Source organism: Pseudomonas sp. PDM27 (genome assembly GCF_019219205.1).
Classification (GTDB): domain Bacteria; phylum Pseudomonadota; class Gammaproteobacteria; order Pseudomonadales; family Pseudomonadaceae; genus Aquipseudomonas; species Aquipseudomonas laurylsulfatiphila.
In genome coordinates this window covers 57115-172457 of the sequence record NZ_JAHUWF010000003.1, presented here as the reverse complement: position 1 = coordinate 172457, position 115343 = coordinate 57115, and the positions used below count along the sequence as shown (strand labels likewise).

The following is a 115343-nucleotide window of genomic DNA, read 5'->3' as shown; positions in this document are numbered from 1 at the left end:
CCCAGGTAGGTCAGGCGGATGGGCGCGGCAATCGCGAACACCACCGTCGAAATCAGGCCCGGGACCACACCCAGACCAAAGAGGGTCAGGGTAGGAATGAGGTATACGAAGGTCGGTACGGTCTGCATCAGATCGAGTACCGGACGCATTACAGTATAGAACATCGGCTTGTGCGCGGCGACGATGCCCAGGGGCACACCGATGAGCACGCAGACCAGGGTGGCGAACAACACCTGGGCCAGGGTTTCCATGGTTTCCTGCCAGTACCCCAGATTGAGGATCAGCAGAAAGGAGGCAACGACAAACGCGGTCAGGCCCCATTTGCGTTGAATGAAGTGTGCCAGTAGAGCGATCAGGCCGATCAGCGCCAGCGGGTTGAACCAGGTCAGCGCAAACGTCACGCCGTGGATCATCGTTTCCAGTGTCACGGCGATTGCGTCGAAGGTGTTGGCGCCGTGTTGCGTCAACCATTCAACGAAGCCCGCGATGTACTGGCCTAGAGGTATTTTCTGATCAATCAGCATGGTAGTGAACGTCCGCATGCAAGGAAATAAACAGCCCGGACGGCCTGGGCCGTCCGGCATAAGCGATTACTGTGCGAGCTTGGCTTTCACGGCTTCCAGGCCAGGTTTACCGTCAGTGGTGGTCACGCCAGCGAGCCAGGTATCGAGCACCTGTGGATTCTTTTTCAGCCAGGCCTTGGCGGCCGCGTCAGGCTTCATCTTGTCGTCCAGGATGTTGCCCATCAGTTCGCTTTCCATGTCGACCGTGAACTCCAGGTTTTTCAGCAACTGACCGACGTTGCTGCATTCCTCGGCGTAGCCCTTGCGGGTGTTGGTCGCCACGGTGGCGGCGCCAAAGTCGGGGCCGAAGAAATCGTCGCCGCCGGTCAGGTATTGAATCTTGAAACGCTTGTTCATCGGGTGCGGCGCCCAACCCAGGAACACCACGGCGGTGTCACGTTTCTGCGCGCGGTCGACCTGCGACAGCATGCCGGCTTCGCTGGACTCGACGACCTTGAAGCCCGCGTCCTTGAGGCCGAAGGCGTTCTTGTCGATCATCGACTGGATCAGGCGGTTGCCGTCGTTGCCAGGCTCGATGCCGTAGATCTTGCCGTCGAGTTCTTTCTTGAATTTGGCGATGTCGGCGAAGTCATGCAGCCCCTTGTCATACAGGGCTTGAGGGACGGCGAGGGTGTATTTGGCGCCCTTGAGGTTGGTACGCACGGTTTCCACGGTGCCGGCATCGCGGTAGGCCTTGATGTCGTTTTCCATGGTCGGCATCCAGTTCCCCAGGAACACGTCCATGTTCTTGCCGTCGGCCAGCGACTTGTAGGTCACGGGCACGGAAATCATGGTGGTCTTGGTCTTGTAGCCGAGGGCGTTGAGCACGACGCTGGTGGTCGCGGTTGTCGCGGTGATGTCGGTCCAGCCGACATCGGAGAAGTTTACGGTATTGCACTGCGCCGGTTCTGCGGCTTGCGCCAGAACCGGCAGACTAAGCATGGCGGCCAACAACAACGACGGGGAACCTTTCATGGATGGACTCCTTGGTGTTTTTTTTGGCAGTGTTCCGACTGGACCACCGCACTTATAGGTTGCGGTTGGATGGCGTTCTGGAGACAGCTCTACCACGGCGCCTTGCAATCGAGTCGATATGATCATGTACCAGTGAAAATCTGACGCCTACAGGGTGCGTCGTATCCAGTACAGGGATGGTCGCATCCAGTGTCGGTGACGTCGTTTACAGATTTTTTCAGCCCTTTTTTCCCCTCTGAACCGCAAAAAAACGGCGAAAACACGGCGTAAAAGACACGCGGCGTTGGTGGGCATGAGTGCGTCGGTTAGAGACGTCGAACAACACGATAAAAGCTTGATGATGCGGTCATCTCGGCGGATTGCAGCTTCAGCGTAGCAGCTCCGTCACCCTGCGCTTTGGCGTGCGCAGTGGGCCCATTCAGGAGTTCGGCAGTCATGGCTATCAGTGTTTTCGACCTGTTCAAAATCGGCATCGGACCTTCCAGTTCGCACACCGTGGGGCCCATGCGGGCGGCGGCGTTGTTTGTGCAGGGCTTGCGCGAGCGGGGGCTGCTGGAACAGGTGCGGCGTGTCGAAGTCCAGCTGTTTGGCTCGTTGTCGGCCACCGGCATCGGCCACGGCAGCGACAACGCGGTGATCATGGGCCTGATGGGCGAGTGGCCGGATGCGATCGATCCGTCGCAAATCGGCATCCGTATCCAGGCCTTGCACGAAACCCACACGCTGTTGCTCGATGGTCGCCTGTCGGTTCCGTTCGTCTGGGCTCGGGACATGCGCCTGATCGACGAAAACCTGCCGTTCCACCCCAACGCCATGACCCTGATTGTCGAAGGCGATGACGGCGAATTGCATCGCGACACCTACTATTCGGTCGGCGGCGGTTTTGTCGTCGATGAGGCGCAAGCCTCCAGCGGTGTCGTGGATCTGGATCGCACCGTACTTCCTTATGACTTTTCCAGCGCCGCCGAGCTGTTGCAGCTGTGCAAGAAGCACAACCTGCGCGTGGCGGAATTAATGATGGCCAACGAGAAAGTCTGGCGCAGCGAAGAGGAAATCCGCAGCGGCCTGATGAAGCTCTGGCGCGCCATGCAGGATTGCGTTGAGCAGGGCCTGAAACACGAAGGCATCCTGCCCGGCGGGCTGAACGTGCGCCGCCGCGCGGCCAAGCTGCATCGCAGCCTTCAGGAACTGAACAAACCCAACGTGATTGGCTCGACCTTGAGCGCCATGGAATGGGTCAACCTGTTCGCCCTGGCGGTCAACGAAGAAAACGCCGCCGGTGGGCGCATGGTTACGGCACCGACCAACGGCGCGGCGGGGATCATTCCGGCAGTGCTGCACTACTTCATGAAGTTCAGCGAGGCCGTGACCGACGCCAATGTCGTCGACTACTTCCTCGGTGCGGCGGCGGTGGGCATCCTGTGCAAGAAGAACGCCTCGATCTCCGGTGCCGAAGTCGGTTGCCAGGGCGAAGTCGGTTCGGCCTGCGCCATGGCGGCCGCCGGGCTGGCGGAAATCCTTGGCGCCACGCCAGAGCAACTGTGCAACGCGGCGGAGATCGGTCTGGAACACAACCTCGGCCTGACCTGCGACCCGGTGGGTGGGCTGGTCCAGGTGCCGTGCATCGAGCGCAACGCGATTGCTGCGGTGAAGGCGATCAACGCCGCGCAGATGGCGTTGCGGGGCGATGGCCAGCACTTTATTTCGCTGGACCGGGTGATCCGCACCATGCGCGATACCGGTGCCGACATGCATGACAAATATAAGGAGACATCGCGGGGTGGGTTGGCGGTGAGTGCGGTGGAGTGTTGAGACCGCGTCGACCCCATCGCGAGCAAGCTCGCTCCCACAGGTTTTGCGTCGGTCACAAAAATTGTGTTCACCTTGATCCCTGTGGGAGCGAGCTTGCTCGCGATAGCGCCAGACCAGTCAAAACTGCGCGCTAAGTGAACACCCGGATTAAAACGCGCCTCCTTTTAGCGCGTCGCTCACAGATAAATTGTCTTGCCACTGATCGAGGGCCAGCCAGCCCTCGACCGCTCGTCACCTGTGCCTGCGGTGACACTCCTTTCCAGTGCGGCGCAACGCCGTTCCCACAAGTGCTACCGAATTGCTCACCGCTCGTGAGCCCGGGCGCTTGCCAGTCCTGATGGCCATTTAAATCCCCACGCCTTGCAAGACATATATAGACACATTCCGACGTCGTTTTTAGGAGTTATTGAACGCACATTCAAAAATAGGCATGGCAATTGCTCTGTCATTACAAAGCCCGTCTCCCACGCGAGAACGATGGCAATAAAAAGAGCCTCCGCCTGAGGCCATCACCCGCTTTGTGTGAGGAGATACCGCGATGACGACGTTCAACTCCGGGGCCCAACCCCAGAACCGTGCGCCTCAATCCATCGGCTTTCTGCTGCTGGACAATTTCACGCTGATTTCTCTGGCCTCCGCAGTGGAACCCCTGCGCATGGCCAACCAGTTGTCCGGTCGCGAGCTGTATCGGTGGACCACCCTCACCGTCGATGGCGGCCAGGTCTGGGCCAGTGACGGCCTGCAGATCACCCCCGACGCCTCCATGCACAAAGCCCCGCCAATGGACACTGTCATCGTCTGCGGCGGTATCGGCATCCAGCGCACTGTGACTCGTGAACATGTGTCATGGCTGCAAAGCCAGGCTCGCCAGTCCCGCCGCCTCGGCGCGGTGTGCACCGGCAGCTGGGCCCTGGCCTGCGCCGGCCTGCTCGACGGCTTCGATTGCAGCGTGCACTGGGAATGCCTGGCAGCCATGCAGGAAGCTTTCCCGCGGGTGGCCATGAGCACCCGCCTGTTCACCCTCGACCGTAACCGTTTCACCAGCTCCGGCGGCACCGCGCCGCTGGACATGATGCTGCACCTGATCAGCCGCGATCACGGCCGTGAACTGTCGGCGGCCATTTCGGAGATGTTTGTCTACGAGCGCATTCGCAACGAGCAGGATCACCAGCGTGTGCCGCTCAAGCACATGCTCGGCACGAATCAGCCAAAACTGCAGGAAATCGTTGCGCTGATGGAGGCCAACCTCGAAGAGCCGATCGATCTCGACGAACTGGCCGTCTATGTCGCGGTATCCCGTCGCCAGCTCGAACGTCTGTTCCAGAAATACCTGCACTGCTCGCCGTCGCGTTACTACCTCAAGCTGCGCCTGATCCGCGCCCGGCAACTGCTCAAGCAAACGCCGATGTCGATCATCGAAGTGGCGTCGGTGTGCGGTTTTGTTTCCACGCCGCACTTCTCCAAGTGCTACCGCGAATACTTCGGCATTCCGCCGCGTGACGAGCGTGTAGGCTCCAACACTACCCAGCAAGTGGCGATGATGCCGTTGCCGCAAGCCTTGGTGCTGTCGCCGTTGTCCGGGCCGTTGTCGGCGCTGAGCCAGGCGCGTAATGAGTCGACGTTTGCCAGCGTACGGCTTTAAACCGAGGCGTTTTCATCGCGAGCAGGCTCGCTCCCACAGTTGACCGAGTTCCAGCAGAGGAATGCGGTCGAATGTGGGAGCGAGCCTGCTCGCGAATGGATTTATCGGCCTGTGTGGCTCTGCTGATACTCCGCCAATGCCGGCAACAACTGCTTGTCGATCGCCTGACGCACTGCTGGCAGGATCGTCGCGCTGCTGGTGTACATCTGCTTGACCATGGTCCGCAGGGTCATCGCCCGTACATCGTTCAAACCCCGTACAGCACACTCGCAGGCCTGCTCGGCGGTGGCGCCGGTGGGCACCTCGAATCCCAACGACTTGAGCTGGCCCAACAGGTCTTCCTGGTCTATCAAATCGGCGTGCATCATGACGCAATCCTTCTTCAGGGAACGGTGTCGTGGCTCGATTCTGGTAGGGCCACGCAGTAGCGGCAAGGGCGAATTGTCGCAATGGCCGCAATGGCTATGAACAGGTCGTTTTCGACTAACTTGCCGTGCACAGGAGTGGGCACACTGGGCTCAGCTCGCTTCACGAAGGTTTGGTCACCCTCGCACGGCAGCTCCTCAACAGTACCCTCTGCCTCGATCCTGTCACGGCTTGATCGGGGCTTTTTTTGGTCGGTTGAAAAGCAAAAGATCGCAGCCTTCGGCAGCTCCTACATGGATCGTATTTCACCTGTAGGAGCTGCCGAAGGCTGCGATCTTTTAGAGGCTTAACGCTGCAACACCAGAATCCGCGACAACAACTCATCCCGGTCGACATAGCAACCCTGGAAGTGCCGCGCCCCGGTGGCGGGGTCGAAGGCGTTGCGGGCGTGCAGGGTGCGGCGGTTGTCGAAGCACCACAGCTCACCGGGATTGAGCCGCTGCATCAGGCGGAACCGGGGTTCGCGCGTCATCGCGATAAAGCGCCGGTAGGCGTGATAGAGCCTGGGCATCTGTTCCACCGAGGTGTCGAACGGTCCGCGCAGAAAGTTCGCCATGCGGATTTCCGATACCTGCCCCAACGTATCCAGGGCGATGATCGGCGCGAGGCAGCGGTAGTCGCTGTGGCGGTCCTTGTTGCGAAACTCTACGGGGATTTCGCAAAGGCTTTTGAATGACTCCGGGTCTTCTCGGCGCAGCGCATCGGCGATGGCAAAACCGTCGACAAATATGCTTTCGCCGCCCTCGGCGTCATTGACCAGGCAATGCAGGAATTGCAGCCCCGGTTGCAGCTCTCGGGTCGGCAAATCACTGTGCAGCGGCAGGTTGAAAGCGGTGTAGGCGTTGCTGTCGGCGTCGGCCTTCGATTGCACGTTGAACAGCACGCCGAAATTGCTCTCGCGGATGAAGGAAATCCGTTGCGCGATCAGCTTCAGGGAGCCGGGTTCGGTAGGCACGCCACGAACCTGGGTCAGGCCGACATCGCGAACCGCCAGCAGCCATTGCAGCAACGCCTGCGGGTCGTTCATCAGTGCTTGATATTCGAATACCGGCAACTGCAAATCGCTGTGCCAGAGCCTGGCTTTGGGCTTGCGTGCCAGGCGTTCGGCGCGGGATTCATCGTCATAGGCGTGGGCGCGCAGCCAGCCGGGATCGAAGCGGCTGGCGTGGCCATCCTGCCAATCCACCGACAGGCTGCCATCGGTGTCGATGTGTACGGCGTCAGGCATCAGGTCTTGAGCCACATCGACGATTTCCAGTACTTGCTCGCGGGTCACGGTGTAGACGCATAGCGGGCACGGGCAGTTGTCCCGCAGCCATTGATGGTGGAAAGGGCTGACGCGATCGTCGGCCCACTTCACCAGAACCCGGTCCGCCAATGTCTGCACGCCAGTCAGCGCGCTGATCAACGGATAGGTACGAAAGTCGGCAAATGCAGCGGCGGTGTTCATGGCGATCTCCTTGTTATTTTTTTGGGGGTAATGCGATCACTCGGCCAATGTACCCGGGCGTTGGCAGGTCCGCCTGTTCGGCGACGATGGCTTGCAGCCGATTCAAGGACTGTTCGCTGAACGGGGCCGAACGGGGTCCGGCGAGATCCACGTGCAGCAGCATCTGTTCATTACCGGCGAGCTCCTTGTCATCTCCGACCAGATGCAGGCTGTGATAGAGGTGCAGGCGTTTGCTGTCGTGGGCGATGATCTGGGTGTGCACTTCGACTTGGGCGTCGAGTTTCACTTCGTGCAGGTAGTTGAGGTGCAGTTCGAGAGTGAACAACGAGTTGCCGCTGGCTTCCCGGCTGTTGCTGTCCAGGCCCAGGCGATCCATCAGGGCATCGGTGGCGTAGCTGAAAATCAGCAGGTAGAAGGCGTCGCGCAGGTGGCCGTTGTAGTCGACCCAGTCGGGGATGATGGTGGTTTGGTAGGTGGTGAGGGTGGGCATGATGTCTGATCCAACATTGGTGGTGACTGGGCTGCCGTCTTCGCGAGCAGGCTCGCTCCCACAGTTGATTTGAAGTGTGAATACAATCTATGTCACTCAGCAGATCCCCTGTGGGAGCGAGCTTGCTCGCGATGGGGCCAGTGCTGCTGGCCCCAGGCCTGGGGGTTACTCGCTGAAGGCCATCCCATGCTTCTCTTTGGTGGTCTTCACCGCCTCCAGCACTGCCAGCAGGCAGTCATCACGATAGCGCTCCAGTGCCGAAATGCTGTGTTTGCCCAGTTGATCGCTGGTGCCCTCGACCACATCGTCGATCAGTTTGTCGGTCAGTTCCGGTGCCGGCAGGTAGGTCCATGGCAACTGCAACGCCGGGCCGAACTGCGCCATGAAGTGACGCATACCGGCATCACCACCGGCCAGGGTGTAGGTCAGGAAGGTGCCCATGAACGACCAGCGCAAGCCTGCGCCGAAACGAATCGCATCGTCGATTTCACCGGTAGTCGCCACGCCGTCGTTGACCAGATGCAGCGCCTCACGCCACAGCGCTTCGAGCAGGCGGTCGGCGATGAACCCCGGCACTTCCTTGCGCACGTGCAACGGGCGCATCCCCAGGGATTCATAGACTTTCATCGCCGCTTGCACGGCTTCGGGCGCGGTGTTTTTACCGCCGACCACTTCGACCAGCGGCAGCAGGTAAACCGGGTTGAACGGGTGACCGACCACGCAGCGCTCCGGGTGCGTGGCGCTCTCGTAGAACTCGCTCGGCAGCAGGCCGGAGGTGCTGGAGCCGATCAACGCATTGGGCTTGGCCGCCGCGCTGATTTTGCTGTGCAGGTCCAGTTTCAGCTCAAGGCGTTCCGGGGCGCTTTCCTGGATGAAGTCAGCGTCGCGAACGCATTCTTCGATGGTCGCGACAAAACGCAGGCGATCCTGCGATGCACCTGGCGCCAGTCCTTGTTTCTCCAGTGCGCCCCAAGCGTTGGCGACGCGTTTGCGCAGGGCTGCTTCAGCGCCTGGTGCCGGGTCCCAGGCCACTACGTCCAGGCCATGGGCGAGGGCGCGGGACACCCAGCCGCTGCCGATGACACCGCTGCCCAGGGCGGCGAAGGTTTTGATTTCGGTGATGAAGCTCATGGTCAATTCCTGAATTTGGCTCGGAAAAAAACTGTGGGAGCGAGCTTGCTCGCGAAGAGGTCTGTACATCCGACAGATCTCTTGCGTCAGTCATGCCGCCTTCGCGAGCAAGCTCGCTCCCACAGGGGGAAAGTTGTTGTGAATTAACCGCGCTGGGTCAGGCCCATTTTCTTGCGGCCTTCAGCGGGGGTGAGCACGCGGGCACCGAGGCGGCTGAGGATTTCCGTGGCGCGTTCGACCAGTTGGCCGTTGGTCGCCAGCACGCCCTTGTCCAGCCACAGGTTGTCTTCCAGCCCGACCCGCACGTTGCCGCCGAGCAACACCGCTTGCGCCGCCATCGGCATCTGCATGCGACCGATACCGAAGCCGGCCCAGACCGCGTCGGCCGGCAGGTTGTCGACCATGGCCTTCATGGTGGTGGTGTCCGCCGGAGCGCCCCACGGGATGCCCAGGCACAGCTGGAACAACGGGTTGTCGAGCAGGCCTTCCTTGATCATCTGCTTGGCGAACCACAGGTGGCCGGTGTCGAAGATTTCCAGCTCGGCCTTCACGCCCAGCTCTTGAATGCGTTTGGCACCAGCGCGCAGCTGGGCCGGGGTGGAGACGTAAATGGTGTCGCCGTCGCCGAAGTTCAGGGTGCCGCAATCGAGGGTGCAGATTTCCGGCAGCAGTTCTTCGACGTGGGCCAGGCGGGTCAGCGGGCCGACCAGATCGGTGTTCGGGCCGAATTCCATCGGATTTTCGCCGGCACCGATTTCCAGGTCGCCGCCCATGCCGGCAGTGAGGTTGACGATGATGTCCACGTCCGCCTCGCGGATACGCTCCATCACCTCGCGATACAGCGCCACATCACGGCTGAACTTGCCGGTTTGCGGGTCACGTACATGGCAGTGAACCACGGTGGCACCGGCCTTGGCGGCTTCCACGGCGGCAGCCGCGATTTGTTTCGGGGTGACCGGCACGTGTGGGCTCTTGGCGGTCGTGTCGCCAGCACCGGTGAGTGCGCAGGTGATGATGACGTCGTGGTTCATTTGGCGGTTCCTTACAGGCGAGTTTTTGGTTTTGGCCGGGCGTGGTGGTCCCGTTCGCAGCCCGTTTGGGCTGCGATACGGTGGTGGGTTCGGGTTTATTTACTGGTCAGTTGCAGGTTTTCAGCGGCCGGTTTGCCATCGAAGGTAGTGACGCCTTCAAGCCAGCGTTTTTTGTCCTGCGGGTGATCCTTGAGCCATCTTTTGGCCGACTCGAGAGCGTCCTTGTGGTCCAGCAGTGGCTGCATCATCCGGCTCTCGTCTTCGGCGGTGAACGTCAGGTTGCTCAGCAGGCGACCGATGTTCGGGCATTGCTCGGTGTAGGTCGGCGCGGTGACGGTCCACACGGTTGCCTTGCCTTCGTTCGGGCCGAGGGCGTCGTCGCTGCCGGTGAGGTAGGTCATTTTCACGTTGACGTTCATCGGGTGCGGGGCCCAGCCGAAGAACACCACGGCTTCGTTGCGACGCACGGCGCGATCCACCGCGGCGAGCATGCCGGCTTCACTGGACTCGACCAGCTGGAACTTGCCGAGGCCGAACTGGTTCTTGGAGATCATCGCCTTGATCTGGGTATTGGCGCCCGAGCCAGGCTCGATGCCGTAGATCTTGCCGCCCAGTTCTTTTTCGAATTTGGCGATGTCAGCGAAGGTTTTCAGGCCCTTGTCAGCGAGGTAGGTCGGCACGGCGAGGGTCGCGCGGGCGTCTTGCAGGCTTGGCGCTTCAAGCACCTTGACCTGCTTGGCATCGACGAAGGGGGTGATGGTCTGGGTCATCAGCGGGTTCCAGTAGCCGAGGAACAGGTCCAGACGCTGGTCGCGGATCCCGGCGAAGATGATTTGCTGGGAGGCGCTGGTTTGTTTGGTGCTGTAGCCGAGGCCATCGAGCAATACCTGGGTCATGGCACTGGTGGCGATTACGTCGGTCCAGTTCACTACACCCATGCGCACGTTCTGGCATGCGGCGGGTTCGGCGGCCATGACACTGGCGCTCAGTAACGCGGTACCACTGAGTGCAAGAACACAGCTGCTGATCAGTCGTTTCATTCTCAGGTTCCTCGGCAGTTCGTTTATTGTGAGTTCCGGTGTCTGATGCGCCGGTGATGCCAAGTTACGCAGCAAAGCACCGATGAAAGCGCACTGCGGCGACCAGCTCTTGCACTGCAGCGACCTGCGCTCTTGAAAGCCGCTTGCAACTGGCGTATCAACATCCTCACGCTGCCCGCCCTCTCGTTACCTGGCCTCTTGTTACCTGCTAAGCGAGTGCGCTCCATGTCCCAGGATTTCTACTTCTTGTTGATGCCGGGTTTCTCGGCCATCGGATTCATCTCGGCCATCGAGCCGTTGCGGGTCGCCAATCGCTTTCGTGGCGAGCTTTATCGCTGGCATGTGCTGAGCGCCGATGGCGGGGCAGTGCTGGCCAGTAACGGTATGTCGGTCAACGCCGATGCGGCGCTGGAGCCGCTGAAGAAGGGCGCGACCTTGTTGGTGGTCGCCGGCTTCGAACCCCTGAAATTCGCGACCCCGGCACTTGAACATTGGTTGCGCCGACTGGACAACGAAGGCGTGACCCTTGGCGCCATCGACACCGGCAGTTTCATCCTCGCCGAGGCGGGTTTGCTCGACGGCCATCGCCTGACCCTGCACTGGGAAGCCATCGACGCCTTCAAGGAGTCTTATCCACAGCTCAGCGTCACCCAGGAATTGTTCGAGATCGACCGCCGGCGCATCACCTCCGCTGGCGGCACCGCCTCCATCGATTTAATGCTGGATTTGATCGCCCAGGCCCATGGCCCGGAACTGGCGATCCAGGTCAGCGAACAATTTGTGCTCGGCCGCATCCGTCCGCGCAAAGACCACCAACGCATGGAAGTCGCCACGCGCTACGGCATCAGCAACAAGAAGCTGGTGCAGGTGATCGGTGAGATGGAACAGCACAGCGAACCGCCGCTGAGTACGCTGGAACTGGCGGAATCGATCAAGGTGACGCGGCGGCAGTTGGAGCGGTTGTTCCGGTTGCACCTGAACGACACGCCGAGCAATTTCTATCTGCGACTGAGGCTGGAGAAGGCGCGGCAACTGCTCCGTCAGACAGACATGAGCGTGCTGGAGGTGAGCATTGCCTGCGGGTTTGAGTCACCGTCGTATTTCACCCGCAGTTATCGGGCGAAATATGAGCGATGCCCGCGGGAGGATCGACGTACCGCTAAAGCGTAAAATCAAAAGATCGCAGCCTTTGGCAGCTCCTACATGGGGTCCTCCTGTAGGAGCTGCCGAAGGCTGCGATCTTTTGATCTTGGCGGTATTACTTCTTCAACAGCGCCGAACAAGCCGCTTTAAACGCCTCATGCTGATACTTGTTCAGCGTCTGCGGCAGCTCGACATTGAATTTCTTGCACTGCGCCGTGATGGTCTGCGGCGATAGCAGCGTCACTTCGCAATTCTCCAGTAACTGGAAAACCCCTTCGATCTTGAACGTGGTCGGACCACCGGCGAATTCACCTTTCTTGCTGCGCTTCTTGATCGCGATGCGGTCGATGGAATTTTCGCGCACAAAGGAGGCGACCTGAGCGGCAAACACTTTGACGTTGGCGGCTTCGTCGTCATCGTCCAGGGCAATTTTCTTGGTGGCGAGCGCGACATGGCTCAGCGCCTGGCCGTCCAGCGTGGCCACGGCGATGATCGCTTCGCTGCCTTTGATTTCGATGCCGCAGACTTTCATGTTGAATCCCTTTACTGGCTGAAGCGTGCAGCTTACAGCTCAAGTTGAGTGGCGAATGGATCATTCCTGCCCAATCGACTCCAAAAACTCCGACCGTTCATCACTCATCCGCGCAATGCAGTCGTTCTGGGCAATGGTGAACGCCTTGCTGCCACCGGTGGCCGGGAAGGCTTCGACGGCGCAGTCGGCATCCCGGGTCTTCAGCCATTGCTGTTGGGCGGCCTTGAGCTTGGCGGTGATGTCGGCCAGTTGCGACGGGTTTTTGCCGTATTGCGACTGCATGCGGTCGCTCAGGCCCTGGAGGTTTTCCTTGAGCAGGTCTTCGGCGCTGGTTTTGCTGAAGGCCGAGCACTCGAGGGTCTGGACGTCGTTTTCGACTTTATCGCACGGGTTGTCGTCGGACTCCTCCGCTGCGTGTACGCCGGTCGCAATCAGTGCCAAAGCCAGAAGGATGGATTTCATTCAGGTCGCCGCTCTATTCCAGTGATGCAGCGAATTCTGGCCCAAGCCGAGGGCCTTGAACAGGTCGCTGATTGTGCCTGGCGACGACCCTTTGTCGCGGATTGACGCTTTCGGCAAACCCCCTGTCGTTTTTGCACCCGGTCGCCGAGGCACCGAGGCATATGCTGGCCCCAAAGCGCCGGCAGACGATTCGGCGCATGAATCGCTAATAAGGGGACAGCCTGATGAGCCCAGCCGAATTGCACGCCGACAGCATCGTTATCGACGGGCTGATTATTGCCAAGTGGAACCGTGAACTGTTCGAAGACATGCGCAAGGGCGGTTTGACCGCAGCCAACTGCACCGTGTCGGTGTGGGAGGGCTTTCAGGCCACCGTCAACAACATTGCCGCGAGCCAGAAGCTGATCCGCGAGAACAGCGACCTGGTGATGCCGGTGCGTACCACCGCCGACATCCGCAAGGCCAAGGAGCAGGGCAAGACCGGCATCCTCTTCGGCTTCCAGAATGCCCATGCCTATGAAGACCAGATCGGCTATGTCGAGGTGTTCAAGCAGCTCGGCGTGGGCATCGTGCAGATGTGCTACAACACCCAGAACCTGGTGGGCACCGGTTGCTATGAGCGTGATGGCGGTCTGTCGGGCTTCGGTCGCGAAATCGTCGCCGAGATGAACCGCGTTGGCGTGATGTGCGACCTGTCCCACGTTGGCTCCAAGACTTCCGAAGAAGTCATCCTCGAGTCGAAAAAGCCGGTCTGCTACTCCCACTGCCTGCCGTCGGGGCTCAAGGAGCACCCACGCAACAAGTCCGATGAAGAACTCAAGTTCATTGCCGACCACGGCGGCTTTGTCGGCGTCACCATGTTCGCGCCATTCCTCGCCAAGGGTATCGACTCGACCATCGACGACTACGCCGAAGCCATCGAGTACGTGATGAACATCGTCGGCGAAGACGCCATCGGCATCGGCACCGACTTCACCCAGGGCCATGGCCAGGACTTCTTCGAATACCTGACCCACGACAAGGGCTACGCCCGCCGCCTGACCAGCTTCGGCAAGATCATCAACCCGCTGGGTATCCGCACCGTGGGCGAGTTCCCGAACCTGACCGAAACCCTGCTCAAGCGCGGCCACTCCGAGCGAGTGGTACGCAAGATCATGGGCGAAAACTGGGTGAACGTCCTCAAGGACGTTTGGGGCGAGTAAGCCACTGCACCTCTGAATCCTTTCCCCCGGCCGCCCGCGCCGGGGGCAACACCAAAATTTTTCTGGAGTTAAGTTTCCATGGCCAAGATCGCCCCGCAATTGCCAATCGAAGTCGACAGCGAGACCGGTGTCTGGACGTCCGACGCCCTGCCGATGCTGTATGTGCCACGGCATTTCTTCGTCAACAACCACATGGGCATCGAGGAAGTGCTGGGCGCTGAAGCCTATGCCGAAATCCTCTACAAGGCCGGCTACAAATCCGCCTGGCACTGGTGTGAAAAAGAAGCCGAATGCCATGGCCTGGAAGGCGTCGCGGTGTTCGAACACTACATGAAGCGCCTGTCGCAGCGCGGCTGGGGCCTGTTCAAGATCCAGGACATCGACCTCGACAAAGGCACCGCCAGCGTCAAGCTCGAACACTCGGCGTTCGTCTACGTGTACGGCAAGGTCGGGCGCAAGGTCGACTACATGTTCACTGGCTGGTTTGCCGGCGCGATGGACCAGATCCTCGCCGCTCGCGGCAGCAAGATCCGCACCGTGGCCGAGCAAGTCTACGGTGGCTCCGAAGAGGGCCACGAAGACGGCTTGTTCATCGTCAAGCCGTTGTAAGTCGAGGAACCCGCCATGGCTTTCGAAGCAATGTTCCAGCCGATCCAGATCGGCAAACTGACCATCCGTAACCGCGTGCTCAGCACCGCGCACGCCGAGGTTTATGCCACCGACGGCGGCATGACCACCGATCGGTACGTCAAGTATTACGAAGAGAAAGCCAAGGGCGGGATCGGCCTGGCGATTTGCGGCGGTTCGTCCGTGGTGGCCATCGACAGCCCGCAGGAGTGGTGGAGTTCGGTCAACCTGTCCACCGACCGCATCATTCCGCACTTCCAGAATCTGGCCGATGCCATGCATAAGCACGGCGCCAAGATCATGATCCAGATTACCCACATGGGCCGTCGCTCGCGTTGGGACGGCTTCAACTGGCCGACGCTGATGTCGCCGTCGGGTGTGCGCGAGCCGGTGCACCGTGCCACTTGCAAAACCATCGAGCCGGAAGAGATCTGGCGGGTGATCGGTAACTACGCTCAAGCGGCTCGCCGCGCCAAGGCCGGTGGCCTGGACGGTGTCGAGCTGTCGGCGGTGCACCAGCACATGATCGACCAGTTCTGGAGCCCGCGGGTCAACAAGCGTACCGACGAATGGGGCGGCACCTTCGAAGGCCGGATGAAGTTCGGTCTGGAAGTCTTGAAAGCCGTACGCGCCGAGGTCGGTGACGATTTCTGCGTGGGCATGCGCATCTGTGGTGACGAGTTCCACCCGGACGGCCTGTCCCACGAAGACATGAAGCAGATCGCCAAGTATTACGACGACACCGGCATGCTCGACTTCATCGGCGTCGTGGGTTCGGGTTGCGACACCCACAACACCCTGGCCAACGTGATTCCGAACATGAGTTATCCGCCGGAGCCGTTCCTGCACCTGGCGGCCGGCATCAAGGAAGTGGTCAAGGTTCCAGTGCTGCACGCGCAGAACATCAAGGACCCGAACCAGGCCACCCGTATTCTGGAAGGCGGTTACGTCGACATGGTCGGCATGACCCGCGCGCACATCGCCGACCCGCACCTGATCGCCAAGATCAAGATGGGCCAGATCGACCAGATCAAGCAATGTGTCGGTGCCAACTACTGCATCGACCGTCAGTATCAGGGCCTGGATGTGCTGTGCATCCAGAACGCCGCGACTTCTCGTGAATACATGGGCCTGCCGCACATCATCGAAAAAACCACTGGCGTGAAACGCAAGGTGGTGGTGGTCGGTGCCGGTCCTGCCGGGATGGAGGCCGCCCGCGTGGCCGCCGAGCGTGGCCACGACGTGACCCTGTTCGAGAAAAAGGAGTTCATCGGCGGGCAGATCACCACCGCATCGAAAGCCCCGCAACGGGACCAGATCGCCGGTATCACCCGCTGGTATCAGCTGGAACTGGCACGGTTGAAAGTCGACCTGCGCCTGGGCACCGCGGCTGACGCGCCAACCATCATGGACCTGCGTCCGGACGTGGTGGTGCTGGCTGTCGGCGGTCATCCGTTCATCGAGCAGAACGAACACTGGGGCGCGGCTGAAGGCCTGGTGGTCAGCAGCTGGGACATCCTCGACGGCAAGGTTGCACCGGGCAAGAACGTGCTGGTCTACGACACCATTTGCGAGTTCACCGGCATGTCGACCGCTGACTTCATCGCGGACAAGGGCAGCCAGGTCGAGATCGTCACCGACGATATCAAGCCGGGCGTGGCCATCGGGGGTACATCGTTCCCGACTTACTACCGCAGCATGTACCCGAAAGAAGTGATCATGACCGGCGACATGATGCTGGAGAAGGTCTACCGCGAAGGCGACAAGCTGGTGGCGGTACTGGAAAACGAATACACCGGCGCCAAAGAGGAGCGGGTGGTTGACCAGGTGGTCGTGGAAAACGGCGTGCGTCCGGACGAAGAAATCTACTACGCGCTGAAGGAAGGCTCGCGCAACAAAGGCCAGATCGACGTCGAAGCCTTGTTCGCGATCAAGCCGCAACCTTGCCTGGAACAGAGCGGCGACGGCTACCTGCTGTTCCGCATTGGTGACTGCGTGGCCCAGCGTAACGTGCACGCGGCGATCTATGACGCGCTGCGGTTGTGCAAGGATTTCTAAAGGCTGCACTTGACCCTGTGGGAGCGGGCTTGCCCGCGAATGCAATCTGTCTGCCGACATTGATGTCGACTGACCCACCGCTTTCGCGGGCAAGCCCGCTCCCACAGGAACCGCTGACCGCGTTTCTCCAAGATGTTCTGGTGGGAGCTTCACCATGTTGAACACCCTTCTTCCAATCCTGTTGTTCGCAGCCCTGGGCCTTGGTGTCCTGGGCGCGTTGCGGCGGGTGGCCATGTGGCGCCGGGGCCGGGCTTCGAAAGTCGACCTGATCGGCGGCCTGTTCGCCATGCCCAAGCGCTACATGGTCGACTTGCACCATGTGGTGGCGCGGGACAAATACATTGCCAACACCCACGTCGCCACGGCCGGGGGTGCGGTGGCGTCCATCGTGTTGGCGATTCTGGTGCATGGTTTCGGCCTGCATAACCGCTTCCTCGGCTATGCGCTGCTGCTGATGTCGGCGGTGATGTTCGTCGGCGCGATCTTCGTTTACCTGCGTCGGCGCAACCCGCCGTCGCGTCTGTCGAAAGGCCCATGGATGCGCCTGCCGAAAAGCCTGCTGGCGTTCTCGGCCTCGTTCTTCCTGTTGACCCTGCCGGTGGCGGGCATCCTCCCGGAAAACTTCGGCGGCTGGCTGTTGGCAGCGATTCTCGGGGTTGGCGTGTTGTGGGGCGTGTCGGAGCTGTTCTTCGGCATGACCTGGGGCGGGCCGATGAAGCACGCCTTTGCCGGCGCCTTGCACTTGGCCTGGCACCGCCGCGCCGAACGTTTTGGCGGCGGCCGTTCCACCGGTTTGAAGCCGCTGGATCTTAGCGACCTGAGTGCGCCACTGGGTGTGGAAAAACCCAAGGATTTCACCTGGAACCAATTGCTTGGCTTCGACGCCTGCGTGCAGTGCGGTAAATGCGAAGCCGCGTGCCCGGCCTTCGCCGCCGGCCAGCCGTTGAACCCGAAAAAACTGATTCAGGACATGGTCGTCGGCCTGGCCGGTGGCACCGATGCAAAATTCGCTGGCAGCCCCTATCCCGGCAAAGCGATTGGCGAGCACGCTGGGAATCCGCATCAACCGATCGTCAACGGTCTGGTGGACGCCGAGACCCTGTGGTCGTGCACGACTTGCCGCGCCTGCGTCGAGGAGTGCCCGATGATGATCGAGCACGTCGATGCCATCGTCGACATGCGCCGTCACTTGACCCTGGAAAAGGGCGCGACCCCGAACAAGGGCGCCGAAGTCCTGGAAAACCTGATCGCCACCGACAACCCGGGCGGCTTTGCGCCAGGCGGGCGGATGAACTGGGCGGCGGACTTGAACCTCAACCTGCTCAGCGAAAAGAAATCCACCGACGTGCTGTTCTGGGTCGGCGACGGCGCCTTCGACATGCGCAACCAGCGCACCCTGCGCGCCTTCGTCAAAGTGCTCAAGGCGGCGAAAATCGACTTCGCCGTGCTCGGCCTCGAAGAACGCGACAGCGGTGACGTGGCCCGGCGCCTGGGCGATGAAGCAACGTTCCAATTGCTGGCCAAGCGCAACATCCAGACCCTGGCCAAGTACAGCTTCAACCGCATCGTCACCTGCGATCCGCACAGCTTCCACGTGCTGAAAAACGAATACGGCGCCTTCGATGGCAACTACCTGGTGCAGCACCACAGCACCTACATGGCGGAAATCATCGATGCTGGCGCGCTGAACCTCGGTCAGCACAAAGGTGACAGCGTGACTTACCACGACCCGTGCTACCTCGGCCGCTACAACGGCGAATACGAGGCGCCGCGCCAGGTGTTGCGCGCGCTCGGGATCGAAGTGAAAGAGATGCAACGTTCCGGTTTCCGCTCCCGCTGCTGCGGCGGTGGTGGCGGCGCGCCGATCACCGACATTCCGGGCAAGCAACGCATTCCTGACATGCGCATGGAAGACATCCGCGAAACCGGTGCCGAACTGGTGGCCGTGGGTTGTCCACAGTGCACCGCGATGCTCGAAGGCGTGGTCGAACCCCGGCCGCTGATCAAGGACATCGCCGAACTGGTGGCCGACGCGTTGCTCGACGACGCCGCGCCCGCCAAGACACCCGTCAAGCGTGAACCTGCGGAGGCCCACTGATGAGCGACATTATCCGCCGCGACCCTCGGGCCGAATGGATCGCCCGCAACCGTCTGCATCCATTGCACGCGGCCATGCAACCGGCGCAGCACAGCTGGATGGGGCCTAACGGTGTCATCCGCAAGAATCCCCATGGCATTGGCTTTATCGGCCCCAATGGCATCAAGCGCATCGACCGCAGCGGCGCCCAGCAGGGCGGGACGACTAAACGTTCAGCCGCGGTTGAAGTGCAATTGCCATTGCATCAGGTGGCCGCGCCGGCGTTTTACATCAGCGTGGTGCCGGACATGGTCGGTGGCCGCTTGAGCAGTCACGACCGCGACCTGCTGGGCCTGGCCCATCAACTGGCCGGCAAGGACGGCGCGGTGCTGGCCGTGGTGTTCGGCGAGCACAAGGAAAGCGCTTTTGCCACGGCGGGCGTCGACCGCCTGCTGGTGCTGGAAGGCGAAGCGTTCAGTGGTTATGCACCGGAGCAACGGGTCCAGGGCCTGCGGGCTGTGGATAACCAGTTCAGCCCACGTCACTGGTTGTTGCCGGACAGTCGCACCGGTGGCGGGGAACTGGGTCGACGCTTTGCCGCCGCCCTGGGCGAACGCCCCGCCACACGGGTCTGGCAGGTCAAGGAACAGGAGTGCATCGGCCGCGCCGGTGCCGGTCTGCAAGACCTTGCCCGTCCGTTGGCGCGCTTGATTCTGGCGGCTGCCGAGTGCGCCGAACCGGTCAGTGAAACCCGTCATGAAGCGTTGCCGGTGGAGTTATCCACAACCGTGGCGCGCAGCCTGTCGCGGATTGAAGACCTGGGTGCGGTAGCGGTGGACCCGGCCGCGATTCCGATGGCCGAGGCCGAGTTCATTTTCTCCGGCGGCAACGGGGTCAAGGACTGGGGCCTTTTCCACAGGACCGCCGAAGCCCTTGGCGCGACCGAAGGCGCATCCCGGGTGGCGGTGGACGACGGCTTCATGGCCCGCGACCGTCAGGTCGGGGCATCCGGTACCTGGGTGACTGCACGGGTCTATGTGGCCGTGGGGATTTCCGGGGCGATCCAGCACCTGCAGGGCATCGGTGCCTGCGACAAGGTGGTGGCGATCAACCTCGACCCTGGCTGCGACATGATCAAGCGTGCCGACCTCTCGGTGATCGGCGAGAGTGCGGAGATTCTTCAAGCCTTGATCGAAGCGGTAGAGGCTTACCGCAACGACGCCAAGCGCGATGCGGCTTAAGGGAAGGAAAGGGTTATGAGCACGAAAATCATCAGCCTGGTGTCCATCGGCGCCCACCCGACGTCCGGTCGGCCGCGTCGCGCGGAACAGGATGCGCGGGCGGTGGAACTGGGCCTGCAACTGGCTGGGGATAACTTGCAGGTGCTGCATGCCGGCGACATCGCCGAGCCTGCGCTGCGCGCGTACCTGGGCATGGGCCTCGAACAGTTGCATGTGCTTGAGCAACCCGAGGGTGCCGATGCGCTGCCGGCACTGACCGAGTATCTGCGCGATGCCGGTGCTCAGGTGGTATTGACCGGCAGCCAGGCGGAAACCGGTGAAGGCTCGGGCATGTTGCCCTTCCTGCTGGCTGAAAGCCTGGGCTGGCCGCTGGTGGTGGGGCTGGCACAGGTCGAGTCCATCGATGGCGGTTCGGCGCTGGTGCTGCAAGCCTTGCCGCGCGGTCAACGTCGTCGGCTGAAGGTGCGCCTGCCGTTTCTGGCAACGGTGGACAACGCCGCGCCCAAGCCTCGCCAGAGCGCATATGGCCCGGCCCGACGCGGCGTGCTGCAAGCGCAGGACGTTGAAGTCGTCGATGATGAACTGCTTGCAGTCGCCAGCCTGCAACCGGCCAAACCACGGCCCAAGCGCCTGAAAGTGATCAAGGCCAAGAGCGGCGCCGACCGCATGAAAGCCGCGACGGCCAAGGCCAGTGGTGGGGGCGGGCAGGTGCTCAAAGGCGTGACGGCCCAGGCCGGCGCCGAGGCCATCCTCAAATTGCTGATTGAAGAAGGTGTGGTCCGCTAACGCTTTCTGTAGGAGCTGCCGCAGGCTGCGATCTGTTGATCTTGTTTTTAATAATCAAGGTCAAAAGATCGCAGCCTGCGGCAGCTCCTACATGTGGATCGGATAAATCTGGCAGAGAAAAAACAATGGCAGTTGAATTTCGTTCGGCAGTGCGCGCGGATGCGCGTGAGATTGCGCGGTTGTTTCAGATTTCATCCGAGGGCGCTTCAGATTACATCTGGAGTCAGATCGCAGAACCCGGCCAGGATCTGTTGGATGTCGGCGCCATTCGGTATGCCCGCGACGGCGTGTATTTTTCCTACCAGAACTGCCTGATTGCCGAGGCCGATGGCCAGGTCATTGGCATGATGCACAGTTACGCGATGCGCCACGATCCACTGGCGGTGCCGACGACCGACCCGGTACTGGCGCCTTATGCCGACATGGAAGTGCCCGACACCCTGTATATCTCCAGCCTGGCCCTGCATGAAGGCTGGCGTAACCGGGGGCTGGGCATGCAGTTTCTCGCCCATGCTCAAGAACGGGCCGACCGACTGGGGCTCAATGGCCTGAGCCTGATCGACTATGCCGCCAATACCGGTGCCCGGCGTTTCTATGAAAGGCACGGCTTCACAATCATCAAGACCTGTCGGGTCACACCTCACCCGATGATCCGCGTCACGGGAGACGCTTATCTCATGCACAGGCCACTCTCAAGCTGCTGATCGAAGAGGGCGTGGTTCGCTGGTTTGAAAACAGCGCAAGCAGAGTGCTGGCGAGCAAGCCCTTACCCGGATTCGTTCTAGGGTGTTTGTGGAACAGAGGCCGCAGGAGTGGGGGCCACCTGTACGGGTGGTGGCACCGTCGGCGGTGCCGCTTGCTGTTCCACCGGTGGGGGCAACGGCTGCCAGGTGGCATCCGGTTGCTGCATCGGTGGTGGCAGCGGTGCACTCAGGGTGCTGGAGCCGCCACTGGATTTGAGTGTGAGGCTATTGCTCGTATCACGCAGGATCATCCCTTCGGTGGAACTGCGCGCCTCGGTGCCGCTGTGGAAGGTGCTGACCTGGGAGATCGGCAGATCCAGATTGCGTTCGATTCGGGGTGTAAGCAGCAGGATGATTTCGGTCTTCTGCTGGGTGCCCAGGTTGGTACCGAACAAGGTTTTGCCTAGCCAGGGGATATTGCTCAGCCATGGCAAACCCGACCCCTCATCAATGTCTGCCGTGCGGATCAGCCCTGAGACCACCTGGGTTTCATTGTTGCGTGCCGTCAGCATGGTCTTGGTGGAACGGGATCCCAGCTCAAAGGTGGCCGGAACATTTTCCGAACCAGGGATACGTTTGGTGATGTGGCTCATTTCTACAAACAGATCGAGAGTGATTTCGTCGGCCAGGCTGATATTGGGCTGCACTTCGATTTTCAGACCCACGTCCTGATAGCTCACTGACGAGGTGCTGATCTGGTTGGCGGTAGTGGTAGTGATGACGGGGATCTTGTCTCCGATATTGACCTGAGCCTTCTCGCGGTTTTTCACCCGAACCCTTGGGTTGGCCAGCGTCACGGTGTTACCGCTGCGTTGTAGCAGGTTGATTCGTGCTGAAGTACTCCCGGTGTCCAGCAAAATGTTATCGCCATTGATCCCCCGCAATGCGCTGATGGGCGTGCCGGCGAGACCTTCAGGCAAGTTGGCAAAGTTGCCCACCGACAGGCCGATGCTTTCCGGGTAGGCGATCCCCAGGTTCTGTTCGTCCGCCAGGCTGACTTCGAGCACCTGAATATCAACGGTCACTTCCGACTGGGCGATGTCGATGGCCTCCACCAGCTTTTCGACGGCGCTCAACGTGTCGAGACCATCGCGCACAATCACTGCATTGAGGCGTTCGTCCACCAGTACTTCCTTGGGCTTGAGCAACTGTTTGATTTCGGCGGCGATCAGCTTCGGGTCGCTGTGGCTCAGGTAGAAGGTGCGCACCGCCAGCTCACGGTATTCGCGATCTTTTTCCGGCCGTGAGGGGTACACCAGGATGGTGTTGGCGTTGAGGATTTTCTTCTGCAGTTGCTGGGTTGCCAGCAGCAGGTTGAGTGCATCTTCAGGGGTGGTTTTGGTGGCGGTCATGCTGGCGGCGGCATTGGGGTTCACGTCCTTGTCGATGACGAAGTTGACCCCGGACACGCGGGCGATGGTCTCGAAGATCGCCGCCAGGCTCTGGGAACTGAATTCCAGGCTCACGGGTTTGCGCATGGCTTCACTGAGGTCGGGGCTCAGGTTGTCGGCACTCACCAGCTCGCGGGTCAGGGCATTGCGCAGCTCCAGGGCCGCACGATAGTTGGGTTTTTGCGCGATGATCTGGCGCACCAGGTGGAGGGCCTCTACCGGGTTACTGTCTTTGATCGCAAAAGCCCGAGCCAATTGCGGGCGCAGTTGCGTCATCATCTGGATGCTCTGGATTTCCTGGCGGGCGCCGAGGTTGCCGGGGTCGTACTTGAGGATGGTTTGCATCGCCGCGATGGCCGCGGCGTCATCACCGCGCATCAACGCGGCACTGGCCTCGCGGCTGTATTGGGCGACCAGTATTTCCAGCTTGCTGAAGTTGGCGGTGCGCAAGCGCACGTCTTCGGGATTTTCCTTGGCTTCGGCTTGCAGCAGTTCTACCGAATCCACGATCTGTCCTTTCTGGCGCAGTTCGTCGCTTTGCTCGATGGCGCGTTGCGTCTCGCAACCGGTCAGCAGGATCAATCCAAAGCTGCAATGAACTAATGTGCGCGTTGACATGAGCGTTCTCTTTGTCCCGTCACGGGTAGGTACCCAGGTGTAAAGTGCTGACGTGCTTCATGGGCAAGTACGTCAGCACCACGCGGGTGTCAGTCAATTTGTCCAGTCGGTAGTCTTTGTCGAGCATGCCGCCAGGCCGAATCCGGCCTGGTACCGTGCATTGGTTGCACAAGGTGTAATGGTTGCCGTTGCCTCTGAGCACGACGATCTTGGCCTGGTTTTGATAGCGCCATTGCGCACTGACAACGAACGGCAGTGGTGGCGGTGTCGGTATCGGGTTGCTGACGACCGAGGGCGCAGGAGGCGGCTGCCAGGTTTGTATCGGGAACACGTCCACCACGGTGCCGGGTTCAGCAACTCGTGTGTTCTTTGGCTCAGGCGCAGGAGTGGGGGGCGCTCCCGGTGCGGCTGCGGTGGGGGATGTTGGCGTGTCGGGACTGCCCGTCTGATCCTCCCAGAACAACCAGCCGCAACCGAACAGGGTGAGCAGCAGCAAGATCCGCAAATAGAGTGGCACTTTCATTCAATCACCCCCAATACGCTTAATTTGAGGTTGATGGTCAGTTGTGCAGCGTCGATCGCCTTGCGCTCCAGCCTGAGGTTTTCGATACGCACCGCCGGCTCTTGCACCACGGCGGCCAAGGCCTGACGTAAGGCTGGATAAGTGCCGGCCAGAGGGATTTCGATGTCCAGGCGTTGAAGTTCGCTATCGCCCGGCGTGGAGTAGGAAAGGGTGGTCTGATCGATACTGAAACCCTGTTGCTGAATGAGCGCCAGGATCTTTTCCAGGCGAGTCGCGAAGGCCTGGGCACTGGGTAGTTGTTCTACCACTGCCGGCTCAGTGACCTGCACGTCTTGAGGGCGTTCGGCGATAGCTGCCTGCAACTCCTGACGACGCAGGGCGTCCTGCTCAAGGGACGGGGCAATCAGTGTCAGTTTGATCACCAGTGTGCCGGCCATGGCCCCAATGGCGAGCACACCCCAGGAACCGAGAGTCTGCTGCCAGTGCACCAGCCGCCAGCGCAGGCGTGGTAGCCATTGAGCGAGGCCGGGAAGCTGACGAGTCAGACGCTTCATCACGGCCTACCCGCCGCCAAGGGTAAGCTTGACCAGCACCGGCCGTGCCGGATCGTTGGTCTTGCGGTTGCTTTGTTGCAGGCTCACGTGAACACCCTCCAGGTCCTTGAGCCGCTCGACAAAGCGAAACGCGTCGCCCAGTACCCGAGCTTCCAGTTCCAGGTTCAACAGTTGGGTTTGGGTATTCACCTCCAGATGAGTCAGGGCTATGTCGCTGGACCATGCCTGGCCCAAGGCATCGAGCAGCGGGAAAGGCGTGACTGCTTGCTGGCTGAAGATCACCAGCTGTTCTTTTTGCTCGGGCGAGAGGTGGATGGCCGCTTGAATCAGTTGTTCCTGTTGTCGGGCCAACTGGATGAATTGCTGCTCCAGTTCGTCGGTCTGTCGCTGCTGATGCTGCATCTGTTGCCAGTGTTCCCACGTCGTGAAGATCACCATCAGGGTGATCAGCCAGAGCAATGCCACAAGGGGGCGGCGGGTGGTGCCGGGGTGCAGGAAATCGATCATCGGCGAGCGCGCTGCCCGCAGGCGTTGCCAGCGGTTCTGCAGGTTCATGGTGCCGGCTCCATCAGCCAGGGGTGGGGTGGTCCCAGCCAGTGTTCTGGAGGCTCAATGGGGCGAGGGGTGGCGACAAAGGATGCGGGTGCGTGTTGTTCAACCAGCAGGTTTGCGGTGAACAGGTTATCGCTCAAAAGGCTGTCGGGAGCGGTGTGTATCAAACAGACCTGGCTGATTGCCCCATTTTGCATGTAGACGCAACCGAGGGCGCGGGCTTCAGGCACCGCCAACACACAGTCGCCAGGCAACCGTATGCGGTAATGCTGCAGGGCTGCCGTCAACAAAGGTGCACAGGTTCCCAGGGGCAGGGCCTTGAGTTTGAACAGGCTGCGCAAGTCTTCCAAAAGGTCCAGAGGGATGGCCACCGCAAGGCAGCTGTGACCGAAGCCAGCGTGGGCAACCTGCACCTGCCAAGGGAGCGGGTCAATGCCGGTCTGCTGGTTGAAGCTCGCCCGGGCGTAACCTTGCCAATCGGCCTGGCTGTACAGGCCGGCCTGCCAAGGCAGCATCCAGTAATGCACGTGTGGAAAACCGAGCAGCACCGTGACCCGGTCCAGATAACGTAGTCGTCCTCGTGGTGCCTGCTCCAGCAGGGTGGCGCAAGCACCCAGGGGCTCGCCGTCCTGGTGACTGCGCCAGACGGGTCCCGTTTTCCAGCGGGGGCGAGCAGCCCAGGTGGCGCCGGTGCTGTGCAGCAACACCACATGCTCAATACAGAGAGATGACACGGTGAATTTCCTTGAGTGTGGTGTGACCGGCGGCAGCGCTCGCCAGTGCGATATCGCGGATAAACAGGTGGCCGGATTGCTGCGCCAACTCCCGCAGGGCAGACGCCGAACTGCGTTGCAGCAATCCCTCCTTGATGCTGTCGTTGACAGCCAACACTTCGGCCAGGGCCAATCGCCCGCGATAGCCGGTATGGCGGCAGGCTTCACAACCTTTGCCGATCCGGTAGCGGCCTTTCTTCAAGTGCAGGTGCGAGAGCTTCGCAAGTCGCGTCAGTTCGGCATCGGGCTCGACTTCCACAGCGCATTCTTCGCATATGCGTCGTACCAGTCGTTGTGCGACCACGCCGTTCAGCGCCTCGACAAAGCTGGCCGGCTCCACGTCCATGTAGATAAATCGCTCCAGTACGCTGAAGGCGCTGTTGGCATGCACCGATGACATCACCAAGTGCCCGGTCAGGGCAGCCTGCACGGCAATGCCGGCCGTCTCGCCGTCGCGGATTTCCCCCACCAGAATCGTGTCCGGGTCATGGCGCAGAATCGAGCGCAGACCGCGGGCGAAGGTCAGACCCTTTTTGTCATTGACTGGAATTTGCAACACGCCCGGTAACTCGTACTCCACCGGGTCCTCGATGGTGATGATTTTTTTCTCGCCGGTGTTGGTCTCCGACAAGGCGGCATACAGAGTGGTGGACTTACCGCTGCCGGTCGGTCCCGTCACCAGCAACATGCCGTAGGGTTCGCTGGCGAGGGCGCGGATACGCTCGATGGTATCGGCGGCCAGCCCCAGGGCATCGAGGCTCAGCGATTCCCCCCGCTGCGACTTGTCGAGGATGCGCAGCACGGCATCTTCCCCGTGGATACTGGGCATGATCGATACCCGGAAATCCACCTCGCGAGCCTGAATTCTGGCTTTGAAACGACCGTCCTGGGGCACCCGTCGTTCGCCGATATCCAGCTCTGACAAGACCTTGATCCGCGACAGTGACTGCTCGGCCATGTCCAGCCCGGCGGCCTGTCCCATCTTTTGCAGCACGCCATCGATGCGGTACTTGATCTCCAGACCCTGAGGCGTGGTTTCGACGTGAATATCGCTGGCGCGACTTTGCAGGGCATCGAACAACATCGAGTTGACCAGGCGCACCACCGGGTTGTCGTCGAGGGCGATGCTGCTCAGGGATATTTCCTGGGCGGTCTCCATGACTCGGGCATTTTCGTCGTCTTCGCCGAAGGGTTGCATGACCCGTTGGCTGGTTTCGGCGAGGGTCAACTGCTCTTTCACCGCACCCGGCAAGCTCATGGCCAGTGGCAGTGGCTGCAACGTTTTCGAAGACTGAATCCAGCGACGGCTGGCCAGTGAAAACGGATCCCCCAAAACCAGACAAGGTTCACCTTGCCAGTCCACCACCAGCACCTGATGGATCAGCGCCTGGGGCAGTGGCAGGAGGTCGAAGCGCCAGTGGTTGGCGAGATCCGGCGGCTCGATGGCCTTTAAGCCCAGCCGGGTGGCAAGCGTCTGCAATTGCTCGGGTGCCTTGTCCAGGGTCTCCAGCAAGTAATTGGCTAGCGATAGCCCTTGCTGTTCGGCCAGTGCCTGCCATTGCCGGATTTGATCACTCATGGCTTTTTATCCCTGGATTGAGCCTGCAAGCTCGAAAATCGGCATGTACAACATGAACACAATCAGCCCGATCAAGCCGCCGACCACCAGCATCAGCAGCGGTTCGAAGACCTTGCTGAACAATTCGATGGCCCGTTCGAGCGCTTCGTCGTGAAATTGCGCGATGCGCTCGCACATCGCCGCCAATTCACCGCTTTGCTCGCCCACCCGTAGCAGGCGTTCAGCGACAGCGGTGGTCAGTTGATGGCGTGCCAGAGAAGTCGACAGCGGTTGACCGGCCTGGATGTCGGTCATGGCCTGGCGCAGTGCGCCCTGGCGCTCACTGGGCAGCAGCGCACCGGACAGTTCGATTGCCGTGACCACTGGCATCCCGCCCATCAACAGCATGCCGGCGGTACGATAAAACCGGGCGAGGATAAACAGCGTGCGTTGGGCACCCAGGCTCGGAATTTTCCAGAACAGTGTGGCGGCCCGGTGCTTGAAGGCAGCGCTGCGCAACAGCAGCACCAGGCCGGCGACGGCAGCCAGGGCGCCAAGCATCAGCTCCATCCCACGCGCTTGCACCAGTGCGCCCCACCAAACCATGAACCGGGCCGTGGCCGGCAGATCGGCTACCGCATCGAACACCGAGGCAAATCTCGGGATCACAAAAAACAACAGGAACAGCAGGACCAACGCACCGACACTCAGTACCACCAGGGGATACATCAGTGCTCCGCTGACGCGCTTCTTCACCGTTTCCAGATGCGCCTCAAAGTGGTGATAACGTCGCAGGGCGACGGACAACTGGCCGCTGTGCTCCGAGGAAGCCACGGTAGCGATCAACAGCGAAGGGAACGTCTGTGGCTTGAGCTGCATCGCCCGGGACAGTGCGTTGCCTTGGTACATCGATTCCAGCAGTTCACTCATGACCTGCCGATTGACGCCGGGCTCCGCCTTGTCGCGCAAGGTTTCCACGGCCTCTACCAGCACCAAGCCGGCGTCCAGCAGTACCACCAGTTCCTGGATGAACAGGCCCAGGGCAAATTTTGTGCGACGGCTGGGCAGTTTCAGCTCACGACGCGCTTGCACAGAGATGATCTGCGTACCGTCGTCCTGCAGTTGCCGGCGTGCCTGCGCAAGGTCCGGAGCCTGGATGCGCAGGGTCTGCAAATGGCCATCGCGGATGATGCGCGCTTCGAAGTCGCTCATGGTGTTTGCCCGGCCAGTTGTTGGCGGCGTCGCTGCAGTTCGCCGTAGTAACGCCAGACGGTGGCGGCGTAGCGCGAGCGCCGGGCATCGCGCCCGGGGCGCGTACCGGCGTTATAGGCGCCGACGGCTTGCCAGTCGTAACCTTTCTCGCGGATGAACCCGGCGAGCACCCACGCTCCGACGATCACGCTAGTGCAGGGTTGAGTCAGCAGGTGTTGTTCGGTAATGCCAAACTGCGCCAATGCCGGCAAATGGCGGCTGTTGATTTGCATCAGGCCGATGTCATGGCTGCCGTCGCTGTTGAGATTGCGGGCGGACGGGTTCAAGCCCGACTCAACCTTGGCGATGGCGTAAAGCAATAATGGGTCTATGTGGTAACGGCTGCCCGCCAGTTGCCAACAATTGGCGTGTGCGCCGTTGATCAAAAACAAAGCGCCCAGTGCGAGGACGAAAGGGTGCATGTTCATTGACCAAACACGATGTCAGCGTTAGTCCCTTCGCCGCCTGCCTGGCCATCGCGCCCAAGGGAGATAATTTCGATCTCGTGGGCTGCGCCGGGGTTTTTGAACAGATAGGGATTATTCCACGGGTCTGGTGGTGCGCCTTTGGGCAGATAAGGGCCATGCCAATTGGGTTCGGAGGCCGGGCGTTCGGTCAGTGCTTTCAAGCCCAGGGCTTCGCTGGGGTAATGACCGTTGTCCAGGCGGTACTGATTCAAGGTATCGCCCAAGGACTTCATCTGGCCTTTGGCGGATTGCACCTTGGCCAATTCAAGTCGATCGAACATCTTGGGGCCGACGTAACCGGCGAGCAGGGCGATAATCAGCAGAACAACGAGCAGTTCTAATAGGGTGAAGCCCTGTTGTGAGTGTGAGGCAGTACGAGGTATCGATAGCGAGCGCATGGAAATACCCTGTTGGGAGTGCCAAGGTAAAGTGGTTGTGCGTAACTCTCCCGGCCCGTAATGACACAGGCACCGCCGGTAGAGCTACGTCACGGTATTTAAGGTGTTGCTGATTTCGCTTTATCTTGAAATTTTGTACCTGTGATGGGCTGTGAAACAGTAATTTTTCATGGGTAATTGCACTAACTTATTGCTTCTTTAAAAACGCGCCGCACAATTAAGCGCGGCGCTTTCCTGGTAGAAACTACTGGGGGTGTAGTTAATCGATTTTGTCCCAGGCATCTGTCCAGTCACTACCTACTCCTGGCTCGTAATGGGGCGGTGATTGCGAACACCACCCACTCGCAGTACTGCCTTTGCATTGATAGTTTGCACCTTTGTTCGAAACTTTCTCATTAGGGGCATAGGGAGGTGTTTTGTTCTTTACATAAGGGGGGTAACTGCCGCTGTCGGCCGGATTAATGATCACCTTCAATTCGGCTTGGTTGGATGTTTTGTTCTGCCGATCGACTACGGTCAACAGTACAGTGTGTTCTGCCGGTTCTTTGGACTTGAAGGCTTTGAATGTGACTGTGTCGGCATTGATTGTTCCGGTCTCTCCAGCGGGTGTCCAATTAAAGTCCAACTTGCCGTTGTACCCGACTGAGGACTGGCCAGAAAAGGTATAAGTCTGTTCTGACACCAATGAGGTTGGGCCGGTAATTCTTGCTACCGGGGGCCTTGGATCGGGAGGCGTCTCACCACCACCGGAGATGATGGACATGGCTTTGGTGTAAGCCTCTTTGGTTGCATAAACAGAGTTGGCGGCAGCGTTGGTGGTGTTGAAGACCACATTGCTGCCGTTTTTTTCACCTATTTTGGCGATGTTCGAGCCCACTTTCTCAGCCACCTGACGACCCCAGACATTCTGGTTCAAGTTGCTTTGGTCGATCGGGTGGGTGATATCAACGATTTCCTTGGCGGCAGGCGTATCGTCCATGATGCGGAAGTGCACGGAGTCCCCTGGCTTGAGGCGATCCATCTCGGAACCAATAAATGGACCCAGATCATGTAGTGGATCAGGTGTCCCACCACCGGCAATGGTGATGTCGCTACAGTTGTAGAAACCTTCGCCAGCCGGATCTTCGCGCTGCCACCGGGTAAAAAGCACGGCGTCACCCGAACGACCAGGCGGAAGGGTTACGTTGAACTTGAAGTAACCACTCGCCCCCGGAATCTTCGGAGGCTGACTGCCCCAGTCGGTGGGGGCGGGGTCGGTCATCCGTGCTTCATGGATTAAGTCCAGGTCGCTCCACTTCAGTTTCGTCGTCGCAGCGTTATAGCCGGGTTTACTGAGGTAAATTTTCACGAAGCTGGGTACATGAGGCGCTGTGCCAATAATTCGCACCACCATTTTGCCATTTTCGGGCGTTATTGTTGTTTTGTCCCACGTGGCCAAAGGTAAATTCAGACCATTCTTATTTTCGTCAGCTGCCGAGCAGAGTTCGCCATCCGGTATCGATTTTTCGACAGTGCTCTGATCTTTATAGTCTTTGATCAGCTTGGCCACTTCGTTCCATTGCTGCCCCGGATATGTTCCGCTCACTTCATGCACAGCTTTACAGGCTGGATCATTGGTGCCTTCCCAGAAGTTTGGGAGCGTATAGCAATGCACCTGTCGTGAAACGGGAGTATCCACTGCGCCATGGGCCCAGATCAGCGTGGGTACCAAAAACGCCGCCGCCATCGCCCACCCAAGCAGGTGTCGAATTTTTTTCTGTAAATTCTTCATTTTTGTGTCCACCTTCAATTCAGATAAACGTGTTCCGAACTGCATGGAACAACTAGGGTAAGTTGTTGCGGTAGGCTTTATCCGGTTGGTTGAGCTCCATTGGGTGTGACGCTTTTTGGAGGGTTACTCTGTCCAGGGCCATACAGAAACATCCACCCTTGATAACTGCCTTGTCCTGAGAAGCTTTGGTTTTCCCTTGAAAAGTTACTTTGCTTGAAAGGGGTTCCCTTTGCGGTGCTGTAGACGCCCATGATGGTGTCGCCCGGGCCCGGGATCAGGCCCCACTCGTTGGTACCGAGCAGAGGGTCCTCATAGACCCGGCGCAAGTAGCGTTGAATGGTGGGCAGGCGGCGGTCCAGTACCAGGTCGTCGAGGGTTTTGGGAAAGGTTTTGCCATGCTCGTAATACAGGCCGATGGCCCGGCGAATTTCTCCGCCTCGGGCCAGGAGCTCCAACTCACGCTCGCGTTGCATCACGCTGGACCAAAGCGTGCCCGCCTCCAGCAGCATCACCGCGACAATCGCCACTGAAACCTGCATGCCTATGAACACCGAGCCTCGTTGGTGCTGCCTACTCGTCTGCATAGGGGGTTCCGTCAGTACGTTGGCCTGAAGCACGATTGCACCCTTTGTTGGTAATAGTGCGGGTGTTGTCGTTGCTAGAGGTCTTTTCCTGTACTCGCGTGTTTAATAGAAATTCTCGAGCATTAGATGGCTCAATATTTTTTTGAACAGTCGAAGTGTATTTTTCCATTGGCATACTTATTTCGCTCTACTTGGAGTGAGCTCGAAAACTGCAGAAGTTAAATCCGGTAATAAATAGATACGCCAAGCGAGCATCTGCCACCAGCTGTTAGAAATAACAGTTACGACGAACGGTCGTGTGCAGATAAAAAGGAAGATAGGGCATCGCGACGGGGAAGTTATTGAACGCCTGGTGCCTATTACAGGCGCTCGAGTGAGTGTTTTTTACCAATCTGAATAAGGCGTTCCGTCATTGGCTTGACCTGTGGCACCGCTGCGCACATCACCCAGGCCGTGCTCATCGGATGCTTGTAGTTGCCAGGTATCACGCTTGCCGGTAAGGGGGTCGAGGGGGATTTCCCGCAAGTAACGACGGCTTACGAGTTCTTGGAGTGAGTCGGGGCTCTTGCCGTGATCTTCACGATATTGGTCCAGCGACTGGCGCAGTGAAACCAGGTTATGCCTGAGCACGGTTTCCTGGGCCTTGGTGTGTTGGCGAAAGTATTGGGGAGTGACGAGCGTCATGAGGGTGGCAATGATCGCCATGACCACCAGCAGTTCGATCAGGGTGAAACCACGCAAGTTGTTGCTACCATTGACTGTAAGGCGTTCCATTTAAACTCTTCCGTTGGCTGCGGGATGAAACGTCAAATACATCTTCTCCCTCGGATGGGTTGTCGGGACTGCTTCGGTAACTGCGCGATTGCCAGGTATCAATCGGTGAAAGTTCGGGGCACTCGCACACCGGGTCGCGGGGGATACGACGCAAAAAAAATATCTTTTGGCCTTTGATATCACTCTTGTCCGTGACGCCCTGGACTAATGCTTGCAAATTGGGAGGGTAACCACTGGCACTGATGCTTTGTTCAATGCGCTTGTCATCTGCGGCTTCTTTATAAGAATCAATCGCCCGCCGTATTTCCCGCAATGAACGTTGCAGTTCGAGTTCCCGGTCGCGTTGTCCCATCACCGCCGTCAGCGGATAAGCTACTGTCGAAAGAGTGGCTAGCAGAGCCAGCGTCAGTAGTAATTCAATCAGCGTAAAACCTTTGGCGCAGTGATGGCGAGGCGCTATCAATGATAGCTTGCCATGCCACATCACCGTTTAACCTCCATGCCTGCCAAGGACTTCTTCAATAACCCAGGCCATTGAAATTAACTGCTTGCCTGAGTGTAGAACAGGTTTTGATAGGGCAAGTGCTACTTGAGATGAAAGGTGCAGACCTCATATTCCAAGCCTCGTGCTGCAACCGCCAACGCGGTGAGCTAGAGTTTTCATGCGCTGTTTAAGGGTGCAGCACGGTTTCGGGATCATTCAGACATTCAGCGCATACTTATAAAACCCGGTTTTTATGAATGGGCTGGATATGAAGGCGTTCTGTCGGTGCCTGATGTTCTTTGCAGGATTCATGTGTTTATCGCCGGAGTTGATGGCTGCCCCCAAGGCAAAAACTTCTGACAACCCTGCTGCGCTCGATCCGGATTTTTATCAGTGGATAACCTCCGAGCAGGGGCAGAAGGCGTCTCTGACGCAGCTGCGACAGCAATGTGACAAGGTGCTGGACGCTGCGAAGAACCTCAGCTGTTCCGTCTCCGTCTTCGCCAGAATGCTGGAGGCCAAAGCCGCCAACCAGATCCCCGAATACTATCTGGCGATCAAGGGAAAACATGCACGAGCGATCGAGGCCAGCGCCGATCTGAAACCACTGTTTTCCACGTTTGGCCACCAATCGCTGGCGATCCTGGCGGCGGCCGGCGACTTTTCCATGAAAGGTTCGAATCAGCATGAAGTGCTGCGCATCTATCCGCAGGCCAACGACGCTTATGTCGCTGACGAGGTGCTGCCCTTTATTGATGTCGATGGGCCCAATGGTGCTTCGGCGCGTTTTGTTGTGGATACCGGCGCACCGCAAACCCGGGTCAACATCGACACTGCGAAACAGATGGGCATCAGGTTGTTGCCCGATGCTCAGTATCGCTACAGCACGTTTTATGGCGAAAAGGGCCTGGCCGCGAGGCTGGGAATTCTCCGGTCACTCAAAGTCGGCACACGCGAGTTCAGGAATGTACTGGTGTTTGTCAGCGACCGGGATAACTTGTTGGGGCTGGACCTGATCAGCAAGCTGGGGCGCTTGAAGATCACCAGAAGCGCTCTGGAACTCAATCCTGCGCCTGCCAGGCGCTGCGATGCGTTCATTGCCTTTAACCGCGTGGATCTCAACCAGCGGCTGGTGGTTGCCGCTCAGCTGGATCGCCGCACAACGCAGGCCATCATCGATACGGGAAATGTCGACTACCTGACGTCCGCGTTACCTGGCAGGCAGGTCAATGCCGTGCAGGCACTGATACCGGGAAGCTCGAACGGTTACACCGGCGACAACAAGCACTTCCAGCGCTTCGACGGCGTATTGGTCATGCAAGGCAACATCATGGCGGTCAGCTACAAATACTACCCGGGCTTCACCATCCCGCCGTCGCTGCTGGACGGGCAATACGTGCCGTCGATATTGCTCGGTTGGCGCGCCTTCAAAGACTTTGAATTGAACCTGGACCTGGACTCAGGTCGCTCATGCTTCAATAAGGTCTGAACGCGTTGGTGTTTACCCACAATCCCTGTTGGTGGTTCTGTGGATAACATGTTCGCCCCTCGCTACACCCCATACAGATCAAGCCCTGTAAGGCGTCGTTCAAAAAACAACCAGACTGGTTCGTGGTTTTTCCAAGCTTTTTCAAGGGGATAAGTGCTGCTGTCAACGCAGACTTGCCCCCAATCTCTGTTGGCGCTTCTGTGGATAAGATGTTTGCTCTCGGCTGCAGGCCTTGTAAACAGAGGTGCGCAGCCATCTGGTCATAAAATGATCAAAAGGTGGTTTTGCATCGTCGGCTTTCACGCAAACACTGGATTTTTCAAGGTTTCAGCGGTTTTCCACAGAGCCTTCCAAGTTAACCCCAAAGTCTGTTGGCGCTTCTGTGGATAAGGTGTTTGCCATCCTCTGAGAGCCATGAAGGCCGTGGCTTCTAGGCTTTAGATCAAAAAACGATCAGTCCACTCGTGGAAGCAAGCTTCTGGATAAGTCACGGTTTTTCTTTGATTTTTGTGAATAAAATTTCCAGCATATCCACAGTTGTCCCCAATAGCTGTGGGTGGAGATGTGGATAACTTGTTTGCGGAAGGCTGGAAGGTGCGGCGGGCATAGGTCTGAACGAGATAGGTCATATTTCGTACAGTTCTATGAATGGCGGGCAAGCCCCTGTAGGAGCGAGCCTGCTCGCGATAGACGTCAACGAAAACGTTGGCAACCTGACACCCGGCGGCGTTCTCAGGCTCATCGCGAGCAAGCTTGCTCCTACAGGGAGTGGATTTAGCCTTGGACCGGAACGCCCTTGAGGTAAGGCGCAGGCTCGGCCCCCAAGTTGCTCAGCAGGCGCTCGCTGTACCAGTCCACGAAGTTCACCACGCCGAACTCATAGGTCTTGGAGTACGGGCCAGGCTGGTAGGCGGTGGAGTTGATGCCGCGCTGGTTCTCTTCGGCCAGGCGACGGTCCTGGTCGTTGGTGGCGTCCCAGACCTGGCGCATGCGCTCCACGTCGTAGTCCACGCCTTCGACCGCGTCCTTGTGCACGATCCACTTGGTGGTGACCATGGTTTCCTGGGCGCTGATCGGCCACACGGTGAACACGATGATGTGGTCGCCCATGCAGTGGTTCCAGGAGTGCGGTAGGTGCAGGATGCGCATCGAGCCCAGGTCCGGGTTCTTGATGCGGCCCATCAGCTTGGCACAGCCCTGTTTGCCGTCCATGGTCATCGACACGGTGCCCTTGAGCAGCGGCATGCGCACGATGCGGTTGCGCAGGCCGAAGCTGGCGTGGGCGTAAGGGATCTTCTCGGCTTCCCAGGCGGCGGCGGAGGCGGCCACGTGGTCCTTGAACGCCTGGTCGGCGCGCGGGTCGGTGACGTCGTCCCATTCCAGCAGGGTTTTCAGCAGTTCCGGGTGCGATGCGTTGCAGTGGTAGCACTCGCGGTTGTTTTCCAGCACAAGCTTCCAGTTGGCCTTTTCCATCAAGGTAGTGGTGATCGCCACCTTGGTGTTCTCCATGTCGTACGGTTCCATGTAATGGTTCAGCGTCGACAGGAAGTCATCAATGGCTGGCGGGTTTTCCGACAGGCTGATGAAGATGTAGCCGCCGGCAGTCTTCACGTTCACCGGTTTGAGGCCGTACTGATTCATGTCGAAGTCGGCGCCCATCTCGGTGCCGGCGAACAGCAGGCGGCCGTCGAGTTCGTAGGTCCACTGGTGGTAGTGGCAAACCAGCTTGGCGACCTTGCCCTTTTCGCTGGTGCACAGGCGCGAGCCACGGTGGCGGCAGACGTTATGGAACGCGTGCACCACGCCTTCGGCGCCACGGATGACGATGATCGGGTTCTTGCCTATCTGCAGGGTCAGGTAGTTGCCCTTGGTAGGGATCTCGCAGGTCATGCCGGCGATCAGCCACTCTTTCTGAAAGATTTCCTGCATGTCGATATCAAACAGGCGCTCGTCGGAGTAAAACGGCTGCGGCAGCGAGAACGTGCGCTCGCGCTCCTGCAGCATTTGCGCGGTGGCCTTGCGTGCGGGTTCCAGCGGATCGCCCAGGCTCAGGGTAGTAGTGACGTCCATCGTTTTATCCTCAAGGCCATCTGCGTGGCCGGCGAAAGTGGCTAATCAGGTGTGCTGTTCAGGGTTGCTACGCAAGGTGTAAAGAATGTGTCTTGGTATGGGGCGAGTGTGGGGCCGGCGCTGGCCAGAACCTTATCCATGGGCGACATGGTGCAATCTGTTCCCGACGCGCAAGCCCCGGTCGTTGGGGGCTGGTCGCGATAAGCATGTCAATGTCGCAGATAGGTAAATGGGTGATCCGCGCTATACGCAGAATCGCCAACATGAAGGCCGGCAGTCGGCCGTGGAGATCAGCATGTCCAACAGCTTCCTGAATCCGGTAACCACCCAGACCTGGGCCAATGGTCGACACATCGTCCGTTGCGTCAAAGTCATCCAGGAAACCTGGGATGTGCGCACCTTTTGCTTTATGGCCGACCAGCCGATCCTGTTCTTCTTCAAGCCGGGGCAGTTTGTCACCCTGGAGCTGGAAATCGAAGGCCAGCCGATCATGCGTTCGTACACCATTTCCAGCTCGCCGTCGGTGCCGTACAGCTTTTCGGTGACCATCAAGCGCGTGCCGGGCGGCAAGGTCTCGAACTGGCTGCACGACACCCTGCACGAAGGCCAGGAACTGGCGGTGCACGGCCCGGTCGGGCTGTTCAATGCCATGGACTTCACCGCGCCGAAGGTGCTCTACCTCAGCGGCGGCGTGGGTATCACGCCGGTCATGTCCATGGCGCGCTGGTTCTACGACACCAACGGCAATGTCGACATGGTGTTTATCCACAGCGCCCGTTCGCCTAAAGACATCATCTACCACCGCGAGCTGGAGCACATGGCGTCGCGGATCGAGAACTTCAGCCTGCACCTGATCTGCGAGAAGCACGGCATGGGTGAGCCCTGGGCCGGTTATCGCGGTTACCTGAACCACAGAATGCTTGAATTGATGGCGCCTGACTTCCTTGAGCGCGAAGTGTTCTGCTGCGGCCCGACACCCTATATGAACGCGGTCAAGCGCTTGCTGGAAGGCGCAGGTTTCGACATGTCGCGTTACCACGAAGAATCCTTCGGTGCGACCCCGCCAGAGGCGCGCGCCGATGCGGTGGAGCACGCCGAGCAGGCCGCCGAGGCACCGGAAGTCGACGCCGCGGACCTGCACCAAGTGGAGTTCACCGCCTCCGGCAAGAGCATCCGCGTGGCCCCGGGCGAGACCGTGCATGCGGCGGCGGCCAAGGTCGGCCTGATGATTCCGAAAGCGTGCGGCATGGGCATCTGCGGCACCTGCAAGGTGTTGAAGCTGGGTGGCGAAGTGGAGATGGAGCACAACGGCGGGATCACCGAGGAAGACGAAGCCGAAGGGTTCATCCTGTCGTGCTGCAGCGTGCCGAAGGGCGACGTGCGTATCGAATTCTGACAGCCGCGAATCCCCTGTAGGAGCGAGCCTGCTCGCGATGGACGTCAACGATGCCGCTGGCAGCCTGGCACCCCGCGGCGTTCTCAGGTTCATCGCGAGCAGGCTGGCTCCTACAGGGGAGGGTTTTAGTCAATAAACAGATCTGTCATCAGCTTGTCGGTGCTGTCGGGCGCGAACCGATAGTGCCCGAACTCGGTCACGCCGTGTTCCCGCAGTATTTCCTCATCAATCAACAACCGCCCGGTCAGGCTGCGGTTTGTGCTGCTCAGAATCACATGTGCCGCATCCGCCATGATTGCAGGCGTTCGCGCATGCTTGAACGATTCCTTCGACCCCAACTGAAACTCGATGGCCGCGGTGGCAATCATCGTCTGTGGCCACAGCGAGTTGACGCTGATGCCGTAATTCCTGAATTCCTCACTCATGCCCAGGGTGAGCATGCTCATGCCGTACTTGGTGACGGTATAGGGGCTGTATTGGGCGAACCATCTGGTGGCCAGGTTCAGCGGCGGAGACAGGTTGAGGATGTGGCCACCGGACTTCTTCAGGTACGGCAGCGCAGCCTGGCTGCACAGCAATACGGCACGGGTGTTGATCTGGTGCATCAGGTCGAAGCGTTTCAGTTCAAGGTGCTGGACTCCTGTCAGCTTGATTGCCCCGGCGTTGTTGATCAGCGCGTCGATACCGCCGAAATGTTCGTTGGCCCGGGCCAGCGCCTCACGTACGGCATCCTCTTCACGTACATCCACCTGCAAGGCTAGCGCCTTGCCGCCTGCGGCTTCCACCTCCCGGGCTACGCTGAAAATCGTCCCGGGCAGCTTGGCGTGAGGTTCGGCGCTTTTGGCGGCGATCACGATGTTGGCCCCATCGCGTGCGGCCCGCAGCGCTATCTCGCGGCCGATGCCGCGGCTGGCGCCGGTGATGAACAGGGTTTTGCCTTGCAATGACATGCTGACGCTCCAGATTGTTGTTATGTGAGCGGATCGGCTCGACAAACAATGTAGACGAAGTCTTCAGGTGCGAACGATGAGGGGCGATTGGATTGGCTACTGTGGGAGCGGGCTTGCTCGCGAATACGGTGGGTCAGTTACCGCAGATGCTGAATGTACTACCGCTTTCGCGAGCAAGCCCGCTCCCACAGGGGGGGCGGTGTAAACCAGAGTTTTAGTGGGACATCACTTCACGGATGTCCTTCGCCAGCTCGCGCACGCGCGCTTCTTCGGTATCCCACGAGCACATGAAGCGTGCGCCGCCGTTGCCGATGAAGGTGTAGAAACGCCAGCCCCTGGCGGTCAGGGCAGCGATGGCCGGTTCCGAGAGTTGCAGGAACACGCCGTTGGCCTGCACCGGGAACATCAGCTCCACGCCAGGAATGTCGCTGACCAGTTCGGCCAGCAATTGCGCGCAGCGGTTGGCGTGGTTGGCGTATTTGAGCCAGGCGTCGTTTTCCAGGATGCCGACCCAGGGTGCCGACAGGAAGCGCATCTTTGAAGCCAGCTGCCCGGCCTGTTTGCAGCGGTAGTCGAAGTCTTCGGCGAGTTTGTGGTTGAAGAACAGGATCGCCTCGCCCACTGCCATGCCGTTCTTGGTGCCGCCGAAGCACAGCACGTCGACGCCGGCCTTCCAGGTCAGATCGGCCGGGGAGCAGCCGAGGAATGCGCAAGCGTTGGAGAAGCGTGCGCCGTCCATGTGCAGGTTCAGACCCAGCTCCTTGCAGGTGGCGCTGATGGCGCGGATTTCGTCCGGGGTGTAGACGCTGCCGACTTCGGTGGCCTGGGTCAGGGTCACCACGCGAGGTTTCGGGTAGTGGATGTCCTGGCGCTTGAGCGCGACTTCGCGGATCGATTCCGGGGTCAGCTTGCCGTTTTCAGTGCGGGCGATCAGCAGTTTGGAGCCGTTGGAAAAAAACTCCGGGGCGCCGCATTCGTCGGTTTCGACGTGAGCGGTTTCCGAGCAGATCACGCTGTGGTAACTCTGGCACAGCGAGGACAGCGCCAGCGAGTTGGCGGCGGTGCCGTTGAAGGCGAAAAACACTTCGCAGTCGGTTTCGAACAGTTTGCGGAAATCGTCGGACGCGCGGGCGGTCCATTCGTCGTCACCGTAGGCGCGCTGGTGGCCGTGGTTGGCCTGTTCCATGGCCGCCCAGGCTTCAGGGCAGATGCCGGAATAGTTGTCGCTGGCGAATTGTTGGCTCTTGTCGGTCATGGCCTGCTTCCGTGGTCGAGATGCCTATGGTGAAGCGTCCCGTGGTCAATGAGGGTGCGCTCTGTACCCAAGATCGTCAGGTGGAGCGCACAGGATGTCGCTGTGGGGAAAATACAGTGTCGAAGGGCAATTATGCACGTGATCATGCACAAGACCATGCACTTGAAGCCGCGCGACGGGGCACTGGATATGCTCAAGTGGCTGGCGCTTTTGAGCATGCTGCTCGATCACCTGCGATATGTCGGTTATTCCGCCGATTGGTTGTATGTGCCGGGGCGCCTGGCGTTTCCGTGGTTCTGCCTGGCGATGGCGGCCAATCTGGCGCGCGAGCGGACTACGACAACCGGTGGCCAGTGGCGCTATCTGGGGTGGTTGTTGCTGTTTAGCGCGGTGAGTGAAGTTCCCTACCGGATGTTCATTCCCCATCCCGACACCTTGAACGTGCTGCCCACCCTTGCCCTGGGCTTGCTGGTGGTTCGTGGCTGGCAGCAGCCGGGGCTTGCATCGCGGCTGCTGGCAGCTGGCGCATTGGTGCTGGCGGGTATTTTCTCAGAGCGACTGATGTTCGGTTTCTTTGGCGTGTTGTTGCCGTGGGTGATGTTGCTGGTGTTCCGACGACCCTGGTATTTCGCGCTGTTGGCGGGGTTGGCCTGTCTGGCGGCCAATCAATGGCAGGTGCTGTATCACGCGGCACGGCTGGGCAACCACGCGGCCATTCCGGCCATCGCCGCTTGTCTGATTGCGCCATGGCTCGGACTGTTCTTGTTGCGACACGTCCATGACGTAAAACCACCCCCGATGCGCCGCTGGGCGTATGCGCTCTATCCCCTGCATTTCCTGGTGTTGCTCGCAGTGCGACAGGCCATCGCCTGACCTGTGGGAGCGAGCTTGCTCGCGATGGCGGCGGGTCAGTCGACATCAATGTTGAATGTGATGCCGCTATCGCGAGCAAGCTCGCTCCCACAGGGGATCTGCGCTGGATCGACGGTCGTGTTTGGCCTGCCATTTCTTCCCATGTCGTAAACGCACCTTTGCGTGGCGCCCGTAGGCATTTGACGACTCCAAGCCAGTCATACCATCGCTACCAAAGGGCACTGCCGAAAAGCCAGTGCCTCACCGAGACGAATGGCGCACCGCCGCCGCTGGGAGAGACGCGATGTTCAGCAAGCAAGACCAGATCCAGGGTTACGACGATGCACTGCTGGCGGCGATGAATGCCGAGGAGCAACGTCAGGAAGATCACATCGAGCTGATCGCGTCGGAGAACTACACCAGCAAGCGCGTGATGCAGGCCCAGGGCAGCGGCCTGACCAACAAATACGCCGAAGGTTACCCGGGCAAGCGCTACTACGGTGGCTGCGAGCACGTCGACAAGGTCGAGGCCCTGGCCATCGAGCGCGCCAAGCAACTGTTCGGCGCCGATTACGCCAACGTCCAGCCGCACTCCGGTTCCTCGGCCAACAGCGCCGTATACCTGGCCCTGCTGCAAGCCGGCGACACCATCCTCGGCATGAGCCTGGCCCACGGCGGTCACCTGACCCACGGCGCCAAAGTGTCGTCCTCGGGCAAGCTGTACAACGCCGTGCAGTACGGCATCGACACCAAGACCGGTCTGATCGACTACGACGAAGTCGAGCGCCTGGCCGTCGAGTGCAAGCCGAAGATGATCGTTGCCGGCTTCTCGGCCTACTCCAAGACCCTCGACTTCCCGCGCTTCCGCCAGATCGCCGACAAGGTCGGTGCGCTGCTGTTCGTCGACATGGCCCACGTTGCCGGTCTGGTCGCGGCCGGTCTGTACCCGAACCCGCTGCCTTATGCCGACGTGGTCACCACCACCACCCACAAGACCCTGCGCGGTCCGCGTGGCGGCCTGATCCTGGCCAAGTCCAACGAAGAAATCGAGAAGAAGCTCAACGCGGCGGTTTTCCCGGGTGCCCAGGGCGGCCCGCTGATGCACGTGATCGCCGGTAAGGCGGTGTGCTTCAAGGAAGCGCTGGAGCCTGGCTTCAAGGCTTATCAGCAACAAGTGATCGACAACGCCCAGGCCATGGCCGGCGTGTTTATCAAACGCGGCTACGATGTAGTGTCCGGCGGTACCGACAACCACCTGTTCCTGGTCAGCCTGATCCGTCAGGGCCTGACCGGCAAGGACGCGGATGCCGCCCTCGGTCGCGCCCATATCACTGTGAACAAGAACGCTGTGCCGAACGATCCGCAGTCGCCGTTCGTGACCTCCGGCCTGCGCATCGGCACCCCGGCGGTGACCACGCGCGGCTTCAAGGTGGCCCAGTGCGTCACGCTGGCCGGCTGGATCTGCGACATCCTCGACAACCTCGGCGATGCCGATGTCGAGGCCAATGTCGCCGAGCAAGTGGCAGCCCTGTGCGCGGACTTCCCGGTTTATCGCTGAGTGCGGTTTTGGAGTAAATGACTATGCAACGCTACTCGGGCTTCGGCCTCTTCAAACACTCCCTCAGCCACCATGAAAACTGGCAGCGCATGTGGCGCACGCCGACCCCGAAAAAGGTCTACGACGTGGTCATCGTCGGCGGTGGCGGGCATGGCCTGGCCACGGCTTACTACCTGGCCAAGGAACACGGCATCACCAACGTGGCCGTGGTCGAGAAAGGCTGGCTGGGCGGCGGTAACACCGCGCGCAACACCACCATCGTGCGCTCCAACTACCTGTGGGACGAGTCGGCGCACCTGTACGAACACGCGATGAAACTGTGGGAAGGCCTGTCCCAGGACCTGAACTACAACGTGATGTTCTCCCAGCGCGGCGTCTACAACCTGTGCCACACCCTGCAGGACATCCGTGATTCCGAGCGTCGGGTCAGCGCCAACCGCCTCAATGGCGTGGACGGCGAACTGCTCGATGCCAAGCAAGTGGCCGACGAGATCCCGTACCTCGACTGCTCGAAAAACACTCGCTATCCGGTGATGGGCGCAACCGTCCAGCGTCGTGGTGGCGTGGCCCGTCACGATGCCGTGGCCTGGGGCTTTGCCCGGGCCGCCGACGCCCTTGGCGTGGACCTGATCCAGCAGACCGAAGTGATCGGTTTCCGCAAGGAAAACGGCGTGTGCATCGGCGTGGAAACCAACAAGGGCTTCATCGGCGCCAAGCGCGTCGGCGTGGTGACTGCCGGTAACTCCGGGCACATGGCCAAGCTCGCCGGTTTCCGCCTGCCGATCGAATCCCACCCGCTGCAAGCGCTGGTGTCCGAGCCGATCAAGCCGATTATCGACAGCGTGATCATGTCCAACGCCGTGCACGGCTACATCAGCCAGTCCGACAAGGGCGACCTGGTGATCGGCGCCGGTATCGACGGCTACAACGGCTACGGCCAGCGTGGTTCGTACCCGGTGATCGAACACACCATCCAGGCCATCGTCGAGATGTTCCCGGTGCTGTCGCGTGTGCGCATGAACCGTCAGTGGGGCGGCATCGTCGACACCACCCCGGATGCCTGCCCGATCATTTCGAAAACCCCGGTACCGAACATGTTCTTCAACTGCGGTTGGGGCACCGGCGGCTTCAAGGCCACACCGGGCTCGGGCAACGTGTTTGCCGCAAGCCTGGCCAAGGGCGAAATGCACCCATTGGCCGCACCTTTCTCCATCGACCGTTTCCACAACGGTGCGCTGATTGACGAACACGGCGCTGCTGCCGTCGCCCACTAACAGGAGAAATTTCCTATGTTGCATATCTTCTGTCCTCACTGCGGCGAACTGCGCTCCGAAGAGGAATTCCATGCATCCGGCCAGGCGCACATCCCGCGTCCACTGGACCCGAACAACTGCACCGACGAGGAGTGGGGCGACTACATGTTCTTCCGCGACAACCCGCGCGGTCTGCACCACGAGCTGTGGGATCACGTCGCCGGTTGCCGTCAGTACTTCAACGTCACCCGCGACACCGTGACCTACGAGATTCTCGAAACCTACAAGATCGGCACCAAGCCACAATTCACCGACAAGACCGATAGCCCGAAAGCGGCCAGTACGGCTCTGGGAGAGAAGGTATGAGCCAGATCAATCGCCTGTCCAACGGCGGACGGATCGACCGCAACAAAGTCTTGAGCTTCACCTTCAACGGCCAGAACTACAAAGGCTTCGAAGGCGATTCCCTGGCCGCTGCACTGCTGGCCAACGGCGTCGACATTATCGGTCGCAGCTTCAAGTATTCCCGTCCGCGCGGCATCTTCGCCGCCGGTGCCGAAGAGCCGAACGCGGTGCTGCAGATCGGCGCCACCGAAGCCACGCAGATCCCGAACGTGCGCGCCACGCAACAGGCGCTGTATCAAGGCCTGGTCGCCACCAGCACCAACGGCTGGCCGAGCGTGAACAACGACATGATGGGGATTCTCGGCAAGGTCGGCGGCAAGCTGATGCCGCCGGGTTTCTACTACAAAACCTTCATGTACCCGCAATCGTTCTGGATGACCTACGAGAAATACATTCGTAAGGCTGCCGGTCTTGGCCGCTCGCCGACCGAGAACGATCCGGACACCTACGACTACATGAACCAGCACTGCGACGTGCTGATCGTGGGTGCTGGTCCTGCCGGCCTGGCGGCTGCACTGGCCGCTGCGCGCAGCGGTGCCCGTGTGATTCTGGCTGACGAACAGGAAGAGTTCGGCGGCAGCCTGCTCGACTCCCGCGAAAGCCTCGACGGCAAGCCGGCGACCGAGTGGGTCGCCAGCGTCATCGACGAACTGAAGAACACCCCGGACGTGCTGCTGTTGCCGCGCGCCACCGTCAATGGCTATCACGACCACAACTTCCTGACCATTCACGAGCGCCTGACCGACCACCTCGGCGACCGCGCACCGATTGGCCAGGTGCGTCAGCGCATCCACCGGGTCCGTGCCAAGCGTGTGGTGCTGGCGACCGGCGCTCACGAGCGTCCACTGGTCTACGGCAACAACGATGTACCGGGCAACATGCTCGCCGGTGCCATCTCGACCTACGTGCGTCGTTACGGTGTGGCACCGGGCAAGAAGCTGGTGCTGTCGACCAACAACGACCACGCCTACCGCGTTGCCCTGGACTGGCTCGATGCCAGCCTGCAAGTGGTGGCCATCGCCGACGCCCGCAGCAACCCGCGTGGTGCGCTGGTGGAAGAGGCGCGTGCCAAAGGCATCCGCATCCTCACCGGCAGCGCCGTGATCGAGGCCCGTGGCAGCAAGCGCGTGACCGCTGCCCGTGTGGCCGCCATCGATGTCAAAGCCCACGCCGTGACCAGTCCTGGCGAATGGCTTGAATGCGACGTGGTGGCCAGTTCCGGTGGTTACAGCCCGGTGGTTCACCTGGCTTCGCACCTGGGTGGCAAGCCGATCTGGCGCGAAGACATCCTCGGTTTCGTACCGGGTGAGGCACCGCAGAAGCGTGTATGTGTCGGTGGCATCAACGGTGTCTTCGGCCTTGGCGATTCCCTGGCTGACGGTTTTGAAGGTGGCGCCCGCGCCGCCGCCGAAGCCGGGTTCCAGACGATCGAAGGTGTGTTGCCAAAAGCCCTGAGCCGTCTCGAAGAGCCGACCCTGGCGCTGTTCCAGGTTCCCCATGAAAAGAACACCGCACGGGCGCCGAAGCAATTCGTCGACCTGCAAAACGACGTCACCGCCGCCGCCATCGAACTGGCGACCCGCGAAGGCTTCGAGTCGGTCGAGCACGTCAAGCGCTACACCGCACTGGGCTTCGGCACCGATCAGGGCAAGCTCGGCAACGTCAACGGCCTGGCCATCGCCGCCCGTTCGCTGAACGTGACCATCCCGCAGATGGGCACCACCATGTTCCGTCCGAACTACACGCCGGTGACTTTCGGCGCCGTGGCCGGTCGTCACTGTGGGCACATCTTTGAGCCGGTGCGTTACACCGCGCTGCATCAATGGCACCTGAAAAACGGCGCCGAGTTCGAAGACGTCGGCCAGTGGAAACGTCCGTGGTACTTCCCGAAATCCGGTGAAGACCTGCACGCCGCGGTCAAGCGCGAATGCAAAGCCGTGCGCGACAGCGTCGGCCTGCTCGATGCTTCGACCCTGGGCAAGATCGACATCCAGGGCCCGGACGCCCGTGAGTTCCTCAACCGCGTCTACACCAACGCCTGGACCAAGCTCGACGTGGGCAAGGCGCGCTACGGCCTGATGTGCAAAGAAGACGGCATGGTCTTCGATGACGGCGTGACGGCCTGCCTGGCCGACAACCATTTCGTCATGACCACCACCACCGGCGGCGCGGCTCGTGTGCTGCAGTGGCTGGAGCTGTACCACCAGACCGAATGGCCGGACATGAAGGTGTACTTCACCTCCGTCACCGACCACTGGGCAACCATGACCCTGTCCGGGCCGAACAGCCGCAAGCTGCTCAGCGAAGTCACCGACATCGACTTGAGCAGCGAAGCCTTCCCGTTCATGACCTGGAAAGAAGGCCTGGTCGGCGGTGTGCCGGCGAGGGTGTTCCGGATTTCGTTTACCGGTGAGCTGTCGTACGAAGTCAACGTGCAAGCCGACTACGCCATGGGCGTGCTGGAAAAAATCGTCGACGCCGGCAAGAAGTACAACCTGACACCGTACGGCACCGAAACCATGCACGTGCTGCGGGCCGAGAAGGGTTTCATCATCGTCGGTCAGGACACTGACAGCTCAATGACCCCGGACGACCTGAACATGGGCTGGTGTGTCGGTCGCACCAAGCCGTTCTCGTGGATCGGCTGGCGTGGCATGAACCGTGAAGACTGTGTGCGTGATCAGCGCAAACAGCTGGTTGGCCTGAAGCCGATCGATCCGACCAAATGGTTGCCGGAAGGTGCGCAACTGGTGTTCAACACCAAGCAAGCCATCCCGATGACCATGGTGGGTCACGTGACTTCCAGCTACCTGCACAACTCCCTGGGCTATTCGTTTGCCATGGGCGTGGTCAAGGGCGGATTGCAGCGGATGGGCGAGCGAGTGTTCGCACCGCTGGCCGACGGTAGCGTGATCGAGGCGGAAATCGTTTCTTCGGTGTTCTTCGATCCGAAGGGTGAACGCCAGAACGTTTAAGGCTCGGGTCCTGTGGGGTGCCGGCTGCCGCTTTCGCGAGCAGGCTCGCTCCCACAGGAGATCGCGTACCCCTTGTGGGAGCGAGCCTGCTCGCGAAAGCGGCAGAACAGTCTCCACAGGGCTAACAGAATTCAGGAAAGGTGCTTTATGACCGCAGCCAATGTTTACCAACAACGCCCAACCTCCGGGGCCAAGGCCGAGTCGTCGTTGCATCATGCCGACCTCGCCAGCCTGGTGGGCAAGGGTCGCAAGAACGCCGGCGTGACCGTGCGTGAGAAAAAACTCCTCGGCCACCTGACCATTCGTGGCGACGGCCACGATGCCGCGTTCGCCGCCGGCGTGCACAAGGCCCTTGGCATCGAGTTGCCGGGTGCACTGACCGTCATCGTCAAAGGCGAGACCAGCCTGCAGTGGATGGGGCCGGATGAATGGCTGCTGATCGTGCCGAGCGGTGAAGAGCTTGCCGCCGAGCAGAAACTGCGTGAAGCACTGGGCGATCTGCACATTGCAATCGTCAACGTCAGCGGCGGCCAGCAACTCCTCGAACTGAGCGGCCCGAACGTGCGCCAGGTGCTGATGAAGTCCACCAGCTACGACGTGCACCCAAACAACTTCCCGGTGGGCAAAGCGGTCGGCACGGTGTTCGCCAAGTCGCAACTGATGATCCGTCACACCGCCGAAGACACCTGGGAACTGCTGATTCGTCGCAGCTTCTCGGACTACTGGTGGCTGTGGTTGCAGGATGCTTCTGCCGAATACGGGCTGAGCGTGCAAGCCTGATCACCACCTTCCTCTGTGGGAGCGAGCCTGCTCGCGATGGACTTGAGAGCGACGCGTTAAATCAGGAAGTACGCGTCATCGTTGACGTCCATCGCGAGCAGGCTCGCTCCCACAGATGGGTGCTTTGTTTACAGATCTCACAGGAGTCACCGCACCATGAGCCGCGCCCCAGACACATGGATTCTGACCGCCGACTGCCCCAGCGTCCTCGGCACCGTGGACGCGGTGACCCGCTTTCTGTTCGAGCAGGGCTGCTACGTCACCGAGCACCATTCCTTCGATGACCGGCTCTCGGGCCGTTTCTTCATTCGCGTGGAATTCCGTCAACCCGACGGCTTCGACGAGCAATCATTCCGCGCGGGGCTCGCCGAGCGCGGTGAAGCCTTTGGCATGATCTTCGAACTGACTGAACCGAACTACCGGCCGAAAGTGGTGATCATGGTCTCCAAGGCCGATCACTGCCTCAACGATTTGCTTTATCGCCAGCGCATCGGCCAATTGTCGATGGACGTGGCCGCGGTGGTCTCCAACCACCCGGACCTCAAGCCACTGGCTGACTGGCACCAGATTCCGTACTACCACTTCCCGCTGGACCCGAACGACAAGCCGTCGCAAGAGCGTCAGGTGTGGCAGGTGATCGAAGAGTCCGGTGCCGAGCTGGTGATCCTTGCGCGCTACATGCAAGTGCTGTCGCCCGAGTTGTGCCGCAAGCTCGATGGCAAGGCAATCAACATCCACCACTCCCTGCTGCCGGGTTTCAAGGGCGCCAAGCCCTATCACCAGGCCTACAACAAGGGGGTGAAACTGGTGGGCGCCACGGCGCATTACATCAACAACGACCTTGATGAAGGCCCGATCATTGCCCAGGGCGTCGAGGCAGTGGACCACAGCCATTACCCGGAAGACTTGATCGCCAAGGGGCGGGATATCGAAGGGCTGACGCTGGCGCGGGCGGTGGGTTATCACATTGAGCGTCGCGTGTTTTTGAATGCCAACAGGACGGTGGTCCTGTAGCGATTTCGATATCGCCAAGATCGCAGTCTTCGGCAGCTCCTACAGGGGTATGCGGTCATTGTAGGAGCTGCCGAAGGCTGCGATCTTTTGATTTACCGAGCACTTAACGCGCTGCCTGCCTGGGCGACGCGGTTCCATAAAAACAACAGCGAGGTGAAAGCATGTCTGGCAATCGTGGTGTGGTGTATCTCGGCGCTGGCAAGGTCGAAGTACAGAAGATTGACTATCCGAAAATGCAGGACCCGCGCGGTCGCAAGATCGAGCACGGGGTCATTCTCAAAGTAGTTTCCACCAACATCTGTGGTTCCGACCAGCACATGGTGCGCGGGCGTACCACGGCGCAAACCGGCCTTGTGTTGGGCCACGAAATCACTGGCGAAGTGATCGAGAAGGGCAGTGACGTCGAGAACCTGAAAATCGGCGACCTGGTGTCCGTACCGTTCAACGTGGCTTGCGGGCGCTGCCGTTCCTGCAAGGAAATGCACACCGGCGTGTGCCTGAGCGTCAACCCGGCCCGCCCGGGCGGTGCCTACGGTTATGTCGACATGGGCGACTGGACCGGCGGCCAGGCGGAATACGCCATGGTGCCGTACGCCGACTTCAACCTGCTGAAACTGCCGGATCGCGACCGGGCCATGGAAAAAATCCGTGACCTGACCTGCCTCTCCGACATCCTGCCGACCGGCTATCACGGTGCCGTGACTGCCGGCGTTGGCCCAGGCAGCACTGTGTACATCGCCGGTGCCGGTCCGGTCGGTCTGGCGGCGGCCGCATCCGCTCGCCTGCTGGGCGCGGCGGTGGTGATCATCGGTGACGTCAACACCGTTCGCCTGGCCCATGCCAAGGCCCAGGGCTTCGAGATTGCCGACCTGTCCCTGGACACGCCGCTGCACGAACAGATCGCCGCACTGCTGGGCGAACCGGAAGTGGATTGCGCCATCGACGCCGTCGGCTTCGAAGCCCGTGGCCATGGCCATGACGGCGTGAAACACGAAGCCCCGGCCACCGTGCTCAACTCGCTGATGGGCGTGGTGCGTGTGGCCGGCAAGATCGGCATTCCCGGCCTCTACGTGACCGAAGACCCGGGTGCTGTCGACGCTGCCGCGAAAATGGGCAGCCTGAGCATCCGCTTCGGGCTGGGCTGGGCCAAGTCCCACAGCTTCCACACCGGCCAGACCCCGGTCATGAAGTACAACCGCGCGCTCATGCAAGCGATCATGTGGGACCGTATCAACATCGCCGAAGTGGTGGGCGTTCAGGTGATCAGCCTGGACCAGGCTCCGCAGGGTTATGGCGAGTTTGATGCGGGCGTGCCGAAGAAGTTTGTGATCGATCCGCACAAGATGTTCAGCGCGGCGTAAGTTTTCACGCAAAATGAAACGGCGACCTTCAGGTCGCCGTTTTTTTAGGGGCAAAAGATCGCAGCCTGCGGCAGCTCCTACAGGGGAACGTATTGATCTTTTGATCTTCTGCTTTCACAGTGCCGCCAACGCCCCTTGGTACAGCACCGGCCCTGTCGGTTGCCCGGTCGGCGAGCCGCCCTTCGGTTCAAGGCTGACCGCCAGCGCAATCGGCTTGCCGATCAGCGCTATCTGCGTCTCGCTCAATTCGACTTTGCCTTTGCCGTTCGGCGGAACCACGCCGAGGGAAATCGGCTTGCCGTCCGCCGGTATCGCCCACAGTTCCAGGCTGCGATCCGGCCCGATGGCGGCCAACGCCAGTGGCTCGACTTGCAGGTAATCCTCGTGGACCAGAACGCGCAACGCCGGTTGCGCGTCGGCGCTCACCAGCGTGGCGCTGTAGCGGGCGTCGTCGGGGAGGTAGAGCACACCGAGCGTCACTGCGACCAGCAGCGAGAAAGCCGCCGCCGTCACTCGCAGCCAATTCCAGAACGGACGCTTCTCTGGCACGTGCAGCACTTGTGGTTCGATCCGCGCGGTAATGCCTTGCCAGACGCGGTCCGGCACCGGCTGCTCCGGCAGGGCATCGGTCAGGCTGACCAGGCTTTCCTGCCACTGTGCCAGTTCTGCGCGCAAGGCCGCATCTTCCAGCAACAGCTGTTCGAAACGCCGGCGCGCGGTGGCAGGCATCAGGCCGATGGCATAGTCGGCGGCGAGGGCGCGGCGCAGGGTCGGGGTTCGATAGTTCATGATTCAAGGCACCTGCGCAGGCGTTCCATGCCGCGGCGGATCCAGGACTTCACCGAGCCCAGCGGCGCGGCCAGGTGTTCGGCCAGTTCGGAACACGACAGTCCCTGGAAATAGGCGACGGTAATCGACTGGCGCTGCATGCCTTCGAGGCTGTCCAGGCAACGGTTCAAGGCGCTGGCTTCGCGGGCACTGTCCAGTTGCTCGTGGGCCGATGGGCTTTCATCCACGAGTCTCTGTTCTTCGAGATCGCTCAATGGCCGATCGCGGTGTTTGCGCAACTGGTCGATGGCCTGGTGACGGGTGATGTTGATCATCCAGGTCAACGGCGCCGACAGGTGCGCTTCGTAGCGTGATGCATTGTTCCAGATGCGCACGAAACTCTCTTGCAGCACCTCTTCGGCCAAGTCCGGACGACCCATGAAGCGCAGCGCTACCCCGTGCAGGCGCGGGCCGACGCTGCGGTATAGCGTCTCGAAGGCGCGGCGGTCACCCAGTGAACACTGGGCCAGCAATTGCCTGAGCTGATCGGCGTCGGCGATGGGAATGGCGGTTCTCCCGGAAAGCGGGTCAGGGGGCCGGTTGCAGGCAGAGGTTAGTTCACGGCGTGCAGTTGTTCCATTCACGGCGAACACCTCGGGCGGACCGCCGCCCCCGATGTGCGAGGGCGGCGGCACGGCTCAGCTTTTCGGCATCAGCACTTTGTCGATGACCTGAATGACCCCATTGGACTGGTACACGTCGTAGGTGGTGATGTCAGCGACGTCGCCCTTTTCATCCTTGATGGTGATGTTGTGCGGACCGTTCATCATGACCCACAGTTTGCCGCCGGCCACCGTGGTCAGTTCGGCCTTGCCGCCGCCTGCCCTGATTTTCTCGGACAGGGTCATCATGTCGAGTTTCCCGGCGACCACGTGGTAGGTGAGGAGGTGGGTCAGCGTGGCCTTGTTGGCCGGCTTGAGCAGGGTGTCGACGGTGCCCGCGGGCAGGGCGGTGAAGGCCGAATTGACCGGGGCGAACACGGTGAACGGGCCTTTGCCCTTGAGGGTGTCAACCAGGCCGGCGGCTTTTACAGCGGCGACCAGGGTGGTGTGATCGGCGGAGTTCACTGCGTTATCGATGATGTCCTTGCTTGGCAGCATGGTCTGGCCGCCGACCGTGACGGTGCCGTGGCCCATGTCCGCCGCTTGCACGGTGTTCAGGACGAGTCCGCCACCAAGGGCCAGGGTCAGCAGGCTGGCAATCAATGGCGTTTTGATCGAAGTGCGTTTCATGGTGATGATCCTTGTGATGAGAATCGGCCAGGAGTGTCTGTCCGTGCTTGATATACGCAGGCGGGGTGGAATTGGATGCAGTGGATCGCTATTTGCCACGACACCGACCTTGTAGGAGCTGCCGGAGGCTGCGATATTTTGATCCTGGCGATATTGAATTTGCCGAAGATCAAGATCAAAAGATCGCAGCCTGCGGCAGCTCCTACAGGGCCGGGAACAATCCTTGAGGGCGTCAGTCCAATGCACAGTTTTTCGCCGCCCATTGCCGGGCGGTGTTCATCGAGGATGTCTGAATGAAGATTTCACGCGGTTTTGCACTGGCATCGCTCCTGACCCTGGCGGCCAGCCCGGCTTTTGCACAGTTCAACCTGAGTGATGCAGCCAATGTCATTGCCGGCATGAAAGGCGATGACGCGGCCGAGACCGCCGCACCGACGCCGCAGACCGCCGATTTGCTGAGCACCCTCAGTGAATTGGACATCACTCCAGAGCAAGCCATCGGCGGCGCCGGGGCCATGCTGGGCCTGGCGAAGAACCAGTTGAGTTCGACCGACTACGCGCAATTGGCCAAAAGCGTGCCGGGCATCGACATGCTCTCGGGCGGCGGTGAGTTGGGCGCGCTGGCCGGCCTGCTCGGCTCCAGCGGCAAGGCTGCAGGGCTGGATAACGCCCTGGGCAACGTCAAGGACACCAACGACCTGAACAACGCCTTCGGCGCCCTGGGCATGGACAGCGGCATGATCGGCCTGTTCACCCCGGTGCTCTTGCAGTACCTCGGTCAGCAGGGCGTCGGTGGTACGCTGCTGAGCAGCCTGGGCAATATCTGGGGCGCCGGCGCTGGCGCCAGCACCGGTAGCTGATTCAGTAGCGCTCGGCGCGCAAGGCGTCGATGCGCCGGTCCTTCTCGATCCAGAGCTGGTTGACCCAGTTCTGGATCTTCTCGCGAAACACCGGATCGTTTTCGTAATCACCCTGCCATAGCGTCGGGTCGAGCTCGCGGGTCTTGATGTCGATGATGACCCTTGGCACATTGCCACTGATCAGGTCCCAGAACCCCGGAATCTTCTGCTGCGGGTATACCACCGTCACATCGAGAACGGCGTCCAGCTGCTCGCCCATTGCCGCCAGCACGAATGCCACGCCGCCAGCCTTTGGCTTGAGCAGGTGAGTGAACGGCGACTGCTGTTGAGCACTTTTCGCTGCGGTGAAGCGCGTACCTTCCAGATAGTTGACCACCGTCACCGGTTGGCGCTTGAACAGCTCGCAGGCCTTTTTGGTGATCTCCAGATCCTTGCCCGCCAGCTCCGGGTGTTTGGCCAGGAACGCCTTGCTGTAGCGCTTCATGAACGGGTAGTCCAGCGCCCACCACGCCAGGCCCAGGAAGGGCACCCAGATCAGCTCTTTCTTGAGGAAGAATTTGAAGAACGGCGTGCGCCGGTTCAGCGTCTGGATCAGCGCCGGGATGTCGACCCAGGATTGATGGTTGCTGATCACCAGGTACGAGGTATCGCGGCGCAGATCTTCACCGCCACGGATGTCCCATCGGGTGGGGATGCAGACGCGGAAAATCAGCTTGTCGATTTCCGACCAGGTTTCGGCGATCCACATCACCACCCAGGAGGCGTAATCGCGAAAGCGCCCGGGCAGGACCAGTTTGAGCAAGGCAAACACCATCAAGGGTCCGATCAGGACCAGGGTGTTGAGCAACAGCAGCAGTGTGACGAAACAGCCGGTGAGCAGGCGGCGCATAAAGAACTCTTGCAAGCGTTTGGGCGCGCCATGATAAGCAGCTTCGGGCGACAGGCCAAATCGCTATGACGAATGCTTCACCTGGGTGGCGGTAGGCTGGATACCCTCGTCCCTGTAGGAGCTGCAGAAGGCTGCGATCTTTTGACTTTGTCTTGAAGATCAAAAGATCGCAGCCTTCGGCAGCTCCTACAGGGCATTGATCTTCAAATATCTGCGAACGAATTCAACGGCCACGGTCTAAAATTCCGCTGCCCATCCTTCAAGGAAGCCCTACGTGAAATTGCTCCTCGCACTGCTTTCCCTCCTGGCCCTGCCGGTCATGGCCGCCGAGCCGACCCTGTACGGGCGTTACGAATACATCGCCCTGCCGGAAATCGGCGGGCAGGTCCTCAAGGCGAAAATGGACACCGGCGCCCTGACCGCATCCCTGTCGGCCAAGGATATCGAAACCTTCAAGCGTGACGGCGAAGACTGGGTGCGTTTCCGCCTGGCCACCAAGGATGCGGGCAACCAGGTCTACGAACACAAGGTCGCGCGCATCAGCAAGATCAAGACCCGCTCCGAAGAGGACGAGGAGGACAACGAAGTCGTCGCGCCGACCAAGCGTCCGGTGGTCGATCTGGAGCTGTGCCTGGGGCACGTCAAGCGCACGGTCGAGGTCAACCTGACAGACCGCAGCAGCTTCAACTACCCGTTGCTGATCGGCGCCAAGGCGTTGCGCGAATTCGGTGCGGCGGTGAACCCGGCACGGCGGTTTACCGCGGACAAACCCGATTGCTGATTGACGGGGTGTGAGGCTTGGGGCACCGTTCGCCCACATCCCTGCCGGGCTCGGACGCCATGCCTCATATCCTGATTGTCGAAGACGAAACGGCCATTGCCGACACCCTGATTTTCGCCCTGCAAGGCGAGGGCTTCACCACCACGTGGCTGAGCCTCGGCGCGGCGGCGCTGGAGCATCAGCGTCAGACCCCGGCGGATCTGATCATTCTCGATATCGGCCTGCCGGACATCAGCGGCTTCGAAACCTGCAAGCAACTGCGGCGCTTCAGCGAAGTGCCGGTGATGTTCCTCAGTGCCCGGGATGGCGAGATCGATCGCGTCGTGGGCCTGGAGATCGGTGCCGACGACTACGTGGTCAAGCCGTTCAGCCCGCGGGAGGTGGCGGCGCGGGTCCGGGCAATTCTCAAACGCATGTCACCCCGAACGGTGAGCGAACCGTCGACGACGCTGTTTCGCATCGATAGCGACCGTGTGCAAATCAGTTATCGCGGTCAACTGCTGACCCTTACCCGCCATGAATTCCGCCTGTTGCAATGCCTGCTGGAACAGCCCGAGCGCGTCTTCAGTCGCGAACAGTTGCTCGATGCCCTGGGTGTGGCCGCCGACGCCGGTTACGAGCGCAGCATCGACAGCCACATCAAGAGCGTGCGTGCCAAGTTGCGACGGGTGAAGGCTGACGCCGAACCGATCCAGACCCACCGCGGCCTCGGCTACAGCTACAGCCCGGGACACAGCTGATGCCGCTGGGAATCCGGTTTTTCCTGGTCTACGCACTGTTCATCGGCCTGACGGGCTACTTTGTGCTCAACACGGTCATGCAAGAGATCCGCCCCGGCGTTCGCCAGTCCACCGAAGAAACCCTGGTCGATACCGCCAACCTGATGGCCGAGATCCTGCGCGACGACTTCAAGGCCGGCACCCTCAATCAGAACCGCTGGCCGCAACTGCTCAAGGCTTATGGTGAGCGCCAGCCGGCGGCGAAAATCTGGGGCTTGGCGAAGAATCAGGTCAACCACCGCATCTACGTCACCGACGCCAAGGGCATCGTCGTGCTGGATTCCAGCGGGGCGGCGGTGGGGCAGGATTACTCGCGCTGGAACGACGTCTACCTGACCCTGCGCGGCGAATACGGCGCTCGTTCCACCCGCGGTGACCCGAACGATCCGGGGTCTTCGGTGATGCATGTCGGCGCGCCGATTCGCGACAACGGTCAGATCATCGGTGTAGTGACCGTGGCCAAGCCCAACAGCTCGTTGCAGCCATATGTGGATCGCACGGAACGCCGGTTGCTGGCGTATGGCGCCGGGCTGATCGGTCTCGGTTTGCTGTTCGGCGCGTTGTTGTCCTGGTGGCTGAGCCGCGCCCTGCGCAGATTGACCGCGTACGCCCAAGGCGTCAGTGCAGGCCGGCGGGTTGAAGTGCCGCATTATCGCGGGGGTGAGCTGGAACAATTGGCCACGGCGGTGGAGCAGATGCGCACGCAGCTTGAAGGCAAGGCCTACGTCGAGCGTTACGTGCACACACTGACCCACGAGTTGAAGAGTCCGCTGGCAGCCATTCGTGGCGCGGCGGAACTGTTGCAGGGCGATATGCCGCCGGTCCAGCGGCAGCGTTTTGTCGGCAACATCGACAGCGAAAGTGCGCGCATGCAGCAGTTGATCGAGCGCTTGTTGAATCTGGCGCAAGTCGAGCAGCGTCAGGGGCTGGAAGAACGCGTCGACGTGCCGCTGGGTGCTTTGGTGAGTGAGTTGCTGAGTGCTCAGGCGGCGCGAATCGAAGGCAAGCAGTTATGTGTGGAGCAAACCATTGCAGCGGATCTGACCGTGACCGGTGAGCCATTCCTGTTGCGTCAGGCGCTGGGAAATCTGCTGGAGAACGCTCTGGATTTCACCCCGGCTTGTGGCTTGCTGCGATTCAGTGCCACAAAGATCGGTGAGCAAATCGAATTCAAGCTTTTTAACCAGGCCGAGGCGATTCCCAACTATGCGTTGCCGCGCTTGAGCGAGCGCTTCTACTCACTGCCGCGTCCGGACAGTGGGCGAAAAAGCACAGGGTTGGGGCTTAACTTCGTTGAAGAGGTGGTCAAGTTGCATGGTGGGGCGATGAGTGTCGGTAATGTCGACTGTGGTGTAGAGGTCACGTTGCGCCTGCCTTAGGACCGAGTCGCGGCCATCGCGAGCAAGCTCGCTCCCACATGGGATCTCCCGCGAACACAAAATATATGCGAACCGAAGATCAAATGTGGGAGCGAGCTTGCTCGCGATGGGGTCGGTCAAGTCTCCACATAATCCCCACATTTCTCCCATAAAACCCCCACACAGCCACGCCAGACTTTTCCCATCCAAAACAGGGAGAGTCCCATGAACCGTAGCCTGACCCTAAAACTCGGGGCGATTGCCCTGCTGATTCTGTTGTTGTTGATCCCGCTGCTGATGATCAACGGTGTGATCCGCGACCGTCAGCAACTGCGCGACGGCGTGCTCGACGACATCGCCCGCAGTTTCAGTTTCAGCCAGCAGGTGAGCGGTCCGTTGCTGGTGGTGCCCTATCGCAAAGTGGTGCGCACCTGGAAGACCCGTGAAAAAACCAACGAGCGTTATCAAGACATCAGCGAAGAGCGCGGTCGTCTGTACTTCCTGCCGGAACGCTTCGAGCTCGACGGCCAGGTGCAGACCGAGTTGCGTTCCCGGGGGATTTACCAGGCGCGGCTGTTTCATGCCGACAATCGCATCAGTGGGCTTTTTTCGCTGCCGGCGCGGCTCGGAATCAAGGAAGACTTTGCCGATTACCGGTTCGACCAGCCGTTTCTCGCCGTTGGCATCAGCGACATCCGTGGTATCGAAAATGCCCTGAAACTCGAGCTCGACGGCCAGAGTCTGGACTTCATTCCCGGTAGCCAGGTCGGCTGGCTGGGTGAGGGCGTGCACGTGACACTGCCGGCGCTGAACACCGAACAGGCCGCGGAGCTGGCTTTCGGTTTTAACCTGCGCCTGCAAGGCACGGGCGTGTTGCAGGTATTGCCGGTGGGTAAAACCAGCACCGTCTCGCTGAGCGCCGACTGGCCACACCCAAGCTTCATCGGCAACTATCTGCCGGCCCAGCGTAACGTCACCGATCAGGGGTTCACCGCTAACTGGCAGGCGTCGTTTTTCTCCACCAATCTGCAGGAGGCCTTGAGCAGCTGCGTCACCGGCGGTGACTGCGCAGCCTTCAGCGGCCGCAGCTTCGGCGTGAGCTTTATCGACCCGGTGGACCAGTACCTGAAAAGCGACCGGGCGATCAAATACGCACTGTTGTTCATCGTCCTGACGTTCGCCGGCTTCTTCCTCTTCGAAGTGTTGAAAAGCCTGGCCGTGCACCCGGTGCAATACGCGCTGGTGGGGGTGGCCCTGGCGTTCTTTTACCTGCTGTTGCTGTCGCTGTCCGAGCACGTGGGTTTTGGGCTGGCCTATCTGTTGTCGGCGGCGGGCTGCGTGTCGTTGATCGGTTTTTATGTGTGCCATGTGCTGCGCAGCGTCGTGAACGGGTTGAGTTTCTCCGCGGGACTGGCGGCGTTGTACGGCCTGCTTTACGGCGTGTTGAGCGCCGAGGATTACGCGCTGTTGATGGGCTCGTTGCTGCTGTTCGGCTTGTTGGGCGTGTTCATGGTGCTGACCCGCAAGCTGGACTGGTACGGGATCGGGCAGAAAACGGCCAAGCCGTTGGACTTCGATATTGGAGCGGTGCAATGAACCGGTCGGTGGGGTTGCGCGAGGATCAGCGCTGGAGCGAGGTGTTGGTGACGCGGATTTTGCAGTGGTTGCCTGATGAACCGCGTTGGTATTTTCGCGAGCAGGCTCGCTCCCACAAGGGTTCTCCAGTGAATACAACATTTGTACGCACCGACGACCTACTGTGGGAGCGAGCCTGCTCGCGAAGCGGCCAGTACAGCCGGCGAAGTCCTAAGCCTTCGGCATCGTCGCAATCATCGAAGGCCGCTGACTCACCTCGAAGTACCACGCCGCCAGTTGCGGATTCGCCGTGCGCCAATCCAGATCCGGATGGCGCAGGTCCAGGTAACCCAGTGCACAGGCCACGCTGATCGCGGCCACATCGAAGTGGCTGGTCAGCTCGGCAATCGCGTCCTTTTCCAGCAGGGCCAGGGCGCGGCGGATCTTGTCGCGCTGGCCGTCGAGCCATTCGTCCCAGTGTTTCTCCGGGGCACGCAGGGCGACTTCGTAGCGCACCAGCACGGCCGCGTCCATGATCCCGTCGGCAAGGGAGGCGAGGGTCAGGCGCCGCCAGCGGGCCGAGCCTTCGCGGGGGATCAGCGGGTTGCCGACGTGCTGCTGATCGAGGTAGTCGAGGATGACCCGGCTGTCATGGATGACATTGCCATCGGCCAGGCGCAGGGCCGGGATTTTGCTCAGGGGGTTGTCGTCGATCAGGACCGGGTCCGGGGTCACCGGGGTGAGGACGCTGGTCTGTAGCGCCACGCGGTCCTGTTGACCGGTTTCGTGCAGCAGCACCATGACTTTGCGAACAAAGGGAGAGAGCGGGTTGTGGTACAGGGTCATGCTCGGGGCGGACATGGCAGCGTCTCGATCGGTGGCAGAGTCGGGCAGCATAGCGTGTTGGGGCGATTGCTCAAGATGGCCCCCACTGTAGGAGCGAGCTTGCTCGCGATGGACTTGAGAGCGCCGCTGGGTGTCAGGTTTCCCGCGTTATCGTTGACGTCCATCGCGAGCAAGCTCGCTCCTACAGGGGGTCAGCGGCGTTGCAGGAGGCCGCGCAGGGCCAGCACAGCCGGGATGCCCAGCCCCACCCAGCTCAGTGAATCCCACACACCATCGCCGAGCAACGCGGCAAACAGCCCTGCCGCGCTGAGCACCGCGATGACGGTGGGAATGGCAAAGACCTTCCAGAAATTCGACTGCCGGGGCTTCATGCCACGTTCTCCGCTTTTTCCAGCACAGGCCTGGCAGCCTTGCGCCGCACCACCCACAGGTAGACTCCGCTGCCGAGCACAATGATGGTCAGCACATCCAGGGTCGCCCAGAGGATTTGCATCGGCATGCCGCCGTAGTCGCCGAAGTGCAGCGGCTGCGACATGCCCATGGCATCCATGTACCAGGGCCGCTCGGCCACGGCGGTGACTTGCAGGGTGCTGGCGTCGATCAGCACCGGTGTCAGCAGGTGCGAGGTCAGGTGCGTGCTGCCTTTCATGAACACCGCGTAATGGTGCTCGCTGGAAAACCGCGTGCCGGGGAAGGCGATGAAGTCCGGTTGCATGCCCGGTGCGACGTCCTTGGCGATGTCGAGCAGACGGGTGGCCGGCGCCAGTTGCGTCAGCGGTGGCGCATCGCGGTACGGCGCGACCATCGCGCTCAGGCTGTCGTTGCGCCAGGCGGCAATGATCAGGTCGGCGCAGGCACTGATCACGCCGGTCACGCCGACCACCAGGGCCCAGGTCAAGGTCACGACGCCGATCAGGTTATGCAGGTCGAGCCAGCGCAGGCGGGTGGATTTGTCCTGGCGCACGGTGGCGAACTTCAGGCGGCGCATGAATGGCAGGTACAAGACGGTGCCGGAGACGATCGCCACCACGAACAGAATCCCCATGAACGCCAACAGCAGTTTGCCCGGTAAGCCGGCAAACATGTCCACGTGCAGGCGCAACATGACCATCATGAAACCACCGTTTGCCGACGGCATCTCCAGGGCCTCACCGGTACGGGCGTCGAGCATGAAGGTGTGGGACGAATTGGGTTCAGTGCCGGCGGTGGGGGCCATGATCGCAATCGCGGCATTGGGCTCGTCGTCCTCGAAGCCGAAATACTGCATGACTTCGCCAGGGCGATGCTTTTCAGCCGCCGCTACCAGTTGCTGCAAATCAAGCAGCGGGGTGTCTGCCGGCATCTGTTTCAGCTCGGCTGCATCACCGAGGAGGTGGTCGATCTCGTGATGGAAGATCAACGGCAGGCCGGTCAGTGCCAGCAGCAACAGGAACACCGTGCAAATCAGGCTGGTCCAGGTATGAACAGCGGACCAGCGGCGAATTGTTTTACTTTTCATTTCATAGCCTTCAGAAAAACCAAAGCCGTCCTTTGGGGACGGCTTGGTCATAGGGCGTGTCAGCTCAAACTGTTACCACTTGTACGTTGCACTGGCGACGACACTGCGCTGGTCGCCGTAGTAGCAGTAGAAGCTGTCGCAAGTCGAGATGTAGTCCTTGTCGAACAGGTTGGTTGCGTTAACGGCCAGCGAAGCGCCCTTGAGGCTGTTGTCCAGGCGGCCGAGGTCGTAGTGTACCGCGGCGTCGAACACCGTGTAGGCGTCGGCCTTGCCCAGCCAGGTGTTGGCCTCGTCGCCGTAAGTGTTGCCGGTGTAGCGCGCGCCGGCGCCGATGCCGAAACCGTCGAGCACCCCGTTGTGCCAGGTGTAGTCGCCCCATACCGATGCTTGCTGGTTAGGCATCAGTTGCAGGCGATTGCCCTTGAACGCGCCGTCTTGCACTTCGGATTTGGCCAAGGTGTAGGCGGCGGTGACCTTGAGGTTTTCGGTCACGTCGGAAACGGCTTCCAGCTCCAGGCCTTTGACTCTCACTTCACCGGTCTGGCTGGTGACCGTCACGTTGCCCACATTGTTGGTGACGGCAACGTTTTTCTGGGTCAGGTCATACACAGCGGCCGTCAGCAGTGTGTTGCTGCCCGGTGGCTGGTACTTGATACCCAGTTCCCACTGCTTGCCTTTGGTCGGCTTGAACGAATCGGTTGGCGAGGCGACGGCATTGCTGGCCGGCTGGAACGATTCGGCGTAGGACAAGTAAGGCACGAAGCCCGAGTCGAACACATAGCTGATCGCCGCGTTGCCGCTGAAGTTCTTGTCGCGCTGAGTGTTGGTGGCATCGCCCTTGTTGAAGAATTTGGTGCCGGTATGCACCCAGTCTTCACGACCGCCGAGGGTCAGGCGCCATTGGTCGAGGGCCATTTGATCCTGGACGTACAGACCCGTCTGGTAGGTCTTCTGGTCATAGTCATAAAACGCCGAGGAGCGTGGTGGACGGGTGATCGGCAAGCCATAGACCGGATCGTTGACGTTGATGGACGGTGCGGTGCCAAAGATCGAGGTGTAGTTGGTGTTGCTGCGCTGGTGGTCCAGGCCGATCAACAGCGTGTGATTGATGTCGCCGGTGGCGAAGTCGGCCTGGAGGTTGTTGTCCACGGCGAACTGGCTGATGTCTTCGTCGACATTGGTCGTGCCGCGCCCGGTGTTGCCTTCATCGTCTACGACAAATCCGATGGAGGGAAAGTAGCTGTTGACGGTCACCGTCTGGAACGACAAGTCCGACTTGGTGTAGCGCAGGTTCTGGCGGAACTGCCAGACATCGTTCAAGCGATGCTCGAAGGCATAACCCAGTGCGTAATAGGTGCGGTCGTAGAAATCGTAGTCCGGATCACCCAGGTTCTTGTGGTGCGAGATCTTGCCGAAGGGCATGTCGATCTTGGTGCCCTGAATCGGATAGAACTGGCTGGTAACGCCGGTATCGTCACGGGTGAACTGCGTCAGCAGGGTGAAGCGGGTGTCTTCGTCGATGTTCCAGGTCAGGCTTGGCGCAATGTTGTAGCGCTTGTCATCGATATGGTCGATCTGGGTGCCGCCGTCACGCACCACGCCGCTCACGCCATAGAGAAACCGGCCTTCGTCGTCGATCTTGCCGGTGCTGGCGAAGTTGATCTGGCGATGGTTGTCGCTGCCGTATTGCAGCTGGATTTCGCTGCTGGCTTCGGCGCTCGGGCGACGGCTGACCATGTCCAGCAGACCGCCTGGCGGGGTCTGGCCGTACACGGACGAGGCCGGGCCGCGCAGCAAGGCCAGGCGGTCGAGGTTCCAGGTTTCCTGTTTCGGGTTGGCGTATACGCCTTTTGGCAGGGGCAGGCCGTCGAGGAATTGAGTCGGCTCGAAACCACGCACACGCAGCCAGTCAGCGCGGGTGTCGCTGCCGTAGCTGCTGGCGGTGATGCCCGGCAGGTAGCGCACGGCGGCGTCAAGGGTATGCGCGTTGCGGTCGTCCATCTGCTCGCGAGTAACGACCGAAATCGAGCGCGGTACCTCGACCAGCGCGGTATCGGTCTTGGTGCCGGCGGCGGTGCGCTTGGCCACATAGCCTTGCACCGGGCCCCAGGCGCTTTCAGCGTCTTCCACACCAATCACGCTGGTTGCCGGCAGCGCCATCACGCCCTCGGGCACGGCCGCCAGGCTGTAGGTGCCGGCACTGCTTTGCTCAAGTTGCAGCCCGGTGCCACGCAGGGCCTCGCGCAGGGCGCCAGCGGCGTCGAACTGGCCGTTGACTGGCGCCGAGGTTTTGCCTGCCGCCAGGGATGGGTTCAACGACAAGGCCAGGCCGGCCTGGCTGGCGATCTGGTTCAGGGTGCTGGCCAGTGGTGCGGCTGGCAGGTTGTAGGCGCGAACGCTTGCCGCCTGCTCAGCGGCGACCAGTTGGCTGCTGGCCATAGGGGTGCAAAGGGCAACGGTGACCGCCAGCAAACTGGGGCGCAACAGGGTGTTCAGCGAACGGGACATACAGCGGCTCCTGAATGGAAACATTTCTCAATTGCCTGTGTGCCGAACGAGAATCAGAAAGTGATAGGGCTGGATGGAAATAATTTCGATTCAGCTATTCAATAAGTACTGAAGGGTTTCAGGCGTGCGCCTCTGTGGCGAGGGAGCTTGCTCCCGTTGGGTCGCGAAGCGGCCCCCGCGATTTATCAGGTAAACCGCATTTGCGGTTTGGCGACTGCTTCGCAGCCGAGCGGGAGCAAGCTCCCTCGCCACAAAGGGGCTGTGTGCGGGTTCAGGGCTTTGTTTCGGCCTTGGCTACTACCTTCACCCACCATTGCGTGTGCTGTTCGATCTGCACGGGCAGGGTCGGCAGCAGGGCATTGAGCGCCAGGTCGGTGTCACGCAGCGGGAAGCTGCCAGTGATGCGCAGGTCGGCCACTTCCGGCGCAACGCCGACGTAACCGGTTCGATAACGGCCGATTTCATGCACCAGATCTTCCAGCCGCGTGTTGTCCACCACCAGCATGCCGCGGGTCCAGGCATCCGCGCCGAAGTTGACGGCCAGAACCGGACCCAGGCCGTTATTGCGGAGCAACACCTGCTGGCCTTCGCGCAGAATCTGTTCATCCGGGCTGGACTCGGGGTGAACCGCCACCGCCGACTGCAACACACTCAGGCGTGTGCCTTCTTCTTCACGCTTGACCAGAAACCGCGTACCCAATGCACGCATGCTGCCTTCACGGGTTTCGACGATGAACGGCCGGGGATCGCCATGACCGGTTTCAACCAGGATTTCGCCTTCCTGAAGCACGATGCGCCGCTGCTTCTCATCGAAGCGCACATCCAGGGCACTGTGGGTGTTGAGATTGACCAGCGTGCCATCGGCCAGGCGCAGGGTGCGCTGCTCGCCAACGGCGGTGCGCTGGTCGGCCAGCCAGTAATCGATCGGCAGGTAACGTGGCCCGGCAAATAGCGCCAGGCCGATCACGGCTACCACGCTCGCCACGCCCTTACCGAGCTTGCGCACCCGTCGGCGGATGCCTTCGCGCGATTGCAGCAGGGCAGTGCGGGCCGGGCCATTGGCTGCGCTGAAGCGTTGGTCGAGCATGCCCAACTGGCGCCAGGCGCGGGCGTGCTCTTCGTGGGCGGCGTGCCACTTGGCGAATTCTTCGCGCTCTACCGGGTTGGCGCCATCCATGGACAACTGCCAGGCAATCGCTGCGTCCAGCACGTTGGCCGATACCGGTTTGGAACCGAGCGGGTTCATGTCGGCTCACCGTACAGCGCGATGTAGCATTGGCGAATGCCCTGGGCCAGGTACTGGCGCACCCGCGGCACCGATACCCCCAGGCGCTCGGCGATTTCTGCGTGGCCAAGACCGTCGAGACGGTTGTAGAGGAACGCCGCCCGGGCCTTGGTGGAAAGTTTGCCGAGCAAGCGGTCGATGTTTTTCAGGTCTTCGAGGATCATCTGCTGTTCTTCCGCCGACGGTTGTTCGGCTTCGGGAATCAGCATCAGCTCGGTGAGGTAAGCCTGCTCCAGCGCGGCGCGACGGAAATAATCGAACAACAGGCCCTTGGCGATGGCCACCAGGAATGCCCGCGGTTCGCGTGGTTCCTTCAGTTCCTCGCGGCCCAGCAAGCGCACGAACGTGTCCTGGCTCAGGTCTTCGGCCCGCTGTGGGCAGGCGACATTGCGTCGAAGCCAGGCCAATAGCCAACCGCGATGGTCGCGATATAACGCACCGACGAGCTCACTTTGAGGGCTTGGGACTGACGACACGCAGCATCACCGCTTGGGAAGTGTTAACTAACGAGAATTGTTCGCGATTGTGGCAGAGGCGCGGGAGGTCCGCAATCGGCGTTGGTCGGGAGACCGCGTCATCGTTCATCGCGGGCAAGCCCGCTCCCACAGGGGGGGGGCGGTACTCCTGTGGGAGCGGGCTTGCCCGCGATGAGGCCAGAGCAGGCGCCGAAGACTAGAAGGACGGTGCTTGTTGCCGACGCTTCCACTGACTCAATCGCTGTTGCAAATTCAGCGGGCTATGAATCTGCTGCTGCCGTGCGCGGCTGAACAGGATCAGCGCCAGTTCGGCCGTGGCCAGGGCGTCGGCGCTGGCGTGGTGACGTTCGAAGACTTCGAGCTTGAACCAGTCGATCCAGTCGTCCAGCCCGGCCTCGCGAAAGTGCGCCTGGGGGCATAGCAGCGGTGCAATGTCCGCCACGTCCAGAAACGGATGCTGCAACTTGAAACCCAGGTGATCTTTCAGCGCACGGCCGAGCATGTGCTGGTCAAACGGCGCGTGGAAGGCCAGTACCGGGCTGTCACCGAGGTATTCCATCAGGTCCACCAGCGCTTCTGCGGGATCGCTGCCCGCCGCAATGGCGCTGGGGCCAATGCCGTGGATCAGCACGCTGGGGCCGAGTTTTACTTGCGGATATTGCAAGGTGCGTTCGAACTGCTGGCGAAAGTCGATGGCCCCGTCCTCGATCGCTATCGCGCCAATCGATAACACATGGTCCTTGTTCAGGTTCAGCCCGGTGGTTTCCAGATCGAGCACCACCCAGCGCTGCTCACGCAGGCTGCATTCGCCCAAGGCGGCAGCGGTAGGCAAGCGTTCCAGGCGATGTTGCAGGTCGGCGGGCAGGGTGGGACTCGGCGGGCGCAGCCAGGAAAACAGGCTCATAACTGATACCGCAAGGTCAGGCTGCTCTGCAGGCGTTGGGCCTGACGCAGGGACTCACGCAGGATGCGCCGGTCCAGATGGTTGAGGCTGTCGGGATCGACCCGGTTCGAGTAGGGAAAATTCTCCCGGGTCTGTAATTGATGTTGCTGCATGCGGGTTTGCTGAATGAAGTGATAGGCCTCTTCGTACGCGGCGCCGTCCAGGGGTTCGATGACCTCTTTGGCGACCAATTGGCGAAAACGCTCCAGCGTGTTGTTGGCCTCGATGCCATGGGCCAGGGCCAGCAGTCGGGCGCCATCGACAAAGGGTGCCAAGCCCTGGATCTTCAGGTCCAGGGTGGCCTTCTCACCATTTTTGCGCGTCAGCACGAACTCGCGCAAACGCCCTACGGGCGGGCGATTGCGCAGCGCATTCTCGGCCATCATGCGCTGGAACAAACGGTTGTCGCCGACCTGATCGAGAATGCCCCGACGCAGCTGCTCGCAGCCTTGCTCGCTGCCCCAGACCACGCGCAGATCGAAATAGATGCTCGAGCCCAGCAGGTTCTCCGGGGTGGCCTCGCGGATGAACGCTGCAAAGCGCCGCGCCCATTCGGCCCGGGACAGGCACAGCTCGGGGTTGCCGGCCATGATATTGCCCTTGCACAAGGTGAAGCCGCACAGCGCCAGGCTCTGGTTGATCTGCTGGGCGATGGGCAACAACTTGCCGCGAATCTCGGCGGCATGGGCCGCATCCCTGGCTTCGAAGAGAATGCCGTTGTCCTGATCGGTGTGCAGGGTCTGCTCGCGACGGCCTTCACTGCCGAAGCACAGCCAACTGAATGGCACGCCGGGATCACCTTTTTCGGCGAGGGTCAGTTCGATTACCCGGCACACGGTGTGATCGTTGAGCAGGGTGATGATGTGGGTGATCTGCGTCGAAGACGCGCCATGGGCCAGCATGCGCTCGACCAGTTGGCCGATTTCGCCCCGCAGCGCCACCAGGTTTTCCACCTTCTGCGCGTTGCGGATGGTGCGCGCCAGGTGCACCAGGTCGACCCGTTGCAGGGAAAACAGGTCGCGCTCGGAAACCACGCCGCACAAGCGTTGGTCCTTGACCAGGCAGACATGAGCGATGTGACGCTCGGTCATGGCAATCGCCGCGTCGAATGCACTGTGATCCGGCGACAGGAAAAACGGCGCCCGGGTCATGTGCCCTTCGATGGCTTCGTTGAAATCACTGCTGCCGTTGGCCACGGTCTGACGCAGGTCGCGCAGGGTGAAAATCCCCAGTGGCGCTTTGAGTTCATCGACCACCACGATGCTGCCGACCTGTTGTTCGTGCATCAACGTCACGGCTTCGCGCAAGGGTGTCTGCGGTGCGCATGACACCGGGTGGCGCATGGCCAATTCGCCCAGTCGGGTATTGAGCGAATATTGGGTGCCGAGGGTTTCCACGGCTTTTTGCTGCACTTGCTGGTTGACCTGGTCCAGCAGGCTGCTGACGCAGCGCAGGGCGAAGTTGCGGAAGGTGTCCGATAGCGAAAACAGGCGGATGAACGCCGGCTTGTTCAGTTGCAGGCAAAAGGTGTCTTCACCGGCGAGGTGCTCGGTACGGGTCGCCCGTTCACCCAGCAACGCCGCGAGGGGAAAACATTCACCGGTGGTGATCTCGAAGACCGTTTCGGTGCCACCTTTTGCCGTATCCGGACGCTCGCCCACGACCCGGCCTTGTTTGACGATATAGAAGTGCTCGACCGGGCCGTCGGCGGGTTTGATGATGCTCTCGCCAGGGGCGTAGAAACGCAGCTGACATTGCTCGACCAGATACGCCAGGTGCGCGTGCTCCATCTGGTTGAAAGGCGGGAAGCGCTGAAGGAATTGCAACGTGCCCTGGATGTTCTGCAACACCGCGGTTTTCCCTGCCTGTGTGAAGGCGTCCGCTTTACTCATAACCATTACCGCAGTCTTTTTTTGAATTGTTGTAGTCGGATGACCTGGACATGGTCGACCCCTGTAGCCGGGGTGCCCATTGGACGTAAGTCTAGGTAGGCCGTTAGCGCCCTGAAATGTCGGAAAAATCCTACGCAAGTGTGCGAAAAACCTCTCGGCCCCCCTATTGGAAAATTATCTGTCGGAGTGCACATTGGTGGTCAGCTTAGCGATGTCTCATAACTGTGCTAGGGAATTGAATTGAACATGTAGAGAACGCCATGTCCGACCACGATATTTTGAGTGATGCCGAGCGCGAAGCGCTGAGTGCCGTCATGCTGGAACCTGACCTGCCACCGCAACGGGTGCTGATCGTCGATGACGATAAGGACGCCCGGGAGCTGCTGTCAGAGATCCTGGCGCTGGACGGTATTTCCTGCATAACAGCAGCCAGTGGCAAAGCGGCACTCAATATCCTGGTGGCTGAGGCAGAAATCAAAAAGCCCTCGATCGGACTACTTATCACCGACCTGCGGATGGGCCATGTAGATGGGCTGGAGCTGATCCGCCAGGTACGCGAATCGGTAAGGGCGGCGTTGCCGGTCATCATCGTCTCGGGCGATGCCGACGTAAAAGATGCGATCGCCGCGATGCATTTGAGTGTGGTGGACTTTCTGCTCAAGCCGATTGAAGCCAGTGATTTGCTGGTACTGGTAAAACACGAATTGGGCATTAAATAACGGATCTCCTGTAATTGTTAATTACAGGTTCGATTTGTTTTGGTGGGGTTAACTTGTAATTAAGTTTATCTGATTGGTCTGCGAAAAAGCTGCTCACAAATAGCTTGTTTCTTCTTTCGGTTATTCAGTTATCGTTCGGTTCTTGCAAACCAATGCAGGCATTTATTTGATGCTGTGCCTGGTTTAATAAAATCTGTCGTAGCACTATCCAGGTTGCCAGTTTGGCACTCCGCTTTTTAGTGGTTTGAGTACGCCGATGGTCGTCGTGTATTCAGTCTGCGGCTAGTTTCTGCAAATAAAATGCCGACAAAGGTCATTACTCTTCCTGGATTGTGTGGTTGTGTGTCGCAATGAGGACGATATGATAAAGAAAATTGAATTTCGCGATCTTGTACTTATTATCGGTGTGACAGTCATGTGGGGCAGTAATTATACTGTAATTGATATCAGTCTTGACGGTATCGATCCATTCATACTGACAGCGTTGCGCTTTACATTCTGTGCATTGCCATTGGTGTTCTTCATCCCGAAACCGAAGGGTGTCAGTACTTTTGTAACTATAGTCTACGGTTTGTTGTTTGGTATCGGAATGTGCTGGCTGATGAACTATGGCATGTTTCTTGGTGTCAGTGCCGGCGTGACCTCTTTGCTCTTGCAATTCAGTGCATTTTTCACGGTCATCTGGGGAGTATTGCTGTTTGGGGAGAAAATGACGGGAATACACGTGGCGGGTATTCTCATGGCGTTACTGGGGCTGATGTTTATTATTCATGTAACGGACGGTTATGCCGAAAGCTTTGGCCTTTTCCTGATACTCCTCGGTGCATTGTTCTGGAGTTTGTGCAATGTGCTGGTCAAGAAAAGCAAGGTGGTTGATATATTTTCCTTTGTCGTTTGGTCGAGTCTGTATGCAACACCGCCTCTCTATCTGATGACTTACTGGGTCAAGGGGGCAGCCCCCTTCCAAACGTTGCTAACGGACATAACTGCTCCGGTGCTGGTGTCTGTCCTGTTTCAGGCCTATGTGGCGACGGTATTCGGATATTGGGTGTGGAACCGAATGATTGAGAAGTATCCGGCGAGCCAGGTTGCACCGTTGTCAGTGATTGTTCCGATATCGGGTATTTTGACCTCATGGTATGTACTCGACGAACCCATTGGTGGCGAAAAACTGTTTGCTCTCATCATCACGGTCCTTGGAATTGCCTTGTTCATGAATGCATCGAGAATAGGCCGCCACATCGCTGCAAACGCGTTGCGTTTCAGGGGATAGTTCTGCATTTGCAGGAAGCAGAAACAAAAATCCCCCGGTTTTTCAACCGGGGGATTGCTGTGGAGTGAGCTGGATTACAACCCGTTCTTCGCCTTGAACTCGCGACGACGACGGTGCAGGACCGGCTCGGTGTAGCCGTTCGGCTGTTTGGTGCCTTCGACCACCAGTTCGACCGCTGCCTGGAAGGCGATGTTGCTGTCGAAGTTCGGGGCCAGCGGACGGTACAGCGCGTCGCCGGCGTTCTGACGGTCAACCACCGGCGCCATGCGCTTGAGGCTTTCCATGACCTGCTCTTCGGTGACGACGCCATGGCGCAGCCAGTTGGCGATGTGCTGGCTGGAAATACGCAGCGTGGCACGGTCTTCCATCAGGCCGACGTCATTGATGTCCGGCACTTTCGAACAGCCGACGCCCTGGTCGATCCAGCGCACCACGTAACCGAGAATGCCCTGGCTATTGTTGTCCAGTTCGTTCTTGATCTGTTCGGCGGTCCACTGCGGGTTCACCGCCAGCGGGATGGTCAGGATGTCGTCCACCGATGCATGGGCACGTTTGGCCAGTTCGGCCTGACGGGCGAACACGTCAACCTTGTGGTAGTGCAGTGCGTGCAGTGCCGCGGCAGTCGGCGAAGGTACCCAGGCGGTGTTGGCACCGGCCAGCGGGTGAGCGATTTTCTGTTCAAGCATCGCTGCCATCAGGTCCGGCATGGCCCACATGCCTTTACCGATCTGCGCGCGACCTTGCAGGCCGGTGCTCAGACCGATATCGACGTTGGAGTTCTCGTAGGCGCCGATCCATTTCTCCGCCTTCATGTCCGCCTTGCGCACCATCGGGCCGGCTTCCATGGAGGTGTGGATTTCATCGCCCGTGCGGTCGAGGAAACCGGTGTTGATGAACACCACACGCTCGCTCGCCGCCTTGATGCAGGCCTTGAGGTTGATCGTGGTACGACGCTCCTCGTCCATGATCCCGACTTTGAGGGTGTTGCGCGGCAGGCCCAGCACGTCTTCGATGCGACCGAACAGCTCGTTGGTGAACGCCGCTTCCTCAGGACCGTGCATCTTCGGTTTGACGATGTAGATCGAGCCGGTGCGGGTGTTTTTGCGCGAAGTGTTGCCGTTCAGGTTGTGCATCGATGCCAGGCAAGTCACCAGGCCATCGAGAATACCTTCCGGTACTTCGTTGCCTTGACTGTCGAGGATCGCGTCGATGGTCATCAGGTGGCCAACGTTGCGCACGAACAGCAACGAACGACCGTGCAGGCTCAGTTCACTGCCATCGACCGCTGTGTAGGTGCGGTCGGCGTTCATGGTGCGGGTAAAGGTCTGACCGCCCTTGGCGACGTCTTCCGACAGATCGCCCTTCATCAGGCCGAGCCAGTTGCGGTAGATCACCACTTTGTCATCAGCGTCGACGGCGGCAACCGAGTCTTCGCAGTCCATGATGGTGGTCAGTGCGGCTTCCATCAGGATGTCTTTGACGCCGGCCGCGTCGGTCTGGCCGACCGGGGTGCTGGCGTCGACCTGGATTTCGAAATGCAGGCCGTTGTTTTTCAGCAGGATCGCGGTCGGTGCAGCGGCATCGCCCTGGAAACCGATCAGTTGAGCGTCGTTGCGAAGGCCGGTGTTGCTGCCGCCTTTAAGGGCGACCACCAGTTTGCCGTCGACGATTTTGTAGCCGGTGGAATCGACGTGGGAGCCGGCCGCCAATGGTGCCGCTTCGTCGAGGAAAGCACGGGCGAAGGCGATGACCTTGTCACCGCGCACCTTGTTGTAGCCTTTGCCTTTTTCCGCGCCGTTGGCTTCGCTGATGGCGTCGGTGCCGTAGAGCGCGTCGTACAGCGAGCCCCAGCGGGCGTTCGAGGCGTTGAGGGCAAAGCGGGCGTTCATCACCGGCACCACGAGTTGCGGGCCGGCCATGCGGGCGATTTCGTCATCGACGTTTTGCGTCGTTGCCTGGAAATCGGCCGCTTCTGGCAGCAGATAACCGATGTCTTGCAGGAAGGCTTTATAGGCCACGGCGTCGTGCGGTTGACCAGCACGCGCTTGGTGCCAGCCGTCGATACGAGCCTGGAAATCATCGCGTTTGGCGAGTAGGGCTTTGTTCTTCGGCGCCAGGTCATGGATGACCTTGTCGGCACCGGCCCAGAACTTATCGGCGGTGAGGCCGGTACCGGGAATGGCTTCGTTGTTCACGAAGTCGAACAGGACTTTGGCGACCTGCAGGCCACCGACTTGAACGTGTTCAGTCATTGCTTGCCTCACTCTGCTCAGCTATTTCGCTTTTCAGCTCTTCAATTTAACAATGAAGCCTTTGGCCATTTAAACCACAAACCCCTTTGCCAGTACATGCCCATGACGGGCGGCTGGGTTGGGACCAATCAACGGCTTGGGGCCTTGCTGACAGGGCTTTCAGGGTTGCGAACGGGCCGGCGGCAGACATCGATCCAACGTTATGTAGTGCGCGCTGCGGCATACTACATGATGAATTGCGGATGTGAAAATTAGACTAATCACGTCGTTCTGCGACCCCATGACGCATTGCGGTCACGGCGCGGAACAGGATGTTCTCAAAAAACCAGTGGATTGTTCCAGTTAAATATCAAAAGATGTACACGATTTGTTGGGCCGGTCAGATCGGCGGTGCCTTCATTCGCGAGCAGGCTCGCTCCCACAAAGGCCCGCGCAACCCTTGTGGGAGCGAGCCTGCTCGCGAAGGCGCCTGACCTGTCGGCGCAGGTCCAACCCTTGCCTATACTTGGTTCTCTGTCACAAAAATCATGACCAGAGGGCTGCGCCATGGACCACCTCGTACTCACCGTTTTCGCACCGGACAAGCCCGGGCAAGTCGAGCGCATTGCCCAATGCATTGCCGAGCACGGCGGCAACTGGCTGGAAAGCCGCATGTCGCGCATGGCCGGACAATTCGCCGGCATTTTGCGGGTGGGCGTGCCGGCCGAGGCCTATGACGAATTGGTCGATGCCCTGCAAGGCTTGTCCACCCAGGGCATTCGCGTACTGATCGCCGAAAGCAGCATCGAACAATCCTGCACCTGGAAGCCGATCGCGATGGAACTGGTGGGCAATGATCGCCCGGGAATCGTGCGTGACATCACACGTTTGTTGAACGAGCAGGGGGTGAGTCTGGAACGGTTGGTTACCGAAGTGCGCCCGGCACCGATGAGCAGCGAGCCGTTGTTCCATGCCGAAGCGATTCTTGCCGTGCCGCTGACGCTGTCGCTGGACGTCCTGCAATCGCGCCTGGAAACCCTGGCCGACGATCTGATGGTCGAATTGGTGCTGCGCAGTGAGCCCTGATCAGGTTATCCAAGTTAAACGTGCACCGGCCTGTGGATAACCTGTAGAGACACCCCGCCAGGCCACGCCGACCGGGGTTCTTCAGGATCTGATCAAAAAACCAGCAGTTTCAGCCACTTGCGCACAATCGGCGGGGATCACGCTGTGGATAACCTTGGGAAGGAATGATGCAGGCCACGGAACCCGTGGCCTGTAGAGGTTTGTATGTTTTTTGATCAGCCGCGGCGACGCAAACTGAGCCACGCATCCACGCTGTAAACCGCCAGACCGGCCCAGATGAACATGAACGCTACCAGGGTGCTGGACGACAGATGCTCGCCAAACAGCAGGACCGCTTGCAGCAGCACCAATGTCGGCGCCAGATACTGGAGAAAGCCCAGTGTCGTGTAGGGCAAATGCCGTGCAGCCGCGTTGAAGCAGACCAGCGGCACCAGCGTGACCGGCCCGGCCGCCACCAGCCACCAGGCTTCTGATGTGGTCCAGAACTCGGCCTGAGCGCTGTGGGCGGTCGGATTGAAGAGCAACCAGGCAATGGCGATCGGCACCAGCATCCAGGTTTCCACCACCAGCCCCGGCAGTGCCTTGACCGGTGCCTGCTTGCGAATCAGCCCGTAGAAACCGAAGGTCAGTGCCAGCACAAGCGACACCCAGGGCAGGCTGCCGACTTGCCAGACCTGTTGCGCCACACCCACAGCCGCCAGACCGACGGCAATCCACTGCATGCGCCGCAGCCGTTCGCCAAGGATCAGCATGCCCAGCAACACGTTCACCAAGGGGTTGATGTAGTAACCGAGGCTGGCCTCCAGCATGCGGCCGTTGTTCACCGACCAGACGTAGGTCAGCCAGTTGGCCGCGATCAGCGCACCGCTCAGGGCCAGGATCGCCAGGCGTCGCGGGTTCTCCCGCAGCTCGCGCCACCAGCCGGGATGCTTCCACACCATCAGCAGCAAGGCGCCGAACAGCGCCGACCACAACACCCGATGGATGATGATTTCCACAGCGGGCACGCTGGCGATGGCTTTGAAGTAGAGGGGGAAAAGTCCCCAGATGATGTAGGCACTCAGACCCAGAATGTACCCGCGACGCGGGTTGGCGGCTTGCATGCAGAATCCTTGCTTAGGCAGCTAACAAAGTAGGGATTGTAAGGAGATTCGTCTGCGAATGTCCTGCCTGAATAGGTAGGTCTTTTGTGAACACAGAACCTGTGGGAGCGGGCTTGCTCGCGAAGGCGGCGTGTCAGTCGACATCAATGTTGAATGACACGCCGCCTTCGCGAGCAAGCCCGCTCCCACATGGGGTCTGTGTTTGTCAGAAGAGTTTTAGTGGCTCTTCCTGGAGCGCCGCCAATTGCTCGCGCAGTGCCAACACCTGATCACCCCAGTAACGCTCGGTGCCGAACCACGGAAAGCTGCGGGGGAACGCGGGATCGTCCCAGCGACGGGCGAGCCACGCGCTGTAGTGCAACAGGCGCAGGGCGCGCAAGGGCTCGATCAGCGCCAGTTCGCGCGGGTCGAAGTCGTGGAACTCGTTATAGCCATCCATCAGTTCCGACAACTGGCTCAGGCAATCCTGGCGATCACCGGCGAGCATCATCCAGATGTCCTGTACCGCCGGGCCCATGCGGCAGTCGTCGAGGTCGACGATATGGAACATCTCGTCGCGGCACATCATGTTGCCGGGGTGGCAGTCACCGTGCATGCGGATGTTCTGGTGCGGCGTGTTGCTGTAGGCATCTTCCACACGCTTGAGCAGATCTCGGGCCACCGACTCGTAGGCCGGCAGCAGGCTGCGGGGGATGAAGTTGCCGTCGAGCAACGTGGCCAGCGAGTCATGGCCGAAGTTTTTTACCGCCAGCGCTTCACGGTGCTCGAACGGCCGGGTCGAGCCGACCGCGTGCAGGCGTCCGAGCAGTTGGCCCAGGCGATACAGTTGATCGAGGTTGCCCGGCTCCGGTGCGCGGCCGCCGCGGCGGGGGAACAAGGTAAAACGGAAACCGCTGTGTTCGTGCAGGGTTTCACCGTTGTGGATCAACGGCGCCACGACCGGCACCTCGCAATCGGCGAGTTCGGCGGTGAACTGGTGTTCTTCCAGAATCGCTTCGTTGCTCCAGCGTTGCGGCCGGTAGAACTTGGCGATCAGTGGCTCGGCGTCTTCGATGCCGACCTGATAGACGCGGTTCTCGTAGCTGTTGAGCGCCAGGATGCGCGCGTCGCTGAGAAAGCCGATGCTTTCGACGGCATCGAGCACGAGGTCTGGCGTAAGGGTTTCAAACGGGTGGGCCATGCTGACTCCTGCGCGCAGCAGGCTGCTGCGTCCGGCCAGGCATGGTAGCGCAGACGGCAGGGCTTTAGGGGGTGGGCTTGAGATGTGTGGTGACTGGGCTGACGCCTTCGCGGGCAAGCCCGCTCCCACAGGATTGGCGCTGATTTGGAATCTGCGCATAACCCTGTGGGAGCGGGCTTGCCCGCGAAGAGGCGGGATCAGGCGCCGACGATCCCGCCATCTTCCCGCGAAATCGCCATCACCGAAGACCGCGGCTTGCCATTGGGCAGATGCTCGGGGAAGGTCGAGCCTCCGTTTTCACCCGGGTGCTGGATTCCGACGAACAGGGTTTTCTGGTCCGGCGAGAAGCTGATCCCGGTCACCTCGCAGCCCACCGGCCCGACCATGAAGCGGCGAATCTCGCCGGTCGCCGGATCAGCGCAGAGCATCTGGTTATTGCCCATGCCGGCAAAGTCACCGGTGTTGCTCACATCACCGTCGGTCAGGATCCACAAGCGTCCGGCCTTGTCGAAGCCCAAGCCGTCCGGGCTGTTGAACATGTTCTGCGGCGTAATGTTCGACGAGCCGGCCTTTGGCGTCCCGGCATGTGCGGCCGGGTTGCCGGCCACCACAAACAGGTCCCAGGCAAAGGTGTGTGAGGCGTGATCGTCGCGTTCGGTGCGCCAGCGCAGGATCTGGCCGTAGACGTTCTTCTCCCGCGGGTTCGGTCCGCCCACCGGTTGCCCGTCTTCGCCGCGCTTGGCGTTGTTGGTCAACGTGCAGTAGACCTGGCCGTCCTTGGGGCTGACCACGATCCATTCCGGGCGGTCCATGCGCGTGGCTTTCACCACACTGGCGGCGAGACGGGCGTGGATCAGCACTTCGGCCTGATCGGCAAAACCGCTGCTGGCGTCGATACCGTTTTTGCCGTGGGTCAGTTCGATCCATTCACCCTGGCCTTTCGGGTGATCGGCGTTGCCGTCCCCGGCATCGAAACGCGCCACATAGAGGGTGCCGTGATCGAGAATGTCGCGGTTGGCCTTGGGGTTCTTGTGGTCGATCTTGTCGCGGCTGACGAATTTGTAGATGAACTCGCCGCGCTCATCGTCGCCCATGTACACCACGGCATGGCCATCGCCGGTTTCGGCCAGGGCGGCGTTTTCGTGTTTGAAGCGGCCGAGGGCGGTGCGTTTGACCGGCGTCGACTGCGGATCGAACGGATCGATCTCCACCACCCAGCCATGACGGTTGAGTTCGTTGGGGTTCTTGGCCAGGTCGAAACGCTCGTCGTGTTGGTGCCAGTTGATTTCTTTGCTGGTCACCACCGCGCCGTAGCGTTTTTGCGCCGGGTCGAATTTCTGCTCGGCGTTGCTGCTGCCGAAGCAGTCGGTGAAGTTTTCTTCACAGGTCAGATAGGTGCCCCACGGCGTCTTGCCGTTGGCACAGTTCTGGAACGTGCCGAGAACGTTCTTGCCGTGGGGGTCGGCGCTGGTCTTCAGCAGTGCGTGACCGGCGGCTGGGCCGCTCAGGGTGATCGGCGCATTACCGTGAATGCGGCGGTTGTAGCGCGAGCCCTGGACGAATTGCCATTGGCCGTTCTTGCGCTGCACTTCAATCACCGACACACCTTCGCAGGCCAGCGCCTTGCGCACGTCTTCCGCCGATTGCGGCATGCCGCCGTGGGCGTAGAGGTAGCGGTAGTTGGTGTATTCGTTGTTGATCGCCATCAGCGCGCGGTCTTTTTCGCCCGGAAATTCGAACAGGCTCATGCCATCGTTGTTGTCGCCGAACTGGGCTTCCTGATGCACGGCGCTGCCGTTGCCGCTCGGGTCGAACGCCGGGCCGTCCTTGTGCAGGGGCTGGCCCCAGCTGATCAGCACCGAGGACTTGTAGCCCGGTGGCAGGGTGATGGCGTCGCTGGTGGCGGCGGCAATGCTGTCAAAGCCCAGCAATTGGCTGTTACCGGCGCTGACGCTGGCGGCCATCACACTGCGGCTCAGCAGGTTGCCGCCGAGGAACATCGCCGCGCCGCACAGGGCACCTGCGCTGATGAAGCGGCGACGACTGAGGCCGACCATGGTTTCGAGGTCGGTGGACTGGTTTTCTTCTAATAGGCTCATTTCAGGCTCCCTGCGGTTTTGCAGACACCTTAATGATGAGTAATGAACCTTTTGTTGCAGTTTGCTTAAAGCGGTGTACCCAGCAGAACCCTGGAGGGCGAAAACTCCACGCGCACGGGTTTGCCGCAGGTCAGCCCCAATGCCTGCAGATGCGTTGGTTCGTCCAGCGCGCACAGGGTCAGGCCGTTAGGCAGTGTGATGCGCACTTCGCTGGGGCCATCGTCGGCGTCGAGAATTTTCTCGATGGTGCCTTTCAGGCAATTGTTTCCCGGCGTTTCGGCTGAATCGACCTCCAGCACATCGAGCCAGCCGGCCTTGATCAAGGCCACGACTTCGGTGCCGATTTGCAGTTCCAGGCGCTCGGTGCTGTCGTGGGTGATTTGCGCATCGACGATCAAGCCTTCGGCGACTTCGAGGCGAATCAGGTCGTTGCGTCCCTGGGGCTCGATCGTCATCACCTTGCCGTGTAACTGATTGCGCGCGCTGGTGCGCAGCATCAAACGCCCGAGCAGGTCGAGGTCGCTGGCATCTTCAGCGGCTTCCAGCACCTGGGCCTGCAAGGCTTGCAGCTTCTGGTACAGCCGCAGCACCCGCTCGCCTTCTATGGAGAGACGGGCACCGCCCCCACCCTTGCCGCCGACAATCCGCTCCACCAACGGTTTCTGCGCCAGGTTGTTCAGCTCATCGATGGCATCCCAGGCAGCTTTGTAGCTCAGGCCCGCGCTTTTTGCCGCACGGGTGATCGAGCCTTGCTCGGCGATGTGCTGCAGCAGGGCGATGCGCTGCGGACGGCGGACAATGTGCTGGGACAACAAGGTGGGCAAAGACATGGCAAGTCGCTTTGGGTGGTGGCGATGGGGAGGACGGTGGCGGCTTGGCACGCGCGAGTCAAGTCAGGTTGTCTCGCCGGGTTTTGGCGTGCGGGCCAGGCAATAGACGTCGACCCGCGCGGCACCGGCGTCGATCAACAGCCAGGCCAGGGCCTGGGCCGTGGCACCGGTGGTGAGGACGTCGTCGATCAGGGCCAGGTGCCGGCCTTTGACGGTGGCACCGGGTATCAGGGTGAAAGCGTTGCGCAAATTCCTGCGCCGCGCTTGGGCATTCAAGGCCTGTTGGGCATCGGTGTCCTGGGTTCGCAGCAGTAACCGTTCGTCGCAAGGAATGTCCAGTGCGTCACTCAACCAGTGGGCCAGCATGGCTGCCTGGTTGAACCCGCGCTGGCGCAGGCGCCGGTTGGCCAGCGGTACCGGAATCAGCGCATGGGGCCGCTGCAGATCATCTTCGAAGCGATGTTGCAGGTATTGAGCGAGAAGTTCGGCGAGCAAGCGGCCAAACGGCCACTTTGCATTGTGTTTGAAGCGGGTGATCAGGCTGTCAACCGGAAAGCTGTAGGTCCAGGGGGCAATCACCTGTTCAAAGGCCGGTGGCTGCTTCAGGCAATGGCCGCAGGTCAGGCCCGCGGCCGGGAGCGGCAGGGCGCAGGTACGGCAGTGATCGCCCAGCCAGGGCAACTCGGTTTCGCAGGCCGTGCAGACAGGGACGATGCCGTCGGCGAGCTCATCGCACAAAAGACACGACTGTTTGTTTTTTGACCAGATGTAAACCAGTCCTTTGTTATGTGGTTGACAGCGCATCGCTCTTCCTTAAATATGCCGAAACATCTGTGAGGCGGCTGTGACATTCCATGACCCTGCCGCATGCCAAAGCATAATTCAAAGGAAACACCCATGAGCGCCAGCACCACTGCAACCCTGCGTCATGACTGGTCTTTGGCCGAAGTCAAAGCACTCTTCGTTCAGCCATTCAATGACCTGTTGTTCCAGGCGCAGACGGTGCACCGTGCGCATTTCGACGCCAACCGCGTTCAGGTCTCGACCCTGTTGTCGATCAAGACCGGCGCCTGCCCGGAAGATTGCAAATATTGTCCGCAGTCCGGTCACTACAACACCGGCCTGGAAAAAGAAAAACTGATGGAGGTGCAGAAGGTCCTCGAAGAGGCCGCTCGCGCCAAGGCCATCGGTTCGACCCGCTTCTGCATGGGCGCGGCGTGGAAGCACCCGTCGGCCAAGGACATGCCTTATGTTCTGAAGATGGTTGAAGGCGTGAAAGCCCTGGGCCTGGAAACCTGCATGACCCTCGGCCGCCTGGATCAGGACCAGACCGAAGCGCTGGCCAAGGCCGGCCTCGACTACTACAACCACAACCTCGATACATCGCCGGAGTTCTACGGCAGCATCATCACCACCCGCACCTACAGCGAGCGCCTGCAAACCCTGGCCTACGTGCGTGAGTCGGGGATGAAGATCTGCTCCGGCGGCATCCTCGGCATGGGCGAGTCCCTGGACGACCGCGCCAACCTGCTGATCCAGTTGGCCAACCTGCCGGAGCATCCGGAGTCGGTGCCGATCAACATGCTGGTGAAAGTCGCCGGTACGCCGCTGGAAAATGCCGACGACGTCGACCCGTTCGATTTCATCCGCATGCTCGCGGTCGCGCGCATCCTGATGCCGCAATCCCACGTGCGCCTGTCCGCCGGCCGCGAAGCCATGAACGAGCAGATGCAGGCTCTGGCGTTCTTCGCCGGTGCCAACTCGATTTTCTACGGCGAGAAACTGCTGACCACCGCCAACCCGCAGGCCGACAAGGACATGCAATTGTTCGGGCGCCTGGGCATCCTGCCGGAAGCCCGCGAAGAGCACGCCGATGAAGTGCATCAGGCGGCGATCGAGCAGGCGCTGGTGGAGCAGAAGAGCAGCGAGCAGTTCTATAACGCGGCGGTTTGAGCAACCACTGCGTCCACTGAATGAATGCAAAACCCCTGTGGGAGCGAGCTTGCTCGCGATAGCGTCAGGTCCGTCGACATCAATGTTGAATGTGACGCCGCCATCGCGAGCAAGCTCGCTCCCACAGGGATCGCATTCATTTTGATTTCTGTGATCTGAACTTCGAGGCCTGCATGTCTTTCGATCTCGCCGCACGCCTTGCTGCCCGTCGTGCCGAAAATCTCTACCGCCAGCGTCCGCTACTCGAAAGCCCGCAGGGGCCGCAAGTAGTGGTTGATGGCCGGCCGTTGCTGGCGTTCTGTAACAACGACTACCTGGGGCTGGCCAATCATCCACAAGTGATCGAAGCCTGGCGTGCCGGCGCTTTGAAGTGGGGGGTGGGCGGCGGCGCCTCACATCTGGTCATCGGCCATAGCGCCCCGCACCATGCCCTGGAAGAAGCCTTGGCCGACCTGACCGGTCGCCCACGCGCGTTGCTGTTCACCACCGGTTACATGGCCAACCTCGGTGCGGTCACGGCGCTGGTGGGGCAGGGTGATACGGTGCTCGAAGACCGGCTCAATCATGCGTCGCTGCTCGACGCGGGGCTGCTGTCCGGCGCGCGGTTCAATCGCTACTTGCACAACGACCCGGTGAGCCTGGCCAAACGCCTGGAAAAAGCCACTGGCAATACCCTGGTGGTCACCGACGGCGTGTTCAGCATGGACGGCGATATCGCCGACTTGCCGGCACTGGCCCGAGAGGCCAAGGCCAAGGGCGCCTGGTTGATGGTCGACGATGCCCATGGTTTCGGACCGCTGGGTGCCAACGGTGGCGGCGTCGTCGAGCATTTCGGTTTGAGCCAGGAAGACGTTCCGGTGCTGGTCGGCACCCTCGGCAAAGCCTTCGGTACGGCGGGCGCTTTTGTGGCCGGCAGCGAAGAGCTGATCGAAAGTCTGATCCAGTTCGCCCGGCCTTACATCTACACCACCAGCCAGCCTCCGGCGCTGGCCTGCGCCACGTTGAAAAGCCTGGAACTGCTGCGCAGCGAACACTGGCGCCGCGAGCATTTGCAGACGTTGATCCGCCAGTTCCGCCAGGGTGCCGAGCAGATCGGCCTGGAACTCATGGACAGCTTCACACCGATCCAGCCGATCATGGTTGGCGATGCCGGGCGCGCGGTGCGTCTTTCGCAAATGTTGCGCGAACGCGGGTTGATGGTGACCGCGATTCGCCCGCCGACCGTGCCTGCTGGCAGCGCCCGACTGCGGGTCACGCTGACGGCAGCCCACAGCGAGGCCCAGGTGCAGCTATTGTTAAACGGACTGGCCGATTGTTTTCAACAACTGCAGCCGGAGCCAAGCCATGCGTGATCGTTTGATTCTGCTGCCCGGCTGGGGCCTCGGCGTTTCACCGCTGGAGCCTTTGGCGGCGGCTTTGCGCGGCCTGGACGAGCACTTGCGCGTCGAAATCGAGCCGTTGCCCGACCTGGAGTCGAGCGATCTTCAAGAGTGGCTCGATGAGCTTGATGCGACGTTGCCGCAAGACGCCTGGCTGGGCGGCTGGTCATTGGGTGGCATGCTCGCCTGCGAACTGGCGGCCCGACGTGGCGATCGCTGCTGCGGCGTGTTCACACTGGCCAGCAACGCCTCTTTTGTCGCGCATGAACACTGGTCGGCCGCCATGCCTGGGGAAACCTTCGATGCGTTTCTGGCGGGATGTGCAGCCGATCCGCGCGCGACCTTGAAACGCTTTTCACTGCTCTGCGCCCAAGGCGCCGAAGACCCGCGCGGATTGTCGCGGCTGTTGCTCGCTGGCGCACCGAACACGGCCGCGCCAGTGCTGCTGAGCGGTCTGCAAGTGCTTGCGCAACTGGATACACGGCAGGCAATGCAATCGTTCCGCGGTCCGCAACTGCATCTGTTCGCCGGTCTCGACGGGTTGGTGCCGGCGGAGGCGGCAGGCGATTTGCTGGCGTTGCTGCCGGATATAGAAATCGGTCTGATTGAGCAGGCCGGTCACGCGTTTCTTCTGGAAGATCCCCACGGTGTGGCGGGGGCGATCCAGGCCTTTTTGCATGAGTCCGGCGATGACTGATTTATCTCTTCCCAACCTGCCCGGCGGCTTGCCCGACAAACGCCAAGTCGCTGCATCTTTCTCCCGCGCGGCGCAAAGCTACGACAGCGTGGCCGAGTTGCAGCGTGATGTGGGCAGCCAATTGCTCGGACGCTTGGCGCAGGACTTCGTACCGCAGCGCTGGCTGGACCTGGGCTGCGGCACCGGGCATTTCAGTCGTGCCTTGGGTGAGCGGTTTGCGGGCAGTCACGGTGTGGCGCTGGACATCGCCGAAGGCATGCTCAACCACGCCCGGCCGTTGGGCGGTGCCACGCATTTCGTGGCCGGCGATGCCGAGCGTTTGCCACTGCAGGACTCGACCTGCGACCTGATCTTCTCCAGCCTGGCGGTGCAATGGTGTGCGGACTTCGACTCGGTGCTCAGTGAAGCTTATCGAGTGCTGAAACCGGGTGGCATTTTTGCGTTTGCTAGTCTTTGTACAGGGACGTTGTTTGAATTGCGCGACAGCTGGCGACAGGTCGATGGCATGGTGCACGTCAATCGCTTCCGGGAGTTTGGTGTTTATCAGCAGTTGTGTGCGGCCAGCGGCTTGAGGATGGTCAGTCTGCAAAACCTGCCGCATGTGCTGCATTACCCGGATGTGCGCAGCCTGACCCATGAGCTCAAGGCACTGGGTGCGCACAATCTCAATCCCGGTCGACCGGGTGGCTTGACCGGCCGGGCGCGGATTTTGGGGTTGATTGAGGCTTATGAGCAGTTTCGTCAGGCCCGAGGCCTGCCGGCGACTTATCAAGTGGTGTACGCCATTTTGGAGAAACCCTTATGAGCGCAGCCTATTTCATCACCGGCACGGATACGGATGTCGGTAAAACCACGGTCGCTGCAGGGCTGCTGCATGCGGCGCGTTCGGCGGGTTTGAGCACGGCGGCGGGCAAGCCGGTCGCGTCCGGATGCGATGTGACGCCCAAAGGCTTGCGCAACGCCGATGCACTGGCTTTGATGGCGGAGTGTTCGCTGCCGCTGACGTACGCACAGGTCAATCCGGTGGCCTTCGAACCGGCCATTGCTCCCCATCTGGCGGCACGGGAGGCGGGCGTGGCGTTGACGGTGCAGTCGTTGCTGGCGCCGATGCGGCAGATTCTGGGCCTGCAGGCGGACTTCACCCTGATCGAAGGCGCTGGCGGCTGGCGCGTACCCTTGGCGGATCAGGACAATCTGTCGGACCTCGCCATCGCGTTGCAGCTGCCGGTGATCTTGGTGGTCGGCGTGCGCCTGGGGTGTATCAGCCATGCCTTGTTGACCGCCGAAGCGATCGCCCGGGACGGTTTGCAACTGGCGGGATGGGTGGCCAACATCATCGACCCGAAGACCTCGCGGCTGGAAGAAAACCTCGCCACCCTGGCCGAACGCCTCCCGGCGCCGTGCCTGGGGCGTGTGCCCAAACTCAAGGCCGTGACGGCAGAAGCCGTGGCCGAGCACTTGCAACTGGATCTGTTGGACTGACGTCTGGCAATGCGGGCTTTGCCTATGACAAGGCACTGTGCCATTAGTGTTTTTGACGGGTGTTTTGTCTGCCACTCTGCTTCAATGGCTTTCGTTGATCCTTTGCAAGGACGAGTTCTCCCATGGAAATCTCAGGTAATACCGCTTTTTATGCCGGTCTGAGCACCCTTCAGGCAGGGCAGAACCGTGTCGATCAAGCCGCTGGGCAGATCGCCAACACCACCATTGAGCGTTCGGTCACCAGCCAATCCTCCGAGGCGCAGGTCGATCGGCTGAGATCGGTTGATCGCAGCCAGCAATCGGACCTGGCCAGCAACGTGGTCGAAATGGCCCAAGGCAAGATTCAGGCGGAGCTGGGCGTGAAAGTCGCCAAGGCCGCCGATGAAGTGCTCGGAACATTGATCGATACCTACGCCTGATTCCTTGCCCGATCCGCACCTTCCAGCGCCGCGCCTGTTCGCGGCGTTTTTGTGCGTAAGTCTTTCTTGCTCAACTAATCTTTTCAGGATGGCGGGCTGCTTCGGCAGCGCGGCGGCGGTGTCGTGTGCCTGAATGTCCGATCCTGCGATGACGAACGGCAAAAGATCGACGCTTGACAAGATTTGGGCGTAAACGTATGTTTCAAACAACTGTTTGATCGCAACAACAAATCAATGCGGTCGTTCATTCCCGGTTACATCAGCAGAGGTTTATCGCTATGCCTGACTACAAGGCCCCCTTGCGTGATATTCGCTTCGTTCGTGACGAACTGCTCGGCTACGAAGCGCACTATCAGAGCCTTCCGGCTTGTGCCGACGCAACTCCGGACATGGTTGACGCCATTCTCGAGGAAGGCGCCAAGTTTTGTGAGCAGGTACTGGCTCCGCTGAACCGTGTGGGCGACCTCGAAGGTTGCACCTGGAGCGAGTCCGGCGTTAAGACGCCGACTGGCTTCAAGGAAGCCTACAAGCAATTCGTTGAAGGCGGCTGGCCGAGCCTGGCTCACGACGTCGAGCACGGCGGCCAAGGCCTGCCGGAATCCCTGGGCCTGGCCATCAGTGAAATGGTCGGCGAGTCCAACTGGTCGTGGGGCATGTACCCGGGCCTGTCGCACGGTGCGATGAACACCATCTCCGAGCACGGCACCCCTGAGCAGCAAGAGGCTTACCTGACCAAGCTGGTTTCCGGCGAATGGACCGGCACCATGTGCCTGACCGAACCGCACTGCGGCACCGACCTGGGCATGCTGCGCACCAAGGCCGAGCCTCAGGCCGACGGTTCCTACAAGGTCTCCGGCACCAAGATCTTCATCTCGGCCGGTGAACACGACATGGCCGACAACATCGTCCACATCGTACTGGCCCGCCTGCCGGATGCACCGGCTGGCACCAAAGGCATCTCCCTGTTCATCGTGCCGAAGTTCCTGCCGAACGCCGATGGCTCGGTTGGCACGCGTAACGCCGTGTCTTGCGGTTCCCTGGAACACAAGATGGGCATCCACGGCAACGCCACCTGCGTGATGAACTTCGACGGCGCCACCGGTTTCCTGATCGGCCCGGCGAACAAAGGCCTGAACTGCATGTTCACCTTCATGAACACCGCTCGCCTGGGTACCGCGCTGCAAGGCCTGGCCCACGCCGAAGTCGGTTTCCAGGGTGGCCTGAAATACGCTCGCGACCGTCTGCAAATGCGCTCGCTGACTGGCCCGAAAGCGCCGGACAAAGCCGCTGACCCGATCATCGTGCACCCTGACGTACGCCGCATGCTGTTGACCATGAAGGCGTTCGCCGAAGGCAACCGCGCGATGGTTTACTTCACCGCCAAGCAGGTCGACATCGTCAAGTACGGCGTGGACGAAGAAGAGAAGAAGAAAGCCGACGCACTGCTGGCCTTCATGACGCCAATCGCCAAGGCCTTCATGACCGAAGTCGGTTTTGAATCGGCCAACCACGGCGTGCAGATCTATGGCGGCCACGGTTTCATCGCCGAGTGGGGCATGGAGCAGAACGTTCGCGACAGCCGCATCTCGATGCTGTACGAAGGCACCACCGGTATCCAGGCACTCGACCTGCTGGGCCGTAAAGTGCTGATGACCCAGGGCGAGGCTCTGAAAGGCTTCACCAAGATCGTCCACAAGTTCTGCCAGACCAACGAAGGCAACGAAGCGGTTCAAGAGTTCGTCGCGCCGCTGGCTGCACTGAACAAGGAATGGGGCGAGCTGACCATGAAGGTCGGTATGGCCGCCATGAAAGATCGCGAAGAAGTCGGCGCGGCCTCCGTGGACTACCTGATGTACTCCGGTTACGCCTGCCTGGCCTACTTCTGGGCTGACATGGCGCGCCTGGCTGCCGAGAAACTGGCTGCCGGCACTTCCGAAGAGGCGTTCTACACCGCCAAGCTGCAGACGGCGCGTTTCTACTTCCAGCGCATCCTGCCGCGTACCCGCACTCACGTCGCAACCATGCTGTCGGGCGCCAACAACCTGATGGACATGAAAGAAGAGAACTTCGACCTGGGCTACTAAGCCTTAACGAAGTACTTGAAAAAGCCGCTGCTCCTTCGGGACCAGCGGCTTTTTTTTGGGGCTTCCACTGGTTTGAGCGCGGGCACGACCCCTTGTAGGAGCTAGCTTGCTGGCGATGGTCGTTAACGATCACGCGTATAAAATGGATAAACGCGGCGCACTTGAGTCCATCGCCAGCAATCGAGCGTCGACCGGCTGCTCCTACAGTTTCCCGGGAATGCGTGAAGAGCCTTTTTTGCTTTAAGGGTTGCCCGTGGAATGAATGTTTGTAACGCCCTTTGAAAAATACCTCAGTAATTCACTCAGCAACTCGGGCTTTCTGCCGTTACAGTAGTTGGCACATTGCCATCTATTGATCTGACGGGTCGGAGCTTTACCCTTGCCGCGCTCATCTGCTGTACGTTTCAGTCATTTCCTGCCGTCATTACTGCTGTTGCTGGCGGGGCTTGCGGCTGCATACATCAAGGATCTGAACGTCTTTTTCACCTCGCTCTTCAACGTGCTGCCCACCCTGGTGTTGTTGCTCGGTGGCGCCTATTGCGCGGTGTACCGACGCCAGCGTGAACTGTTTCTGATGGTCACGGTGTACATCGCCTACTTCCTGCTCGACACCCAGACCGACTTTTACCGCGACAACGGCAAGGTGCGTGACGATGCCGCCGTGGTCTTTCACCTGTGTTGCTTGCTGCTGCCATTGTTGTTTGGCGTATTCGCGGCGTGGCAGGAACGCACCCATCTGTTCCAGGACATGGTGGCGCGATTCGCCGTATTGCTGGCGGTCGGCAGCGTGGCGCTGGGGCTTGAGCAAAGTTATCCACATGCGCTGCTGATCTGGTTGTCGGAGATTCGCTGGCCCGCCTTGCATGGCGCCTGGATGAGCCTGATCCAGTTGTCCTATCCGGTGTTCATTGCCGCGTTTGTGCTGCTGGCCTGGCAATACTGGCGCAACCCGCGACCGCTGCATGCCGCGCAACTGGTGGGGTTGCTCGGGTTGTTCTGGATGCTGCCGAAAACCTTCATCCTGCCGTTCACGCTGAACATCATGTGCAGCCAGGTGATGCTGATGATCGCCGCCGCCGTTGCCCACGAAGCCTATCAAATGGCCTTCCGTGACGAACTGACCGGACTGCCGGGCCGCCGTGCGTTGAATGAACGCATGCAACGGCTGGGACGCAACTACGTGTTGGCGATGAGCGACGTCGACCATTTCAAGAAATTCAACGACACCCACGGCCACGATGTCGGCGACCAGGTGCTGCGGCTGGTGGCCAGCAAACTGTCGAAAATCGGCGGTGGCGGTAAGGCGTATCGTTATGGCGGCGAGGAATTTGCCCTGGTGTTTGCAGGCAAGACGCTCGAAGAATGCATGCCGCACCTGGAAGTCATCCGCGAGTCCATCGCCACTTACAACATTCAATTGCGTAATCAGGAAAACCGCCCGCAGGACGATCATCAGGGGCGCCAGCGGCGTGCCGGTTCCGGTGCGTCGAGTGTGTCGGTGACGGTCAGTATCGGCGTTGCCGAACGGATCGATCAGCGCACCCCGGAAGAGGTGCTCAAATCCGCTGACCAGGCGCTCTACAGCGCCAAGGGCGCCGGGCGCAACTGCGTGATGGCGTTCGGGCAGAACCGCCGTGGCGCCGTGCGCATGGATGCCGCTACGGTTGAGTGATGATCGCGCATTCAGCGACTGGACATTGATTGTGGCGTAGTGTCAGCGGCAGTAGGTTGGAAAAAACTGCCGACGGAGAATGACCATGCCCGAGTACAAAGCTCCCTTGCGCGACATGCGCTTTCTGATCGACCACGTCTTCGACTTTCACAGTAGCTACGCCGCGCTGGGGGCCAGCGATGCCAGCCCGGACATGGTCAATGCGATCCTCGAAGAAGGCGCGAAGTTCTGCGAAAACGTGCTGTCGCCGCTCAACCGCAGCGGCGATGAAGAAGGCTGCCATTTCGACAACGGCGTGGTCACCACACCCGCGGGCTTCAAGCAGGCCTTCGCCCAATATGTCGAGGGCGGCTGGCATGGCCTGGCGGCGGACCCGGTCTACGGCGGCCAAGGGTTGCCGATCTCTCTGGGCCTGGTCATCAGCGAGATGGTGGGTTCCAGCAACACCTCATGGGGCATGTACCCCGGCCTGACCCACGGAGCGATGTCGGCGATCCACGCCCATGGCACCGAGGCGCAAAAGCAGACCTATTTGAAGAAGCTCACCGCTGGCCAATGGACCGGTACCATGTGCCTGACGGAAGCCCATTGCGGCACCGACCTGGGCATCATCAAGACCCGTGCCGTGCCAGCGGCCGATGGCAGCTATGCGATCTCCGGCAGCAAGATCTTTATCTCTGCGGGCGAGCACGACATGAGCGCCAACATCATTCACCTGGTGCTCGCCAAATTGCCGGACGCACCGGCCGGGACCAAGGGCATTTCGCTGTTTATCGTGCCCAAGTTCCTGCCCGACGCGATGGGCGAAGCGGGTGAGCGCAATGGCGTGTCCTGCGGCTCGATCGAACACAAGATGGGCATCAAGGCCTCCGCCACCTGCGTGCTGAACTTCGACGAGGCCAAGGGCTTTTTGATCGGCGAGCCGAACAAGGGCCTCAACTGCATGTTCACTATGATGAACCACGCGCGGTTGGGCACGGGCATGCAAGGTCTGTGTCTGGGCGAGGCGAGCTTCCAGGGCGCGATCAAATACGCCAACGACCGTTTGCAGATGCGCTCGTTGACCGGCCCGAAAGCGCCGGAAAAAGCCGCCGACCCCATCATCGTGCACCCTGATGTGCGGCGGATGTTACTGACGATGAAAGCCTTCAACGAAGGCAACCGCGCGCTGACCTACTTCACCGCGCAGTTACTCGACGTTGCACACCTGAGCCCGGACGAAACGGCGCGCCAGGAAGCCGAAGACCTGCTGGCCTTCCTCACGCCGATCTGCAAAGCCTTCATGACCGACACCGGCCTGGAAGTGACCAACCATGGCATGCAGGTGTTTGGCGGCCACGGGTTCATTCGTGAGTGGGGTATGGAGCAACTGGTACGCGACTGCCGCATTGCGCCGATCTACGAAGGCACCAACGGCATTCAGGCACTGGACTTGCTCGGGCGCAAGGTACTCGGCAGCCAGGGCAAGCTGCTGCGCGGGTTCACCAGGATCGTCCATAAGTTCTGCGCGGCGAACGCCGAACATCCACAACTGGCCGGGTATGTGGCGCAGCTTGATCAACTGAACCAGCAGTGGGGCGAGTTGACCACCAGGGTCGGCATGGCGGCGATGAAAAACCCGGACGAAGTCGGTGCCGCGTCGGTGGACTACCTGATGTACAGCGGTTACATCATCCTCGGCTACCTGTGGTTGCGCATGGCGCTGGTGGCTCAGGCGCAGCTCGATGCTGGCAGCGGTGATGCCGGCTTCTGCCGGGGCAAACTGGCGACCAGCGAGTTTTACTTCAAGCGTCTGTTGCCACGCACTACCGCTCATCGGGCGGCCATCGAAGCGGGGAGCGATTGCCTGATGCAGTTGCCAGCGGAGATGTTTGCGCTTTAGACATGTAAATCCGCTACAAAGAAGCTCGCCTTGTGCGGGCTTTTTTGTTGATGACCAAAAATAACAAAATAGTCATGAGCTGACCCTATGTGTCTTAAAAGTTGTTGGGGTACACTCCGACCCAACGAAAACACTCTTCCTGTGAATCACCTGTATAGATCTTGCGAGGTTTGCCATGGCTGACTACAAAGCGCCCCTGCGCGATATGCGCTTCGTCCTCAATGAAGTTTTCGAGGTCGCCAAACTCTGGGCCGAACTGCCTGCGCTGGCCGACACCGTCGATGCGGAAACGGTCGAAGCCATCCTGGAAGAAGCCGGCAAAGTCACCAGCAAAAGCATTGCACCGCTGAGCCGTGCCGCGGACGAGGAAGGTTGCCATTGGGCCGACGGTGCCGTCACCACGCCGGCGGGTTTCCCGCAGGCCTATCAGACCTACGCGGAAGGCGGTTGGGTCGGTGTCGGTGGCGATCCGTCCTACGGCGGCATGGGCATGCCCAAAGCCGTTTCGGCCCAGGTCGAAGAAATGGTCAACTCCGCCAGCCTGTCGTTCGGTCTGTATCCAATGCTGACCGCTGGTGCCTGCCTGTCGATCAACGCCCACGCCAGCGACGAGCTGAAAGCCGCGTACCTGCCGAACATGTACGCCGGCATCTGGGCCGGTTCCATGTGCCTGACCGAGCCACACGCCGGTACTGACCTGGGGATCATTCGCACCAAGGCCGAGCCTCAGGCCGACGGTTCCTACAAGGTCAGCGGCACCAAGATCTTCATCACCGGTGGCGAACACGACCTCACCGAAAACATCATTCACCTGGTGCTGGCCAAGTTGCCGGATGCACCGGCGGGGCCGAAAGGCATTTCGCTGTTCCTGGTGCCGAAGTTCATGGTCAATGCCGACGGCAGCCTTGGCGCGCGCAACCCGGCGAACTGCGGTTCGATCGAACACAAGATGGGCATCCAGGCGTCCGCGACCTGCGTGATGAACTTCGATGAGGCCGTGGGTTACCTGGTCGGCGAGCCGAACAAAGGCCTGGCGGCGATGTTCACCATGATGAACTACGAGCGCCTGGGTGTCGGTATCCAGGGCCTGGCCACAGGCGAGCGCTCGTACCAGAACGCCGTGGAATACGCCCGTGACCGTCTGCAAAGCCGTTCGCCGACTGGCGCGCAGAACAAGGACAAAGTGGCTGACCCGATCATTGTTCACCCGGACGTGCGTCGCATGCTGCTGACCATGAAAGCCTCGAACGAGGGTGGCCGTGCATTCTCCACCTACGTGGCGATGCAACTGGACACCGCCAAGTTCAGCGAAGATGCCGCCACCCGCAAGCGTGCGGAAGACCTGGTGGCCTTGCTGACCCCGGTGGCGAAGGCGTTCCTGACTGATCTCGGTCTGGAAACCACCGTTCACGGCCAGCAGGTGTTCGGCGGCCACGGTTACATCCGCGAGTGGGGCCAGGAGCAACTGGTGCGTGACGTGCGCATCACCCAGATCTACGAAGGCACCAACGGCATTCAGGCGCTGGACCTGGTCGGGCGCAAGATCGTCGGCAGCGGCGGGGCGTTCTACAACCTGTTCGCCGACGAGATTCGTCACTTCACCGCAACGGCCAGCGCTGACCTGGCGGAGTTCACCAAGCCGCTCAATGACGCCGTGACCACCCTCGACGAACTGACCGCGTGGCTGCTGGACCGGGCGAAGAGCAATCCGAACGAAATCGGCGCGGCATCGGTCGAGTATCTGCAGGTCTTCGGTTACGTGGCGTACGCCTACATGTGGGCCCTGATGGCCAAGGCCGCTTTGGGCAAGGAAGCGCAAGACGATTTCTACGCCAGCAAACTAGGCACCGCACGGTTCTATTTCGCCCGTCTGTTGCCGCGGATTCACTCGTTGAGCGCGTCGGTCAAAGCCGGTAGCGAATCGTTGTTCCTGCTGGATGCAGGACAATTCTGATGACGTAATGGTGTGTAAGCATTCTCTTACATAACGTGCTGCTGTTCTCCCATAGATGCAAATTGGATCCACGGCTAATCTACTTCTCATGGACGTAGCGCAGGAAGCGCAAAGCAACAACAGGGACACGTAGGATTCTGCCAGGACGGCGGAATGAAATGGATGTCAGGGAAACAGTCTGCAAAGCCCCGCTTCGGCGGGGTTTTCTTTTGCCCGAAGAAAAGTTTCTAGCTCAGCCCGTCCAGGGCTTGCGCGCTGTTCAAACGTTCAGCCGGGCCATTTATCACTTCTTCCAGCAATGTCCGCAGCAAGGCCAGCGAGGCCTGCTGCCGTTGCACATCCCGACACACCAACCCGACTTTCAGGGGAACTCGTGGTTCGCTCAGGGGTTTCCACAGCAGTTCGTGGTTGCCATGGGTCTTTTGCGAGCGTCCGGGCAGCACAGTCGCCAGGCGTGTGTGCGGCAGGCTGTCGAGGATGCCGGCCATGTTGTTCAGTTCGGCTTGCACCTGCGGGCGACGTCCGAGGTTCGCCAACTGGGTTTGCCAGATCTGCCTGATCTGAAATTCCTCGCCCAGCAGCAACATCGGTAGCTCGGCGGCCTGGCTCATGGACACTTTCTTGAATTCACGCAGCGGGTGCTCTGCCGGGATGACCAGGGTCAGTTCATCTTCGTACAGCATCACGCCATGCAAACCAGGCTGGCGGGGCGGCAGGTAGCTGATGCCGATATCCAGAGAACCGTTGAGCAGTCGCCGCTCGATTTCCAGTCCGGTCAGTTCGTAGATCTGCACGACAAGATGCGGCTGCGCCTTGCGCACGCGTTCCAGCATCTGTGGAACGAGGCTGGTATGCACGGTCTGCAATACACCGATGGCCAGGGTGCGCAGCGCCTGACCCTTGAAGTTGCCGAGCGCCTCCCGTGCCCGTTGCAGGCCATCGAGCAAAGGCACGGCGTGGTTGTATAGCGTGTGGGCCGCGAGGGTCGGCAACAGGCGTTTGCTGTTGCGTTCGAACAGGCTCACATCGAGGTTTTGCTCGAGGTGGCGGATTTGCTGGGACAGCGCCGGCTGGGAGATCGACAGACGCTCGGCGGCCCGGCCCACATGGCCTTCTTCATAGACCGCGACGAAATAACGCAGTTGCTTGAAATCCATAAGTATTACTTATCGAAAATGCTGGGAAATCGAAATGGCTGAATGCCTTGCGTGAGCCTAGTCTAACCGCATTCACAGGGCTTACAGGGCCACAGAGCGCGATGAATACCCTTTGCTTCGATGGTGTTTACATAGGTAAGGCAAAAAACCTCAAAAGAGGTTGCTTCAGATGAATCTGTTCAGTCTGCGCCGTAGTCCTCCCAGTCTTGATGATCTGGTCATGGACGCCTCCCTGCCTTCCAAAGACAACAGTCTTTCCAGCGAGTACTTGATGCCCGGTGTCGAGCGGCCGAAACAGGTGTTTGTGCGTGGCCAGGGTTCATGGTTGTGGGACAGCGATGACCGTGCGTACCTGGATTTTTCCCAGGGCGGCGGGGCCAACAGCCTTGGTCACAGCCCTTCGGTATTGGTCAACGCCATCACTGCTCAGGCTCAGTCGCTGATCAATCCGGGTTTCGGCCTGCATAACCGCGGCATGCTCAGACTTGCCGAACGTCTGTGCGCCAGCACCGGCAGTGATCAGGCCTACCTGCTCAATACTGGCAGCGAAGCCTGTGAGGCGGCGATAAAGCTGGCGCGCAAATGGGGTCAACAGCATCGCGGCGGTGCGTCGCGAATCATTGTGGCCAACAATGGTAACCATGGCCGTAGCCTGGCGACGATGTCGGCGTCGGACAGTTCGACATTAGCCAACCGATTCGAGCCGCAACTGCCGGGCTTCAGCCATGTCCCGTTCAATGACCTTCCGGCATTGCATGCGGCCGTGGATGAACGGACCGTCGCGATCATGCTCGAGCCGATCCAGAGCGAAGCCGGCGTGATCCCGGCTACCGCGCATTACCTCAAGGGCGTCGAACGCCTGTGCCGTGAACTCGGCATATTGCTGATCTTCGACGAAGTGCAAACCGGCATCGGCCGTTGTGGCACCTTGCTCGCGGAACAGTCCTGCGGGGTCACGGCGGATATCGTGGTGCTCGGCAAAGGTTTGGGCGGCGGCGTGCCATTGGCCGCGCTGCTGGCGCGGGGCAAGGCTTGCTGTTTCGAACCCGGCGAGATGACCGGTACCCATCATGGCAATGCACTGATGACCGCCGCGGGACTTTCGGTGCTCGATACGGTGCAGGACAAGGCTTTTCTCAAGCACGTCGCAGAAGCCGGTCAGCACCTGCGTGAAGGCTTGGGGCGTTTGGCCCATCGATATGATCACGGCGAGTTGCGCGGACAAGGGCTGCTGTGGGGGCTGACGCTGTCGGACGATTCCGCTGACGCAGTAGTCAAGGCCGCGCTCTACGAAGGCCTGTTGCTCAACGCCCCGCAACCCGACTGCCTGCGCTTTACCCCTGCGCTGAATGTCAGCAACGCCAACATCGATGAAATGCTCCTGCGCCTGGCGCGCGCCTTCTCCCGAGTGCGCACCGCGCAATTGCAGTGCCGCAAAGGGATTGCCGTCTGACTCGACGCGCCCTGCACACATTCCTGAACCGTCTCGCGGTAATACGCACGCCTCACGTCCGACACTTTTGGCGTGGGGCGTTTTTTTGTCTGCGAAATTCAACGAAGGGGCGGAGCTTGGCAATAGAGGGACTGAACCCTGACAAACGGCACAGGTCGATTAGCTGTAGGGCTCGAACGGGCCCACCCCAATCAGGAGCTGCTCTCATGGACTTTATTCGCATCATCATCGCCATCCTGTTGCCGCCGCTGGGTGTGTTTTTGCAAGTAGGATTCGGCGGGGCGTTCTGGCTGAATATTCTGCTGACGTTGTGCGGTTACATTCCGGGGATCGTGCATGCGGTGTACATCATTGCCAAGCGCTGAATTTTGCGGCGGCAGGTCGGCCGCCTTCGCGAGCAGGCTCGCTCCCACAGGGTTTCGCGTAAACCGTAGACTCTGTGGGAGCGAGCCTGCTCGCGAAGGGCGCGCCCCAGGCGCCAAATTCAGTTCGCCAATTCCATCACCCTTCGATAAAACAACCACTCCTGCTCCAGCGCATGGGCTTGATTGCCGGCCTTGCGAAAGCCATGGCGTTCTTCTGCGTAGTAATGCGCTTCGACCAGGATGCCGTTGTCCTGCAGCGCCGCGACCATGTCGCGGGTCTGTTGCGGGACGACCACGGCATCCAGTTCTCCTTGAAAGAAGATCATCGGCACGCGGATGTTGCTGGCATGCAGCAGCGGAGTGCGGGCGGTGTAGCGTTCGGCGTCCAGCAGAGGATCGCCGATCAACCAGTCCAGATAGTCGCTTTCGAATTTGTGGGTCGCGCGCCCAAGTGCTACCGGGTCACTGACGCCATACAGACTGGCACCGGCACAGAACACGTTGTGAAACGCCAACGCGCAAAGCGTTGTGTAGCCGCCGGCGCTGCCGCCGCGAATGAAGGCCTTGTTGCCGTCGATCAGGCCCCGTTCGTTGAGGTAACTGACCACGGCGCAAGCGTCTTCGACATCCACATCACCCCAACTCAAATGAAGTGCCTGACGATAGGCCCGGCCATAACCGCTGCTGCCGCGATAGTTGAGGTCGGCCACGGCGAAGCCCCGCTGTGTCCAGAACTGGATGCGCGGATCGAGCATTGGGTAGCACGCCGACGTCGGGCCGCCATGGATGAACACCACCAGTGGCGGTTTCGCCTCGCCGGTCATTGCCGGGTAGAAGAAGCCGTGTGCTTCGCCTGAGCCACTGGGGTAGCGCAAGGTCTGCGGGCGGCTGATCCGTTCGGGAGGAAGCGGTGCGATGCCGCCGGCCAGGACCTTCACTTGCCGGTTTTGACGGTCGATGGCAATGACGGCGCTTGAACTGGCGGGCGACGCTGCTATGCAATAAATGAATTGCCCATCCACCGCGAGATGGCGGAAGCGGCTGTAGTCGCCGGTGAAGTCGGCGCAGGAGTCGCCGCCTATGCCCAAACGGCCAAACCCGCCTTCGGTCCAACTGGCCAGATATCTGTCGTCGCCCAGCGGCAACCAGGTGCTACCGCCGAGTTGCCAGGGTGCCGGGCCATGGTCGGCGTTGGCACTTGGCAATGGGCTCAGGCCTTTCCCGGATTCCACCCATGGCTGCCAGTAACCGCCGCGATCCGTCAGGCAGTACAAGCGACCGTCGGCATCAAATCGTGGTTGTTGCACCGACTCTTGAGCACCGTCGCCCGCCACACAACGCGCCTCGGCAAAGCCGCCATGGGCGAGGCGTTCGGCAACCATCAAGCGGGTTGCTGTCCATGGCTGATCCGGGCGACTCCATTCGATCCAGGCCAGGCGCCGGGCATCAGGGCTCAGCGTCGGTGCCGCGTAGAAATCAGCACCTTCGGCCTGCAGGTGGCGTGCGCCATCCAACAGATCGATCGCCACCAGTCGGTGTTGGTCGCGATGCTCCTCGACCGCCAGCACCTGCCCGTTGGCGAACTGCAGGTCGCCAAAGCGGCACGCACCGGACGTCAGCTTTTCGGGCGCTTCGTCTTGCAGTGTTTGCCGATACAACTGTTGGTCGGCTTCGTTGACGAAAACGATGCCGTCGTCCGTCAGACAAAAGGCTCCACCGCCATATTCGTACACCCGACTGCGCACGCTGAACCCCGGCGGCGTCAGGCATTTCGCTGTGCCTTCACGCCAATGCCAGATCCGGCACGCCGCGTCTTCGGGGCGGTACTCGTTCCAGAACAGGCCGTTTGGCCCGACCTGCAATTCGGCAAAATCGATACCGGCAGCCACGGCTTTTGCAGCGCTGAAAGGTTCAGCTTTTGGCGATGAGGCGTGAGTTTCGTTCATTGCGAAAGGCCAGTTGGTCGATGGTCTGGGTCGCGTGTTCGGCTTCTTCGCGAGCCTTGAGGATCACGCCGTGTTGTGGCGACTTGCTGCACACCGGGTCGGCGTTGCTGGCATCACCGGTGAGCATGAACGCCTGGCAGCGGCAGCCGCCGAAGTCTTTTTCTTTCTCGTCACAGGAGCGGCACGGCTCGGGCATCCAGTCATAACCGCGAAAGCGATTGAAGCCGAACGAGTCGTACCAGATGTGCTGCATGCTGTGGTCACGCACGTTGGGAAACTGCACCGGCAGCTGTCGGGCACCGTGACAGGGCAGGGCGGTTCCGTCCGGTGTGACCGTCAGAAAAATACTGCCCCAGCCGTTCATGCAGGCTTTCGGGCGTTCTTCGTAATAGTCCGGGGTGACGAAAATCAGCTTGCACGGATGCCCTTGGGCTTCCAGTTTGGCGCGGTATTCATTGGTGATGCGTTCGGCGCGCACCAGTTGCTCCCGGGTCGGCAATAGCCCGACGCGATTGAGTTGTGCCCAACCGTAGAACTGGCACGTGGCGAGCTCGACGAAGTCCGCTTCCAGTGCAATGCACAGCTCGATGATGCGGTCGATCTGGTCGATGTTGTGCCGATGGGTGACGAAGTTCAGCACCATCGGATAACCATGGGCCTTCACCGCCCGGGCCATTTCCAGTTTTTGTGCGAAGGCCTTTTTCGAGCCGGCCAGCAGGTTGTTCACCTGCTCGTCGCTGGCCTGGAAACTGATCTGGATGTGATCGAGGCCGGCCTTCTTGAAGTCGCTGATTTTCTGCTCGGTGAGGCCGATGCCGGAGGTGATCAGGTTGGTGTAGAAACCCAGTTGGCGGGCTTCGGTAATCAGCTCGGCGAGGTCCTGGCGCACCAGCGGTTCACCACCGGAAAAGCCCAGTTGCGCCGCGCCCATTTCCCGCGCTTCACGGAATACCTTGATCCACTGTTCGGTGCTCAGCTCTTTGCCTTGCTCGGCGAAATCCAGCGGATTGGAGCAGTACGGGCATTGCAGCGGGCAGCGATAGGTCAGTTCGGCGAGCAGCCACAGCGGCAGGCCGACTTCCGGTTTGGGCGGCACTTGCACTGATGAATCAGGCAAGTTCGATCCAGTGCTGCGCACGGGCCACCTCCATGAATTGCTCGATGTCGTCACCGAGCTCGGGTACGCCGGGGAACTGTTGCTCGAGTTCGGCGATGATCGCCGCGACATCCCGTTCACCGTCAATCAAACCACCGATCAGTGCGGCACTTTCGTTGAGCTTGATCATGCCTTCCGGGTACAGCAGCACGTGGCCTTTCTGCGCCGGTTCGTACTGGAAGCGGTAGCCGGGACGCCAGGTCGGGGTCTTGCTGCGATCGAAACTCATAAGGTGATTCCTTTGTGCCAGACCCGCTCCCCGGTCACGCTGTGATACGGCGGGCGTTTCAGTTCGTAGGCCATGCTCATGGCATCGAGCATGCTCCAAAGAATGTCCAGTTTGAACTGGAGAATTTCCAGCATGCGCTCCTGGCCTTCACGGGTGGTGTAGTGCTGCAACGTGATCGCCAGACCGTGCTCGACATCACGCCGTGCCTGACCCAGGCGCGTGCGGAAATACTCGTATCCGGCCGGGTCGATCCAGGGGTAATGCTGCGGCCAACTGTCCAGGCGCGATTGGTGGATTTGCGGGGCGAACAGTTCGGTCAGCGAGCTGCTGGCGGCCTCCTGCCAACTGGCGCGGCGGGCAAAGTTGACGTAGGCGTCCACGGCGAAGCGCACGCCGGGCAGTACCAGCTCCTGGGAGCGCAACTGGTCCGGGTCGAGGCCGACGGCCTGGCCCAAACGCAGCCAGGCTTCGATGCCGCCGTCTTCACCGGGCGCGCCGTCGTGGTCGAGCAGGCGCTGAATCCACTCGCGGCGGATCTCGCGGTCAGGGCAATTCGCCAGGATGGCCGCGTCTTTCAGGGGGATGTTCACCTGATAGTAGAAGCGGTTGGCGACCCAGCCCTGGATCTGCTCGCGGGTCGCCCGGCCTTCGTACATCGCCACGTGGTAGGGGTGATGGATGTGGTAGTAGGCGCCCTTGGCGCGCAGGGCCGCTTCGAATTCGGCGGGGGACATCGGGGTGTCAGTCATTGCGGTTCTCCGGGAAACAACCGTAGAGGTCTAGTGCCTGTGCCGGCCTCATCGCGAGCAAGCTCGCTCCCACAGGGGGATGTGGTCAACTGTGGGAGCGGGCTTGCCCGCGAAGGGGCCCTCCGCTACAGCACAATACTCATGCCGTCATACGCCACTTCAACCTGGCGCCGATCCAGCTCCGCGCGCTCGGGCGAGTCTTCATCGAGAATCGGGTTGGTGTTGTTGATGTGGATAAGCACCTTGCGCTGCGTGGGCAGTTGCTCCAGCACTTCGAGCATGCCGCCGGGGCCGTTTTGCGCCAGGTGGCCCATCTCCCGACCGGTGCGGGTGCCTACGCCACGACGCTGCATTTCATCGTCATCCCACAGCGTGCCGTCGACCAGCAGGCAATCGCTGCCGGCCATGATCTCCAGCAGCGCGGCATCCACCTTGCCCAGACCCGGTGCGTAGAACAGTTTGCCGCCAGTGTTGAGGTCCTCGACGATCAGGCCGATGTTGTCGCCCGGATGCGGATCGAAGCGGTGCGGCGAGTACGGCGGCGCGGCACTGCGCAAAGGCAGCGGGGTGAAGCGCAGGTTCGGGCAGGCCGGTACGCTGAAGCTCTGGTCGAGTTCGATACGATTCCAGGTCAGCCCGCCATTCCAGTGGTTGAGCATGGTGAACAGCGGAAAACCGGTGCTCAGGTCTTCGTGGACCATGTCGGTGCACCAGACCTGATGCGGGCAACCCTCGCGCAGCATGAGCAGGCCGGTGGTGTGATCGATCTGGCTGTCCATCAGGATGATCGCGCCGATCCCGGTATCGCGCAGGGCCCGGCCCGGCTGCATCGGGGCGAAACCCTGGAGTTGGGCGCGGATGTCCGGGGAGGTGTTGCACAGCACCCAGTTCACGCCGTCATCGGAAATCGCGATGGACGACTGCGTCCGCGCCTTGGCCCGCAGGCTGCCGTCGCGAAAGCCTGCGCAGTTCACGCAGTTGCAGTTCCACTGGGGGAAGCCGCCGCCGGCGGCGGAACCTAGAATCTGGACAAACATGGACGCTCCATCATTTCAACGCTGAAAATAAAACGCCTCGGATAACCGAGGCGTTGTGCTGCACATCTGCCTTGGCAGAGATTAGCGGCTTGCGAAGTACATGGTGACTTCAAAGCCGATACGCAGGTCGGTGTAGGCAGGTTTGGTCCAGGCCATCAATTGAACTCCTTCAAGTAGGTGGGACAGCGCTATCTATAGGTTTAGTCCACCTCAGGTCAGAGATGTTCCAAATAGTTAGGTTGCTATGTTACTCAAAATTTCAAAGAGATTGCCCGTGAAACTTTGAGAAAGCTCCTTACTGCCCCGGTAATGATCATTTTGCCGCTTGCCATGGGGTGCCTGGGCTGGTGGAACTGGCCAGGCAGCGCCAGCCGCCCTCGGCCTGATTCAGGCGTCGGGCCGCCGCCAGTAGAGCGACCCGGTCAATTTGCAAAATGGCCTCGGGCAATTGCGTCAGATAATCCGACGAGCGGCCGCCCAGCTTGCCCTGCCAAAGCAATTCCGCAGCCTGGGCAGTGGGCAAGGCAGCCTGGGAAAATTGCTCGGCCAGGGTCTGGCGCCCGGCGATGAACGCGTTGTCATCGAGGGCATTGATCAGCATTGGCAGATCGCTGAGGAACTGCTCGATGTGTTGCAGCAGATCTGCCGGCGCTACGTTCGGTGATTGCACGCCGAACAGTAATCCGGTTGTCCCGTGAATCTGGCGTAGGGCGCTGAACACCGCATAGCCCAGTTGCAATTCCACTCGCAGGCGCTGGTAGAACGGCGTCTGACAGAAGTGCGCAAGTAGACGCCACGCGGCTTCGTCGGCCAATTCCCCGGTCACGGCAGGGCAAAACAGTAGCAGTGCGTGCTCGCTGGAATCGCTGTCGATGGCGCTCCACAGGCGTTGTGACCGGATGGTTGGCGGCGGGGTCAATTGATTGTCCGGCGTACCAGGTATACGGCTTAAGGCCAGGCCCATGGCCGCTTGAGTCTGGGCGGACAGGCCAATCGCCAGGCCATCCCAGCGTGCACTCGACCAGAGTTGCTGCGCGTCGTCCGTGTTCGCGGTGTGCGCAAGGCAGTGATCGGGCAATACCTTGAGCAGTTGTCGAATGGGTATCAGTGCGACGCTCTCCGGCGCGGCTTGTGAGACTGCAGCGTCAGGTTGTGTCAGCTCTTTCAGCGCATGCTCCAGAACGCTGGGCATCGGGTCCTGCAGTCCGGTCATTTTCAGCAGCCATTCGTTGCCCGAGGCACTGAAGGAAACATCCACACCGGCCTGACGCGCGTCTTCGCACAGCGGTTGCAGGTTATTTTCCAGTCGGGATTGAAGGGCGTCGGCGGGACTCGAGTCCAGACGCCAGCGCAGATAAATCGCACCCTCTGCGCTGTTGTCCGGCAAGGCCTGGTTGAATTGCATCGGCGAACGTTCACGACGACTGCGCGAGCGATCCTGGGCAAAGGTACGCAGGCCGCGGTGGGCGCTGGTCTGGCCACGAATCAGTCCGGCGTTGGACGCGGGCGCTTCGGTGCGCAGGAACGGGTTGGGTGCGGGTAACTGCCATGGGCCGCTGAAGTTATCCACAGCGCCGATTTGAGTGAGGATTTGCTTGAGCGCTGTAACGCCTTGGCCAGATAACCCGACTTCGCGTTGTTCGCTGTCCAGTCGGGCCAATTGCAAGGCGCTGCTGACCTGTTGCTGGCGCTGGAGCAGGGTTGCGTATTCTTCGCGCAACGGGGTCCAGTCTTGCTGGGCAAAAAAGCTCAGCCAGTCCAAAAGGCGTTCGTGAATCCCTGTCGGCAGCCCATTGGCCGGCAACGTGAACTCGATATGCAGCAAGGCTTGTCCTGCGAACTGGTACAGCGGCTGGGCTTTCAGGTGATCGGCCAGCCCGCGCTCGCGCAGGTCCGCCGACAAGCCACCGGGTTTTGCCGAATTCAGCCAGTGGCACAAGAATGCCAGCGCCTCGGCGCAAGTCTCGGGCAGCGATTCGAGGGCGAACAGCCAATCCAGTCGCCGTGCTTCAGCCTGTTGATAACTTCTTTCTGAAGCCGACATCAGTGGCACAGGAGCCTGTTGCTCAATGCTTTCTCCCTGGGCGATGACGTTACCAAACGCTTCAGCCAGGGTCCTTAGTTCATCGAGGCTTTGCGGTCCGGCCAGGCTCAACGTCATCTGCCCGGTCTGGTAAAACCGCTGATAAAAATCCCGCAGGGCCTGCTGAAACTCGGGCAGCTCGACAGGCAGGGTGGCGCGATTGCCGGCATGAAAACCGCGAAGCGGATGTGCTTCTGCCAGTCCGTCGAACAGTGCAAATTGCTGTTGCGCCGCCGCATCCTGCGACCAGGCGACAAATTCCGCCTGCAGCACTTCCCGTTCCCGCAGCTGATCGTCCGGATTCATACGCGGATGGGCGAGCATGTCTGACAGACGCTCCAGCCCACCGGCAAATGCCTGGGGTGGCAGTTCGAAAAAGTAGTCCGTGGTGCGCTCGCTGGTGCGAGCGTTCATCTGGCCGCCATGACTCTGGACGTAGGCCATCAACCCTTGCCCGGCAGGAAAACGCTCGGTCCCCAGAAACAGCAGATGCTCAAGAAAGTGCGCCAGTCCCGGCCACGCCAGCGGCACATCATGGCTGCCCGCGGCGACCCGCAACGCTGCTGCGCAACGCTTCAGATTCGGGGCATGACGCAGCGTCACCCGCAAGCCGTTGGCCAGGGTTTCAGTGTGGGGGCGAGGGTGATTCAGCGCGGGCATGGGCACTTCCAGAACAGTGAAGTGCCAATGCTAGCGGATTAGGACTTGTTCAGCTCGCCGTAAAGCTCGGGACGACGATCGATCAGGTAGCGATTGGCGGCACGGGAATCGACCATCAACTGTCGATCCAGCTCACCGACAATCAGCGACTCATCCAGTCCCGCCTGAGCGATACGGCTGCCATCCGGCGCAGCAATGCTGCTCTGGCCGCAATAGTGGATGTCGCCTTCATGGCCACAGTAGTTGGCGTAAGCCACATAGCATTGGTTTTCGAAGGCGCGGGAACGCACGGTGACATCGGCGACGAAATCGAACGGAATCATGTTCGCGGTCGGCACCAGAATCAGCTCGGCGCCGCCCAGGGCCAGGCGTCGGGCATTCTCCGGAAACTCCAGGTCGTAGCAGATCAGGAAACCGAGTTTCCAGCCGTTGAGCTCAACGATGGGAAACTCATCGGAACCTGCACTGAACATCGAGTGATCGAGGTCGCCGAACAAGTGCGTCTTGCGGTAGTTGCACACGCGCTCGCCATTGGCGTCGATCAACTGCACGGCGTTGTAGATCTGCCCGTCCCCGGTGCGCTCGGGATAGCCATACAAGATGGCAATCCCGGTTGCCTTGGCAATGCGCGCGATCTGCTGCGCCGACTCACCGTTGTACACCTCCGCCAACACGCTGACGGCATCGACGCCGATGTTGTAGCCGGTCAGGAACATCTCCGGCAGTACCAGCAGGTCCGCGCCTTTTGCCTCCAGCGCCAGTTGTTGCAGGCGTTGCAGGTTGCCGGTGACATCCAGCGGCAACGGTGGACATTGGTAAAGGGCTACGCGCATTTCGGATTCCTCTTACTCGGGCAGGGCGATCGGTCCGATCTCGTTGAATACATCTCCTGGACCCGGATTCTCGGCGTGAGTTGCACCGCCGAAGTGTTTCATGATGCCCCACACCGCGTTGAGCGAGGTCTGAACCGCGCCTTCAACCCAGGCTGGCGTCCACGAGACGTCGTCGCCAGCGATGAAGATCCCGCGCTGTTCTGCCGGCATGTCGTCCTGCATGAAGTGCGCGTACATGCGCTGGTTGTAGCGGTAGTGACCGGGCAGTGCGCCTTTGAACGCGCCGAGGAAATGCGGGTCGGCTTCCCAGGACACTGTGATCGGATCGCCAATGATCCGTGCGGCGATGTCGACTTTCGGGTAGATCTTCTTCAGTGCATCCAGCGCCAGTTTCACGCGTTTTTCCACTGGGTGCGGGAGCATTTTCAGCGCGTCGCTCATCCACGAGTACGACAGGCAAATCACCCCTGGCTTGTCGTCGCCGTTGTCGAACAGGTAGGTGCCACGGGTCAGGCGATCGGTGAGGGTCATGCTCATCAGGTCGCGGCCGGTTTCCGGATCCTTGTCCTTCCAGAACGGGCGGTCGACCATCACGAAGGTTTTCGACGATTGCATGTAGCGGGTGCGGTCCAGGGCCATCCACATCTTTTGCGAGAACAGGGTTTCGTCGCATTCGATCTGGGTGGTCAGCAGCCAGCTCTGGCACGTGGTCAACACGGCGGCGTATTCGCGGGTGTCGCCCCAGTTGTCGGTGACGGCGAAACGGCCGCCCGGTGCGTGGGCAATCTTCTTCACGCCGGTGCGCGGCGCGCCGCTGTGCAGGGAGCTGAGGCTGGTACCGGCCGGCCAGTGCGCGCAACGCTCCGGCACATGGCGCCAGATGCCTTGTGGCACCTGTTCCACGCCGCCGACCACCAGGTGCTGGTGATCGTCGCAGTTGGTCATCACCACGCGGAAGATTTCCAGCATCGAGTTGGGGAAGTCCGAATCCCAGCCGCCGGTGCCGAAACCGACCTGGCCAAACACTTCGCGGTGATGGAACGACAGCTTGGCAAAGGCTTTGGAAGTGGCGACAAAATCATAGAAGGTGCGGTCGTCCCACAGTGGCACCAGGGTGTTCCACAGTTCCTTGAGGCGCGGCACGTCGCGGTCGCGAATGGCTTGCTGGATATCCGAGAACTGCGAGCCGGCTTCCAGGGCGTCGGCCCAGGCGTCAGCCACTTCCTGGAACAGCGCAGGAAGGTCCGACAGCTTCTGTGCGTAATGGGTCTGGCCTTCGAGGTCGATGACCGTGCTGCCCGATGCAGGCGTCAGCGGGTTGGGGAACGGTTTGGTTTCCAGGCCGAGCTTGTCGACGTAGTGATAGAACGCGGTGGACGACACCGGGAAGCGCATGCCTCCCAGTTCGGCCACGATGCCTTCGGCGCCGTTGAAGGCCTGGGAACGCAGACGGCCACCCATTTTCGAGGCTTCGTAGACGACCGGTTTCAGCCCCAGTTTCATCAGCTCATACGCGGCCACCAGACCGGCAATCCCGCCGCCGACAATCGCCACTTCGGCACCGTGATTGTGCTCGGGAATACTGCCCAGGCCAGCCGGGTGTTCGATCCAGTCGTCGAAGGCGAAGGGAAAGTCCGGGCCGAAAATGGTGATTGGTTTTTTACCGTCTGCAGGATGGCGATTGTTCTTGTTCATGGCTGACCTTGCTGGCGACCCGACGCGGAATGCGCATCTGAGTATAGGAAAAGATGCCCGCCATTCTAGAGAGCACAGAACACGTTAATAAGACGCAAAGTGTCGTCGTTTTGCCATTTTATTGGTCAATATGACGATATCGATGTACACACTGTCCACTGTGGGAGCGGGCTTGCCCGCGAAGAGGCCCGACCAGACACCACCAAACCATCGGCACAAACTCAAACCGGCTGCCCCCGATCAATCTTGCTGCTCAAGATGATCGACGTCGTAGTCTTCTCCACCCCATCCACACTGCCAATCTGATCCAGCAACTGATCCAGCTGCTCCGGCGAATCGGTGCGCAACCACGCCACATAATCAAATTCGCCACTCACCGCACACAGCTGCTGTACCTGCGCCATCGCGCTCAGGCGGCGCAACACCTCCTTGCCGGAACGCGGTTGCACCGTGATCCCGACATACGCCTGCAACCCGCCGTCCACCACCCGCTGCCCGAGGCGCACGCCGTAACCGGTGATCACTTTGGCTTTTTCCAGCCGCGCCAGGCGCGAGGTGACGGTGGTGCGGGCGATGCCCAGTTGCCGGGCGAGCATGGCCACGCTCTCGCGAGCATTGATCTGCAGGGCTGCAATCAACTGGCGGTCGATTTCGTCGAGAACGGGCGGGCGAGTGTCAGGCAAAGCGTTATCTCCAGCGGCATGGATCAGTGCGCAAGCATGTTACAGGCAGATTCTGTATGACGCTCGCGACGGATCCCTGATCCAGCCTCCGTACCGTTCATGACATTTCTGCCTGCGACAAATTGCCATAAGTAACCAGTTAGTACATTATTCCGCCCTTGTCACAAATGGGGAAAATGTCCGACATGAACAATTCTGGGGCTGCCGCCGGCAGCAAATGGTTGCTGGCGGGGCTGGGTGTGCTGATTGCACTGATCGGGCTCGGCCTGGCGGGTGGCGGCGGCTATCTGATTGCGCTGGGCGGCAGTGGGTATTTCCTGCTGATGGGCCTGGCGATGCTGGTGTCCGGCCTGTTGATTGCCCGTCGCAAGCCGCTGGGCGCCTGGCTGTATGGTGTGGCGCTGGTCCTCACCGCGATCTGGGCGGTATGGGATGCCGGTCTTGAATACTGGCCGCTGGTCTCGCGGGTGCTGACCTTCGCCGTGATCGGTCTGGTGGTGGCGCTGATCTATCCGACCCTGGTCCGCGCTTCGGGCGCGACCGGCGGGCGTGGCGCCTACGGTCTGGCCGGCATTCTGGGTGTGGGCGTTGTAGCGACGATGGCCTACATGTTCGTGCCGACCCACGTGGTCAAGGCCTCCGTTGAACCTGCGGTAACGCCGGTCCTGCCGGGCACCGAGCAGAAAGACTGGGCGCACTGGGGCAACACCACCGCCGGCAACCGCTTTGCCGCGCTGGACCAGATCAACAAGGGCAACATCGACAAGTTGCAGGTCGCCTGGACCTTCCGCACCGGCGATATCCCGCAAAGCACCGGTGCCGGCGCCGAAGACCAGAACACCCCGCTGCAGATCGGTGACACGGTCTACACCTGCACCGCCTACGGCAAAGTCTTCGCTCTGGATGCCGACACCGGCGCCCAGCGCTGGAAATTCGACCCGCAAGGCACCGCGCCCAACTGGCAGCGCTGCCGTGGCCTGGGCTACTCCGAAACCCCGGCGTCTTCGGACAATCAGCCAACCGCCTGTACGAAACGTCTGTTTCTGCCGACCGGCGATGCCCGTCTGATCGCCATCAACGCCGACACCGGCAAGCCCTGCGAAGAGTTCGGCAACAAAGGCACCGTCGACCTGACCACCGACATGGGCGAAGTGAAGCCCGGTTACTACCAGCAAACCTCGACCCCATTGGTCGCAGGGGACGTGGTGATCGTTGGCGGCCGCGTGGCCGACAACTACTCCACCGGCGAACCGCCGGGCGTGGTGCGTGCCTACGACGTGCGCAGCGGCGAACTGGTGTGGGCGTGGGATCCGGGCAATCCGAACACCACTAAACGTCCGCCCGCCGGTGAGACTTACACCCGTGGCACGCCGAACGTGTGGTCGGCCATGTCCTACGACGCCAAACTCGGTCTGGTCTACCTGCCGACCGGCAACGCAACGCCAGACTTCTTCGGCGGTCAACGCACCGAGTTCGACGACAAGTGGAGCTCGTCCATCGTCGCCATCGACGTGAAAACCGGTCAGGTGCGCTGGCACTTCCAGACCACTCACCACGACCTGTGGGACTTCGACCTGCCGGCGCAACCGCTGCTGTACGACGTGCCGGACGACAAGGGCGGGACCCAGCCAGCCCTGGCGCAAGTCACCAAGCAGGGCGAGATCTTCCTGCTCAACCGCGAAACCGGCGTACCGATTGCCCGCGTCGAAGAACGTCTGGTGCCACAAGGCAAGGTTCCCGGCGAACGCTATTCGCAAACCCAGCCGTTCTCGGTCGACATGCCGTCAATCGGCAACAAGACCCTGACCGAGTCCGATATGTGGGGCGCCACGCCGTTTGACCAGTTGATGTGCCGCATCCAGTTCAAAGGCATGCGCCACGAAGGCGTCTACACCCCGCCGGGCATGGACCGCGCCCTGCAGTTCCCGGGCTCGCTGGGCGGCATGAACTGGGGCAGTGTCTCGGTTGATCCGAACACCAGCTACATGTTCGTCAACGACATGCGCCTGGGCCTGGCCAACTACATGATCCCGCGCGACAAGATCAAAGCCGGAGCCAGCGGCATCGAAATGGGCGTGGTGCCGCAGGAAGGCACACCGTTCGGCGCCATGCGCGAGCGCTTCCTCTCGGCGGTTGGCATTCCGTGCCAGAAACCACCGTTCGGCACCATGTCCGCCATCGACCTCAAGACCCACAAACTGATGTGGCAAGTCCCGGTCGGCACCGTACAGGACACCGGCCCGCTGGGCATCCGCATGCACCTGCCGATCCCGATCGGCATGCCGACCCTCGGCGCATCGCTCGCCACCCAGTCGGGCCTGCTGTTCTTCGCCGGCACCCAGGACTTCTACCTGCGCGCCTTCGACACCGGCAACGGCAACGAAATCTGGAAGTCGCGCTTGCCGGTGGGCAGCCAGTCCGGGCCGATGACCTACGTTTCACCGAAAACCGGCAGGCAGTACATCCTGCTGACGGTGGGCGGTGCGCGTCAGTCGACGGATCGTGGGGATTATGTGATTGCCTACGCTTTGCCCAAGTAAGGTGGTGTAGGAGCGAGCTTGCTCGCGATGGACGTTAACGATAACGCGTGCTGTCTGAATGGCCGCGGCGCGTTCAAGTCCATCGCGAGCAAGCTCGCTCCTACATGATTGTGCGGGGCGACAGGATGGACAGCGACCGTCACTCGTAGTCGAATGCGAGTACGAAGGATCCGAGGCAATGGACATGACGACGAACCTGCCTGCCGCTGTACGCGACCGCGCATTGCAGATCGCCCATCACGAAATGGGGCACTACGTGGTGGCCCGCGCCCTGGGATTTGAAACGGGCGGCGTGACCCTGACCGTGACCAGGGATTTGCGCCACCAGGGTGGGGCCTCCATTACGCTGGTGCGCCCCATTTTGTCGATAGATGCCATGAAGGAACATCTGGAAGCCCGGATGATGGTGCTCCTGGCGGGCGCTATGGCGCAGACACTCGCTTCAAAATCTTCAACCGCAAAACACGTCGACAAGCTCAAAGCCACCGCCATCCTCAAAGGCGAGCAGGGGGCGGAACAGGACTACGCAAAAATCAGGGAGCTTCAGCATCTGCTGCGCAACATCGTCTACCCCGATACCGATTCGGCGTCGAACGAGCGCATAACGGCGGAGCTTAAAGCGATGACTGATCGGGTGTGGGGTCGGACGCAAAAAATCATCGAGGATCAGGCCGAGACGATTGCCGAATTGGCAGGGGCGCTGGTGGACGGTATGGCTCTTGTGGAGCAATGGGGGCGGGCGGCGGATACGTATGAGGTGGTGTTCACCGGGCCGATGCTGGAACGGCTGCGGGCCGTGCAGCCCATACCATCGTGATGTGTTTGGACTGAAGAGCCTGGCCCTATCAGTCCCAAAAAGGGAACGCTCGGTCCCTTTTTGGGAATTTTCAGGCTCTGTTTATTCTATTGATCTGCTTGTGCTCTCGTTTGAGCAGGTCTGCGCATCAACACCTTCACTACATCATCAATCACCGCTTTGCTCATCGTCGTCAGGTAGTGCGCGGCCCAGGCGTGGCGGTCGGAGTCTTGAGCGTAGGCGGCGTCCACGGTCAGGGACTTGGCGAGGTAGAGCAGGTCGGAGGCTTGGGCCAGGGCGTCGGCGATGGGGACGTTGTGGCAGACGTGGAACAGTGGTTGGTCCGAGAGAAACAGGAAGGGCGTGAAGCCAATGGTTTTCAGCTCTGAGGGTGCGGGCGAATCTGTTTTGGTCATGGTCATACTCCAGCGTTAGAGGAGTCGCCACGTTCGTTTCCAAGCGAATGGGTGGCGGCTGTGCGCAGGTTGGAAACCGGGGACCAAAGATCCGGCACGCCCAAAGGCGTCCCGCGCACAGCTGCCATAACACAGGGTTCGCAGTCGTCAAAAAACGTCTGGAATCGTGGTGGGGATGCTGTTGCGCTGTGATCCGACGGGTTTCCAAGCCCGATCGCTGAATGCTCAGCGACGTCCGGAGACTATCCCGTCAAAGAAAAGCGCAACAAGGCGGCAAAGTGCCCAAAAGCAAGATTCGGAGTTTGCCTACAAGGTCCTAAGGCGTCATCCGATATTTCGACACCCTCAGTAAACGAAGACTGGCACGACGAGCGATTTTCCAGGCCGGTGCATCCTTTGAGTCGTTGCGCCAAACGCCTGGTATCCGCGTTGTCATGAGGCCGCCCCGCCAGTAACCATCGCTAACAATTGACAGGGGACTCAGGGTGGTTGGGCACCGCTGAAGCTCATAAATTTATTCCTTTGAGGTTATATTCCTTTGGTGGCATATTTGTATGAAATGGGACGTCGAATACACGGATGAATTTGAGGCCTGGTGGGATCGCCTGAACGAGGCCGAACAGGACTCGGTTCAGGCCACGGTGATGTTGCTGGGCGAGGATGGCCCACACTTGGGTTTTCCGCATACCAGCGATATCAAGGGTTCACGGCATGGCAACCTGCGTGAGTTAAGGGTGCAGCACGCTGGCAGGCCGTACCGTGTGCTGTACGCGTTTGATCCACGGCGCAGCGCGATCCTGCTGATTGGCGGTGATAAAACCGGCCAGGAGCGTTGGTATGCGGAACACGTGCCACTGGCCGAGCGTCTCTACGACGAGCACTTGGAAACATTGATGAAAGAGGGCTATGACAATGGCTAAAAAATTTGCTGATTTGGTGGCACGTCGCTCTCCAGAGTCTCAAGCGCGTGTCGAGGCCTTGCATCAGAAGCTACGAGCTCAAATGCCGTTGCACGAGTTGCGTCAGGCGCAAGCGTTGAGTCAGGACACACTGGCCAGGACACTGCATGTCAACCAGGCGGCGATCTCCAAGATGGAGCGGCGAACGGACATGTACATCAGTACTTTGCGCAACTACATCCGCGCCATGGGGGGCGAGCTGGAAATCATCGCCACTTTCCCCGAGGGCCAGGTAAAGATCGAGAACTTTGCCAGCTGAACGATTAACAAATGGCTCTACTGTTTCGGTCTATCCAGACACGCAAAAGCCGCGCAATGCGCGGCTTTCTTGTTTGGTGGGCCCACACGGACTTGAACCGTGGACCAAAGGATTATGAGTCCTCTGCTCTAACCAACTGAGCTATAGGCCCTCAGTAGGTCGCGGATTATAGCGACGGTTTCGCGGCTGTGCTATCCGAAAAAGCCATTACGGTTGTACGAAGAAACGTCGCGGCGAATTCGTCGGGGGGCAAGGGCAGGCTGACAATGTAGCCCTGGATCTGTTCGCAGCCCTCGGCGGCGAGGAATTGCTGTTGCGCTTGGGTCTCGACGCCTTCGGCAATCACGGTGAATTGCATGCTGCGTCCGAGGGCGATGATGGCGCGTACGATTGCCGCATCGTGGGGGTCGTCCGGCAGGCCGCGGACGAAGGACTGGTCGATCTTGAGGATGTCCAGCGGCAGGCGCTTGAGGTAGCTCAGGGACGAGTAGCCGGTGCCGAAGTCATCGATGGCCAGTTGCACGCCCAGATGTTTGAGTTGATGCAGCACCGCCAGCGCTTCTTCGGCCTGGCTCATGATGAAGTTTTCGGTGATTTCCAGTTGCAGGAATCCGGGGTTGAGGCCGTTGTCCTTGAGCAACTGTTCGATGCGGCCCAGCAGGTTGGGCTGGCGCAATTGGGCGCCGGCAAGGTTGACCGACAGCGGGCCGGGGCTTTCGTACAGCCGGTGCCATTCGGCCATCTGCCGGCAGGCGGTTTCCAGGACCCAGTCGCCGATTTGCAGGATCATGCCGTTTTCTTCAGCCAGCGGGATGAAGTGTTCCCGCGGCACGTCGCCAAAGGTCGGGTGGCGCCAGCGGATCAGGGCTTCGGCGCCGACCAGGCTGTAGTCGACGAGGCTGATTTTCGGTTGGTAGCACAGGTGCAACTCGTTGCGTTCGATGGCGCGGCGCAGTTCATGTTCCAGCGCCACGCGTTCGCTGGCCTGGGCGGTGAGGTCGCGGGTGTAGCTTTCGACGCGGTTGCGGCCCTTGGCTTTGGAGCGGTACATCGCTGCGTCGGCGTTCTTGATCAGCGTGGCAACATCGCAGCCATCCTTGGGATAGAGGCTGGTGCCGATGCTGGAGCTGATGAAAAACTCGTGTTCGCCGGCCTGGAACGGCGCGGCGAAACAATTGAGCAATTTGGTGGCGATGTTGTCGGCATCACTGGGTTGTTGCAGGCCCGGCAGCAGGATAATGAACTCGTCACCGCCCAGGCGTGCCACGGTGTCGATGTCCCGCAACTGCTCCTTGAGACGTACGGCAATGCCCTTGAGCAGCAGGTCGCCCACCGGGTGGCCGAGGCTGTCGTTGATGTGCTTGAAGCGGTCAAGGTCAAGGAACAGCACGGCGCCCTGGCCGCCGTTCTCCTGCTGGTTGTTGAGTGCCATCAGCAAGCGGTTTTCGAACAGCGTGCGGTTCGGCAGGCCGGTCAGCGGGTCGTGGTGCGCCTGGTAGTCGAGCTTGGCCTGGGCATGCTTGAGGCTGGAGATGTCGGCGAATACCGCGACAAAGTGGGTGATGAACTTGTCACGGTTGCGCACGGCGCTGATGGTCAGCCAGCTCGGGTACAGCTCGCCATTTTTGCGCCGATTGGAAATCTCGCCCTGCCAATGACCTTCGGCAGTCAATTGATGCCACATGGCCGCGTAGAACGCGCTGTCATGCAAGCCCGAAGCGAGCAGCCGTGGCGTGTGGCCCAGCGCTTCGCTTTCGCTGTAACCGGTGATTTCGGTGAAGGCACGGTTGACCGCGCTGATGTGCTGTTGGGTATCGGTGATCAACACGCCTTCGGCGGTGCTTTCGAACACGGTCGCGGCTTGTTGCAGTTTTTCCTGCATCAGGTGCCGCTCGGTGATGTCCCGGGCGATGGTCAGCATGCAGTCGTCATCGCCGATCGGCAGCGGACGGCTGGACACCTCACAGAGACGGATCTGCCCGTCGCTGCGGCGGATATGGCAACTGAAGTCGCGGACAAAACCGTCCCGATGCAGCAGGTCGAGCATTTGTTTGCGTTCATTGAGATTGACCCAGATCCCCAGGTCCAACACCGAGCGATCCACCGACATGGCGCTGTTGAATCCGGTGATGCGACTGAAACCCTCGTTGACCTCCAACAGCAAACCGTCACTTTGCCGCGACAGCAACAGGCCGTCGGGGGACGCATGGAAAGCCTTGGCGAACTTTTCTTCGGACGTTTGCAGTTGTTGCTGGGTTTCCTTGAGCTGTGTGATGTCTCGCACCACGACCACCAGTGCCGGTGTCATGTCGAGGTCGAACGGTTCAGCGGAGATCAGCCCGGTGAACACCTGGCCGTTGCTGCGACGAAAGGGCATTTCCAGGTTGCGGATGCTGCCGGCCTGCAAGCGTTGCAACAGACCCGGCCCAACGCCGGGAATCCCCCAGATGTTCAGGTCGGTGGCGGTCAGTCCAATGACGTCCTCGGCCTTGAGGCCGATCTGTTCTTCGAACGCTTCGTTGACCTCCAGCAGGCAACCGTCGCTCAGGCGGGCGATCACCAGAATGTCAGGGCATTGCTGGAACACGGAAGCGAATTTCTGTTCTGACAAGCGCAGCGCTTCTTCGGTGCGCTTGGCATCGGTGATGTCAATCATCAGCCCGCGCATCACCGGCTCATGTCCGTGTTCGATCAGGCTGACGATATCGCGCACCCACAGGCAGCGCCCGTCGGCGGTGATCACCCGGTAATCGAGGCTGTGATCGCGCCCGGCCAGCACTTCGTGATCGCAGAAAGTCTGGGCACGAATCAGGTCGGCGGGGTGAATGATGTTGCGCCAGAAGCCCGGAATCAGCCAATGGGAGAGGGGATAGCCAAGAAGATCTTCGGCGTGGGGCGATACATAGCTGTAGGTGTAGTCGGTGACCTTTGCTTCCCAGGCGATGGCCGACAGGCTCTCTACCAGGCCACGGTAGTGGTACTCGCTGCTGCGCAGTTCCTGTTCAAGATCGACCCGGCGGGCGATTTCCGAACTCAAGCGGCGGTTGATGCGGATAACCGACGCCAATACCAGGGTCAGCAACAGCAATCCGGGCAGGCCATACATAAGCAGGTCATTCCAGAATGTCCGATGATCGATGACGTTACCGACCCAATGCTCCTGAATGGCGCTGATTTCGGCGGGGCTCATGTCCGCCAGGACTTTGTCGAGAATGCCGACGAGGATTGCGTTGTCGCGGGGTACTGCCATGGCCAGTTGATAGCGATAGGGGGTTTCACCGCTGACATACAAGCCGTCGAGCTTGAGCTGACGCAGGCTCCAGACGCTGGACGCTAGATCGCCCACCACCGCATCCACTGCACCGGTGGCCAGCGCCTGTAACGCCGAGCTGACGTTGGGCATCGCCACCAGGTTCAGGTCGGGATTGTGGGTTCGCAGCAGTTCGTGGGGGGCGTAGTTTTCCACCACGGCGATTTTCAGGCCATACAGGTCTTGCAATTTGTGTGGCTGGGCGCCCCTGACATGGGCCAGGATGACGATCGGAAAATCCAGATAGGGGCGGGTGAACGACAGGTATTTCTGGCGTTCCGGGGTCGACATGATGCCCGGCAGCAGGTCGATTTTGCCCTTTTTGGCTTGTTCCAGGACGGCGGTCCAGCTCACCGGCTCGATGGGCGTGAGCCGGGTTTTCAGCCGTTGGCGAATGACCTCGATGTAATCCGCGGCAAGGCCCTGGTAGCGGCCCTCATCGTCGCGAAACTCGAAGGGCGGCCACGATGCATCGACACCCAGGCGCAAGTCCGGGTGAGCCGCCAGCCAGCTACGTTCATCCTCAGTTAGAGTCAGCGCGCCAGCCGTTGCGGTCCAGGTCATGAGCGACAGCAAAAAAAGCACGGTCGGCAGTCTGGGCATAACGGTCTCGTTATGGCTCTTGGGAATGCTTCGAGTGTAGACGGGCTATAGGGCGGAGGGGGAGGTGTGGAGATATTAATCTGCCATAAAACAAAACCCCCGGCCTGGGCCGGGGGTTTTGTGATCACTCGTCG

At 60.5% G+C, this 115343-nt stretch carries 102 protein-coding genes and 1 tRNA gene (2 of these 103 only partly in view); 44 read left to right on the top strand and 59 right to left on the bottom strand.

The window, feature by feature from the left end; genetic code table 11:
• Both choW and KW838_RS08610 read right to left on the bottom strand, forming a co-directional pair.
• On the bottom strand, window positions 1-524 hold the 5' portion of the coding sequence (gene choW, locus KW838_RS08615; protein WP_102700684.1) for a choline ABC transporter permease subunit. Its footprint begins 322 nt before the window's first position; the window shows 524 of its 846 coding nt (coding positions 1-524); the start codon lies at window positions 522-524; its stop codon lies off the left edge, out of view.
• Window positions 525-590: 66 nt separating this feature from the next.
• Window positions 591-1538: a choline ABC transporter substrate-binding protein gene (locus KW838_RS08610; RefSeq protein ID WP_077048061.1), complete on the bottom strand. Its 948-nt coding sequence runs from the start codon at window positions 1536-1538 to the stop codon at window positions 591-593.
• 435 nt (window positions 1539-1973) lie between these two features.
• Between KW838_RS08610 and KW838_RS08605 the strand changes: the two genes are divergently transcribed.
• Window positions 1974-3350, top strand: a complete 1377-nt coding sequence (locus KW838_RS08605; RefSeq protein WP_218500898.1) for an L-serine ammonia-lyase — start codon at window positions 1974-1976, stop codon at window positions 3348-3350.
• A 538-nt stretch (window positions 3351-3888) separates the two neighbouring features.
• On the top strand, window positions 3889-4992 hold the full coding sequence (locus KW838_RS08600) for a GlxA family transcriptional regulator (RefSeq protein WP_007975492.1): 1104 nt from the start codon (window positions 3889-3891) through the stop codon (window positions 4990-4992).
• Window positions 4993-5093: 101 nt separating this feature from the next.
• Here the strand turns inward: KW838_RS08600 and KW838_RS08595 are convergent, their stop codons facing one another.
• The 6 genes from KW838_RS08595 to KW838_RS08570 all read right to left on the bottom strand — a co-directional run bounded on the left by KW838_RS08595 (window position 5094) and on the right by KW838_RS08570 (window position 10560).
• Window positions 5094-5360: a hypothetical protein gene (locus tag KW838_RS08595; protein WP_007995656.1), complete on the bottom strand. Its 267-nt coding sequence runs from the start codon at window positions 5358-5360 to the stop codon at window positions 5094-5096.
• Between the two features lie 344 nt (window positions 5361-5704).
• Window positions 5705-6868 (bottom strand): gamma-butyrobetaine dioxygenase, encoded by a 1164-nt coding sequence (locus KW838_RS08590; protein WP_218500897.1) that lies wholly within the window; start codon window positions 6866-6868, stop codon window positions 5705-5707.
• A gap of 13 nt (window positions 6869-6881) precedes the next feature.
• Window positions 6882-7358 carry a thioesterase family protein gene (locus tag KW838_RS08585; protein WP_102700687.1) on the bottom strand — a complete coding sequence of 159 codons (477 nt, stop codon included), beginning with the start codon at window positions 7356-7358 and terminating at the stop codon, window positions 6882-6884.
• Window positions 7359-7523: 165 nt separating this feature from the next.
• The gene (locus tag KW838_RS08580) at window positions 7524-8489 is read right to left on the bottom strand and encodes an L-carnitine dehydrogenase (RefSeq protein WP_102700688.1); all 966 of its coding nucleotides are present in this window, start codon (window positions 8487-8489) and stop codon (window positions 7524-7526) included.
• A gap of 143 nt (window positions 8490-8632) precedes the next feature.
• Window positions 8633-9520: a 3-keto-5-aminohexanoate cleavage protein gene (locus tag KW838_RS08575; protein ID WP_008019488.1), complete on the bottom strand. Its 888-nt coding sequence runs from the start codon at window positions 9518-9520 to the stop codon at window positions 8633-8635.
• Window positions 9521-9615: 95 nt separating this feature from the next.
• Complete coding sequence (locus KW838_RS08570; protein ID WP_218500896.1) at window positions 9616-10560, bottom strand: choline ABC transporter substrate-binding protein; 945 nt, start codon at window positions 10558-10560, stop codon at window positions 9616-9618.
• Between the two features lie 225 nt (window positions 10561-10785).
• Between KW838_RS08570 and KW838_RS08565 the strand changes: the two genes are divergently transcribed.
• A complete protein-coding gene (locus tag KW838_RS08565; RefSeq protein ID WP_102700689.1) occupies window positions 10786-11730 on the top strand; it encodes a GlxA family transcriptional regulator in 945 nt (314 codons plus the stop codon).
• An 88-nt stretch (window positions 11731-11818) separates the two neighbouring features.
• Here KW838_RS08565 and KW838_RS08560 read toward each other — a convergent pair whose 3' ends face one another.
• Both KW838_RS08560 and KW838_RS08555 read right to left on the bottom strand, forming a co-directional pair.
• Entirely contained in the window at window positions 11819-12235 is a 417-nt protein-coding gene (locus KW838_RS08560) for a DUF3010 family protein (protein ID WP_218500895.1), read from the bottom strand.
• A 60-nt stretch (window positions 12236-12295) separates the two neighbouring features.
• Window positions 12296-12697, bottom strand: coding sequence for a lysozyme inhibitor LprI family protein (locus KW838_RS08555; protein ID WP_218500894.1), 402 nt, complete (start codon window positions 12695-12697; stop codon window positions 12296-12298).
• Window positions 12698-12921: 224 nt separating this feature from the next.
• Between KW838_RS08555 and KW838_RS08550 the strand changes: the two genes are divergently transcribed.
• From KW838_RS08550 to KW838_RS08520, 7 genes are all read left to right on the top strand, one after another.
• Window positions 12922-13899 carry a dipeptidase gene (locus KW838_RS08550; protein ID WP_015097138.1) on the top strand — a complete coding sequence of 326 codons (978 nt, stop codon included), beginning with the start codon at window positions 12922-12924 and terminating at the stop codon, window positions 13897-13899.
• Between the two features lie 78 nt (window positions 13900-13977).
• Window positions 13978-14508, top strand: a complete 531-nt coding sequence (locus KW838_RS08545; RefSeq protein ID WP_007975505.1) for a DUF5943 domain-containing protein — start codon at window positions 13978-13980, stop codon at window positions 14506-14508.
• 15 nt (window positions 14509-14523) lie between these two features.
• Window positions 14524-16584, top strand: a complete 2061-nt coding sequence (dgcA, locus tag KW838_RS08540) for a dimethylglycine demethylation protein DgcA (protein WP_007975506.1) — start codon at window positions 14524-14526, stop codon at window positions 16582-16584.
• A 154-nt stretch (window positions 16585-16738) separates the two neighbouring features.
• Entirely contained in the window at window positions 16739-18682 is a 1944-nt protein-coding gene (dgcB, locus tag KW838_RS08535) for a dimethylglycine demethylation protein DgcB (RefSeq protein ID WP_218500893.1), read from the top strand.
• Window positions 18682-19902, top strand: a complete 1221-nt coding sequence (locus tag KW838_RS08530; protein ID WP_218500892.1) for an electron transfer flavoprotein subunit alpha/FixB family protein — start codon at window positions 18682-18684, stop codon at window positions 19900-19902. Before dgcB ends, KW838_RS08530 begins: the two co-directional genes overlap by 1 nt.
• A gap of 15 nt (window positions 19903-19917) precedes the next feature.
• Window positions 19918-20688: an electron transfer flavoprotein subunit beta gene (locus KW838_RS08525; protein ID WP_102674517.1), complete on the top strand. Its 771-nt coding sequence runs from the start codon at window positions 19918-19920 to the stop codon at window positions 20686-20688.
• A gap of 125 nt (window positions 20689-20813) precedes the next feature.
• Window positions 20814-21392 carry a GNAT family N-acetyltransferase gene (locus tag KW838_RS08520; RefSeq protein WP_218500891.1) on the top strand — a complete coding sequence of 193 codons (579 nt, stop codon included), beginning with the start codon at window positions 20814-20816 and terminating at the stop codon, window positions 21390-21392.
• Between the two features lie 77 nt (window positions 21393-21469).
• Here the strand turns inward: KW838_RS08520 and KW838_RS08515 are convergent, their stop codons facing one another.
• The 13 genes from KW838_RS08515 to KW838_RS08455 form a co-directional block, all read right to left on the bottom strand.
• Window positions 21470-23440 (bottom strand): secretin and TonB N-terminal domain-containing protein, encoded by a 1971-nt coding sequence (locus KW838_RS08515; RefSeq protein ID WP_218500890.1) that lies wholly within the window; start codon window positions 23438-23440, stop codon window positions 21470-21472.
• 19 nt (window positions 23441-23459) lie between these two features.
• A complete protein-coding gene (locus KW838_RS08510; RefSeq protein WP_218500889.1) occupies window positions 23460-23963 on the bottom strand; it encodes a hypothetical protein in 504 nt (167 codons plus the stop codon).
• Window positions 23960-24517, bottom strand: a complete 558-nt coding sequence (locus KW838_RS08505; protein ID WP_218500888.1) for a GspMb/PilO family protein — start codon at window positions 24515-24517, stop codon at window positions 23960-23962. Before KW838_RS08505 ends, KW838_RS08510 begins: the two co-directional genes overlap by 4 nt.
• A gap of 6 nt (window positions 24518-24523) precedes the next feature.
• Complete coding sequence (locus KW838_RS08500; protein ID WP_218500887.1) at window positions 24524-25072, bottom strand: hypothetical protein; 549 nt, start codon at window positions 25070-25072, stop codon at window positions 24524-24526.
• Entirely contained in the window at window positions 25069-25803 is a 735-nt protein-coding gene (locus KW838_RS08495; protein WP_371317826.1) for a hypothetical protein, read from the bottom strand. Before KW838_RS08495 ends, KW838_RS08500 begins: the two co-directional genes overlap by 4 nt.
• Window positions 25784-27421 (bottom strand): GspE/PulE family protein, encoded by a 1638-nt coding sequence (locus KW838_RS08490; protein ID WP_218500886.1) that lies wholly within the window; start codon window positions 27419-27421, stop codon window positions 25784-25786. The genes KW838_RS08495 and KW838_RS08490 overlap by 20 nt, the downstream gene beginning before the upstream one ends.
• A gap of 6 nt (window positions 27422-27427) precedes the next feature.
• Window positions 27428-28612, bottom strand: a complete 1185-nt coding sequence (locus tag KW838_RS08485) for a type II secretion system F family protein (protein ID WP_218500885.1) — start codon at window positions 28610-28612, stop codon at window positions 27428-27430.
• Window positions 28609-29073 (bottom strand): transglycosylase SLT domain-containing protein, encoded by a 465-nt coding sequence (locus tag KW838_RS08480; RefSeq protein ID WP_102700737.1) that lies wholly within the window; start codon window positions 29071-29073, stop codon window positions 28609-28611. The genes KW838_RS08485 and KW838_RS08480 overlap by 4 nt, the downstream gene beginning before the upstream one ends.
• A 2-nt stretch (window positions 29074-29075) precedes the next feature.
• The gene (gene gspG, locus KW838_RS08475) at window positions 29076-29516 is read right to left on the bottom strand and encodes a type II secretion system major pseudopilin GspG (RefSeq protein WP_218500884.1); all 441 of its coding nucleotides are present in this window, start codon (window positions 29514-29516) and stop codon (window positions 29076-29078) included.
• A 259-nt stretch (window positions 29517-29775) separates the two neighbouring features.
• Window positions 29776-31287 (bottom strand): lytic polysaccharide monooxygenase, encoded by a 1512-nt coding sequence (locus KW838_RS08470; protein WP_218500883.1) that lies wholly within the window; start codon window positions 31285-31287, stop codon window positions 29776-29778.
• Window positions 31288-31364: 77 nt separating this feature from the next.
• On the bottom strand, window positions 31365-31838 hold the full coding sequence (locus tag KW838_RS08465; protein WP_371317825.1) for a type II secretion system protein: 474 nt from the start codon (window positions 31836-31838) through the stop codon (window positions 31365-31367).
• 417 nt (window positions 31839-32255) lie between these two features.
• On the bottom strand, window positions 32256-32645 hold the full coding sequence (locus tag KW838_RS08460; protein ID WP_104450059.1) for a type II secretion system protein: 390 nt from the start codon (window positions 32643-32645) through the stop codon (window positions 32256-32258).
• Window positions 32620-33129: a type II secretion system protein gene (locus tag KW838_RS08455; protein ID WP_102700705.1), complete on the bottom strand. Its 510-nt coding sequence runs from the start codon at window positions 33127-33129 to the stop codon at window positions 32620-32622. The genes KW838_RS08460 and KW838_RS08455 overlap by 26 nt, the downstream gene beginning before the upstream one ends.
• Before the next feature lie 268 nt (window positions 33130-33397).
• Here KW838_RS08455 and KW838_RS08450 point away from each other — a divergent pair, with 268 nt between their 5' ends.
• A complete protein-coding gene (locus KW838_RS08450) occupies window positions 33398-34618 on the top strand; it encodes a retropepsin-like aspartic protease (protein ID WP_371317824.1) in 1221 nt (406 codons plus the stop codon).
• Window positions 34619-35392: 774 nt separating this feature from the next.
• Here KW838_RS08450 and gbcA read toward each other — a convergent pair.
• Window positions 35393-36688, bottom strand: coding sequence for a glycine-betaine demethylase subunit GbcA (gene gbcA / locus KW838_RS08445; RefSeq protein WP_218500881.1), 1296 nt, complete (start codon window positions 36686-36688; stop codon window positions 35393-35395).
• A 295-nt stretch (window positions 36689-36983) separates the two neighbouring features.
• On the opposite strand from gbcA, the gene gbcB reads away from it, so the two are divergent.
• On the top strand, window positions 36984-38084 hold the full coding sequence (gene gbcB, locus KW838_RS08440) for a glycine-betaine demethylase subunit GbcB (protein WP_095964136.1): 1101 nt from the start codon (window positions 36984-36986) through the stop codon (window positions 38082-38084).
• Between the two features lie 125 nt (window positions 38085-38209).
• Here the strand turns inward: gbcB and KW838_RS08435 are convergent, their stop codons facing one another.
• On the bottom strand, window positions 38210-39034 hold the full coding sequence (locus KW838_RS08435; RefSeq protein ID WP_218500880.1) for an NAD(P)-dependent oxidoreductase: 825 nt from the start codon (window positions 39032-39034) through the stop codon (window positions 38210-38212).
• Window positions 39035-39248: 214 nt separating this feature from the next.
• Window positions 39249-40289 carry a low specificity L-threonine aldolase gene (locus tag KW838_RS08430; protein ID WP_218500879.1) on the bottom strand — a complete coding sequence of 347 codons (1041 nt, stop codon included), beginning with the start codon at window positions 40287-40289 and terminating at the stop codon, window positions 39249-39251.
• 132 nt (window positions 40290-40421) lie between these two features.
• Between KW838_RS08430 and KW838_RS08425 the strand changes: the two genes are divergently transcribed.
• The 8 genes from KW838_RS08425 to fdhA all read left to right on the top strand — a co-directional run bounded on the left by KW838_RS08425 (window position 40422) and on the right by fdhA (window position 50487).
• Window positions 40422-41162, top strand: coding sequence for a TraX family protein (locus KW838_RS08425; RefSeq protein WP_256358782.1), 741 nt, complete (start codon window positions 40422-40424; stop codon window positions 41160-41162).
• A 283-nt stretch (window positions 41163-41445) separates the two neighbouring features.
• On the top strand, window positions 41446-42699 hold the full coding sequence (glyA, locus tag KW838_RS08420) for a serine hydroxymethyltransferase (protein ID WP_015097125.1): 1254 nt from the start codon (window positions 41446-41448) through the stop codon (window positions 42697-42699).
• Between the two features lie 23 nt (window positions 42700-42722).
• Complete coding sequence (locus tag KW838_RS08415) at window positions 42723-43973, top strand: sarcosine oxidase subunit beta (protein WP_007980419.1); 1251 nt, start codon at window positions 42723-42725, stop codon at window positions 43971-43973.
• Between the two features lie 15 nt (window positions 43974-43988).
• Window positions 43989-44318, top strand: coding sequence for a sarcosine oxidase subunit delta (locus KW838_RS08410; protein WP_218500878.1), 330 nt, complete (start codon window positions 43989-43991; stop codon window positions 44316-44318).
• Entirely contained in the window at window positions 44315-47332 is a 3018-nt protein-coding gene (locus KW838_RS08405) for a sarcosine oxidase subunit alpha (RefSeq protein WP_102700714.1), read from the top strand. Before KW838_RS08410 ends, KW838_RS08405 begins: the two co-directional genes overlap by 4 nt.
• A gap of 147 nt (window positions 47333-47479) precedes the next feature.
• Window positions 47480-48112 carry a sarcosine oxidase subunit gamma gene (locus KW838_RS08400; protein ID WP_102700715.1) on the top strand — a complete coding sequence of 211 codons (633 nt, stop codon included), beginning with the start codon at window positions 47480-47482 and terminating at the stop codon, window positions 48110-48112.
• 156 nt (window positions 48113-48268) lie between these two features.
• The gene (gene purU, locus KW838_RS08395; protein ID WP_015097122.1) at window positions 48269-49126 is read left to right on the top strand and encodes a formyltetrahydrofolate deformylase; all 858 of its coding nucleotides are present in this window, start codon (window positions 48269-48271) and stop codon (window positions 49124-49126) included.
• Between the two features lie 161 nt (window positions 49127-49287).
• The gene (gene fdhA / locus KW838_RS08390; protein ID WP_007980407.1) at window positions 49288-50487 is read left to right on the top strand and encodes a formaldehyde dehydrogenase, glutathione-independent; all 1200 of its coding nucleotides are present in this window, start codon (window positions 49288-49290) and stop codon (window positions 50485-50487) included.
• 114 nt (window positions 50488-50601) lie between these two features.
• On the opposite strand, the gene KW838_RS08385 is transcribed toward fdhA, so the two are convergent.
• Genes KW838_RS08385 through KW838_RS08375 form a run of 3 tightly spaced genes read right to left on the bottom strand, consistent with a single transcriptional unit; the run spans window position 50602 to window position 52547 of the window.
• The gene (locus tag KW838_RS08385; RefSeq protein WP_218500877.1) at window positions 50602-51276 is read right to left on the bottom strand and encodes an anti-sigma factor domain-containing protein; all 675 of its coding nucleotides are present in this window, start codon (window positions 51274-51276) and stop codon (window positions 50602-50604) included.
• A complete protein-coding gene (locus KW838_RS08380) occupies window positions 51273-51899 on the bottom strand; it encodes an RNA polymerase sigma factor (RefSeq protein WP_102700741.1) in 627 nt (208 codons plus the stop codon). The genes KW838_RS08385 and KW838_RS08380 overlap by 4 nt, the downstream gene beginning before the upstream one ends.
• A 54-nt stretch (window positions 51900-51953) precedes the next feature.
• A complete protein-coding gene (locus KW838_RS08375; protein WP_218500876.1) occupies window positions 51954-52547 on the bottom strand; it encodes a fasciclin domain-containing protein in 594 nt (197 codons plus the stop codon).
• 293 nt (window positions 52548-52840) lie between these two features.
• On the opposite strand from KW838_RS08375, the gene KW838_RS08370 reads away from it, so the two are divergent.
• Window positions 52841-53407 carry a DUF2780 domain-containing protein gene (locus KW838_RS08370; protein WP_218500875.1) on the top strand — a complete coding sequence of 189 codons (567 nt, stop codon included), beginning with the start codon at window positions 52841-52843 and terminating at the stop codon, window positions 53405-53407.
• A 1-nt stretch (window position 53408) separates the two neighbouring features.
• On the opposite strand, the gene KW838_RS08365 is transcribed toward KW838_RS08370, so the two are convergent.
• Window positions 53409-54296 (bottom strand): acyltransferase, encoded by an 888-nt coding sequence (locus tag KW838_RS08365; protein WP_218500874.1) that lies wholly within the window; start codon window positions 54294-54296, stop codon window positions 53409-53411.
• A 274-nt stretch (window positions 54297-54570) separates the two neighbouring features.
• Here KW838_RS08365 and KW838_RS08360 point away from each other — a divergent pair, with 274 nt between their 5' ends.
• The 4 genes from KW838_RS08360 (at window position 54571) to creD (ending at window position 58810) form a co-directional block, all read left to right on the top strand.
• Window positions 54571-55077: an ATP-dependent zinc protease gene (locus KW838_RS08360; RefSeq protein WP_218500873.1), complete on the top strand. Its 507-nt coding sequence runs from the start codon at window positions 54571-54573 to the stop codon at window positions 55075-55077.
• Window positions 55078-55136: 59 nt separating this feature from the next.
• Window positions 55137-55817 carry a two-component system response regulator CreB gene (gene creB / locus KW838_RS08355; RefSeq protein ID WP_218500872.1) on the top strand — a complete coding sequence of 227 codons (681 nt, stop codon included), beginning with the start codon at window positions 55137-55139 and terminating at the stop codon, window positions 55815-55817.
• Entirely contained in the window at window positions 55817-57235 is a 1419-nt protein-coding gene (gene creC, locus KW838_RS08350; protein WP_218500871.1) for a two-component system sensor histidine kinase CreC, read from the top strand. Before creB ends, creC begins: the two co-directional genes overlap by 1 nt.
• A 204-nt stretch (window positions 57236-57439) precedes the next feature.
• On the top strand, window positions 57440-58810 hold the full coding sequence (gene creD / locus KW838_RS08345) for a cell envelope integrity protein CreD (protein ID WP_218500870.1): 1371 nt from the start codon (window positions 57440-57442) through the stop codon (window positions 58808-58810).
• Window positions 58811-59020: 210 nt separating this feature from the next.
• Here the strand turns inward: creD and KW838_RS08340 are convergent, their stop codons facing one another.
• From KW838_RS08340 to KW838_RS08305, 8 genes are all read right to left on the bottom strand, one after another.
• A complete protein-coding gene (locus tag KW838_RS08340) occupies window positions 59021-59650 on the bottom strand; it encodes a glutathione S-transferase (protein ID WP_102700724.1) in 630 nt (209 codons plus the stop codon).
• A gap of 176 nt (window positions 59651-59826) precedes the next feature.
• Entirely contained in the window at window positions 59827-60006 is a 180-nt protein-coding gene (locus KW838_RS08335; RefSeq protein WP_056726593.1) for a hypothetical protein, read from the bottom strand.
• Entirely contained in the window at window positions 60003-61133 is a 1131-nt protein-coding gene (locus KW838_RS08330) for a PepSY domain-containing protein (protein WP_102700742.1), read from the bottom strand. Before KW838_RS08330 ends, KW838_RS08335 begins: the two co-directional genes overlap by 4 nt.
• Window positions 61134-61205: 72 nt before the next feature.
• Window positions 61206-63641, bottom strand: a complete 2436-nt coding sequence (locus KW838_RS08325) for a TonB-dependent siderophore receptor (RefSeq protein ID WP_218500869.1) — start codon at window positions 63639-63641, stop codon at window positions 61206-61208.
• Between the two features lie 271 nt (window positions 63642-63912).
• Window positions 63913-64887, bottom strand: coding sequence for a FecR domain-containing protein (locus KW838_RS08320; RefSeq protein ID WP_102700727.1), 975 nt, complete (start codon window positions 64885-64887; stop codon window positions 63913-63915).
• On the bottom strand, window positions 64884-65402 hold the full coding sequence (locus KW838_RS08315; RefSeq protein ID WP_102700728.1) for an RNA polymerase sigma factor: 519 nt from the start codon (window positions 65400-65402) through the stop codon (window positions 64884-64886). The genes KW838_RS08320 and KW838_RS08315 overlap by 4 nt, the downstream gene beginning before the upstream one ends.
• Before the next feature lie 196 nt (window positions 65403-65598).
• Entirely contained in the window at window positions 65599-66306 is a 708-nt protein-coding gene (locus KW838_RS08310) for a PolC-type DNA polymerase III (RefSeq protein ID WP_218500868.1), read from the bottom strand.
• Complete coding sequence (locus tag KW838_RS08305; RefSeq protein WP_218500867.1) at window positions 66303-68243, bottom strand: putative nucleotidyltransferase substrate binding domain-containing protein; 1941 nt, start codon at window positions 68241-68243, stop codon at window positions 66303-66305. The genes KW838_RS08310 and KW838_RS08305 overlap by 4 nt, the downstream gene beginning before the upstream one ends.
• 254 nt (window positions 68244-68497) lie before the next feature.
• Between KW838_RS08305 and KW838_RS08300 the strand changes: the two genes are divergently transcribed.
• Together KW838_RS08300 and KW838_RS08295 are read left to right on the top strand one after the other, a co-directional pair.
• Complete coding sequence (locus KW838_RS08300) at window positions 68498-68956, top strand: response regulator (protein WP_102700732.1); 459 nt, start codon at window positions 68498-68500, stop codon at window positions 68954-68956.
• Between the two features lie 361 nt (window positions 68957-69317).
• A complete protein-coding gene (locus tag KW838_RS08295; protein WP_102700733.1) occupies window positions 69318-70229 on the top strand; it encodes an EamA family transporter in 912 nt (303 codons plus the stop codon).
• Between the two features lie 74 nt (window positions 70230-70303).
• Here KW838_RS08295 and KW838_RS08290 read toward each other — a convergent pair whose 3' ends face one another.
• Window positions 70304-72481 carry a malate synthase G gene (locus tag KW838_RS08290; RefSeq protein ID WP_102700734.1) on the bottom strand — a complete coding sequence of 726 codons (2178 nt, stop codon included), beginning with the start codon at window positions 72479-72481 and terminating at the stop codon, window positions 70304-70306.
• A 546-nt stretch (window positions 72482-73027) separates the two neighbouring features.
• Here KW838_RS08290 and KW838_RS08285 point away from each other — a divergent pair.
• Window positions 73028-73546, top strand: a complete 519-nt coding sequence (locus KW838_RS08285) for a glycine cleavage system protein R (protein ID WP_102700735.1) — start codon at window positions 73028-73030, stop codon at window positions 73544-73546.
• Window positions 73547-73761: 215 nt separating this feature from the next.
• On the opposite strand, the gene rarD is transcribed toward KW838_RS08285, so the two are convergent.
• The 5 genes from rarD to KW838_RS08260 form a co-directional block, all read right to left on the bottom strand.
• Window positions 73762-74649, bottom strand: coding sequence for an EamA family transporter RarD (gene rarD / locus KW838_RS08280; RefSeq protein ID WP_218500866.1), 888 nt, complete (start codon window positions 74647-74649; stop codon window positions 73762-73764).
• 205 nt (window positions 74650-74854) lie between these two features.
• A complete protein-coding gene (locus KW838_RS08275) occupies window positions 74855-75829 on the bottom strand; it encodes a serine/threonine protein kinase (protein WP_007980356.1) in 975 nt (324 codons plus the stop codon).
• Window positions 75830-76026: 197 nt separating this feature from the next.
• Window positions 76027-77928: a PhoX family phosphatase gene (locus KW838_RS08270; RefSeq protein ID WP_218500865.1), complete on the bottom strand. Its 1902-nt coding sequence runs from the start codon at window positions 77926-77928 to the stop codon at window positions 76027-76029.
• Between the two features lie 65 nt (window positions 77929-77993).
• On the bottom strand, window positions 77994-78758 hold the full coding sequence (locus tag KW838_RS08265) for a TOBE domain-containing protein (RefSeq protein WP_218481249.1): 765 nt from the start codon (window positions 78756-78758) through the stop codon (window positions 77994-77996).
• A gap of 63 nt (window positions 78759-78821) precedes the next feature.
• On the bottom strand, window positions 78822-79562 hold the full coding sequence (locus tag KW838_RS08260; RefSeq protein WP_218500864.1) for a ComF family protein: 741 nt from the start codon (window positions 79560-79562) through the stop codon (window positions 78822-78824).
• 93 nt (window positions 79563-79655) lie between these two features.
• Between KW838_RS08260 and bioB the strand changes: the two genes are divergently transcribed.
• From bioB to KW838_RS08210, 10 genes are all read left to right on the top strand, one after another.
• A complete protein-coding gene (bioB, locus tag KW838_RS08255) occupies window positions 79656-80711 on the top strand; it encodes a biotin synthase BioB (protein ID WP_102700150.1) in 1056 nt (351 codons plus the stop codon).
• Window positions 80712-80884: 173 nt separating this feature from the next.
• Window positions 80885-82063: an 8-amino-7-oxononanoate synthase gene (bioF, locus tag KW838_RS08250; protein ID WP_218500863.1), complete on the top strand. Its 1179-nt coding sequence runs from the start codon at window positions 80885-80887 to the stop codon at window positions 82061-82063.
• Window positions 82056-82787 (top strand): alpha/beta fold hydrolase, encoded by a 732-nt coding sequence (locus tag KW838_RS08245; protein ID WP_218500862.1) that lies wholly within the window; start codon window positions 82056-82058, stop codon window positions 82785-82787. Before bioF ends, KW838_RS08245 begins: the two co-directional genes overlap by 8 nt.
• On the top strand, window positions 82780-83592 hold the full coding sequence (gene bioC, locus KW838_RS08240) for a malonyl-ACP O-methyltransferase BioC (RefSeq protein ID WP_102700154.1): 813 nt from the start codon (window positions 82780-82782) through the stop codon (window positions 83590-83592). Before KW838_RS08245 ends, bioC begins: the two co-directional genes overlap by 8 nt.
• Window positions 83589-84269 (top strand): dethiobiotin synthase, encoded by a 681-nt coding sequence (gene bioD, locus KW838_RS08235; RefSeq protein ID WP_102700155.1) that lies wholly within the window; start codon window positions 83589-83591, stop codon window positions 84267-84269. The genes bioC and bioD overlap by 4 nt, the downstream gene beginning before the upstream one ends.
• Before the next feature lie 122 nt (window positions 84270-84391).
• The gene (locus tag KW838_RS08230; RefSeq protein WP_102700156.1) at window positions 84392-84688 is read left to right on the top strand and encodes a pyrroloquinoline quinone biosynthesis protein PqqE; all 297 of its coding nucleotides are present in this window, start codon (window positions 84392-84394) and stop codon (window positions 84686-84688) included.
• Between the two features lie 278 nt (window positions 84689-84966).
• A complete protein-coding gene (locus KW838_RS08225; protein WP_015097094.1) occupies window positions 84967-86772 on the top strand; it encodes a phenylacyl-CoA dehydrogenase in 1806 nt (601 codons plus the stop codon).
• A gap of 379 nt (window positions 86773-87151) precedes the next feature.
• Window positions 87152-88444 (top strand): GGDEF domain-containing protein, encoded by a 1293-nt coding sequence (locus tag KW838_RS08220; protein WP_218500861.1) that lies wholly within the window; start codon window positions 87152-87154, stop codon window positions 88442-88444.
• A gap of 85 nt (window positions 88445-88529) precedes the next feature.
• Window positions 88530-90326, top strand: a complete 1797-nt coding sequence (locus KW838_RS08215; RefSeq protein WP_102700158.1) for an acyl-CoA dehydrogenase C-terminal domain-containing protein — start codon at window positions 88530-88532, stop codon at window positions 90324-90326.
• Between the two features lie 175 nt (window positions 90327-90501).
• The gene (locus KW838_RS08210; RefSeq protein ID WP_218500860.1) at window positions 90502-92280 is read left to right on the top strand and encodes an acyl-CoA dehydrogenase C-terminal domain-containing protein; all 1779 of its coding nucleotides are present in this window, start codon (window positions 90502-90504) and stop codon (window positions 92278-92280) included.
• Window positions 92281-92507: 227 nt separating this feature from the next.
• Here KW838_RS08210 and KW838_RS08205 read toward each other — a convergent pair whose 3' ends face one another.
• Window positions 92508-93437, bottom strand: coding sequence for a LysR family transcriptional regulator (locus tag KW838_RS08205; protein ID WP_102700160.1), 930 nt, complete (start codon window positions 93435-93437; stop codon window positions 92508-92510).
• A 169-nt stretch (window positions 93438-93606) separates the two neighbouring features.
• Here KW838_RS08205 and KW838_RS08200 point away from each other — a divergent pair, with 169 nt between their 5' ends.
• Both KW838_RS08200 and KW838_RS08195 read left to right on the top strand, forming a co-directional pair.
• Entirely contained in the window at window positions 93607-94890 is a 1284-nt protein-coding gene (locus KW838_RS08200) for an aspartate aminotransferase family protein (protein WP_218500859.1), read from the top strand.
• Window positions 94891-95096: 206 nt separating this feature from the next.
• Window positions 95097-95255: a YqaE/Pmp3 family membrane protein gene (locus tag KW838_RS08195; protein ID WP_003228885.1), complete on the top strand. Its 159-nt coding sequence runs from the start codon at window positions 95097-95099 to the stop codon at window positions 95253-95255.
• Between the two features lie 119 nt (window positions 95256-95374).
• Here KW838_RS08195 and KW838_RS08190 read toward each other — a convergent pair whose 3' ends face one another.
• From KW838_RS08190 to KW838_RS08145, 10 genes are all read right to left on the bottom strand, one after another.
• A complete protein-coding gene (locus tag KW838_RS08190; RefSeq protein ID WP_218500858.1) occupies window positions 95375-97201 on the bottom strand; it encodes a S9 family peptidase in 1827 nt (608 codons plus the stop codon).
• Window positions 97167-98339 carry a pyrroloquinoline quinone biosynthesis protein PqqE gene (pqqE, locus tag KW838_RS08185; RefSeq protein WP_102700163.1) on the bottom strand — a complete coding sequence of 391 codons (1173 nt, stop codon included), beginning with the start codon at window positions 98337-98339 and terminating at the stop codon, window positions 97167-97169. Before pqqE ends, KW838_RS08190 begins: the two co-directional genes overlap by 35 nt.
• Window positions 98311-98586, bottom strand: a complete 276-nt coding sequence (gene pqqD / locus KW838_RS08180) for a pyrroloquinoline quinone biosynthesis peptide chaperone PqqD (RefSeq protein ID WP_007980311.1) — start codon at window positions 98584-98586, stop codon at window positions 98311-98313. Before pqqD ends, pqqE begins: the two co-directional genes overlap by 29 nt.
• Window positions 98583-99335 (bottom strand): pyrroloquinoline-quinone synthase PqqC, encoded by a 753-nt coding sequence (pqqC, locus tag KW838_RS08175; protein WP_007993179.1) that lies wholly within the window; start codon window positions 99333-99335, stop codon window positions 98583-98585. The genes pqqD and pqqC overlap by 4 nt, the downstream gene beginning before the upstream one ends.
• Before the next feature lie 125 nt (window positions 99336-99460).
• On the bottom strand, window positions 99461-100372 hold the full coding sequence (gene pqqB, locus KW838_RS08170) for a pyrroloquinoline quinone biosynthesis protein PqqB (RefSeq protein WP_218500857.1): 912 nt from the start codon (window positions 100370-100372) through the stop codon (window positions 99461-99463).
• 81 nt (window positions 100373-100453) lie between these two features.
• Window positions 100454-100528, bottom strand: coding sequence for a pyrroloquinoline quinone precursor peptide PqqA (pqqA, locus tag KW838_RS08165; protein WP_003444522.1), 75 nt, complete (start codon window positions 100526-100528; stop codon window positions 100454-100456).
• 157 nt (window positions 100529-100685) lie between these two features.
• On the bottom strand, window positions 100686-103115 hold the full coding sequence (gene pqqF / locus KW838_RS08160) for a pyrroloquinoline quinone biosynthesis protein PqqF (RefSeq protein WP_218500856.1): 2430 nt from the start codon (window positions 103113-103115) through the stop codon (window positions 100686-100688).
• 38 nt (window positions 103116-103153) lie between these two features.
• Window positions 103154-103948, bottom strand: a complete 795-nt coding sequence (locus tag KW838_RS08155) for a carbon-nitrogen hydrolase family protein (RefSeq protein ID WP_218500855.1) — start codon at window positions 103946-103948, stop codon at window positions 103154-103156.
• Between the two features lie 12 nt (window positions 103949-103960).
• Entirely contained in the window at window positions 103961-105643 is a 1683-nt protein-coding gene (locus tag KW838_RS08150; RefSeq protein WP_007980300.1) for an NAD(P)/FAD-dependent oxidoreductase, read from the bottom strand.
• A gap of 221 nt (window positions 105644-105864) precedes the next feature.
• A complete protein-coding gene (locus KW838_RS08145; protein ID WP_007980298.1) occupies window positions 105865-106326 on the bottom strand; it encodes an Lrp/AsnC family transcriptional regulator in 462 nt (153 codons plus the stop codon).
• Window positions 106327-106511: 185 nt separating this feature from the next.
• On the opposite strand from KW838_RS08145, the gene KW838_RS08140 reads away from it, so the two are divergent.
• Together KW838_RS08140 and KW838_RS08135 are read left to right on the top strand one after the other, a co-directional pair.
• A complete protein-coding gene (locus KW838_RS08140) occupies window positions 106512-108866 on the top strand; it encodes a glucose/quinate/shikimate family membrane-bound PQQ-dependent dehydrogenase (RefSeq protein WP_218500854.1) in 2355 nt (784 codons plus the stop codon).
• 184 nt (window positions 108867-109050) lie between these two features.
• Complete coding sequence (locus tag KW838_RS08135; RefSeq protein ID WP_218501014.1) at window positions 109051-109683, top strand: peptidase M41; 633 nt, start codon at window positions 109051-109053, stop codon at window positions 109681-109683.
• 86 nt (window positions 109684-109769) lie between these two features.
• On the opposite strand, the gene KW838_RS08130 is transcribed toward KW838_RS08135, so the two are convergent.
• On the bottom strand, window positions 109770-110078 hold the full coding sequence (locus KW838_RS08130) for a DUF3077 domain-containing protein (RefSeq protein WP_218500853.1): 309 nt from the start codon (window positions 110076-110078) through the stop codon (window positions 109770-109772).
• A 554-nt stretch (window positions 110079-110632) separates the two neighbouring features.
• Here KW838_RS08130 and KW838_RS08125 point away from each other — a divergent pair.
• Both KW838_RS08125 and KW838_RS08120 read left to right on the top strand, forming a co-directional pair.
• A complete protein-coding gene (locus KW838_RS08125; RefSeq protein ID WP_015097075.1) occupies window positions 110633-110998 on the top strand; it encodes a type II toxin-antitoxin system RelE/ParE family toxin in 366 nt (121 codons plus the stop codon).
• A complete protein-coding gene (locus KW838_RS08120; RefSeq protein ID WP_007980287.1) occupies window positions 110991-111296 on the top strand; it encodes an XRE family transcriptional regulator in 306 nt (101 codons plus the stop codon). The genes KW838_RS08125 and KW838_RS08120 overlap by 8 nt, the downstream gene beginning before the upstream one ends.
• A 74-nt stretch (window positions 111297-111370) precedes the next feature.
• Here KW838_RS08120 and KW838_RS08115 read toward each other — a convergent pair.
• From KW838_RS08115 to rpoD, 3 genes are all read right to left on the bottom strand, one after another.
• Window positions 111371-111447 (bottom strand) — tRNA-Ile (locus tag KW838_RS08115).
• Window positions 111448-111462: 15 nt separating this feature from the next.
• Window positions 111463-115209, bottom strand: coding sequence for a bifunctional diguanylate cyclase/phosphodiesterase (locus tag KW838_RS08110; protein WP_218500852.1), 3747 nt, complete (start codon window positions 115207-115209; stop codon window positions 111463-111465).
• Between the two features lie 124 nt (window positions 115210-115333).
• On the bottom strand, window positions 115334-115343 hold the end of the coding sequence (rpoD, locus tag KW838_RS08105) for an RNA polymerase sigma factor RpoD (RefSeq protein WP_007980239.1). The gene runs 1838 nt beyond the window's last position; the window shows 10 of its 1848 coding nt (coding positions 1839-1848); its start codon lies beyond the right edge, outside the window; the stop codon is at window positions 115334-115336.

Coding starts and splice junctions, on each gene's coding strand:
- gspG (WP_218500884.1), bottom strand. CDS start 29,516: ATGCGCTCGCTATCGATACCTCGTACTGCCTCACACTCACAACAGGGC.
- KW838_RS08320 (WP_102700727.1), bottom strand. CDS start 64,887: ATGAACCCGCTCGGTTCCAAACCGGTATCGGCCAACGTGCTGGACGCA.
- KW838_RS08560 (WP_218500895.1), bottom strand. CDS start 12,235: ATGAAAGTCTGCGGCATCGAAATCAAAGGCAGCGAAGCGATCATCGCC.
- KW838_RS08400 (WP_102700715.1), top strand. CDS start 47,480: ATGACCGCAGCCAATGTTTACCAACAACGCCCAACCTCCGGGGCCAAG.
- KW838_RS08425 (WP_256358782.1), top strand. CDS start 40,422: ATGCACGTGATCATGCACAAGACCATGCACTTGAAGCCGCGCGACGGG.
- KW838_RS08130 (WP_218500853.1), bottom strand. CDS start 110,078: ATGACCAAAACAGATTCGCCCGCACCCTCAGAGCTGAAAACCATTGGC.
- KW838_RS08300 (WP_102700732.1), top strand. CDS start 68,498: ATGTCCGACCACGATATTTTGAGTGATGCCGAGCGCGAAGCGCTGAGT.
- glyA (WP_015097125.1), top strand. CDS start 41,446: ATGTTCAGCAAGCAAGACCAGATCCAGGGTTACGACGATGCACTGCTG.
- KW838_RS08290 (WP_102700734.1), bottom strand. CDS start 72,481: ATGACTGAACACGTTCAAGTCGGTGGCCTGCAGGTCGCCAAAGTCCTG.
- KW838_RS08200 (WP_218500859.1), top strand. CDS start 93,607: ATGAATCTGTTCAGTCTGCGCCGTAGTCCTCCCAGTCTTGATGATCTG.
- purU (WP_015097122.1), top strand. CDS start 48,269: ATGAGCCGCGCCCCAGACACATGGATTCTGACCGCCGACTGCCCCAGC.
- KW838_RS08195 (WP_003228885.1), top strand. CDS start 95,097: ATGGACTTTATTCGCATCATCATCGCCATCCTGTTGCCGCCGCTGGGT.
- KW838_RS08205 (WP_102700160.1), bottom strand. CDS start 93,437: ATGGATTTCAAGCAACTGCGTTATTTCGTCGCGGTCTATGAAGAAGGC.
- KW838_RS08150 (WP_007980300.1), bottom strand. CDS start 105,643: ATGAACAAGAACAATCGCCATCCTGCAGACGGTAAAAAACCAATCACC.
- KW838_RS08285 (WP_102700735.1), top strand. CDS start 73,028: ATGGACCACCTCGTACTCACCGTTTTCGCACCGGACAAGCCCGGGCAA.
- KW838_RS08450 (WP_371317824.1), top strand. CDS start 33,398: ATGAAGGCGTTCTGTCGGTGCCTGATGTTCTTTGCAGGATTCATGTGT.
- KW838_RS08155 (WP_218500855.1), bottom strand. CDS start 103,948: ATGCGCGTAGCCCTTTACCAATGTCCACCGTTGCCGCTGGATGTCACC.
- KW838_RS08120 (WP_007980287.1), top strand. CDS start 110,991: ATGGCTAAAAAATTTGCTGATTTGGTGGCACGTCGCTCTCCAGAGTCT.
- KW838_RS08190 (WP_218500858.1), bottom strand. CDS start 97,201: ATGAACGAAACTCACGCCTCATCGCCAAAAGCTGAACCTTTCAGCGCT.
- KW838_RS08295 (WP_102700733.1), top strand. CDS start 69,318: ATGATAAAGAAAATTGAATTTCGCGATCTTGTACTTATTATCGGTGTG.
- bioD (WP_102700155.1), top strand. CDS start 83,589: ATGAGCGCAGCCTATTTCATCACCGGCACGGATACGGATGTCGGTAAA.
- KW838_RS08485 (WP_218500885.1), bottom strand. CDS start 28,612: ATGAGCGACTTCGAAGCGCGCATCATCCGCGATGGCCATTTGCAGACC.
- KW838_RS08455 (WP_102700705.1), bottom strand. CDS start 33,129: ATGTGGCATGGCAAGCTATCATTGATAGCGCCTCGCCATCACTGCGCC.
- KW838_RS08500 (WP_218500887.1), bottom strand. CDS start 25,072: ATGAACCTGCAGAACCGCTGGCAACGCCTGCGGGCAGCGCGCTCGCCG.
- KW838_RS08610 (WP_077048061.1), bottom strand. CDS start 1,538: ATGAAAGGTTCCCCGTCGTTGTTGTTGGCCGCCATGCTTAGTCTGCCG.
- bioC (WP_102700154.1), top strand. CDS start 82,780: ATGACTGATTTATCTCTTCCCAACCTGCCCGGCGGCTTGCCCGACAAA.
- KW838_RS08490 (WP_218500886.1), bottom strand. CDS start 27,421: ATGAGTGATCAAATCCGGCAATGGCAGGCACTGGCCGAACAGCAAGGG.
- KW838_RS08375 (WP_218500876.1), bottom strand. CDS start 52,547: ATGAAACGCACTTCGATCAAAACGCCATTGATTGCCAGCCTGCTGACC.
- KW838_RS08605 (WP_218500898.1), top strand. CDS start 1,974: ATGGCTATCAGTGTTTTCGACCTGTTCAAAATCGGCATCGGACCTTCC.
- KW838_RS08335 (WP_056726593.1), bottom strand. CDS start 60,006: ATGAAGCCCCGGCAGTCGAATTTCTGGAAGGTCTTTGCCATTCCCACC.
- KW838_RS08125 (WP_015097075.1), top strand. CDS start 110,633: ATGAAATGGGACGTCGAATACACGGATGAATTTGAGGCCTGGTGGGAT.
- KW838_RS08565 (WP_102700689.1), top strand. CDS start 10,786: ATGTCCCAGGATTTCTACTTCTTGTTGATGCCGGGTTTCTCGGCCATC.
- bioB (WP_102700150.1), top strand. CDS start 79,656: ATGAGCGCCAGCACCACTGCAACCCTGCGTCATGACTGGTCTTTGGCC.
- KW838_RS08245 (WP_218500862.1), top strand. CDS start 82,056: ATGCGTGATCGTTTGATTCTGCTGCCCGGCTGGGGCCTCGGCGTTTCA.
- KW838_RS08385 (WP_218500877.1), bottom strand. CDS start 51,276: ATGAACTATCGAACCCCGACCCTGCGCCGCGCCCTCGCCGCCGACTAT.
- KW838_RS08580 (WP_102700688.1), bottom strand. CDS start 8,489: ATGAGCTTCATCACCGAAATCAAAACCTTCGCCGCCCTGGGCAGCGGT.
- KW838_RS08430 (WP_218500879.1), bottom strand. CDS start 40,289: ATGACCGACAAGAGCCAACAATTCGCCAGCGACAACTATTCCGGCATC.
- KW838_RS08600 (WP_007975492.1), top strand. CDS start 3,889: ATGACGACGTTCAACTCCGGGGCCCAACCCCAGAACCGTGCGCCTCAA.
- KW838_RS08270 (WP_218500865.1), bottom strand. CDS start 77,928: ATGAGCCTATTAGAAGAAAACCAGTCCACCGACCTCGAAACCATGGTC.
- KW838_RS08590 (WP_218500897.1), bottom strand. CDS start 6,868: ATGAACACCGCCGCTGCATTTGCCGACTTTCGTACCTATCCGTTGATC.
- KW838_RS08410 (WP_218500878.1), top strand. CDS start 43,989: ATGTTGCATATCTTCTGTCCTCACTGCGGCGAACTGCGCTCCGAAGAG.
- KW838_RS08210 (WP_218500860.1), top strand. CDS start 90,502: ATGGCTGACTACAAAGCGCCCCTGCGCGATATGCGCTTCGTCCTCAAT.
- KW838_RS08340 (WP_102700724.1), bottom strand. CDS start 59,650: ATGTCCGCCCCGAGCATGACCCTGTACCACAACCCGCTCTCTCCCTTT.
- KW838_RS08310 (WP_218500868.1), bottom strand. CDS start 66,306: ATGAGCCTGTTTTCCTGGCTGCGCCCGCCGAGTCCCACCCTGCCCGCC.
- gbcB (WP_095964136.1), top strand. CDS start 36,984: ATGTCCAACAGCTTCCTGAATCCGGTAACCACCCAGACCTGGGCCAAT.
- KW838_RS08415 (WP_007980419.1), top strand. CDS start 42,723: ATGCAACGCTACTCGGGCTTCGGCCTCTTCAAACACTCCCTCAGCCAC.
- KW838_RS08555 (WP_218500894.1), bottom strand. CDS start 12,697: ATGAAATCCATCCTTCTGGCTTTGGCACTGATTGCGACCGGCGTACAC.
- pqqF (WP_218500856.1), bottom strand. CDS start 103,115: ATGCCCGCGCTGAATCACCCTCGCCCCCACACTGAAACCCTGGCCAAC.
- KW838_RS08520 (WP_218500891.1), top strand. CDS start 20,814: ATGGCAGTTGAATTTCGTTCGGCAGTGCGCGCGGATGCGCGTGAGATT.
- KW838_RS08405 (WP_102700714.1), top strand. CDS start 44,315: ATGAGCCAGATCAATCGCCTGTCCAACGGCGGACGGATCGACCGCAAC.
- KW838_RS08215 (WP_102700158.1), top strand. CDS start 88,530: ATGCCCGAGTACAAAGCTCCCTTGCGCGACATGCGCTTTCTGATCGAC.
- KW838_RS08325 (WP_218500869.1), bottom strand. CDS start 63,641: ATGTCCCGTTCGCTGAACACCCTGTTGCGCCCCAGTTTGCTGGCGGTC.
- dgcA (WP_007975506.1), top strand. CDS start 14,524: ATGGCTTTCGAAGCAATGTTCCAGCCGATCCAGATCGGCAAACTGACC.
- creC (WP_218500871.1), top strand. CDS start 55,817: ATGCCGCTGGGAATCCGGTTTTTCCTGGTCTACGCACTGTTCATCGGC.
- KW838_RS08570 (WP_218500896.1), bottom strand. CDS start 10,560: ATGAAACGACTGATCAGCAGCTGTGTTCTTGCACTCAGTGGTACCGCG.
- KW838_RS08550 (WP_015097138.1), top strand. CDS start 12,922: ATGAGCCCAGCCGAATTGCACGCCGACAGCATCGTTATCGACGGGCTG.
- KW838_RS08260 (WP_218500864.1), bottom strand. CDS start 79,562: ATGCGCTGTCAACCACATAACAAAGGACTGGTTTACATCTGGTCAAAA.
- KW838_RS08330 (WP_102700742.1), bottom strand. CDS start 61,133: ATGAAAAGTAAAACAATTCGCCGCTGGTCCGCTGTTCATACCTGGACC.
- KW838_RS08435 (WP_218500880.1), bottom strand. CDS start 39,034: ATGTCATTGCAAGGCAAAACCCTGTTCATCACCGGCGCCAGCCGCGGC.
- pqqD (WP_007980311.1), bottom strand. CDS start 98,586: ATGAGTTTCGATCGCAGCAAGACCCCGACCTGGCGTCCCGGCTACCGC.
- KW838_RS08230 (WP_102700156.1), top strand. CDS start 84,392: ATGGAAATCTCAGGTAATACCGCTTTTTATGCCGGTCTGAGCACCCTT.
- KW838_RS08365 (WP_218500874.1), bottom strand. CDS start 54,296: ATGCGCCGCCTGCTCACCGGCTGTTTCGTCACACTGCTGCTGTTGCTC.
- KW838_RS08505 (WP_218500888.1), bottom strand. CDS start 24,517: ATGAAGCGTCTGACTCGTCAGCTTCCCGGCCTCGCTCAATGGCTACCA.
- KW838_RS08140 (WP_218500854.1), top strand. CDS start 106,512: ATGAACAATTCTGGGGCTGCCGCCGGCAGCAAATGGTTGCTGGCGGGG.
- KW838_RS08585 (WP_102700687.1), bottom strand. CDS start 7,358: ATGCCCACCCTCACCACCTACCAAACCACCATCATCCCCGACTGGGTC.
- creD (WP_218500870.1), top strand. CDS start 57,440: ATGAACCGTAGCCTGACCCTAAAACTCGGGGCGATTGCCCTGCTGATT.
- gbcA (WP_218500881.1), bottom strand. CDS start 36,688: ATGGACGTCACTACTACCCTGAGCCTGGGCGATCCGCTGGAACCCGCA.
- pqqC (WP_007993179.1), bottom strand. CDS start 99,335: ATGACTGACACCCCGATGTCCCCCGCCGAATTCGAAGCGGCCCTGCGC.
- KW838_RS08460 (WP_104450059.1), bottom strand. CDS start 32,645: ATGGAACGCCTTACAGTCAATGGTAGCAACAACTTGCGTGGTTTCACC.
- KW838_RS08305 (WP_218500867.1), bottom strand. CDS start 68,243: ATGGTTATGAGTAAAGCGGACGCCTTCACACAGGCAGGGAAAACCGCG.
- creB (WP_218500872.1), top strand. CDS start 55,137: ATGCCTCATATCCTGATTGTCGAAGACGAAACGGCCATTGCCGACACC.
- KW838_RS08370 (WP_218500875.1), top strand. CDS start 52,841: ATGAAGATTTCACGCGGTTTTGCACTGGCATCGCTCCTGACCCTGGCG.
- KW838_RS08110 (WP_218500852.1), bottom strand. CDS start 115,209: ATGCCCAGACTGCCGACCGTGCTTTTTTTGCTGTCGCTCATGACCTGG.
- rarD (WP_218500866.1), bottom strand. CDS start 74,649: ATGCAAGCCGCCAACCCGCGTCGCGGGTACATTCTGGGTCTGAGTGCC.
- KW838_RS08135 (WP_218501014.1), top strand. CDS start 109,051: ATGACGACGAACCTGCCTGCCGCTGTACGCGACCGCGCATTGCAGATC.
- KW838_RS08470 (WP_218500883.1), bottom strand. CDS start 31,287: ATGAAGAATTTACAGAAAAAAATTCGACACCTGCTTGGGTGGGCGATG.
- KW838_RS08225 (WP_015097094.1), top strand. CDS start 84,967: ATGCCTGACTACAAGGCCCCCTTGCGTGATATTCGCTTCGTTCGTGAC.
- KW838_RS08525 (WP_102674517.1), top strand. CDS start 19,918: ATGAGCACGAAAATCATCAGCCTGGTGTCCATCGGCGCCCACCCGACG.
- KW838_RS08515 (WP_218500890.1), bottom strand. CDS start 23,440: ATGTCAACGCGCACATTAGTTCATTGCAGCTTTGGATTGATCCTGCTG.
- KW838_RS08575 (WP_008019488.1), bottom strand. CDS start 9,520: ATGAACCACGACGTCATCATCACCTGCGCACTCACCGGTGCTGGCGAC.
- fdhA (WP_007980407.1), top strand. CDS start 49,288: ATGTCTGGCAATCGTGGTGTGGTGTATCTCGGCGCTGGCAAGGTCGAA.
- KW838_RS08480 (WP_102700737.1), bottom strand. CDS start 29,073: ATGCACCCTTTCGTCCTCGCACTGGGCGCTTTGTTTTTGATCAACGGC.
- KW838_RS08595 (WP_007995656.1), bottom strand. CDS start 5,360: ATGATGCACGCCGATTTGATAGACCAGGAAGACCTGTTGGGCCAGCTC.
- KW838_RS08545 (WP_007975505.1), top strand. CDS start 13,978: ATGGCCAAGATCGCCCCGCAATTGCCAATCGAAGTCGACAGCGAGACC.
- KW838_RS08510 (WP_218500889.1), bottom strand. CDS start 23,963: ATGAAAGTGCCACTCTATTTGCGGATCTTGCTGCTGCTCACCCTGTTC.
- pqqB (WP_218500857.1), bottom strand. CDS start 100,372: ATGTTTGTCCAGATTCTAGGTTCCGCCGCCGGCGGCGGCTTCCCCCAG.
- bioF (WP_218500863.1), top strand. CDS start 80,885: ATGTCTTTCGATCTCGCCGCACGCCTTGCTGCCCGTCGTGCCGAAAAT.
- KW838_RS08530 (WP_218500892.1), top strand. CDS start 18,682: ATGAGCGACATTATCCGCCGCGACCCTCGGGCCGAATGGATCGCCCGC.
- dgcB (WP_218500893.1), top strand. CDS start 16,739: ATGTTGAACACCCTTCTTCCAATCCTGTTGTTCGCAGCCCTGGGCCTT.
- KW838_RS08275 (WP_007980356.1), bottom strand. CDS start 75,829: ATGGCCCACCCGTTTGAAACCCTTACGCCAGACCTCGTGCTCGATGCC.
- KW838_RS08265 (WP_218481249.1), bottom strand. CDS start 78,758: ATGTCTTTGCCCACCTTGTTGTCCCAGCACATTGTCCGCCGTCCGCAG.